Here is a 115,343-nt window from a genome sequence, read left to right as displayed (position 1 = left end):
GCTCCACCGCTCGGCGGAAGAAGTCCACACCCATCAGCGTGGGCTCGCCGCCCTGCCACGCGATGGTGGCGGTCGGCCCGTCCATCGACTCGAGGAGCTGGCGGAGGTACTGCTCGAGGACGTCGTCGCCCATGCGGAACCGGTCGCCGGGGTAGAGCGCCTCTTTCGACAGGAAGAAGCAGTACTCGCAGTCCAGGTTGCAGATGGGGCCGGTCGGCTTGGCCAGGACGTGGAACTGCGCCGGCGCGGTGAGCGGGCGGGGGGAAGGCAGCGCCGGCCCGGGCGGGGCGCCGTCGGAGCGGCGGCCGAGCGAGACGGGGGTCGGGGCCATCTCCTCAGGCTAGAGAGGTGTGGAGGTCCGGGGTGCCGAAGGTCCGCGCACTAGCGTGCGCACAGGTGGTTACGAGACCGGTGAGGGGACAGTGAGCGAGCAGACCGACGTGTCGATGGGCGACGAGAGCACGGCGCCCGCCAAGGAGAAGGCAGTCCTGCTGGCGCTGGTCCTCGTGGCCGCGGTGGCCAACCTGAACCTCGCGGTCGCGAACGTGGCCCTACCCGACATCGGCAAGGCGTTCACCGCCTCGCAGACCTCCCTCGACATGGTCGCGGTCGGGTACTCGCTGGGGCTGGCGGCCTCGGTCCTCTGGCTCGGGGCCCTGGGTGACCGGTACGGGCGCAAGCTGATGCTGCTGCTCGGCGTGGGCCTGTCGGTCCCGGCGTGCCTCCTGGCCGCCTTCGCCCCGAGCATCGGCGTGCTCATCGCCGCCCGCATCCTCGGCGGGTTGTCGGCGGGCATGGCCTACCCCACGACGCTCGCACTCATCACGGCCCTCTGGTCCGGCGCGGCCCGCACCCGCTCGATCGCGCTCTGGTCGGCCCTCGGCGGCGGCATCTCGGCGCTCGGCCCGCTCATCGCGGGGGCGTTGCTGCTGCACTTCTACTGGGGCTCGGTCTTCCTCGTGACGCTTCCCCTGGCGGCCGTCGCCTTCCTCCTCGCGTGGCGCCTCGTGCCGGCCCACGTGAACGAGTCCTCCGATCCGGTGGACAACCTGGGCGGGATCCTGTCGGTCGTCATGGTGGCGGCGGTGGTCCTGGCCATCAACATCGCTCCCGTCCCCGACGAGGGCACCGTCGCGCTCGGCCTCGCAGTGCTCGCCCTGGCCGCCGGGGCGGCGTTCCTCATCCGCCAGCGGCGGGCCGCGAACCCCCTCTACGACCTCAAGGTGGCGGCCCGCCGCATCTTCTGGGTGGCCGCGCTCGCCGGCATCATCGTGTTCGGCTCGCTCATGGGCGCCATGTTCGTGGGCCAGCAGTTCCTCCAGAACGTGCTCGGCTACTCGAGCCTCGACGCCGGCGCGGCCATCCTCCCCGCGGTGGTCTGCATGGTGCTGGCCGCCCCCCGCTCGGCCAAGCTCGTCGAGGCCAAGGGCGCCCGCTTCACGCTGCTCAGCGGCTACGTGTTCTGCATGCTCGGCTTCCTCACCATGTTGCTGTTCTGGGAGGACGGGATCTCGTACTGGCTGGTCGGGCTGGCCTACGCCTTCGTCGGGCTGGGCGTGGGCCTCGCCGGTACCCCCGCGTCGCACTCGCTCACCGGGTCGGTGCCCGTCACCCGGGCGGGCATGGCCTCGGGGACTGCCGACCTCCAGCGCGACCTCGGCGGCGCCATCATGCAGTCGATCATGGGTGCGCTGCTGACCGCCGGCTACGCGGCCGCCGTGGCGACGGCCATCGCCGGAGCGCCCTCGGCCGACCAGGCGCGCATCACCGACAGCGTGCAGACGCAGCTCCAGCGCTCCTTTGCCAGCGCCGAGGCCGTGGCCGAGCAGCACCCGCAGTACGCCTCCCAGATCACCGCCGCGGCGAAGACGTCCTTCGTCGACGGCCAGGACTGGGCCTACGTGGCCGGAGTCGCCGCCATCCTGGCCGGCGCGGCCCTGGTGTTCTTCCTGTTCCCCCGCCACGACCGCGAGCTCGCCCTGCTCGAGGAGTACGAGCGCGAGGACACCGCCGCGGCGGGGGGCTGAGGCGAGGGCTCAGACCGGCTCGGCCATCGACTCGAGGCGACCCGAGGCGATGGCGTCGCACAACGCCTGGTGGTCGAGTTCGTTCTGGGTGGCGTAGGCCCGGGAGAACGCAGCGATCGAGCGGTCGAACCGACTCCCGTTGCCCAGGTAGGCGCTGATGGCGATGGGGTCGCCCGAGCGGGCGTGGGCCCGGGCGAGGGTCCAGGCGCACATCTCCCCGTACATGCCCATGGTCCGGGGGGTCATGGTCTCGACGACGGCCGAGCCCTTCCCGTCCCACAGCTGACGCATGTAGTAGTCGTGGTCGCGGCCGTCCATGGCGAGGGTGCCGGGGATGCGCTCCCAGCCGAGGAAGATGTCGCTGCTGGTCTGCATGAGGCGCTGGCCCTCGACCACCCGCTGGCCCTGCTCGGCGTACACGGTCGGCTCGAGGAAGCGCTCGAGCACGGACGCCTCGGCCTCCTTGATCTGGAGGAAGAGGGGGTCCTCGTTGTCGCGGCCCACGAACAGGGCCAACCAGCACCGGGTGCCCACCGAGCCCACACCGACGACCTTCCGCGCCAGCTGTACGAACCGGTACGTCCCGAGCAGGTGGGCGCGATCCGCGCTGAGGGTGTCGCGGTAGGACCCGAGCGCACCGACGACGATGTCATGGGCCTTCTCGACCGACTCGCCGGCGAGGTCCTCGAAGGGCACCAGGAGCGGCCGGTGGCTCCGGAAGCGCAGCTCGCCGTCGACCTCTTCGGTGAGCTTGGCCAGGGCCTTCATGCGGGTCTTGGACTCCGCCTTCGTGACCAACCGGGCCATGCTCGCGGACTCCTTGGCCCGGGCCCGGGCGCCCCAACGCTCCTGGATCCCGTCGATGTCGAGCCGGATGTACCAGGTGTCGAGGTTGCTGGTCGCCGCGAACGAGGCCATGGCCTCCCGGTAGGCGCGCACGGTCTGCAACAGCACCGTTCCCGTCGTGGCGTCCGGGAACCCGCGGGAACGCCCGGCGACCTCGATGCTGGCCGCGAGGCGCTTCACGTCCCACTCGAACGGGCCCGGCAGGGTCTCGTCGAAGTCGTTCACGCTGAATACGAGCTTGCGCTCGGGGGACTGGAACAGGCCGAAGTTGGACAGGTGGGCGTCGCCGCACAGCTGGACGGTGAGCCCGGAGTCGGGCACGGACGCGAGGTCGGCGGCCATGACGAGGGCGGCGCCGCGGAAGAACGCGAACGCGGAGGTCGACATGCGGCCGTGGCGCAACGGCACCAGCTCGGGCACGCGGGTGGCGGCCTGCTCCTCGATGAACTCGACCGGGTCGCGCCGGTCGGTGGCGGGGGACCACTCGCCGTGGCTCTTCCGGGAGACGCGCTCTCGAGCTGCTCGGCCGAAGGCGATGCGCTCGTCGATGGTCATGGTGGACTGGTCGTACTCGGTGGACATGATGTGCTCAGGTGCTCCTGGGAGGGGTGTCGATGGCTCGGTAGGCGGCGACGGCGTCGGAGAGCGTGGCGTAGAAGGCGTCTTCCCCCAGAAGGTCGACCAGCCCATACCGCTCCATGAGGGCACGGACCTGGGGGAGCGGCTCGGCGACCACCAGGCGAACGCCATGGTCGGTGAGGCTGGCGTGGACCTGTCGGAGGGCCTCGGCCCCGCTGTAGTCCACGTCGTCGATGACCATGGAGTCGATGCAGATCCAGCGGAGGGTCTCACCGCCGGTCTCGGCGGTGTCGACGATCAGGGCGAGGTCCTCCACGAGGTGGTTGGCGTTGGCGTAGTAGATCCCGCCGGCGAAGCGGTACACGACGAGGCCGGGAAGGGTGCGGGCGTCGGGGCGGAACGGCGCCTGGCGCCAGGCGGGGTCGCCGTCGACGGGCACCATCACCGAGGTGACCGGGCGGTACGAGTTGCGCAGGTGGTCGATCACGGAGAGGACGATCGCCAGGATGATGCCCTGCTCGACGCCGACCGCGATCACCGCGACCGCGGTGGCGAGGGCGACGACGAACTCGTCGGGTCGGAGGCGGAGGATCCTGCGCATCCCGCCGAGGTCGACGAGCTCGATCCCGATCAGGAACACCACTGCCGCGAGCACGGCGTTGGGCATGTACTGGAGCGGCGCGGTCAAGAAGAGCAGAACGATGACGACGATCGCACCGGTGGTCAGCTGGGCCACCTGGTTGCGCCCGCCGGCGCCGTCGACCATCTGCGTCTTGGTGGGGCTGCCGTTCACGAGGAACGTCCCGCTGAGGCCGGCGGCGATGTTGGCGGCGCCCAGGCCGACGAGGTCGACGTTCTCGTCGAAGTCGTCGTTGTACTTCGCGGCGTAGGCGCGTGAGGTGGCTGCGCTCTGGGCGAGGATCAGGATGAACACCGAGATCGCGGTCGGGATGAGCGAGGCGATCGCGTTGACACCGCCCGAGGGCAGGCCGAGCGAGGGGAGCCCGCTGGGCACCTTGCCGAGCGTCGACACCCCGTGGTCGACCAGGTCCCAGTGCCAGCTGACCGCGATGGCCCCGATCACCGCGATGAGCGCGCCGGGGACCTTCTTCGTGACGTACTTCGATCCCAAGATGACGACGATCACTGCGGCAGAGACCGCCACCGTGGACCAACTGACGTCGCCCACGTTCTGGAGCGTGCTCACGAGCTTGCCGATGGTGCCGTTGTCGGTGCGTCCGAGCAGCGTGATCCCGGTGCCTTCCTGGATCCCGAGGAGGCCGCCGACCTGCCCACAGGCCACCTGTACGCCCACGCCGGTGAGGAAGCCGATCAGGACGGTGCGCGAGAGGAAGTCGGCGAGGAACCCCAGCTTCACGAGGCGAGCCAGCAGGAGGAACGCCGCGGCCATGAGCGCGAGCAGTCCCGCGAGAGCCACGTACTCCTTGGAGCCGGTCGCGGCGAGGCCGGCCAGGCCCGCGGCCATCACCGCCGCGGTCGCGGAGTCGGCCCCAACCACCAGGTGGCGCGAGGAGCCGAGGACGGCGAAGACGACCACCGGGAGCACGATCGTGTAGAGGCCGGTGATGACCGGCATGCCGGCGATGGTGGCGTACCCCATGACCTCGGGGATGGCGAGCGCCGCGAGCGTGATGCCGGCCACGACCTGGGTCGTGATGCCCGCCCGGTCGAGCGGCAGGAGACCCTGGAAGAAGGGGCGGCGCCGAGCGGGTGTGCCCGTGGGTTCGGAGGGTGCGGGGGTATCGCCGGTGGTGTCCGTTGACATGGTGAACCCGTCCTGTTCCCTCTGTCGTCACGCCCCGTTCAAGGCCACGAGAGACTAAACCGCCTGGTTTCACCCCATGTGGACGATTCGTTCCCCGAACGCGGGCGCGTGTCGAACCCTGGGGTTACTCTGCGCCACGACCTTGAGGAGGCGCCATGTTCAACCACGCCGAGAACGATCCTGACGACACGCTGGCTCCTGCGTACGGCAGCCGCTCTCTCTCGGAGCCCGTGCCGAAGTACCGCCTGCCCGAAGGGGACATGCCCGCCCGCCTGGCGTACCAGCTCATCCACGACGAGCTCGCCCTCGACGGCAACCCGGCGCTGAACCTCGCCACCTTCGTCACCACCTGGATGGAGCCTGAGGCCGAGAAGCTCATCAACGAGACCCTCAACGTCAACAGCATCGACCAGGACGAGTACCCCCAGACCACCGAGATCCAGAACCGGTGCGTCAGCATCCTCGCCGACCTCTTCCACGCCGACGACTCGGCCCACGCCATGGGAACCGCCACGGTCGGCTCGTCCGAGGCCATCCACCTCGCCGGTCTCGCCATGAAGTGGCGCTGGCGTAAGGCCCGCGAGGCCGAGGGCAAGTCCACCGATCACCCGAACCTCGTGATGAGCGAGACGGTGCAGGTGTGCTGGGAGAAGTTCGTCCGCTACTTCGACGTCGAGCCCCGCTTCGTTCCCATCACCGCCGAGCGCACGGTCATCGACCCGGCCCTGGCCATGGAGCTCGTCGACGAGAACACCATCGGCGTCGTGGGCATCCTCGGCTCGACCTACACCGGTGAGTTCGAGGACATCCAGGGCCTGTCCGACGCCCTCGACGCCCTCCAGGAGCGCACCGGCCTCGACGTCCCGCTCCACGTGGACGGCGCCAGCGGCGCCTTCGTGGCCCCCTTCACCCAGCCCGACCTGGCGTGGGACTTCCGCCTGCCGCGGGTGAAGTCCATCAACGCCTCCGGCCACAAGTACGGCCTGGTGTACCCCGGTGTGGGCTGGGCCCTCTGGCGGGACAAGAGCCAGCTGCCCGAGGAGCTCATCTTCCACACCAACTACCTGGGCGGCGACCAGCCCACCTTCGACCTCAACTTCTCGCGTGGCGCCAGCCAGATCGTGGCGCAGTACTACAACTTCCTGCGCATGGGTCGTGAGGGTTACACGGACGTGATGACCCGCCTGTCGGCCACCGCCGACTACCTGAGCGACCTCGTCGAGGCGAGCCCGTACCTCGAGCTCATGAGCAAGCGCAACGCCCTACCCCTCGTCTGCGCCAAGGTGGCCGACGGCATGGGCTTCACCGCCTACGACATCAGCGCCAAGATGAAGGAGCGGGGCTGGATCGTGCCGGCCTACACGCTCGCCAAGGACGCCGACGACGTCTCGGTCATCCGGGTCGTGGTGCGCGAAGGCATGAGCCGCGACATGGCCGACCTGCTGATCGCCGACTTCCACCGCGTCGGCGACGAGCTCGGCGCCCTACCGCCCGAGATCCGCTCCCAGAAGCCCCACCAGGAGCACAAGCGCGCCAAGGTCTGCTGAGGTCGCGGCCCTGCCCGGCGGTCAGGTCGACGCCGGGTTTGGGTCGCCGCCGACGTCGTCTGGCACAGGAGTGCTGGCCGCGAGTTGCTGATCGACAGCGCCAAGCAGGTCGGGAATCGGGTCCGACAACAGCACGTCGGTCCACGCGAGGCAGATGTCCGCCGCCCATTTGGCCGTCTCGGCCGGCGTGGCGCTGCTTCGCCCAGACCCTTCACGGACCGTCTGCGCGTAGGACCGGACCGCGTCGCCTTGCCCCGCGGTCCACGAGGTCACGTACAGGCCGTTGTCGTTCAGCGCGATCTCGTCTTCGTAGCGTGATCGAAGGACCTCGAGTGCTGCGAAGTTCGAGCGTCGGTCAGGGAGTTTGTGGAGCACCAGGTCCACTTTGGTGTCAGCTGCGGTGACCTTGATGAGGAAGTGTCCGTCCGCTGGTTCGAGGCCAGCCGCCTTCGGCGGCCGCATCTCGATGAATGCACCGCCCGTGTGCATGCGGACCCGTTCGAGGCCGGCGGCCTCCAGGCGGGAACGCACCTCGGCGAGCACTGCGGCCAGATAGCTGCGCGGACTCTCCGTCCCTGGATCAGCCTTGGCCGCCGGGGCGACATGGGGTACGCCGGTATCGGGAGCCACTGCGGGCTCGATGCCAGCACCCTTGTGGATCAGTTCGAAGAGGTCCACCCACCGTTGGCAGTCGCTCGATTCGACGTTGTCGCGAAGGTAGGCGACGAGGGGCCACTTTGCCGCACTCGTCCAGTCGTACTGGTAGCCGACCTCAGGTGGGTTCAGCTTCTCCTTCCGCTTGAGCCATCCCTGGTCCTCGCAGACGGCCAGGAATCCTTCGTGCAGGCTGTTCGGCCAGAGATCCTCGGCCTCGTAGCGGATGTTCTGCTTGCTTGCGTGGAAGACCGCGGCGTAGCTGAAGATCGACTTGCCCCTCTTCCACTCGTCGGTCTTCTTGCCGATCTGACTCAGCATGTTGGCCGCCTCGCGGCCCGGATCGTCATCATCGAAGAGTGCCGCGACCTTCACCGCCGATGGGGACGTGGATCGAGCGAGGAGTGCCTGCATCACCGCTAGGTGGGCGCCGCCACCTGATGCAAGGCCTGCGCCCGCATGAAGGAAGTGGACTCCCGCCAAGAGATCTGGCCGACCCGCCGCAGTGAGCGCGAGCTCGGCGAACGCCTGGTCGGTGGGGCCTTCGACCACGAGGATCAGGCTCGTGTCCCCTGGTACGGACTGCGCCCGGTCGATCCATTCGACGGAGAGCCGATCTCGGAACAGCCCACCCATGACGGGAGCGTGTGGATCGGCGCCGGTCGCCTCCGCGCTGATGACCGTGCGCCCCTCGCCGTCCTTGTCGAGCGCGAAGACCTTCGAGTCCCCCAGCCGAGAGACGATGTAGGGCGAGTGGGTCGTGACCAAGAGAGAGACGTCCCGGCGGTCTGCGAGGGCCTCCAGGTCCTCGCGGAGCTGCTCCTGGGCGGCCGGGTGCAGGAACGACTCGGGCTCCTCGACGGCGAACAGCATGGATCGTTTCCCGACGTCCGCGAAGTGGCGCAGCATCGCGATGATCAGTCCCCCACGTACCCCTGTGCCCTTGTCGGCGAGATCGGTCACCGCACGGTCGCTCACCCGGACAGCCATGTGAGCGAGCGTCTCCTCCAGAGGGAGGACGCTGGGGTCGAGAGTCACCCCGGAGATCTCTGGAAAGAGGTCGTGCACCTCCTCGGAGATCCGGTCGGCCAGCGGCTTGAGCAGCCCGCCTCGCAGCTCGTCCTCGTACTTCTCCCGGCTCTGGTTCGCGGCCTTGAACTCCGCCCGGAGGTCCTCCAGGAGGACGTTGTGCAGGATGTCCCGGAACTTGCCTTCCATGAGGCTCTCGAGTGACTGGCCGCTGCTGATCATCACGAAGTGCAGGCACTTGTGAAACTGCTCGATCGTCCGGCGAGCGAGGTCATCTTCGTCACCCAGGCTGAGGGCGCCACCTCCGCGGGCGACGAACACCTCCCGACGAGTGCCCACGGAGTCGGCGGCGCCTTCGATGGTCACGCGGAGCTTGACCACCCCGTCCTCCGCGTAGGTGCGCTTGGCTGTCGGGTTCACCTTCCGCTCGTACTGCTCGAGGTACTTGAGCAGCGTCTTCTCCTTGCTGCTGCGACCTTGGACGGGAACCTGGAAGGTGAGGGTCACCGAGGGCTTCGACCAATTCCAGAGGCTCGGCATGTCAGCGGAGCGGTCGAAGGCGCAATCGGGGTCGAGGGCGAGGGCCAAGGCCCTGAAGACGTTCGACTTGCCGGCGTTGTTCGGCCCCGTGATGGCGTTCATGCCTTCGCCGAGGTCGAGCCGGAACGACTCGTTGCTGTCGTAGTCGTGGAACAGCGAGCGGTAGTTCTTGATCTCGATCCGATCGAGCTTCACGCCTCGGCCTCCCGCTCACGGAGCGCTTCGTAGGTGGTGCGCATGACCTCCGACTCGATCGTCTTCTCCCGCTGCCGTGCGCTCAGCTCGTGGCGTCCCGTTCCGCAGCTGGCATTCGCCACGTCATGCTCCCTGTCGTCGCCTGCCTCGATCAGCAGGACGCCGATGCTAGGACGAAGGGCCGGTGGGGCGTTCAGCTGAACGTCTTCGAGTCGCGAGCGCCCACGCCGCCGCCCGTTCCAGAGCGAAGAACGGTGCGAAGGCCACCAGGAACAGCGGGTAGGGGAACACCACGAGCATGAGGGCCGCGATGGCGGCGTGCATCACCCACGCCGCCGCGACCCAGGTGTTGCGCCACCAGCCGCCCAGCAGCGCGATCGGGGCGGCGAGCTCGATCAGCACCGAGGCCGCCGCCATCGGGCCGAGCGCCCCCGGGTGGCGCACGGCGAGGGGAGCGAGGGGCGACGGGGAACCGCCGAGCACCTTGAGGCGGGTGGCCGAGTAGGCGATGTGGTTCCGGAGGGTGTCGCCGCTGATCCAGTCCACGCCGCCGTAGCGCAGCTTGGCCAGGCCGGCGATCGCGTACGTCACGGCCACGATCACGCACAGCAGCACGAGCGGCGGGCCGTAGGCGCGGTCCCGCCTCGGGCTCGACCGCCGGCGGGCGTCGAACGACCAGGCATCGGCGGATGCCGCCACCCCGAGGACCAGCAGGTGCAGCACGAGCAGGTTCTCGAAGTGCAGGAGCTGTCCCCACGAGGACCGGTAGGTGGCCAGCAGCAGGACCGTGAGGGCGAAGGCCGGCCCGGTGCCCCGGAACCACGCGCCGGCGGTGAAGGCGGTGCCCGACACGAGGGCGAGCCCCAGGGCCGCCGCCACCACCGGGTCGGCGACCGGGCTCCCCATCCAGGCCAGGACGCCGACGCCCTCGAAGCCGCCGGAGCTGCGCCCCCGGAGCGACAGGTAGGCGGGGGAGCGCACGGCGAGGTAGCCGACCGCGAACGCGCCCGTCAGGAGCCGTACCGCGGCCAGGCGCTGCGGTGGGGCGTCGGCATGGAGGGCCCACACGGTCGTCATGTCGGCCCGGGCACCTCGCAGCGGGCGAGGGGCTCCCGTCGGAGGGGCGGGGGGTCGCCCATGGCCTGGTCGACCACGTCGTGGTGCTCCAGCACGATCTCTACCGCCACGATCCGTTCCCCTGTCGGGTTGGCGGCCCCCTCGGTGCCCACTCGGCGGGCGATCTCGTGGCAGCGCTCGTCGACCGTGCCCCTCGCGATGGCCTCCCGCAGCTCGCCGGCGACGACGAGGGGGTCGTCGCTGGCGCCGATGAGGTCGAGGGACAGGCGGGCGGCCGCCCCGTCGTCGGAGATCCCCAACGCCGTGGGGAGGGTCACCCGGTCGGATCGGGCCTGCGAGTACATCGGGTAGGTCGACAGCGGGAAGCTGTCGTGGTCGAGCGCCACCGGCACGACGAGGGTGGCGACCACCGCGACCGTGGCGAGCGCCCAGCGGCGCCGCTGCGTCAGCCGACCTCCGGGCACCGTGTGCCCCTACCCCCTTCGCTCCACCGGTGAGCCGGGCACGTCGCCGGTCAGGTGACCGCGGGCGTGGGGCCGCCGGGTACGAGCCCGACGTCCTCGTCACCGCCGTCGTCCTCGCCCTCTCGCCCGGGGAGGTGGGTCGTGCCGAGGAAGGACAGGAGGGTGATCCCGCCCGCCAGCAGGACGCCGGCCTTCAGCGCCTCGAGCTGAGCCTCGCTGTACGCCTGGAGCAGCGCGTCGCCCTCGGTCGGCGGGATGCCGGCGGCGTCGATGCCGGCTGCGGCCTGGTCGATGGACACGAAGGACACCCCTGCTTCCAGCGAGATGCCGACCTGTTCCTGCGTCGCCGCGCTCACCTGGGGGTTGTCCTCGATCTTGCTGGACACGCTGCTGGCGAGACCGCCGATGACCACGGCACCGATGAGGGCGGTGCCGAGGGCCGCGCCGAGTTGGAGCGCGGTGTTCTGGAGCCCACCGGCCTCGCTGCGACCCTCCTCGCCGACCGACGACTGCACCACGTTGCCCAGTTGCGACACGATCAGGCCCATCCCGATGCCCAGCACGCCCATGGTGATGAGGAACGACAGCGTGTCGATCTCGGGATCGAGCACCGAGAGGAGGCTGGCGCAGGACAACACGATGACGGCGAGGCCGACACGGACCACCAGGCGGGGGCCGGCGCGGCCGGCGAGCTTCGGGCCGATCAGCGCGGTGACGAACATCGTCACCGACACGGGCAGCATGCGCAGGCCCGTCTCGAAGGCGTCGTAGCCCTGCACGATCTGCAGGTACAACGGCATGATGAAGAAGATCCCCAGGAGGACCGTGTTCTGGGCGAGGAACATGACGAGCCCGGAACGCAGGGGTGGGATGCGCAGGCGGTCGAGGCGGACGAGCGGGTCACGGCCGACGCGCTCGCGGCGACGCTGCCAGCGGGTGAACGCGTAGAGGACGCCGCCGCCGAGGGCGATCACGAAGAGCGTGGGGGAGTAGCCGAGCGGCTCGATCGGAGCGTTGCGGGGCTGGACCCACCCCCAGGTGCTGGACTGGAGGGCACCGACGACGATGAGGGCGAGGCCCGAGGCGGAGAGGACCGAGCCGACCCAGTCGAGCTGCGGGGCCTTGCCCTGGCGCGGAGCGTCCGCCATCGAGCGGAGCATGAAGAGGATGAACAGGACGAGCACGACCTCTCCGGCGAAGACGAGTCGCCAGGTGAGGTTGGTGGTGACCCAGCCGCCGAGGATGGGCCCGACCGCGATGCCGGCGCCGCCGACCCCTCCGAGGACGGCGTAGGCCCCGGCCCTGGCCTTGCCCTCGAAGTTGCCCGCGACCAGGGCGGCGAGCGCCGGCATCACCAGCGCAGCGCCGATCCCCTCGAGCACGGACCAACCGAGCGCCAGTGTGCCGACCGACCACGACACCGCAGTGAGCGCCGATCCGCAGGCGTAGATGATCAGCCCGATGCGGAACGCCCGCTTGCGGCCCCACTTGTCGCCCAACTTGCCGCCCGTGATCATGAGCGCGGCCATGACGAGGCTGTAGAGGGTGATGACGCCCTGGATGGTGGTGACCTCGGTGTCGAAGTCCGCCACCAGCTGGCTGATGGAGACGTTCATCACGGCCTGGTCGAGGACCATGACGAACTGCGCCGTGGCCAAGGTGATGAGCACGGCGCGCGAGGCCTTGCCCGCGTCGACACCCGAGCGCGGGTCGATGTCTCCGGTGTCGGTCACCGCCCAACCGTAAACCGTCGGCCGGTGGCCCGGTGGGGTCTAGCGCGCCCGGTCGAGCAGCTGTTGCGCCGCGGTGAAGAGCACCTCTCCGTCGTCCAGATCGGGGATCTCCGAAAGTCGGGCGGCGCGCTCCAGGAAGGGGCGGAAGAGGATCCATCCGAACAACAGGGCCGTGCCCGTGGCCACGACCACCCGGGGGTCCTCACGGTCACCTCGGCCGCCCGAACGCTCCTGTTCGTCACTCAGCACGGTCTGCACCTTCTGGAAGGCGGGGTACTCGGGCCAGATCTGCTCGATGGGGTAGCCGGCGAGGATGGCCCATCCGAGGAGCCGGATGGCCGGCTCCTCGCGCTGCATGGCGCCGACGACCTCGCGGATGTCCTCGCCGGTGTTGGTCGTGTGCTGGGCGACCGAGGCCATCCGCTCGATGGCCCCCGACAGCACCACCCGCAGCAACTCCTCCTTGGTGCCGAAGTGGCGATGGATGAGGGCGTGGTTCACGCCGGCGCGATCGGCCACCTCCCGGACGGTCACGGCGTCGGGCCCGCGCTCGGCGAACAGGTCGGTGGCCGCGGCGCTGACCGCTTCCATGACCTCTGCCCGGCCGACCGGTCGGCCGTTCTCGACGTGGTCAGGACGCGTTGCTGTAGCGGTGGGGGTCATGTCGCCTCGCCTGTCAGTGGGATCTGCAACCAAGCGTCTACCCCCGCGCCGGAACGTCTAGAACCGGAGCTCGGTACGCCGCCCCCGCACTGATCTCTCGCCACCAAGGTACGTCCTCAGTCCGCCTCGGTCCCGTGGGTGCCCCCGCACGCGACGGCGGACGCGGTGCGGACCGCCGACCGCCGACCGGTGAGGTCAGCGGCCGCGAGGACTCAGAACGCGGTGGACCCCGGCGGGGGGGAGCCCGGGGCCGGTGGCGGCGGCGGAGGAGGGGGCGGTGGTGGAGGAGGAGGAGGGGCGACGTCGGATGGGTGCACGACCGTGACGGGCGCGAACCCGGGCTCGCGGCCGTCGGTGACCGCCATCGCCGGGGCGGCCAGCGCCGCCGCCGCGGCCGTGGTGGCGGCGGCGATCGCCGCCGCCGCCTCGGCGGGACGGGCCTCGTTGGCGGTGGCGTAGGCGGCGATGGCCCGGCGGTCGATCTCTCTCCCGCCGCGAGCCGCCCCTTCGACGGTGGCCTCCTCCTCGGTGGTCTCGAACCAGAGCAGCTCGCTGCGCCAGGAGTTGTGGGTGACGCGGCGGTGGTCGGCGCCGATGCGGTCGAGCGCCCGACCGAGGCCGATGGGGTTCTTGCACAGGTGCACCGCGACGACGTCGGCGACGTCGTCCGCGTCGCTGCGGATCTTGCGGCTCATGTGGCCGAGCGCGAACGCGGCTATGGCGCCGAGCGCGGTCAGGACCAGCGCGAAGAGGAAGGGGGAGAGGAGGAAGCCCGCCTTGTCGGCCAGCCACAGCTGGAAGACGACGAGCATGGTGCCGCCGGCGAGCACGGTCTTGGCGTACCGCCGGGCCCGCTGCACGGATGAGCCGGCGGCGGTCACCCACTGCGCGTCAGAGGCGTGCAGGTGAGCCATCTCGTGGGCGCAGACCGCCTCGAGCTCGTCGCGCGGGAACGTCGTCAGCCCACTGGTGATGGCCAGGACCTTCCGCTTGCGGCTCCGCAGCGAGAGCGCGTTCGGTGCGGCGTCGTCGATGAGCCAGAGCTCGGGAGGCTCGGGCTGCCCGAGGCCGATGGTCAGGCCGTCGAGCACGTTGTCGACCTGGGTGAGGATGCCCCGGTTGAGGCGCGAGGCGCCCACGTCCGACAGCACCTTCTTGGGTGCCGAGGCGACGACGTGCACGATGAGGTAGGCGAGGGAGAGGGCGAAGGCGCCGACCACCATCAGCGCAGCGCCGGGTCCGAGGTACTCCCACAGGGGTGAGTCCCGGAAGCCGTCGCCCGAGGCCCAGGACCAGAAGCGGGCGGCGGCGGCGAGCGCCAACAGTACGAGCGAGGCGTTGAAGAGGGCGATCATCATCGTCCCGAGCACGAACCACAGCGGCGCTCGGGCGCGGGCCCACGCCCGCCGCGTGTCCAGGTCACGGATGCGATCGGGCGCCGGCATGGCGCAATTCAACCACGGAGGACTCGTCGCTGACGGGAGCGACCGGGCGCGGACCGGACGTGTCGATGACCTCCTGACCACACTCGGGCGACCGGCCGATGACCTGCCGGTGGCGTCGCGGCCGGCCTCCCCTCGAGGGCGGGGTGCTCGACCCTGCGCCGAGGGGTGTGCCCCTCCATACTGAGAGCCGTGTCACCCCCCGGTTCCACCGCGACCCCTCCGTCCGCCGCCTCGGCACCGGCCATGGTGGTCGCAGCGAAGCTCCTGGCGCCGCGCCTGCGCGACGACGAGCACCCGCGAGCGGTCCTCGTGGACGCGTTGTGTGCTGCACACGTCCCCGTCGTGGCCGTGCGAGCGGCGGCCGGTTACGGCAAGACCACCACCGTCCGCCAGTGGATCGAGGTCGACGGTCGGGCCAGCGCGTGGCTGACCGTCGATCGGGCCGACAACGATCCCGTGTGGCTCCTGCGACACCTCGTACGGGCGCTCGACGGCATCGAGCCCCTGCCCGAGGTCGAGGCGCTCCTCGCCGTCGATCGACTGCGCAGCGCCGAGGTCGTGCTCCCCCGCCTCGCGGCCTCGCTCGCGGTCTTCGCGCAGCCGTTCGTCCTGGTGCTCGACGATGTGCATGTCCTCACGAGCCCCGCCGTGGGCGAGCTGCTCGAGTGGCTCGTGGGCGTTCTGCCGGACGGCTCGACCCTGGCCCTGGTGGGCCGCTCGCTGCCGCCGATGCGCCTGACCCGCCACGTCGTCAACGAGGACGCCATGGTGCTGCGACGCGAGGATCTGGCCTTCACCGAGCGCGAGAGCCGGGCGGTGCTGGAGCGGGCCGTGCCCGGGCTGAGCACCGAGGCGCTCGATCAGATCCTCGCCCGCACCGAGGGGTGGCCCGCCGGGCTGTACCTCTCGGTGCTCGCGCTGAAGGGCGCGGCGGCGCCTGATCAGGTGGTGACCCGTCTGCCCACTGCCGGCGGCGATCTGGGCACCTACTTCCACGAGGAGCTCCTTCGGGGCCTCGACCCCGGGCTCCGCTCGTTCCTCGTGCGGACCTCGATCCTGCCGCGGCTCTCCAGCGGGCTGTGCGACGCCGTGCTCCAACGGACCGACAGCGGGGTGGTGCTCCGGGCGCTCGCCGAGTCCGACAACCTCTTCGTGGTCGCACTCGACGACGACCCCGACGCCTATCGCTACCACCCCCTGTTCGCCGACCTGCTGGTCGCCGAGCTCCCCGTCGAGGCGCCCGGGGACGAAGCGGCGGTGCTCCGGCAGCGGGCGGCGCGATGGTTGGCCGAGCACGGGGACGCGGACGGGGCGGTCCACCAGGCCGTGACGGCGGGTGACACGGATCTCGCCTCGTCCCTGGTGGTCCGTCACCTCGCCGATCTCGTGCAGTCGGGGCGGATCGAGACCCTCGAACGGTGGTTGGCGTTGTTCCCCGCCGAGGAGGAGCGGCGCCGTCCGGCCCTCGCCGTCGCCCGCGGATGGGCCTGCGTCGCTCGTGGCCAGTTCGGCGACGCCGGGCTCTGGCTCGACCACCTCGACACCGCGGTCGACGACGGTGAGGTCGCGGGGGACCGTGACGTCGTGGTGGGTCGGGCTGCGCTGGCCATGATCCAGGGCGGAGGCGGGGTCAAGGCGGTGGTCGCCGCCGCTCGCACCGTCCAGGCCGCCGGCCCGACCGAGAACCCCTGGTGGAGCACGGCGCGGCTGATGGAAGCGGTGGCGAGCCCGCTGGCCGATCCGTCGGTGGACGCGCCGAGCCTGTGCGCGGGCGCCGAGTTCGCCACCAGAGGACAGACCACGGCGCACGCAGTGGCGCTCGCTCACCTGGCCTGGGCGCGGTTCGGCCAGGGGGACGACCGGGGAGGGCAGGCCGCCATCACCCGGTCGGTCGAAGAGGTCCGCGCCGAGGGGATCGAGGAGTACACCCTCGTCGTGCACGTGCACGCCATCGCGGCGTACGCGAGCGCACGGCGCGGTTCCCCCGATCGTGCCCGCGAGGCGATCGCCCGGGCCCGCGACGTGCTCGAACGACACCCAGACGCCGTCCCCCGCGCGCGCTGCCACACGCGCCTGATCCTCGCGGAGGCCGCGCTGCTGCTCGGCGATCTGGAGGTGGTCTCCCGATTGGTCGACGAGGCCGAGCCCCTCCTGGCCCATGAGCCCGACGCCGTCGTCCTCTGGGAGTGGGTCGACCGGCTCCGCGGCGTGCTCCGCGTCCGTCGCCAGCAGGCCGCCCTGGTGGACCGGCTGGGCATCACCGGTGCCGAGTCCCGCGTGCTCGAGCAGCTCCCCACCCACCGGTCGCTCGAGGAGATCGGTGAGGTCCTCTACATCTCCCGCAACACGGTCAAGACCCACGCGGTCTCGATCTACCGGAAGCTGGGTGTGTCGGGGCGCAGCGCCGCGGTGGACCGCGCCCATGACCTCGGCCTCCTCGATGCGTCCCGAGCGGTCACCCCTTCCGGGTGACGACACCGCCCAGCCGTACGGGCACCATCGTGGGCACGAATCGAACTGCCGACCGGCGCGGCGCGCCAGCGGCACAGGAGGACGCAATGAGCGACGGCGTGACCATCGACGAGCTGGGACCCGTGGACTACCTCGTGGTCGAGTTCCCCCCGGGTGAGCAGCGCTTCACCGGTGAGCTGGCCAGGGAGCTGGTCTCGCTCGTCGACGCCGAGGTCGTGCGCCTGCTCGACCTGCTGATCCTGGCCAAGGACGAGGACGGCAACGTCGAGGCCCTCGAGCTTGACGACCTCGAGGACGCGGGCGACTTGGCTCGCCTCGAGACCGAGATCGCCGAGATCCTCGCTGAGGAGGACGTCGTCCACCTCGCCGAGGCCATGGAGCCCGGCACCGTGGCCGGCGTCCTCGTCTGGGAGAACCTCTGGGCTGCGCCGTTCGCCTCGGCCGCCCGACGCGCCGGCGGCCAGCTGGTCGCCAGCGGCCGCATCCCCATCCAGGCCCTCGTCGCCTCCTTCGAGGCCGAGGCCGAGAGCGAAGGAGCCTGACATGCCCCTGCGACCCGCACGTGCCGCCCGCCGCGGCGTCATCGGCGCCCCCGTGGCCCGCACCGCGGCCACCGTCGGCACCGCCGCCGTCGTGGCCCACGGCGTCCGCCGTCGTGGCGACCGCCGGGACGACCGGCGCGATGATCGTCGAGACGACCGCCAGGATCGCCGCGGCTTCCGCTGAGCCGTCCGGCCGGCACCACCTCCTCACCCTCCCCACCCGTACCTCCGTACCTACCTGATCGAGAAGGACCACCGCCATGGCGCCGCGCTTCAACGGCAAGATCGAGCTGGACATCCGCGACTCGGAGCCCGACTGGGCCCCCTACCTCGCGCCCAGGGCGCCCGAGGGGGCACCGAACGTCCTCTTCCTCACCTGGGACGACCTCGGGTTCGCCACCATGGACACCTACGGCGGCCCCGTCGAGTGCCCCAACATGCGCCGCATCGCGGAGCGAGGCGTGGTGTTCTCGAACTTCCACACCACCGCGCTGTGCTCTCCGACGCGAGCCTCGCTGTTGACCGGCCGTAACGCCACCAGCAACGGCATGGCCACCATCGCCGAGTTCGCCTCGGGCTTCCCGGGCATCTCGACGCGCATCCCGTTCGAGAACGGCTTCATCTCCGAGGTGCTGGCCGAGAACGGCTACAACACCTACTGCGTCGGCAAGTGGCACCTCACCCCGGGTGAGGAGGTCAACGCCGCCGCCTTCAAGGGCCGCTGGCCCCTCGGGCGCGGCTTCGAGCGCTTCTACGGCTGGCTGGGCGGCGAGACCAACTCGTACTACCCGGACCTCGTCAACGACAACCACCAAATCGAGCCTCCCGGCCGTCCTGAAGACGGCTATCACCTCGCCGACGACCTGGCCGACACGGCGGTGCAGTTCATCCGTGACGCCAAGGTCATCGACCCGGACAAGCCCTTCTTCATGTACCTGGCGCCTCAGGCCGGGCATGCCCCCCATCTCGTGCCGCTCGAGTGGGCCGACCGCTACAAGGGGGTGTTCGACGAGGGCTACGAGGCCATCCGCGACGGCATCCTCGCCCGCCAGATCGAGCTCGGCCTCCTGCCCGAGGGCACGGAGCTCTCGCCCATCAACCCCCACGGCGAGCCCGGCCGCACCGGCCCCGACGGCCAGCCCTGGCCGCTGCTCGACACCGTGCGCCCGTGGGACACCCTCACCGACGACGAGAAGAAGATGTTCACCCGGATGGCCGAGGTGTTCGCGGGCTACATCTCCTACTACGACGACCGCCTCGGTCGCGTCCTCGACTACCTCGAGGAGTCGGGCGAGATCGACAACACCTTGATCGTCGTCTGCTCGGACAACGGCGCCTCCGGTGAGGGCGGCCCCAACGGCTCGTTCAACGAGTGGCGCTTCTTCAACGGCGTGGCCGACACCGTCGAGACGACCATGCCGCACCTCGACGAGCTCGGCACGCCGGCGTCGAACAACCACTACAACACCGGCTGGGCCTGGGCCCTCGACACGCCCTTCCCCTACTGGAAGCGCTGGGCGGGCGAGGAGGGCGGCACCGCGGACATGTTGATCGTGTCCTGGCCGGCCAAGATCGCCCCGTCCGAGGAGGTCCGCCACCAGTACGTGCACGCCGTCGACCTCGTGCCCACCGTGTACGAGCTGCTCGGCATCGAGCCCCCCGAGGTGCTGAAGGGGTTCGTCCAGAGCCCCATCGAGGGCGAGAGCTTCGCCGCCGCCCTCACCGACAACACCGCGCCGGGCAAGCGCACGCAGTTCTACACGATGCTCGGCCAGCGAGCGCTCTACCACGAGGGCTGGCTGGCCACCACGGTGCACCCGCCGCTGTCGGGCTGGGGCAACTTCATGGCCGACGAGTGGGAGCTGTTCGACCTCGAGCACGACCGCTCGCAGTCGAAGAACGTGGCCGCCGATCACCCCGACCGCCTCGAGCTGATGAAGGGCCTGTGGTTCTACTACGCCGGCATCTACAACGGCCTGCCCCTCGACGACCGCAGCGCCATCGAGCAGGTGCTGGCCGAGCGCCCGCACGGCTCGCCCGACCGGCCGCAGTACGTCTTCTACCCCGGGACCTCCGACGTGCCCGAGTCGGCCGGGCCGATGATCCCGGGTCGGTCCTACGCCGTCGCGGCAGGCGTCCGGGTCGAGGAGGGCGCCGAGGGCGTGATCTTCGCCCACGGCGGCGTGCCGGGCGGCCACGCCCTCTACGTGAAGGACGGCACCCTCCACTACACCTTCAACTGGGTGGGCACCCACCAGCAGGACGTCGTGGCCACCTCGCCGCTGGCGCCCGGTGCGCACACCGTCGTGGCCGAGTTCCAGGCCGAAGGGCCGAGCGCCGACCCGGCGCAGCCCGGGGCGAAGGGCACGCTCACGCTGTACGTGGACGACGCCGCGGTCGGCTCGGGGGAGATCGTCACCCAGCCCGGCTACTTCTGCCTCACGGGCGACGGGATCTCCATCGGACGGGACTCCGGCTCGGCGGTGTCGCCCAACTACCAGGCACCGTTCGCCTTCACCGGCGGCGCCATCGACAAGGTGGTCGTCGACGTCTCCGGGGAGCGCTACCTCGACCACGAGGCCACGGTCCGCGGCTGGTTCCTCATCGACTGATCGGCTCACCGTGGCGTTCGGCGCGGCGGCGCGCGGTGGACACGCCATGATCTCGGCGTGACCAGCGCCGCCGTCGCCGTCATCGGCCTGCTCCTGTTCGGCTGGGCCATGGTGTCCGGGGCGCTGGCGCGCCACAACGTGACCGGGCCACTCCTGTTCACGGCCGTCGGGTACCTCCTGGGCAACGGCGACTGGGGACTGCTGGACATCGACATCAACACGTCGGTGATCCACGGCATCGCCGAGGCCGCCCTCGCCCTGGTGCTCTTCTCGGACGCGGCCCGCATCAACGGCGGCGAGCTGCGACGCGACCTCGGGTTGCCGGTCCGGCTCCTGGCCCTCGGTCTCCCCCTGTCGATCCTCGCCGGCACCCTGCTGGCCGGGCTGCTGTTCGGGGGACTGGCGGGGGGCGTCGCCCTGCTCGTGGGCGCGGCCCTCGCGCCGACCGACGCGGCCCTCAGCGCCCAGGTCATCGAGGACGACCGCGTCCCGCTGCGCCTCCGCCGGGCCCTGAACGTCGAGAGCGGCCTCAACGACGGCATCGCCACCCCCTTGGTCAGCGTCGCGCTGGCCGCCGCGGCCGCCACGCTCACCGGTGCCGACCACTCGCAGTCCTGGGAGGTGACCGCGGCGATCCGCGAGCTCGGGGTCGGGGCCCTCGTCGGCGCCACGCTGGGGGTCGGCGGCGCCCTCCTCATCAACGTGTCGGCCCGCCACGACTGGATCGCCCCCGGGGGACGCCGGCTGGCCGCCTTCGCGATGGCGGCCACGTCGTTCACCCTCGCCGACGCGCTGCACGCCAATGGTTTCATCGCCGCCTTCGCGGCGGGGTTGGCCTACGGCGCCGTGCTCGACCGTGAGCGCACCGACCTCGCCAAGTCCGCGGAGCTGCCCGAGCTCGGAGGTGAGCTCCTCGGCCTCATCGTGTGGTTCCTCTTCGGCGCCGCGCTCGTCCCGCTGGCCTTCGCCTCGCTCGACGGCGCCATGGTCCTGTACGCCCTGCTGAGCCTCACGGTCGTGCGCATGGTGCCGGTCGCGATCGCCTCATTGCGATCCGGTCTCGACGGGGCGAGCATCGCCTTCGTGGCCTGGTTCGGCCCTCGGGGCCTCGCCTCGGTGGTGTTTGCGGTCCTGGCGGTGGAGGAGCTGGGCGAGGGGAGCGCGGTCACCGATCGCGCCATCGGTGCCATCGTCCTGACCGTGCTGCTCAGCGTGGCGCTGCACGGCATCACCGCCCGCCCGGGCGGGCGGGCCTACGTGCGGCGGGAGCAGCGCACCTCGGCCGAGCCGGCGTCCGAGCCACGCGCCCGCCGGGTCTGGCTCCGCACCGACGCGTCCTGAGGCGCCCCGGCGCGCACGGCCCGATGGCCGGTCGCCGTCCGCGGCATCAGGAGGCGAGGATGTTGACCGCACGGGCCAGCACGAGGCCGATGACCACCAGCGACGCCATGGCCTGCACCGCCATCGCCAGCTTGGCCCAGCGGGCCAGCGGGATCGTGTCCGCCGGCCCGAAGCCAATCGCGGTGGTGAAGGCCACGTAGAGGTAGTCGACGAACACGGGTCGCCAGCCCGGTGGCGCCAGCGTGGGATCACCGAGCTGGGGGAACAGGAGGTCGGGGTGCGCCTGGGGTCGGTGGATCCGGGCCCCGGGGCCGCCGCCGTCGAGTTCCCAGTAGACGAAGCCGAAGGCGATCACCAGGTAGAGCCACACCAGCCCGCCGGCCTGGAAGAGGTCGGTGGCCGAGTCCGCGCCCGACGACCCGGTGAGGATCACGATGGCCAGGCGTCCGGTGGCGTACGCGGCGCCGGCGGCGAGGACGGTGATGAGGGCCATGCGCACCCGGTGGACGCCGGCGGTGGCCCGGTCGATGCGGCCCGGGTCCATCACCAGCATCGCGACCAGGAGCGTCGCCAACAGGCCCGTCACGATCCACCGCATGACCGACGTGACCTCAGGTGGCATGAAGTGGGGGATGGCCATCGCGACCAGCATCGTGACGACGATGGGCCCGCGTCGTTCGCCTCTCGGGTCGTCGGCGTCGTCGTCGGCCGTGTCGTCGCTGTGCTCGCCCGCCACCTCATGAGCCTGCCACGGCCGTCGCTCCGTCAGCGGAAGCTGGCGTCGAGCACGTCGCGGAGGTGGCGGCCGGCCTCGACGGGGCCGGTGTCGGTGCGGTCGAGGGCCACGCCGGCGCCGAGGAGGACGGAGCCGCCCGCGGCCAGCCACGCCCAGGTCGGCACTCCGGCCGTGACGGCCAGGGTCTCGAAGACGGTGAGCACACCGAGGAGCACGAGGCCCACGACGAGCGGCCCGGTGAGGCGGAGCCGACCGCCGACCACCACGGCCACCACGCCGACCGCTCCGGCCACGAGGCCGTGGATGCCGCTGCCACCGTCGAGGCGCTCGGCCACGGCCGTGCCCCCGAGGAGCGCGAGGGGCGGGGCGAGGGTGAACCACGAGGAAGCGGCTCGATGGCGCTCGGCCACGAGGCCGACCACGGCGAGGGCGACCACCACCGGGAGCACCAGGGCGTCGGCGGCCTCGATGCCGCGCTGGTCGAGGTGCGACCAGTAGCCCACGGAGGCGGTGACGCCGCCGAGCACGGCCACGGGCACAAGGCCCCAGAGCGCGCCGGCGAGGAGCAGCAGGCCGCCCGTCAGCAACAGGGCGGTGGCGCCGGTGGAGGGCTGTCCGGCGGCGAGCACCAGACCGGTTCCCGCAAGGGTGGCCGCGGTCAGGACGGCGGGTACCGGCCAGGGCCGGGGCGCGACCGTGGCGATCGCCAGGGGGACCAGGGCGACACCGAGGCTCACGAGGCCGGCCGCGCTCGGGACCGCGCCTGCGGCGAGGGCGCCGGCAACCACCGAGACCGGTGCCGCGACGGCGGCGAGGGCGGCCAGCGCGGGCTGACGCAGCCGGGCGGCCTCGACGACGGCCAATGTGCACATCACCGCGGCGAACGCCGCGGTGAAGGTCCCGTCGCCCGCAGGGGTCAGCTCGTCGACGGCCGGCGCCAGCAGCAGCGCCGAGGCCACCCGGGGGAGGGCCCCGAGGGCCGGGACCTGGTTCGACTCCGTGTGGTCGAGTGCGGCCCCGAGGCCCCACGCCAGGGCGAGGAGGACCGAGAGCAGCAACGGCGTGGGGACGTCACCGGCGATGGCCGCGGCGCATCCCGCCGGCGTCAGGACGGCGAGCAGGGCCAGCGGCAGCGCGGCCTCGGCGACCCAGTCGCTCCGACGGGCCGCGCCGATCGCGCCGGCGGTGCACCAGGCGGTGGTGACGAGGCCGGGGAGCACGACGGGGGCGACGGGGCCCCCGGCCAGGAGCCCGAGCCCGGTGGCCGCCACCACCGTCCCGACGACGCCGCCGGCGGCCAGGACCGGTGAGCGCTCGAGGCGGGCGCCCAGGCCGAGCGCACCGACCGCGGCGAGGCCCGTCACCAGGAGCACCACATCGGTCGGGGCCCCGCCCCGCACGAGGAGGGCGGCCACGTCGACCGGCACCAGGAAGGCGCCGAGGTGGAACAGCGCGGTCGCCGTGCCCGGCAGGGCGCGACGGCCCACCCGGCCGGCCACGAGCAGCGACGCGGTCAGGCCACCGACGATGGCCACCTTGGCGCTCTCGGGCAGATGCCCCCAGCGGACGGCCACGAAGACCACCGCGGCGGCGAAGAGCAGGAAGGCGCCCGTGCCCGCGACCAGCAGAGCGCCGAGCCGACCCGCGCCGCCGCCTTCGGGACCGGCCGGCGCCGGCGGGGGTGGCGTGGGCGGTGGTCCGTCGGGTCGCTGGGAGCTCGACCTGGAGGGCGGGGGAGCAGACGGCGGAGGGGGAGGAGTGGAGGACGGCGGCGGCGGGAGCGTTGCCGAGGTCAGCACGGTCGGCGCGGTCAGAGCAGTCGGAGGAGCAGCCATGGCCGCACTGTGCGCCCCCGGAGGGGCCTCGACCATCGGGGGTCGCCCCCATCTTCGCCTGGGGGTCCCCAGGGCGCAGGGCTACTCGATGCCGTGCTCGAGGGCGTAGCGCACGAGCTCCTGGCGCCGGCTGAGGTGCAGTTTGGCGAGGATGTTGCGCACGTGGTTCTCCACGGTCTTGGGCGAGATGTGGAGCTCCTCGCCGATGTCGCGGTACGTGTGGCCTCGGGCGACGTGCTGGAGTACCTCGCGCTCGCGGTCCGACAAGGCTTCGGTCGGTCCGCTGGCCTTGGCCATGCGGCGGAACTCACCCAGCACCAGGGCGGCGAGCTGGGGCGAGAACACCGGCTCGCCCTGGGCGGCCCGCCAGAGCGCCTGGCGGAGCTCATCGGGCGGCGTCGACTTCACCAGGTAGCCCACGGCGCCCGCGGCCACGGCGTCGAGCAGGTCCCGCTCGGCCTCCGAGACGGTGAGCATCACGATGCGGGTCTCGCCGCCGCACGTCCGCACCACGTGGAGCCCCCCGCCACCACCCATGTGCAGGTCGCAGAGCACGAGGTCCGGGTGCTCCCGGCGGATGACGGCGACCGCTTCGGCGCCGTCGCCAGCCTCGCCCACGACGTGGAAGTTCTCCCCGAGATCGGCCCGCAGGCCGGTGCGCCAGATGGGGTGGTCGTCGGCCACGACGACCCGGACCGGGCCCAGGCGCCCGGCTCCCTCGGTGGTGGCCATGGCCACGATTGAACCAGCCCTCAGCCGCGGGTGGGCACCCAGAGGCGGACCTCGGCGCCTCGACCGGGCCGCCCGTCCACCTGCACCCGGCCGCCGACGGCCTCGACCCGGCCCCGGATGGACCCGGTGAGGCCGCTGCCCTCGGCGGTGGTGGAGGGGTCGAAGCCGGCGCCGTCGTCGTTCACCGAGCAGAACACCTCGTCGCCGTCGGGCTCGACGTAGACCACGACGTGTCCCGCCCCGCCGTGGCGGCCGGCGTTGGCCAGCGCCTCGCCCACGGCCCCGGCCAGCGCGGCGGCGACGTCGGCGCCGGGCTCGTCCAGATCGGCTGCGATCACGACCTCGGCGCGCCCGCCGTAGCGGTCCTCGAAGCGGGCCGCGGCCTCCCGCAGCGCCAGGACCAGGCCCTCGGGCGGTGCCTCCCGGCCGGCGAGGAAGTCCCGCAGCTCGCGCTCCTGCTCGTGGGCGAGGCGGGCCAGGTCGGGGTCGTCGGTGCGGCGCTGCACCACGGCGAGGGTCTGGAGCACGCCGTCGTGGAGGGTGGCGGCCACCTCCGCCCGCGCCCGGGCCAGGGCGATCTCTCGCTCGGCCCGGCGCAGGCGGGCGGCGGCGAACCCGGCGGCACCACCGGCGAGGGCGTAGAGGACGATGGTCGAGAGGGCCGAGAGGGTCCGGGCGTCGGTCCACGGCCCGGTGGCCACGACGTCTCCGGCGAAGCGGGCCAGGCCCACGACGACGCCGGCGCTGATACCGCCGACGGCCCCGAAGGCGATGCCCGCGGTCAGGATCCCGGCGAGCGGCCACGCCGAGCCGAGCGACTGCGAGTGGCCGTCGACGTACGCGATGGGGTCGGCCACCGACAGGGCCACGGCCACGGCGAGCTCGGTCCCCACCACCACCGGGCGCAGCAGGCGGTCGGCGTCGGTCCGCAGCAGCAGCGTGTCGGCCACGGTCACCGCCAGGGCGGAGGCGACGAGCACGAGCGCGACCCCGGGTCGCTCCAGCTCCTCGCGGTCGACCACCACGACGATGGCCATCCAGGCCCAGGCCGCCCACCGGTACGCGGTGACGCCGGTGAGCATCCCCCGCGTCAGCGACGACCCCGGCTCGCTCACACCGCCGACGCTACCGGCCCGCTCCGGACCGGGTCCGGACGGGCTGCGTGGGCGAGGCCGCTCTGCGGCGGTCAGGCCGCGGCGCGGACGCCGGCGAGGAGGTGCTGCGCCGCCTCGCCCAGACGGAGGGCGGCGGTGGCGTGGGGGAGAGGGTGCAGGCTCTCGATGGCCGACTGGGCGTAGGCGGCGGCGGTCTCGAGGGACGAGGCCACGGCGCCGTCGGAGCGGACCATCGACCGGGCCCGGTCGAGCTGCCCGTCCTCGAGGGGCCCGCCGAGCAGGCCGGCGAGGTCGGGCGCGGTGCCCGCCGCCATCGTCCGGATGACCGGCAGGGTGTACACGCCCTCGACGAGGTCGTGGCCGGCGGGCTTGCCCAGCTGCTCGTCGGTGGCGGTGACGTCGAGGATGTCGTCGACGATCTGGAAGGCCATGCCGAAGCGCAGGCCGAACTCGGTGAGGGCGTCGACCTCGTGGCGGGGCAGCTCGCCGACGATGGCGCCCACCCGGCACGCGGTGGCGAAGAGCGACGCGGTCTTGCCCTCGATGGACGAGAGGTAGTCGGCCTCGGTGCGCCCCGCGTTGTAGGTGTCGCGCAGCTCGCGCACCTGACCCTCGCAGAGCCGGCCGATGGTGGCGGCGAGGAGGGCGGCGATCTCGACGCCGAGCGACGCCGCGATCTCGGAGGCCCGGGCCAGGAGGAAGTCGCCGGCGAGGATGGCCTGGAGGTTGCCCCACTTGGCGTTGACGCTCTCGACCGTGCGCCGGGTGGTGGCCTCGTCCATGACGTCGTCGTGGTAGAGCGAGCCGAGGTGGACGAGCTCGACCGCGACGGCGCCCATCACCACGTCATCGGAGACCTCGGCGGAGGGGTCCTCGAGGCTCGTGGAGGCGGCGGCCAGGGCGAACGCCGGGCGGACCCGCTTGCCGCCGGCGGTGATCAGGTGGCTGGCCACCTCGGTGAGGAACGGATCCTCCGACCGCACCGACTCACGGAGCGCCACCTCCACACGGGCCAGGCCGGCCTCCATGCCAGGTATCGCGAGCAGCGGGTTCTCGGCCACCAGGGGAGCGTATGCGGGCACAGCCATCCCGCCCCAACCCTCCAGAGGACCCACCTTGCGGCCGACGCGCGGGGGAGGAGAGTCCACCGGTAGACTCGCCACACGTAAACCCCTTTGATAGGGAGGCAGTTCTCTTGTTCGAACGGTTCACCGATCGAGCCCGTCGAGTGGTCGTGCTGGCCCAAGAAGAAGCGCGGCTGCTCAACCACAACTACATCGGCACCGAGCACATCCTGCTCGGGCTGATCCACGAGGGCGAGGGCGTCGCGGCCAAGGCGCTCGAGTCCCTCGGCATCTCCCTCGAGGCCGTGCGCAGCCAGGTCGAGGAGATCATCGGCCAGGGCGGGTCCTCGCCCAGCGGCCACATCCCCTTCACCCCGCGCGCCAAGAAGGTGCTCGAGCTGTCGCTGCGCGAGGCGCTCCAGCTCGGCCACAACTACATCGGCACCGAGCACATCCTCCTCGGCCTCATCCGTGAGGGCGAGGGCGTGGCCGCCCAGGTGCTGGTCAAGCTCGGCGCCGACCTGTCCCGTGTGCGCCAGCAGGTCATCCAGCTGCTCTCCGGCTACTCCGGCCCCGGTGGCCAGGAGAAGGCCAGCGCCAGCACCGGCCAGGGCAGCGAGGCCGGCGCACAGTCGGGCTCGCTCGTGCTCGACCAGTTCGGCCGCAACCTCACCCAGCTCGCTCGCGACAAGAAGCTCGACCCGGTCATCGGCCGCTCGCGCGAGACCGAGCGGGTCATGCAGGTGCTGTCGCGCCGCACCAAGAACAACCCGGTGCTGATCGGCGAGCCCGGCGTCGGCAAGACGGCCATCGTCGAGGGCCTCGCCCAGGCCATCGCCGCCGACAACGTCCCCGAGACGCTCACCAACAAGCAGCTCTACACCCTGGACCTCGGTGCGCTCGTGGCGGGCTCCCGCTACCGCGGCGACTTCGAGGAGCGTCTCAAGAAGGTGCTGAAGGAGATCCGCACCCGCGGCGACATCATCCTGTTCATCGACGAGATCCACACCCTCGTCGGTGCGGGTGCCGCCGAGGGCGCCATCGACGCCGCCTCCATCCTCAAGCCGATGCTGGCCCGGGGCGAGCTCCAGACCATCGGCGCCACCACGCTCGACGAGTACCGCAAGCACCTCGAGAAGGACGCCGCCCTCGAGCGCCGCTTCCAGCCCATCAAGGTGGAAGAGCCCACCGTGGCCCACACCATCGAGATCCTGAAGGGCCTGCGCGACCGCTACGAGACCCACCACCGGGTCACCATCACCGACCAGGCGCTCGTGGCGTCGGCCAACCTGGCCGACCGCTACATCTCCGACCGCCACCTGCCCGACAAGGCCATCGACCTCATCGACGAGGCCGGCGCCCGCCTGCGCATCAAGCGCATGGAGACCCCGCCGGACTTCAAGGAGCTCGAGAACCAGATCGCGGTCGTGGTCCAGGAGAAGAAGGAAGCCGTCGAGGCCCAGAACTTCGAGAAGGCCGGCCAGCTACGCGACAAGGAGAAGGAGCTCCTCTCCCAGCGCGAGGAGAAGGAGGTCGAGATGAAGGCCTCGGGTGTCGACCTGTTCGACGAGGTCGACGAGGAGGCCATCGCCGAGGTCCTCTCCATCTGGACGGGCATCCCGGTCTACAAGCTCACCGAGGCCGAGACCGCGAAGCTCCTGCGCATGGAGGACGAGCTCCACAAGCGGGTCATCGGCCAGGAGTCCGCCATCAAGGCCGTGTCCCAGGCCATCCGCCGCACCCGTGCCGGCCTGAAGGACCCGAAGCGCCCCAGCGGCTCGTTCATCTTCCTCGGCCCCTCGGGCGTCGGGAAGACCGAGCTGGCCAAGACGCTCGCCGAGTTCCTCTTCGGCGACGAGCAGTCCCTCATCCAGCTCGACATGTCCGAGTACATGGAGAAGCACACGGTCAGCCGCCTGGTGGGCTCGCCCCCCGGGTACGTGGGCTACGAAGAGGGCGGCCAGCTCACCGAGGCGGTCCGCCGCAAGCCCTTCTCCGTCGTGCTCTTCGACGAGATCGAGAAGGCCCACCCCGACGTGTTCAACACGCTCCTCCAGATCCTGGAGGAGGGTCGCCTGACCGACTCGCAGGGCCGCTCGGTGGACTTCCGCAACACCGTGCTGATCATGACCTCCAACCTCGGCACCGCCGACCTGCGCAAGTCCAAGCTGGGCTTCGGCACCAGCGAGGGCGCGGTCACGTACGAGCGCATGAAGGAGAAGGTCAACGACGCCCTGAAGCAGCACTTCCGGCCGGAGTTCCTCAACCGCATCGACGACACCATCGTGTTCCACGAGCTGTCGCGGGACGAGGTCATCCAGATCGTCGACCTGATGATCAAGCGCCTCACCGTGCAGCTCCAGGGCCAGGGCCTCGGCCTCGAGCTCACCGATGCGGCGAAGGTCAAGCTGGCCAACGACGGCTACGACCCCACCATGGGCGCCCGCCCGCTGCGCCGGGCCATCCAGCGACTGGTCGAGGACCCCGTGTCCGAGCGCCTGCTCTGGAAGGAGTTCCGTGCCGGCCAGATCATCGTGGTGGACGCCGAGGTCGACCCCGAGTCGGCCAAGGGCGAGACGGTGATCACCTTCACGCCCCGTGAGGGCTTCGAGCCGCCGAGCCTCGAGATGGCAGAGGCGGCCGAAGGCGTCGCCCCCGCCACCGAGTAGCACGGCGCCCTGCCCCACCTGACGCACTCCGAACTCGACGCACCCTCGGTCGCACGGCGGCCCGGGGTGCGTCGAGCTCGCGTTTTCCTGGCGGTCGCTGCGCTCGTGGCGGTGCTGGCCGGGTGCCAGGTCGACGCCCACGTCGACGTCACCATGGCCGAGGACGGCTCGGGGGCGGTCGAGGTGACCGTCACCCTCGACGAGGACGCCGCCGCCCGGGTGCCGAACCTGGCCGAGGACCTGCGCGTCCGCGACCTCGAGGCCACCGGTTGGGAGGTGACGGGCCCGACCGACACCGAGGGCGGCGTCGAGATCGTGGCCCGCAAGCCCTTCGCCAACGCCGAGCAGGGCCGCGAAGTGCTGCGCGAGATCGGTGGTCGCGGCGGCCTGCTGCGGGCATTGACCCTGCGCCGGGACCACACCTTCGCCGAGACCTCCTGGGCCTTCGGCGGGACGCTCGACCTCTCCGCCGGCCTCGCCACCTTCAGCGACGAGGACCTCGAGGCCGTGCTCGGCTCGGACACGTTCGGCCAGGACCAGGCCTCGCTCGAGGAGCAGCTCGGCGAGCCGCTCGCGGACACCATGTCCGTGACCGTCTCCGCCACCCTGCCCGAGGGCGACTTCACCACCGACGGCGAGGCGACCGGCGCCTCCTCGGCCACCTGGACCGCCGACCTGGGCGACGACCCGGTGCGCATGGCCGCCGAGTCCTCGGAGCGGGACACCACCGTGCTGGCCCTCGCCGCGGTGTCGGCCGGCGCCCTCGTCCTGCTCGTGCTGCTCCTGCTCTTCCGCGTGATCCGGGGCGGCGTCCGCCGCCGTCGGCAGCACCGCGAGGATGTTGAGCTGGCGTAGGTCTTTTGGCCCAAGTCGGGCCGTCGGGGTGTCGATGAAGGGGTGTGCCCCGTCCCTCGCACCGCCGCCTCGTCCAGGTGGTGGGCGTCGCGGCCTCGGTGGCGGTCGTGGCGCTCGGTCTGTCGGCGACGGCGGGCCCGGCCGGGGCATCGCCTGCTCGCCGGGCGATGTCGACGGGAACGGGAGAGGCGGGCGTGGTGGTGACGCCGGACATCGCCTACGGCGAGGCCCCCGACGAGACCGGTCTCCCCGAGACCCTCCGGCTCGACCTCTACGACCCGAGCGCCGTGGTCGGAGTGAGGCCGGCCCTGGTGGTGGTCCACGGCGGCGGCTTCTCCCAGGGCGACAAGACCGATCCTGTCTACGTCGCCATGGCGCAGGCCTTCGCCGAGCAGGGGATCGTGGTGGCGGCGGTGGACTACCGCCTCCGCCCCGACGCCTACCCCGAGTTCCCGGTGGCCGCGGTGGACGCCCAGCACGACGTGCAGGCCGCGGTCCGCTGGTTGCGGGTCCATTCGAGCGAGCTGCGCATCGACCCTGAGCGCATCGCGGTGACCGGCCACTCGGCGGGCGCGATCACCGCGCTGCGGGTCGGTGCCCACCCGGACGACCCGGGGGACAGCGGCACCCCGGAGGAGTCGTCGATGGTGGCCGGGGTGCTGGCCGTCTCCGGCTTCCTCGCCGGCGACGTGGGCGCGGCGTCGGCGCCTGTGCGCATGCTGCACGGCTCGGCGGACACCCTCATCCCGCTGAACTGGGCCGACGACACGTGCAAGCGTTGGGAGGCCGCCGGCGGCGCCTGTGACCTGCTGGTCTACGACGGGGCCACCCACGACGCCACCGGGTTCTTCGATCCGGCGGCGCCGGAGGTGGCGGGGTTCCTGGCCTGCACGGTCGGGGGGCCCGTCGCCTACGCCGACGTCGTCCCGGGCTCGGCCACCGCCCAGGTGGTTGCCTGGGCGACCGGCGCGGGTGTGCTCAACGGCACCGTGACGGGACCGCTGACGCCGTCGGGCGACGTCACCCGCCGCCAGTTCGCCGCGTGGGCGTGGCGCTGGACCGGCGAGGTACCCGACGCCACCGGACGGACCGGGGGGAGCGCGGCGATCGAGTGGGTGGTCGACTCGGGCATCCTCCATCCCCGGCGCGACGGGACGTTCGGAGGGGCGAGGGTCGTCTCGCGGGCCGCGGCGGCCATGGCGCTGTGGCGCCTCGCCGGCCGACCGGTCGCGGCGCCGCCCTCGCCCACGGTCCCCGGGCTCGACCCGCAGGCGAAGTACGCGCCGGCGGTGGAGTGGCTGGTGGCGCACGGGGTCGACGCCCTGCTGGTGGGCGGCACCTTCCGCCCCGACGCCCCCCTCCGCCGCGCCCAGCTGCTCCGCTCGCTGCGAGGGCTCTCCGCGGACGCCGTCGCCGGCGGCGCCGTGCCGAGCGCCCCGGCCTGCCCCGCCGCGTAGTCCCGGTCCCGGGAGTCGGTCCCAGCGCCCGGGTGCGCCACGTTGTCACACCCGGGGCGTACGTTTGTTCGTATGGCTCGGGTCAAGACGGTGTTCCGGTGTGGCGAGTGCGGCGGCGAGTCCCCGCGGTGGCTGGGGCGCTGCCCCACGTGCGAGGCGTGGAACTCGCTCGTGGAGGAGCTGGCCGAGGCCGCGCCGCTCCCTGCCGTCGCGGCACGGCGCACGGGCGCGGGCCCCATGCCGATCGACCGGGTGCCCGCCGACGAATGGGTGGCCATCCCCACCGGCATCGACGAGCTCGATCGGGTGCTCGGCGGGGGGCTCGTCCCCGGATCGGTCACCCTCCTGGGGGGTGAGCCCGGGATCGGCAAGTCCACCTTGTTGCTCCAGGCTGCCGCGACCCGCGCCGCGGCCGGTGACCGCGTCCTGTACGTCTCGGCCGAGGAGTCCCGTCAGCAGGTGCGACTCCGGGCCGGTCGTCTCGACACGCTCGACCCCAACCTCTGGTTGGTGGCCGAGACCAGTCTCCCCACCGTGCTGGCCGACCTCTCGTCCACCGATCCCGCACTGGTGGTGATCGACTCCGTCCAGGCCCTGGCCGACCCGCAGCTCTCGTCGGCACCGGGCTCGGTGGCCCAGGTGCGTCACGTCGCCGCTCAGCTCGTCACCGAAGCCAAGCAGCGGGGGGTGGCCGTCGTGCTGGTGGGCCACGTCACGAAGGACGGGTCCCTGGCCGGGCCCCGCGTGCTCGAGCACGTGGTCGACACCGTCTGCACCTTCGAGGGCGACCGCCACCACGCCCTGCGCATGCTGCGGGCGGTGAAGCACCGCTTCGGCCCCACCCACGAGCTGGGCCTGTTCCAGATGACCGACCGGGGCATGCTCGGCGTGCCCGACCCGAGCGGCCTGTTCCTGTCCGACCGCCGGCGGGGGGTGCCGGGCTCGGTCGTCGTGCCCACCCTCGACGGCAACCGGCCACTGCTCGTCGAGATCCAGGCGCTGGTCACCGGTTCCGACCTCGGCAACCCGCGCCGCTCCGCGCAGGGGGTCGACAGCGGGCGGCTGAACATGATCCTCGCCGTCCTCCAGGAGCGGGCCGGCATCTCCGTGGCCAAGTCCGACGTGTACGCCCTCGCCGCCGGGGGCCTGCGCGTCACCGAGCCGGGGGCGGATCTCGCGCTCGCCCTCGCGGTGGTCACCGCCGCCAGCGACACCCCGCTGGTGGATGGGGTGGTGGTCTGCGCCGAGCTGGGCCTCGGTGGCGAGCTGCGCCAGGTGGCCCGACTCGATCGACGCCTCGCCGAGGCCGCCCGCCTCGGCTTTGCCACCGCCCTCGTCGCCCCCGACGGCCCCGAGCCCCCGCCGGGCATGCGGGCCGTGCCCGCCGCCACCCTGGCCGAAGCCGTGCGGCTGTGCCACGGCGGTGGCCTCGGCCGTCCCCTCGTGGCCGCGGTCTGACCCGCCCGTCCGACAGGGGTCGCCCACTAAGCTCTCGTCGTGGCGCAGCCAAGCGAAGCCCTCCGGGCCGCCCTGGCCGCCTCCGCGCCCGGGCGTCCGCTGCGCGAGGGCCTCGATCGCATCCTGCTGTCCGGGATGGGCGCCCTGATCGTCGTCGGCGATGGGCCGGACGTGCTCAACCTCTGCTCGGGCGGCTTCCTGCTCGACGCCGCCTTCACCCCACAGCGCCTGTCCGAGCTGGCCAAGATGGACGGGGCCATCATCCTGGCCGCGGACGCCAGCCGCATCGCTCGGGCCAACGTCCACCTCGTGCCCAACCCCAACGTCCCCACGTCCGAGACGGGCACCCGCCACCGCACGGCCGAGCGGGTCGCCCGCTCGATCAACGTGCCCGTCATCTCGGTGTCCGAGCGCATGGCCGTCATCGCCGTCTACGTGGGTGACGAGAAGCACCCCCTCGAGCCCATCCCGCGTCTGCTCGACCGGTCCAACCAGGCGCTCCAGACCCTCGAGCGCTACCGCACCCGCCTCGACGCGGTGTCCCGGTCGCTGTCGGCGCTCGAGGTGGAGGACCTCGTCACCCTGCGCGACGTGGTCAGCGTCATCCAGCGGGCCGAGATGGTGCGGCGCATCGCCGAGGAGATCGACAGCCACATCGTCGAACTGGGCGAGGACGGCCGGCTCGTGCGCCTGCAGCTCGAAGAGCTCTACTCCGGCGTGGTCGCCGACCGCCGGCTCGCGGTCGCCGACTACTTCCACCGCACCGAGGCCCACCGCCTCGAGGATGCGTTGGACGCGCTGGCGAGCTTGTCCACCGAGGATCTCCTCGACCAGAAGGGTGTCGCGGCAACCCTCAACCTGCCCGGGTCGGCCGACGAGGTCGACCTCGATCTCGGTGTCGCCCCGAGAGGGCATCGACTCCTGGCCAAGATCCCCCGTCTGCCCGAGGCCGTGATCGACAACGTGGTCGAGCGCTTCGGCGACCTCCAGAAGATCATGCGGGCCACCATCGCCGACCTCGACGAGGTCGAGGGCGTGGGGGAGAGCCGGGCCCGAGCCATGAAGGACGGCCTCGCCCGGCTGGCCGAGACCAGCATCCTCGACCGCTACGGATGACCGGTGCGGCCGCGGCCGCACCCCGCCCACCGCTGTGCCCCGACCGCTCCCCATGAGGTTGCCCCGATGATCGAGACCATCACCCTCCCCTCCGGCGTCCCTGCCCGTGTCGCCCGTCCGAGCGAGGGCGCCGCCATCGCCGGCCTCGTGATCGCCCCCGACATCGGAGGCCTGCGGCCCCTCTTCGACGACCTCTGCCAACGCCTCGCCGACGAGAACGGCTGGGTGGTGTGCGCCCCCGAGCCCTTCCCCGGGCGCGAGCACATGGACCTCGGCGAGCGCATGGCCGCCGTGGGTGGCCTGGTGGACGGCACCCAGGTCGGTGCCCTGGTGGAGGCCGCCGACGCCACGGGTGAAGAGCGAGTCGGACTCATCGGCTTCTGCATGGGCGGCATGTACGCGCTGAAGGCCTCGGGCACCGGTCGCTTCTCGCGGTGCGTCGCCTTCTACGGGATGATCCGTGTCCCCGAGGACTGGCAGAGCGAGGGCCAGGGCGAGCCCCTCGAGGCGGTGACCACGCCTGGCGCCTCACCGGTGCTGGCCATCATCGGCACCAACGACCCGTACACACCGGCCGGCGACGTCGACGACCTCGAGGCAACGGGGGCCGAGGTCGTGCGCTACGAGGGCGCCGAGCACGGCTTCGTGCACGACCCGAGTCGCCCGGCCCACCGCCCCGACGACGCCGCCGACGCCTGGCGCCGCGCCGTCACCTTCCTGAACGGCTGAGGCTCACCGCACCGTCACCCGGGCGAGCACCGTGTCGACGCGGGTCGTCTCGGTCGTCGAGCGACTCCGGAGGACGATCGAGCGCGTCCCTGGCGCCGCGCCGGCAGACGCCACGGCCTCCACCCTCACCAGTACGGACTGGCCGGGCGCCAGTGGGCGAGTGAGGTAGGTGCGTCCCACGACCGCTCCGGTCAGGTCGGTGGCGGTCCGCCCTCGGAAGAACCGGACGTCGACCCCGGGACTGGTGCCGACGCGTCGCAGGTCGAAGGTGTCGGCCACCGCGCCGTCGTTCTCGATGCGAACGTAGAACGTGGCCCGACCGCCGCGTCGGCGTGTGGCGTCGACCGCTTGGGCGGCGCCGTCGCGTCCATAGGCGTCGCCGCCGACGAAGGCCCGACCGGCGAGCTTCAGGGCGAGGTCGGGCTGGTGCGTGAGGGTGACGGTGACGTCGACCGGGGTCGAGTCCACCGGCTCGGTCTGGTCGCTGTCGGCGGTGGCGACGTTGGTGTAGGTGCCGGCGTGGTTCGCCGCCGTGGTGTACGAGCAGTCCACGGTGACCGCGTTGCGGACGGTGAGCGTCCCGACGTCGCTCGCACAGGCCGGTGCGGCGGGATCGACCACGGTCACGCCAGAGAGGTCGACGTTGCCCGTGTTGGTGACGGTGACGTGGTAGTCGATGGCCGAGCCCGCCTCGACCTCGGTCTGGTCGGCGGTGACGTCCACGGCCAGTGCGGGCGCCGGCGTCCCGAGGTCGACCGCCGGCAGCTGGTCGCCCATCTCGCCGGGTGCGTCGCCGCGTACGGACGTGTCCCCGAGCCCGAGCTGGCCACGCTCGTTGTCGCCCCAGCACTTCACGGTGCCGTCGTCGAGGACCGCGCAGGCGTGGAAGTCCCCGAGGGTCACCGCCGTCGCGGTGCGCCCCGGACCGAGGTCGATCGGGAGGAGGGCATCGCCCATCTCGTCGGGTCCGTCGCCCCGACGCAGGAGGTCGCCGGTGCCGAGGGTGCCGCGCTGGTAGTCGCCCCAGCACTTCACGGTCTGGTCGTCGAGCAGCACGCACGTGTGGTGGTAGCCGCCGGTGGTGAGGGCGACCGCGGTCCGGCCCGTCCCAAGGTCCACCGAGGGGTGGTCGTCGGGGAGCGGCTGGCTCAGCCCAGCGGGTGTGGTGGTGCCGATGCCGAGCTGGCCGTCGTTGTTCTGGCCCCAGCAGACCAGTCGCTGGTCGTCCCGGAGCGCGCAGGCATGGGTGTCGCTGACGCTGATGGCGGTGGCCGTGCGCCCCGGGCCCAGGTTCACCGGCACCAGGGCACTCCCCATCTCGCCGGGGTCGTCGCCGACGCTGTCGTCCACGTCGTGGCGATCGGTGTGGACGCCGTCCGTCTCGCCCCAACAGACGACATCGTGGGTGTCGCGGATCGCGCAGGCGAACTCGGCGCCCGCGTCGACGGCCAGGGCGGTACGCCCGGGCCCGAGGTCGACCGGAGCCAACGCGGCCATCTCGCCGTCCTGGTCGCCGAGGGGCGTCAGGACACCCTGGCCGAGCTGCCCGTAGGCATTCCCACCCCAACACTTCACGGACCCGTCGTCGAGCAGCGCGCAGGTGTAGCCGATGCTGGGCCGGTGCCAGCCGCGAGCCGCCGCCGTGATGGCCACGGCCGTGCGGCCCTCGCCCAGGTCGACGGGCGCCAGGGTGTCACCCATCTGGCCGGTGCTGTAGCCGTGGCCGAAGGTGTCGTCCTGGCCCAGCTGGCCGACGTCGTTCATGCCCCAGCACTTCACGGTGCCGTCGTCGAGCAGCGCGCACGTGTGGTGGCCCGCGGCGGCGATGGCGGTGGCGGTCCGGTCGGCGCCGAGATCGACGGGCGGGAGCCCATCGCCCAGCTCGCCGGGGGTGTCCCCGCGGGTGTCGGTGTCACCGACGCCGAGCTGGCCGTAGGCGTTGCCCCCCCAGCACTTGACCTCGCCCGTGCCGAGGAGCGCGCAGGAGTGGTCGGTCCCCGCCGTCACCTGGACCGCGGTCGGTTCGTTCGGAGACTGCTGCACGGTCTCGACGGCGGCCCCTCGGGTGGGCGTCGCCGACGCCGTCGGTGCGGAGACCGCGAGGGCCGCCACGAATGCAAGGAGGAGCGCGGCGCCGGTCCACCGGCCGGTGTGTCGTCGTACTCGTCGCTGCTCGCGCACGTTCTGCCCCCCGCTCGTCGCGCCCGGGCCCAGCGTAGGAGAGCCGACGCCGGCGCGCTCAGCGAGCGCGGATGGTCATCTGCTGGCGGTTGGTGATGGTGTACCCGCCGTCCGCAGGCTCGAGCCAGCCGAGGCGGATGAACGACGAGATGGCCTTGTTGACCCGCTCGCGGGAGGCGCCGACCATGCCCGCCAGCTCTTCCTGGGTGATGGGCAGCTCGAAGTGGTCGCTCTCACCGGCGAGCTCGAGGAGGCGCTTGGCGGTGCGGCCGGTGACGTCGAGGAAGACGGAGTCGGCCAGCGCCTCGTCGGTGGTGCGGAGGCGGCCGGCCAGCAGTTCGACGACCCGCCACAGGTGCCCGGGCTCGGCCTCGAACACCTCGCGCAGGGGCTCGTAGGGGATGGCGATGAGCTGCGACTCCTCGAGGGCCCTCGCCTCGGCCGAACGGGGGAGGCCGTCGAAGAGGGGCATCTCGCCGAACAGGTCGCCGCGCTCCATGAGAGCGATCAGCGACTCCCGGCCGTCCTCGGACTTGTTGGCGATGGCGATGCGGCCCGACTCGACCACGAACAACGCGTCCGGGTCGTCCTCGACGGAGAACACGACGTCGCCCCGCTCGACGGTGAGCATCGAAGCAGCCGCGGTCACGGTCGCGAGCGCGTCCGGGCTCAGGTCGCGGAACAGCACGACGTCGGTCAGCACCCCCTGATCCACCATGACGTTCGTCATCGTAGATTGCAGGTCGTGCCCCCGTCCCCTTCACCTCACGAAGCCGCACCGAGTGGTGACACCTGGGCCGTCGTCGTGGCCGCCGGCTCGGGGGCCCGCTTCGGCGGCCCGAAGCAGTTCGAGCCGCTCCGCGGCCGGCGCGTGATCGACTGGTCGCTCGCGGCCGCCCGGGCCGCATGCGACGGCGTGGTGTGCGTGCTCCCCGCCGGCACCGGCCGATCGGAGCCCGCAGCCGACGTCTCCGTGCCCGGCGGCGCCACCCGGTCCGAGTCCGTGCGGGCGGGACTGGCGGCGGTGCCCGACGATGCCGGCGTCATCGTGGTGCACGACGCCGCCCGCCCGGTGGCGCCGGCCTCGCTCTTCGCCGAGGTGATCGCCGCGGTCCGCCAGGGCGCCGACGCCGCCGTCCCCGGCGTCGCCGTGCACGACACCATCCGCCACGCCGACGAAGGTGTGATCGACCGCTCCCACCTCGTGGCGGTGCAGACGCCCCAGGCGTTCCGGGCCTCCGCCCTCCGAGCCGCGCACGCCGCCGGCGGCGAGGCCACCGACGACGCCTCGCTCGTGGAGGCCGCAGGTGGCACGGTGGTGGTCGTGCCCGGCCGCTCCCACAACTTGAAGATCACCGACCCCGGTGATCTGCGCATCGCCGCGGTCCTGCTCGACGAGGCCGACGCGTGACCGACGCCCGCCCGGCGGCCGGCGCCGGCCTGCGCATCGGCCAGGGCTTCGACCTGCATCCCTTCCTCGGCGACGACGAGGACGCGGGTGATCGGGTGCTCACGCTCGGCGGCGTCACCTTCCCCGGCGAGACCCCGCTGCGCGGCCACAGCGACGCCGACGCCGTGGCCCACGCCTGTGCCGACGCGCTCCTCGGCGCCGCCGGGCTCGGTGACATCGGCCAGCACTTCCCCGACACCGATCCCGCCTGGGCCGGCGCCGACAGCATCGCCCTTCTGGCCGAGGTGACCGCCCGGGTGCGCGCCGCCGGCTGGTCGCCCGCCAACGTCGACTGCACCGTCATCGCCGAGCGCCCCAAGCTGGCCGCCCGCCGCGACGACATGCAGCAGCGCCTCGGCTCCGCCGTCGGCGCGCCGGTGTCGGTGAAAGCCACCCGGGCCGAGGGCCTCGGCGCCCTCGGCCGTACCGAGGGCATCGCCTGCCTCGCCGTCGCCCTCCTCGTGGAGACCTCATGACCCTGCTCGCCCCACCCACGCTCCACCAGCAGGCATCGGCCGGGAGGCGGCCGTGAGCCCGCCCCGCCAGGGCGGTCGAGGCGGCGGCGGTCGCTCCGGCGGCGGTGGTCGCTCCTCCGGGGGCGGGGGCCGCTCGCCGTCCGGGGGCGGTCGGGGCGGCGGGAAGGGCCGCGGCAAGCCGCCGGCGGGTCGCGGGCGATCGGGCGACCGCAGCGGCGCCCGCGTCGGGGCACCCCCGGCACGGCCCAACCGCAACAAGCCCGTGGACAAGCGGGGCCTGGGGGGCGAGCAGGTGGAGGGCCGTCAGTCGGTCCGCGAGCTGCTGCTGGCGGGCCGACGCAAGACCGTCGAGGTGATCTTCAGCTCGGGCCTCGACGACGCGCCCATCCTCGACGACATCATCGACCTCGCCGACGAGCACAAGGTCCCGGTGAACGAGCTGAGCCGGGCCAAGTTCGACTCGACGGCCCGCACGGAGTCGTCGCAGGGGGTCCTCGCGTTCGCTCAGCCGGTGCCCGAGCACTCACTCGACGAACTGGCCCAGGCGGGCGACCGGTCCACCGGCCAGGCGCCCTTCCTGCTCATGGTCGACGGCGTCACCGACCCGGGGAACCTGGGCGCCCTGCTCCGTTCGGCGGAGTGCGCCGGCGTGTCCGGCGTCGTGCTGCCGCGCCACCGGGCTGTGCACCTGTCGCCGACCGTCACCAAGTCCGCGGCCGGCGCCATCGAGCACCTGCCCATGTGCCTCGTGGGGGGGCTCCCCGCCGCCATCACCCGTCTGCAGGAGCTCGGGGTCTGGGTGGTGGGCCTCGACGGCGCCGCCGACCAGTCCCTCTTCGACCTCACCCTCGCGAAGGAGCCGGTGGCGCTGGTGCTGGGCAGCGAGGGAAAGGGCCTCTCCCGCCTGGTGGCCCAGCGCTGCGACAGCGTGGTGTCGATCCCGCTGCGCGGCGCGCTCGGCTCGCTCAACGTCGGCGCCGCCGGCACCCTCGCCTGCTACGAGGTCGCCCGCCGGCGGGTCTGAGCCCGCCCGACCCGACCCCCTCCCGTTCTGGGCACTCCCGTGTGTGCTCAGCGGGTCCCGGGGAGTACCCGGAACGTCGGTACGTCCGGGGTCAGACCGTGGCGGCGGCGTCTTCCAGCGCCCGCCACACCCGCTCGGGGGTGCAGGGCATGTCGACGTGGCGCACGCCGAGGTGGGCGAGGGCGTCGACCACGGCGTTCTGCACGGCCGGTGTGGCGCCGACGGTGCCGGACTCGCCGATGCCTTTGGCCCCGAGCTCGTTGTAGGGCGTCGGCGTCTCCATGGGGATGCGCTCGAACATGGGCAGCTCGGTGGCGGTGATCACCGCGTAGTCCATGAAGTTGGTGGTCAGGGGGTTGCCGTCCTCGTCGTAGCGCACCTCCTCGAGCAGGGCCTGCGCCACGCCTTGGGCGAGGCCGCCGTGCACCTGGCCGTCGGCGAGGAGGGGGTTGAGGATGGTGCCGGCGTCGTCGACCGCCACGAGGCGGGTGAGCTCGACCGAACCGGTCTCGGTGTCGATCTCGACCACGGCGAGGTGGGCACCGAAGGGGAAGGTCGGGCCCGGGGCGTTGAAGTCGGACACCCCCACCAGCGGGTTGGCACCGGCCGTCGACGTGGCGACCTCGTCCCATCCCACGGAGACCGCGGGCACGCCGGCCACGTGGAAGCGACGACGGCCGTCCGCGCCGGGCTCACCGAGCACGAGGTCGTCGGCACTGGCCTCGAGCAGGTCGGCGGCGGCGTCCCGGGCGAGGTCGTGGAGCTTGCCGGCGGCGTCGTGGATGGCCGAGCCGGCCACCTGCACCGAGCGGGAGCCGCCGGTCACCGAGCCGGTGGGGATGACGTCGGTGTCGCCGAACACGACCTCGACCTGGTCGATGGGCACCCCGAGGCGGTCGGCCACGAGCATGGCCCAGGCCGTCTTGTGGCCCTGGCCGTAGGGGGACGAGCCCGTCTTGGCGAGGAAGGTGCCGTCGGACCGCAGCTCGACGGAGCCGAACTCGGAGCCCCCGCCGAGGGCGGTGATCTCGACGTACACGGAGAGCCCGAGGCCCAGCACCTTGGTGGCGCCGGCGTCGCGGCGGCGCTGCTGCTCGGCCCGCAGCTCGGCGTAGCCGGCGGACTCGAGCAGGAGGTCGAGCGCGGCCGTGTAGGCCCCGATGTCGTAGGTGGCGCCGCCAGGGGTGTCGTAGGGGAAGGCGTCGTCGGCGAGGAGATTGCGGCGGCGCACCTCGGCGGGGTCCCTGCCGATCTCGGCGGCGAAGAGGTCCACTGCCCGCTCGATGGCCGCGGCGGCCTCGGGACGCCCCGCACCCCGGAACGCGACCAGCGGCGTGGTGTTGGTGGCCACGGACTCGGCGCTGAACTCGGCGTTGGTCACGTCGTAGACGCCGGTGGTCATCATCCGGGTCATGAAGGGCAGGATCGCTCCCATCATCGGGTAGGCCCCCGAGTCCTGGACGACCTTCAGGCGGTAGGCGGTGATCTTGCCGTCGCGGGTGCCGCCGATGGTGACGTCCTGGATCTGGGCGCGGCCGTGCCCGAGGTTCACCATCGACTCGGAGCGGGTCTCGGTCCACTTCACGGGGCGGCCGAGGTGCTTGGACAGCGGGCCGAGGAGGAGGTCCTCGGGGTAGGCGCTCGACTTCGAGCCGAAGCTGCCTCCCACGTCGGGGGTGACGACGCGGACCTGGTCCTCGCCGAGGCCGAGCACCTTGGCCACGGACTCCCGGATCGGGTGGGCGCCCTGGTTGCTGGAGTAGACGACGAGGCGACCGTCGTCGTCCCAGTACGCCGCCGCCGAGCGCGGCTCGATGGGGCAGGGCGCCACCTTCTGGTTGACGATGCGCTGCTCGACCACGACCTCGCAGTCGGAGAAGTCCGCGGTCATCCCGCCGGCGGGGATGGACATGACGCCCTGGGTGTCGGCGTCGGGGAAGAGGGGCTGGGCCGGCGAGAGGGCGGCCTCGGGGTCGACGACGGCGTCGAGGGGGTCGTAGTCGACGATCACCAGCTCGGCCGCGTCGGTGGCCTGACTGCGGGTCTCGGCCACGACCGCGGCGATGGGCTCGCCCACGAAGCGCACGACGTCACGGGCCAGGAGAGGGCGGAGCATCTGCTGGTTGAGGAAGCCCATCGACGGGGCCTGGTCGGCGATGTCGACGTCGTCGATGGTCCACACCGCGAGCACGCCCGGCATCGCCGCCGCCTCGCTGGTGTCGACCTCGAGGAGGCGGGCGCTGGCCATGGTGGAGCGCACGTAGACCACGTGGGCCGGCGTTCCCGGCAGCACGACGTCGTCGACGTAGGTGCCCCCGACGGTCAGGAAGGCGGGGTCCTCGGTGCGCAGCACCCGGTTCCCAAGGATGGACATGAAGGTGTTCCCCCGTCCTGGTCGGACTCGATCACCGGGGACGCTAGTGCTCAGCCGCCGACCTGGAGCGCGTCGGTCGGGGTCACCCGCACCTCGTACGTGCCGGACACGGGCACCTCGACACGAAACCCGCCGGCGCCGGCGGTGACGGTCCCGGAGGCGCCGGTGGTGGTGGACACCAGGGGGACCCCGAGGTCGCGGTCGGGCACCCAGAGCACGAGCGTGCCTTCGCCGTCGACCTCGCCGCGGATGCGGGCGGCGCCGGTCACGGGATCGTTGCGCAGGCGGGTGAGGCGCCCCGGCGCGGCCCGGGGATAGGTGCGCGAGAGGATGGTCGCCCACGGCTGGGTCAGCCCCAGGTCCTCGCCGCTCGGGCAGGCGGTGCGGTGCAGGTGCACGAGCACCTCGGGCGGCTCGTAGGCGGGGCCCACGCCCACCGAGTGCGGGTCGCCACAGGCCTGGCGCCATTGCCACCAGGCGCCGCCGACCAGGTGACGGTCCTCCTGGCGTGCGTACTCCGCCACGAGGCCGGCCTGCTCGTCCGGGTCGCCGAACCACCCGTACTCGCCCACCCAGAAGGTGGTGTCGAGGGCGGCGGCGGTGGTCTCGGCGTTGGCGAACCCCTCCGCGATGGTGACGCCCGCGGACGAGATCGACTCGGCGTAGAGGTGGGGGGAGAACACGACGTCGGGATCGTCGGTGAAGTCGGTCGGCACGGGCGCGTCGCCCAGGCCCGACCACAGGATCACCGGCTCCACGAACACCAGGTGGGGGGTCTCGGCGCCGCCGGCGGCCTCACCGCGGCGCACGGCGTCGATGGCGCGGCCGTAGAAATCGCCGAGCGCGGCGTTCGTCCCGTCCACGCCGGGCCCGAAGCCCGGCTCGTTCAACAGGTCGTAGCCGGCGATGGCCGGTTCGGCGCCGAACTCCTCGCCCAGCCGCTCCCACACCTCGATCAGGTGGTCCTGGATGCCTTCGGTGTTCGCCCAGAAGTTGTTCCATGCCGCCACCACCGCCCCGGCGCTCTCGCGGCCCCCGGTGTCCGAGCGGCAGGTCGACGCCCCGTCGGTGAGGGTGGCCCACTCGGGCGCGCCGTCCCACCCGATCGCCGGGGACTGGCCGTCCGGGCAGGTGGTCCCGGACGGGCTGGCCACGAAGCTCGAGTACGCGTCCTGGTGCATGTCGAGCACGGTGTAGAGACCCTGCGCCGCGGCTGCGTCGACCGCGGCATGGACCTCTGAGAGGTACTCCTCGTCGATCTCACCGGGATCGGGTTCGAGCCGGGACCAGCTGAGGAGGAGGCGGACGACGTCGAACCCCAGCGCGGCCATCTCGGCGAACTCGCCGTCGTCGTAGGCGAACGTCGGCGGGAGGTCGGGGTTGGGCTGGTCGTACTCGGCGAGGGTGTTGAGGTTGACGCCGCGCAGCAGCACCTGATTCCCGTCGACGTCGACGATGCGGGGATGCTCGCCACGCTCGAGGCGCAGGGGCGCAAGGTCGTCGGCACCGAAGGGGGCGCCGTCGACACGCTCGACGACGGTCGTGTCGGTGGTGCCCTCGGACTTGCCGCCCGACGAGCAGGCGCCCGCCACCAGAGCGACGACGAGCAGGGCGGCGGGAAAGGCGGCGTGTGGGCGCACGCGTCCATCGTGGCAGCAGCGTCCGGTCGGTGGCGCCCATGCCCGGCGACGATCTGACGAGGTGGAGGCGACTGCGCCCGGAATCCGACGGCCCTCGCCTCCACCTCCGCGTCGGCCACCGGGTCACCGGCGCCGGTAGCTTGCGGCGGTGCGGTACCGGCCCGAGATCGACGGGGTGCGGGCCCTCGCGGTGGTGGCGGTCGTCGCTTACCACGCCGGGGTGCCCGGGTTCGGCGGCGGGTTCGTCGGCGTCGACGTGTTCTTCGTGATCTCCGGGTTCCTGATCACCGGTTTGCTGGTCGGGGAGGTGGAGCGCTCCGGACGCCTCTCGGTCGCCGGCTTCTACGGGCGGCGGGCCCGCCGCCTGCTGCCGGTGGCGGCGCTCGTGACCGTCGCCACCGTGGTCGTGGGCTGGTGGGTGCTCTCGCCCATCGACCGGGGGGACCTGACCGCCGACGCGCTCGCCACCTCGACCTACACCATCAACCTGCGGCTCGCCGCGCAGCACTACGACTACCTGCGCGCCGACCTGTTCCCGTCGGCCTTCCAGCAGTTCTGGTCGCTGGCGGTGGAGGAGCAGTTCTACCTGGTGTGGCCTCTGGTGCTCTGGGCGGCGCTGCGTGGGGCCTCGGCCCGTCGGCGCGCCGCGGCGGTGGTCGGTGCCGTAGTGGGGGCATCGTTCGTGGTCTCGCTGTGGTGGACCGCCGCTGCCCCCGAATGGGCCTTCTTCGCCCTGCCGGCCCGGGCCTGGCAGCTCGGCCTCGGGGCGCTCCTGGGCCTGGCCTGGTCGCGCGTCGAGCGGCTCGACGAGCGCGGGCGCGCCGTCGGTCAGCTCGTCGGTCTCGCCGCCATCGTCGCCTCGGTGGTCGGGCTGTCGTCGGCCACGGCGTGGCCGGGATGGTGGGCGCTGCTCCCGACGGTCGCGACCCTGCTCGTGTTGGCGGGCCCGCCTTCGGGGCCGTTCGCGGCGCTGCTGGGACAGGCGCCGCTCACCTGGGTGGGCGTGCGGTCGTACTCCTGGTACCTCTGGCACTGGCCGACCATGGTGTTCGCCGCCGCCGCTCTGGACCGCGACGTCGGCGGCTGGCCCGCCGTGCTGGCGGGGGTGGGCGCCCTGGCGCTCGCCCACGTGACCTACACACTGGTCGAGCAGCCGGTCCGGCGGGCACCCAGGTTGGTGGCGTCGCCCCGGGCCAGCGTGGTGCTGGGCCTCGCGGTGACGGTCACTTTGGCTGGCTCCTTCGCGGTCTTGCACGCCACCCGCGCCGACGTGCTGGGGCCCGGTACATCGGTCGCCGACGACGGCGGTGCCCCGACGCCCCTCGACCCCGAGCGGCTCGACGCCGCCGCGCTCGTCGAGCAGGTGCCCGCCAACCTCACCCCGGCCCTCGCCGACGCCCGCGCCGACCTCCCCGTCGTGTTCACCGACGGCTGCAACGGCGACCTCGGGCCGACCACCGTCGACGCGGCCCGGGTCGAGGCCTGCACCTACGGCGACGCGGACGGAGACCGGACGGTGGTGCTGGTCGGCGACTCGCACGCGGCGCAGTGGCAACCCGCGCTCGCCGCCCTGGCCGAGGACGCGGGCGTGCGCCTCGTCGTGCTCACCAAGTCGGCCTGCCCCGTCGCCGACCTCACCGTCGACAACCGGCTGCTGGGGCGGCCCTACACGGAGTGCGACACGTGGCGGGACGACGTCGTCGCGCTCGTCGGCGAGCTCGAGCCGGACCTCGTGGTCGTCGCCAGCTCCTCGCGCTACGACGCGCCGGCTCCAGACGGCTCGGGCGCGGAGGCCGACGCCGAGGACTGGACCGCCGCCCTCACCCGCACCCTCGGCGCCGTGGCGGCGACGGCGCCCACCGTCTTCCTGGGGGACACCCCGTACCCGGCCGGCGACGTGCCCGCCTGCCTGGCGGAGCACCTGTCCGACGCCCCGGCCTGCGCCCTCGACCGCGGTCAGCTCGCCTTCGACCTCGCCCGGGTCGAGGCCCAGGCCGCCTCGGATGCCGGCGTCCCCCTCGTCCCGACGGTGGACCTGGTGTGTGGCCTCCAGCGGTGCCCGGTCATCGTCGGCCGCCACCTCGTGTACCGCGATGCCAGTCACCTGGCCACGCCCTACGTCGAGCGCCTGGCGCCACAGGTCGGCGCCCTCCTCGACGCCGCCGCTCCCCGGGCCGGCGCGTCCCCGCTCTTCGGGGCTGGCTGATCGGGTTCCGGGACGACGACGGCACCGTCGTCCTGCTCAGCGGGCCGGGCAGCCCTTGGGTGAGCGGCCCAGCGCCCGCAGTCCGGCGAGGTCGCCCGACCGGTACGGAGCGTCGGCGGTCCCCATCACCTGGGTGGAGAAGGCCTCGCCGTCGGGATGGTCGAGGCCGAACAGGTGCCCCACCTCGTGGAACGCCACCCGGCGGTGGGCGACGGCGTCGCCGTTCAGGTCCCCCGGGTCGAGGACGATCACGCCGCTGACGTAGCGCCCGCCGCGGATGGCCGGGTCGCTCCATCCGGCGTGCCGCCCGGGGATCACGTCGTACGAGACCCACACGGGGTCGCGGTCGTCCTGGTGCACCCCGTCGGCGTCGACCCTGCCGTCGTAGCGGACGGGGATCCCCGTGGCGAGCGACGCCGCCGCGAACGCGTCGTGGATGTCCGAGGTGAGGACCAGGCGTCCGCCGGTGGGGTCGATCTGGTAGTGGATCGTGGCGCACGGAGACCAGCGCACGGGCTGGCCCCGCGAGTCGAGGTGGAGGTAGGCGTAGGGCTGGCACGCGGTCGTCATCAGGAGTGCGACCCCGACGAGGACCAGCGCCATCGTGGTTCGAGTTCGTCGCATACCTCGGGATCGACGGACGCTGGAGGGGTCCCGATCGGCCAACCGCGCCCTTCTGCGTGGTGCCGACGCGCGGGCCGAAGGTCCCGGACCGTGGGGAGCGCAATCTCCCGGGCGACCCTCGGGAGGCGGCGGCCCGGACGCGGGTCGGCGTCGTCGGTCGAGAGGCAGAGGATGACGCGGCCCCGTCACCCCGCTCATCGTCCAGACTGGACCCGGTTCCCCGAGGAGGGCGGATGCGAGCGACGCGCAGTCTGATGATCGTGATGGGCCTGGTGGCCGGCTCGATGGCACCGGTCGTGGTCGCCTCGCCGGCGGGGGCAGGGGGCGTCGGCCTCAGCGGCGTGAGTCAGGTCGCCGCCAACGCCTCCATGACGTGCGCGGTGCTCCAGGACACCACCGCCCGCTGCTGGGGGATGGGGCCGCTCGGCACGGGTGGCGCGTTCAACCAGACCTCCACCCTCGCCGTGCAGGTGCAGGACGCCAACGGCGACCCGCTCACCGGGGTCACCCAGGTGGCGGTGGGTACCGGCTTCGCCTGCGCTCTCCTCCAGGACACCTCGGCGGTGTGCTGGGGCGAGAACCTGGTCGGCAACCTCGGCGACGGGACCACGACGCCGAGCGCCCGTCCCGTCGTGGTGCAGCAGCAGGGCGGTGCCACCCTGACCGGGATCACCCAGCTCGCTCTCGGGGACTTCCACGCCTGCGCCCGGCTGTCCTCCGGTGAGGCCCGCTGCTGGGGTCAGAACCAGGGAACGATCGGCGACGGGACCCGTACGAACCGCAAGCGGGCCGTGGTGGTGCAGAACGGCGCCGGCACGGGCCCGCTGACGAACGTCACGCAACTGGCAGCCGGGTCGAACCACACGTGCGCGCTCCTCGGCGACGGCACGGTGCGCTGCTTCGGCGAGAACGGTCAGGGCCAGATCGGCGACGGCACCACGACGGCTCGCTTGCTGCCCAAGCTCGTGAAAGCGACCTCGGGCACGGGCTCGCTCACCGGCGTGACCCAGATCTCGTCCCGCCTGCAGACCACCTGTGCGCGCCTGGGCGGCACCGGCCAGTTGCGATGCTGGGGACCCAACACCAACGGACAGCGGGGCAACGGCACGGTGACCCTGCCCGGCCAGGCCGGGCCGTTGCGCCCGACCGCGGTGAAGGCACCCTCGGGCACCGCCGCCTTCACCGGCGCCCAGTCCGTAGGGGTGGGCGCGTTCCACGCCTGCGCCCGGGTGACCACTGCGCAACTGCGCTGCTGGGGCCTCAACCGCGACGGGCAGGCGGGTGACGGCACCCGGACCTCACCGCGGAAGCTGCCCGTGGTGGTGCGCAACCAGTTCGACACCCAGCCGTTGAGCAACGCGCAGACCGTCGTCGGCGCCGATCAGCACACGTGCGCGCTGCTCACCGACTCGACCGTCCAGTGCTGGGGGGCCAACAACTTCGGCCAGGTCGGTGACGGCACCACCACGCGCCGCAAGCTCCCGACGCCGGTGCAGGCCGCCTAGCCCCGGCGGGCGGCGCGCCGGGCTCCGGGCGGCGTGCCTCTCAGGTGCGGACGGCGGTGGTGCGCACCAGGCGGCTGTCGGCGAGCGCCGCGGTGCGGTGGCCCTGGATGGCCACGTACTCGGCCGACGACACCATCGAGACGAAGGCCGTGGTGTCCGGGTAGCGCACGAGCACGATGTCGTCCCACTGCTCGTCGTCGGGGCCGATGAGCGTGCCGTGGCACCCGCCCAGCATCTCGATCGACCCGCCGATGCCGGCCAGGATGGGCAGCACGCCCTCGGAGTAGCGCTGGTAGGCCTCGCGGCCGGAGATGGGGGACTCGGGCGCCAGTTCGGCGGCCTCCGAGTAGTCGGCCTCGTCGAGGTAGCGCAGGAGGTTCAACATCACCACGGTGCCGCCGGGGTCGTTCGCGAGGAACTGGGCGAGCTGCTCGGTGGTGGGCTCCACGTGTCCGGTCATGGCACTCACACTGCCAGATCATCGCTGCTGCCCGCACCGTCGCCGGTCGCCGGCTCGGGCCGGCAGCGGACCATCGCCGCGCTCGCGAGGCTGAAGACGACCTCGTCGCGCTGGTTGAGCAGCTCACCGGTCGACGAGACGATGCCGATGCCGGGGCGGCTGTTGGACCGGCGCAGCTCGACCACGGTGGAGCGGGCCCGCAGCTCGTCGCCGGGCCGGACCGGGGCGTGGAGGCGCAGCTTGTCGAACCCGAGGGCGCTGACCGCGGCCACCTTCTCCGTCTCCGGCACCTTCGAGTGCAGCGAGCAGCTGATGGCGAAGACGTGGGCGGAGCACGCCACGAGGCCGCCGAACATGGTGTCGGCGGCGGCGACCGGGTCGACGTGGAAGGGCTGCGGGTCGAACCGCTCGGCCATCTCGATGATCTCCGCCTCGGTGACCAGGTAGGCGCCGCCCTTGTGGTCGACGGTCCCGATCGCGAAGTCCTCGAAGTAGCGCACGGCGGGACGCTACCGGCGCCCGGGCGCCTGGACGGAACGTCGTCGAGCCCTCGCCGTCAGGCGCCGGCCCCCGTCGCCCCGGACCCGTGCCGGACCTCGAACAGCTCCCGGTCGGCCTCGTCCTCGAACCCCACGACCGCCCACGTCTCCCGTCGCCCGGCGCGCCGGAGGCCCTCGACCCGGTGGTTGCCGTCCTCGAGGGCGAAGCCTCCGTCCCGGAACGTCACGATGACGGGGGCCGGTTGCCAGCCCTCGGCAAGACGACGCTCGAGGTCCTCCACGTCATCGCGCCACTCGTGGTCCTCGACGGCGACCAGGACGGGGGCGTCGCGCGGTCCGGCGAGTCGGCCGAGGAGGTCGATGGGCAGCGGTACGGGTCCGTGCCAGGACGCCATCCGGCCCATGAGGAGGTCGGCCAGCTCGGCGTTGTCGCTGCCGGGGCTGCACAGGAACTCCCGCACCCACGGACCCAGTGCGTCCTGCTCGCCAGCCCGATGGGCGGCGTCCGCCCAGTCGATGTCGGTGCTCACGTCGCGCTCCTTCCCACGCCGGCGCTTGTCGATGCCGCCTGCTCGATCAGGTGGGTCGCGTCGTTGAAGCGGTGCAGGGTCCATCGCCCGCGGCTGGGGTCGTGGCGCCACTCGGTGAGGCCTGTGTTCGTGGGTTGCAGGGTGGCGCCGGAGCCCGGGTGCGGGATGTCGAACAGCACCCGGACCGAGGCGCCGATGACGCCGGCATGGCAGACCGCCACAACGGTCTGGCCGATGTACTCGGTGGCGATGCGCTCGAGCATCTGGCGCACCCGCGCGTGGAAGCTGTTCCAGCTCTCCCCCTCGGGGGCGAAGACCCGATCCGGTTCGGCTTCCATGTCGAACGTCCCGAACCGGGTGGTGTACTCGGTCCACTCGAGGCCGTCGGCGTCTCCGGTGTGGATCTCGCAGAGGTCGCACTCGTGCGCGGCCACCGGCAGGCCCATGCCGGGGGCGATGATGTCCGCGGTCTCGATGGCCCGGGGGAGCACGCTGGCCAGCAACACGTCGGCCCGAAGCTCGCGCGTGGTCTCGAGGCGGCGCCGCAGCGCTTCGGCCTGCGTCCGACCGTGCGGCGTGAGCCCGGCGCAGCCGGTGCGGCCGCCGATGACGCCGTGGAAGCCCGCGTGGGCCTCCCCGTGGCGGACGAGGACGAGCCGGGTGGGGCCTCGACCCTCGGGCGGTGACGTCAGATCGGGTTCGGCGGCTTCGGCCATACCCGGTTCCTTCCCCGTGCGGCGCCTGAGACGTCACTCTCCGTTTCCGGGCAGCCGGGATCAGCGCCGGCGGAGGCCCTCGAAGCGGGCGACGATCTCGCCGGCCTCCGCCGAGGCGGGGAGGTCGACGGTGACGTCGAGGTACCACTCGTCGTGGCCCTCGGGGTCGACGAGGATCTGCTCGACGGCCCACTGGGGGCCCTCGTCCGCCACGAGGAAGCGGGCCGGCCCCCGGGCGTCGCCGTCGATGCCGATCCGCTCGTTCCAGGCCACGTCCGGGTACGCCGTGAAGAACGGCTCGAACTGCTCGAGCAACCTCGCCGCCGTCCATCCGTGGTTGCCGATCTCGGTGAGGTCCTCCGACCACGCCTCCCACTGGCCGGTGGCGGCGTACTGCACCCACCGGAACACCCGGGAGCGGACGAGGGCCCGGAAGGCATGGCGGTCGGTGGTGATGTCCACCACGGCCTCGGTGGCGTCCTCCAGGGCGTCGAGGTCGACGGCCGCTTCGGGGTCGAACATCGCCGTCCACTCGTCCAGCAGGGACGAGTCGGTCGTGCGGATCACCGCGCCCAGCCAGTCGGTCAGCTCGTCGACCTCGTCGGTCTTGGCCGCGTCGGGGACGGCGCGCAGCATCGTCTTGTACACGTCCGACAGGTAGCGCAGCAGGAGCCCCTCGGAGCGCTTGATGCCCAGGAAGCGCACGAACGAGGGGAAGTCCATGGAGCGGTCCCACAGGTCGCGCACCACGCCCTTGGGGGCGATGTTGCGGTCGCCGATCCACGGGTTGGCCACCCGCCAGCGGTCGAACACGTCGTAGATCTCGTCGCGCAGCGGCTGCGGGTAGTTGATCTTCTCGAGCTCGGCGATGCGCTCCTCGTACTCGACCCCGGCGGCCTTCATCGCGGCCATGGCCTCGTCCTTGGCCTTGTCCTTCTGGGCCATCAGGATGGGGAAGGGGTTGTCCACCACGGCCTCGACCAGGGCGAGCAGGGCGAGGGCGTAGGACTCGTGGTCGGCGTCGAGCTGGGGGACCGCGGTCAACAGGAACGGCGACAGCAGCTGGTCGAGGGCGAAGTCGGCCTGGAGCGCGCGGTCGACCTCGACGAAGCGCCCGTACTCGTCGGGCGTCTCGAGGAGGCGGACGACGTTCGCGGTGCGCAGCGCCTTGTAGAGGCTCAGCGTGGTGCGGACGTGGCGGCGCTGGCGGTCCCGCGGCTCGTGGTTGCCGAGCAGCAGCGCCCGGCCGTGGACCCAGGCGTCACCGGGCCGGTCCAGGAGCTGCATGAGCATCCCCGGGGTGATGCGGAACGACGAGACGAGGGGCTCGGGGGTCGCCGACTGCAAGCGGGTGAAGGTGTCCTCGTCGTAGTGGACGAACCCGCGCGGCGGCGCCGCCTTCTTCAGCTTGCGCTTCTTCTTCGGGTCGTCGCTGGCCTTCGCGTCGGCGGCGTCGTTGGCGGCCACGTGGTCGGGCGCGACGGCCACGACGAGGCCCTCGGTGTCGTAGCCGGCGCGCCCGGCTCGGCCGGCGATCTGGTGGAACTCACGGGCACTGAGCAGGCGGGTCTCGGTGCCGTCGTACTTGTAGAGGCGGGTGAACACGACGGTGCGGATGGGCAGGTTCACCCCGACTCCGAGGGTGTCCGTGCCCGAGATCACCTTCAGCACGCCTTCCTGAGTGAGGCGCTCGACCAGGCGGCGGTAGCGGGGGAGCATCCCGGCGTGGTGGACGCCGACGCCGTTGCGCAGGAGCCGGGCGAGGTCGCGGCCGAAGCCGGCGGGCAGCTTCGCCCGGGACAGCTCCTCGGCGACGATCGACTTGCCCCGCTCGTCCAGCTTGGTGACCGAGGCCAGGGCCGATGCCTGGGCAACCGCGTCCTTCTGCGAGAAGTTGACGATGTAGAGCGGCGCCGCGTCCCGGTCCAGCAACTCCTCGACCGTGTGGTGCAGCAGCGTGCGGTGGTATTCGAAGCGCAGTGGTACCGGGCGCACGGCGTCGTCCACCACGGCGGTGGGGCGACCGGTGCGCCGGGTCAGCTCCTCCTGGAAGAAGGCGACGTCACCGAGCGTGGCGGACATGAGCAGGAACGACGCCTGGGGGAGCTCGAGGAGCGGGACCTGCCAGGCCCATCCCCGGTCGGGGTCGCCGTAGTAGTGGAACTCGTCGAGCACGACGGTGTCGACGTCGGCCTCGGCCCCGTCCCGGAGAGCGACGTGGGCGAGGATCTCGGTGGTGGCGCAGATCACCGGGGCGTCGGCGTTCACGGACGAGTCGCCCGTGAGCAGGCCGACGTTCTCGGGGCCGAGCTGGCGGCACAGGTCGAAGAACTTCTCGGACACCAGCGCCTTGACCGGCGCGGTGTACCAGCTGCGACCCCCGCCGGCGACCGACCGGGCGTGGGCGGCGAGCGCCACCATCGACTTCCCCGAGCCGGTCGGCGTGGCCAGGATGACGTTGGCCCCCGACAGCAGCTCGAGGATGGCCTCCTCCTGGTGGGGGTACAGCGTGAGCCCCGTCGCGTCGGCCCACTCGGTGACCGCGAGCAGCACCTCGTCACCGTCCATCGACGGACGCAGGTGGTCGAGGAGGCGGTCGCTCACCGCCCCAGTGTGGAGGGCGACCGCGGCGCCGGCGACTTCAGCGGGAGCTGGTTGGCCGTCGAGCGTCAGCCGGGGTGCTGGTAGTTGAAGACGTCGAGCTCGATGACCTGGGTCGGCGGCTCGACCTGCGCCGCCGCGAGCGCCGCGCCGAGGCGCTCCGCGAGGAAGCGCTCCTGGTCGTCCTTGGACTGCCAGATCTCCGAGACGGCGAGTCCGGTGTCGGTCAGCGCCGCAGTGTGGGAGATGAGGGCGTCGGGCCAGCCGGTGGTCCCGTCCTCGTCGATGCCCATCTGGGCGTTCACCGCCCAGTACTCGTCCTCGCTCACCCCTTCGAACAACAACACCACGCCGTAGGCCATGACGGACGCCTCCTTGTCACCGCCTGTGTACCACCTGGCGCCTGGGCACATCGCCGGCGCTCCGAGCGGAGGAGCGGAGGATCAGCGTCCCAGCCAAGTCGTCAGAGCCGGGTGCCGGGATCGAACCGACGACATCCTCTTTACAAGAGAGGTGCTCTACCAACTGAGCTAACCCGGCGGGGGAGGCCAGCGTACCGACGGCGCCGGCGGGGTCGGGTGGTTGACCGGCGACGGTCCGGCCGTCAGGATCCGGTGGTGGCCGCACCGTCGAGCTGGCCGGGGGAGGCGCTCGACCACGCCGCACCCGTCGTGTTCTGGTCGGACCGGCCGGACGCGCCGCCGGCGGCGCCCGCGCTGACCACCCGGGCCGCGCCGTTGCACGCCGACCTCGTGGTGGTCGGGGGCGGGTTCACCGGGCTCTGGGCGGCGATCCAGGCGTTGGAGGACGAGCCCGGTCGGCGGGTCGTGGTGCTCGAGGCCGAGCGGTGCGGGTTCGGCGCCAGCTCGCGCAACGGTGGGTTCTGCGACGCCTCGCTGACCCATGGCGTCGAGAACGGCTTCTCGCACTGGCCCGACGAGATGGACGTGCTCACCCGCCTCGGCCGGGAGAACTTCGACGCGCTGGAAGCGACCCTCGCCCGCCACGCGGTCGAGGCCGCGTTCCGCCGGGCCGACGAGGTGGCCGTCGCCTCCGCTCCCTGGCAGCTGGCTGACCTCGAGTCCACCGTCGCCACCCATCGGGCGGTCGGCGACGACGTCGAACTGCTCGACCGGGCGCAGATGCAGGCGCTGGTCCACTCGCCCACCTATCTCGGAGCCCTCGTCCGCCACAACGACTTCGCCCTGGTGGACCCGGCCCGCCTGGTCTGGGGCCTGCGGGCGGCGGCCGAGTCACTGGGAGCGACCGTGTTCGAGCATGTCCGCGTCGAGGGCATCGACGCGGATCGCCGCGGCGGGCTCTCGGTGCGGGTGGCCGGCGTCACCATCACCGCCGATCAGGTGCTGGTGGCCACCAACGCCTACCGGGGGCCGGTCCGCCGCACCCGCCGCTACGTGATCCCGGTGTACGACCACGTGCTGGTGACCGAACCGCTCTCGGCGGCGCAGTGGGACGCGGTCGGCTGGGCGGGCGGCGCCGGCTTGTCGGACGCCGCCAACCAGTTCCACTACTACCGGCCCACGGAGGACGGCCGCATCCTCTACGGCGGCTACGACGCCACCTATCACTTCGGCAACGGGGTGGGGCCGGCCCACGATCAGAGCGACGAGACCCACGGCCTCCTGGCCCAGCACTTCTTCGCGACGTTCCCCCAGCTCGAGGGGCTTCGCTTCACCCACCGCTGGGGCGGCCCCATCGCCACGACCACCCGCTTCACCGCCGCCTGGGGGACGAGCCACGGCGGCGGGGTGGTGTGGGTGGCCGGCTACACGGGCCTCGGGGTCGCGGCCAGCCGCTTCGGCGCCCGGGTGGCGCTCGACCTGCTCGCCGGCGCCCCGACCGAGCGCACCGAGCTCACGATGGTGCGCCGGCCGCCCTTCCCCTTCCCGCCCGAGCCGCTGCGCTGGGCGGGCGTGGCGCTCACCCGGCGGGCCATCCAGCGCTCGGACGCCAGGGAGGGCCGCCGCGGCCCCTGGCTGGGCCTGCTCGACCGCTTCGGCATCGGCTTCGACTCGTGACCCGCCGTCGCAACGGGAACGGGGGAGGGTCCGCGATCTGAGGGTGGCGGCGTGCCACGCTCGAAGGTGATGGGTTTGAGCGACCGCGACCGGTCTATCCTCGACTTCGAACGTACCTGGTGGACCCAGGACGGACCGAAGGAGAACGCGATCCGCTCGCAGTTCGAATTGTCACCCACTCGCTACTACCAGCTGCTCAACCAGCTCCTCGACGACCCCGAGGCGCACGAGTACGACCCGCTGGTGGTCCGCCGACTCCGGAAGCTCCGGACCGAGCGCCGTCGCGCCCGGTTCGTGGGTCCGTCGGTCGGCCAACACCCCGGACGGTGAGCCATGGCGAACCAAGCTGAAGCCGCACCCGTCCGAGGCCTGCTGCTCATCGGTGCGGCCGTGCTCATCGGCTTCCTCTTCCTGAGCAAGGGCTTCGACAACGGCGGCGTCGACCTCTCGACCGGCGACCTGCCGTCGTCGAGCGACACCACCGTGCCCGTGGACGTGGGCTCCGGCACCGACAGCACCGATTCGACCGACGTCATCGCCGGCACCGGCACCACCGTCGTGGCGCCGGGTGCACTGCCGGTGTACGTGGCCAACGGATCGGGGGTGGCCGGCGCGGCCGGCGTGGCCACCACCACCTTGACGGCGGCGGGGTACACCGCCGCCATCCCGCCCGAGGGCTCGGCGCCGAACACCCCGACGACGATCGTCTACTACTTCGAGGACGCCACGACGAGCTACCAGGCCGACGCCCAGGCCGTGGCGGCCACGTTGGGCGCCCAGCCCACCGCCGTGCAGCCCCTGCCGGCGGACCCGGGCTTCGACATCAAGAACGCCGTGGTGGTCGTGTGGCTGGGTCCCGACCTCGCGCAGGCGGCCCCAGCGGGCTGATCCCGCCGGGTCTGTGATGAAGCCGTGACCGGCGAGACCGCGTCGACCGACGCCCTTGCGCCCTTCCTCGCCCAGCCCGAGGACGCCGCCATCATCATCGACTACGACGGCACCCTGTCGCCCATCGTCGACGACCCCACGCAGGCGCTGCCCCTCGACGGCGTGCCGGAGCTGCTCGACGAGCTCACCCGCCGCTACGCCCGGGTCGCGGTGGTGTCGGGCCGGCCCCTCGCCTTCCTGCTCGACGTCCTGCCCCACTCGCTCATCCTCACCGGCCTGTACGGCCTCGAGGCGCTGAGCGGCGACCGGCGCTTCGACCACCCCCAAGGCGGTGCCTGGCGCGAGGTCATCGACGACGTCGCGTCCCTCGGCGAGGTACGCGGCCCCGCCGGGATGCTCGTCGAGCGCAAGGGCCTCTCGCTCACCCTGCACTTCCGCACCCACCCCGAGATCGAGGCCGAGGTGCACGAGTGGGCCACCACGCAGGCCACCCGGTCCGGCCTGCGTTGCCGCCCGGCGCGGATGTCCTACGAGCTGCACCCGCCCATCGACGTCGACAAGGGCACCGCGGTGCGCAACATCGCCAGCGGCGTGCACTCGGTGCTCTACATCGGCGACGACGTCGGCGACCTGTCCGCCTTCGCCCAGCTCGACGCGCTCGCCGAGGAGGGTCGAGAGACCCTGCGGGTGGCGGTGCGCAGCGACGAGTCCGCCGCCGAGCTGCTCGACCAGGCCGATCTCGTGGTCGAGGGCCCCGCCGGCGTGCGCGACCTCCTCCAGCGCCTCACCCACGCCTGACCGAGACCGTTCTGGTAGCTCACTGGCTACACAGGTGTTGCCAGGTGATGACCACAAGCGCCGCAGTGCTGGCGCGAGAGGGTCAGGTGGCGGCGGCGAGGAGGTCGGCCAGCCAGTCGGCCGGGCGGCGGGCCTCGACGATGGCGAGGCGGCGCTCGTGCTGGTCGGCGCGCTCGCCCTGGGGCATCGAGAGGGCCTGGTGGAGGGCGTCGGCGGTCCCGGCGAGGTCGAACGGATGCACCCGCAGTGCGGTGTGGCCGACCTCCTCCCACACGCCGGCCTCGGGGCTGAGGGCCAACACCGACTGACGGGCGCTGAGCAGCGTCCCCTCCTTGGCGACGAGGTTGAGACCGTCACGCACCGGGTTGACCAGCAGCACGTCGGCGAGGGCGAGCGCGGCGAGCGAGCGCGGGAAGTCGTCCGAGGCGTCGTACAGGATGGGTGTCCACCCGGGGGTGGCCCACCGCCGGTTGATGTCGGCCACCACCCGCTCGACCTCCTGGCGATAGGCGAGGTACTCGGGCAGCCCCTCGCGTGACGGGTACACGAAGGCGCCGAAGACCACCCGCTCGCACCACTCGGGGTGGGTGGCGAGCAGGTCGTCGAACGCGAGGAAGCCCCGCAGCAGGTTCTTCGACAGCTCGATGCGGTCGACCCGGACCAGCAGGCGGCGGTCACCCACCTCGCGTTCGAGCTCGGCCCGGGCCGCCACGCCGGCGTCGGACGTGGCCACCGCGGTGAGGTCGTCGGGATCCGAGGGCAGGGGGGACACGAAGGTGCGGGGAGACTCGCTCAGGACGAGGCGGGCGCTGGCCTCGAAGTCGGCCGCCCAGCGGGTGCAGTGGAATCCGCAGGCGTCGTGGGCGGCCATGCCGGCGAGCAGTTCGCGGGCCTCGGCGTCGGGGAGCACCCGCAGGAGCTCGGGCGGGGCGAAGGGGGTGTGGCTGAAGTGGATCAGGGCCAGATCGGGTCGGTGTTCGGCCACACGCGGGGCCATCAGGCACAGGTGGTAGTCCTGCACGAGCACGGCGGCGCCCTCGGGGGCGTCGGCGATCACGGCGTCGGCGAAGGCGTCGTTGACCCGGCGGTAGGCGGCCCACGCCTCCTGCCAGCGCCGGTCGAACCGGGGCCGGCGGGCCGTCTCGAAGAGGCCGTGGTGCACGAACCAGAGCACGGCGTTGCAGACGACGTCATAGGCCAGGCGGAAGTCGTCGGGGTCGACGGCCAGCGCCCGCACCCGGAAGCCCTCGGCTTCGATCACCCCGCCGGCTGCCGCCTCACGGTCGGCGTCGGACATGGCCGCGGCGATCCACGTGGCGTCGGTGCCCGCTACCAACGGGCCGATGCCCGACACGAGCCCGCCGGCGCCCCGCTTGGCCACCAGTTCGCCGTCGTCGCCGTAGCGGAACGACACCGGGCCACGGTTGGACACGATGACGATGGGTCGGTCGGCCACATCGGCGAACCTACCCGCCCCCGGGTCGGCCGAGCGCAGCCTCTCGACGAGCGCCGCCGCTCGGCCGGCGTGCACCGGGTGCGCACGCGGCGTCGAGATCGGCGGGTCGTCGGTCCGTGGATCCACGCGGGACCGGGTGACCGATCCATGGGCCAGACTCGTCGGGTGAGAGTCGTCGCCGCGCCCGACAAGTTCCGGGGGACCGCGTCGGCGACCGAGGTCGCCGATGCCATCGGCCGCGCCGCCTGGGAGGCGGGGTGGACCTGCGACGAGCTGCCCATGGCCGACGGAGGCGAGGGACTGCTCGAGGCGCTCGGTGGGGCCAACCGCACGTCCACGGTCACCGGACCCCTTGGCGATCCCGTCGATGCTCCGTGGCGACTGGACCGCTCCACCGCGGTGGTCGAGATGGCGCTCGCTTCCGGGCTGTCTCTCGTCGGTGGCGCCGACGGGAACGACCCCATGGCCGCCTCCACCTACGGGACGGGTGAGCTCATCGGCGAGGCGGTGGAGGCCGGCGCCCGACGGGTGATCGTGGGCGTCGGGGGCTCCGCCACCACCGACGGCGGGCTCGGAGCGCTGCGGGCCCTCTACCCGCTGCAACGACTGAAGGGCGTCGAGATCGTGGTTGCCTGCGACGTCACCATCCCCTTCGTCGACGCCGCCGAGCGCTTCGCCCCCCAGAAGGGCGCCTCGCCGGCACAGGTGAAGCTGCTCCAGCGCCGCCTCGAACGGCTCGTGCAGGTGTACGAGGACGAGCACGGCGTCGACGTCAGCGCACTGCGGGGCGCCGGCGCCGCCGGTGGGCTGGCCGGGGGGCTGGCCGCCGCCGGCGCCCGTCTCGTCGAAGGCTTCGACGTGGTGGCCGACGAGGTGGGCCTCGACGAGACCATCGAGGGCGCCGACCTGGTGGTGACGGGCGAGGGCTTCCTCGACGCCGCCTCCTTCGAGGGCAAGGTGGTGGGCGGCGTGACCGCGCTCGCCGCCGAGTTCGAGGTGCCGGTGCTGGCGGTGGTCGGGCAGGTCTACGACGACGTCCACGACCGCGTGCCGGTGATCTCCCTCGTCGAGCGCTTCGGGGAGGAGCGGGCGTTGCACGACACCGCGGCGTGCGTCACCGAGGCAGTGGCGGCCCACCTGACCACCCTCGGCCCCGCGACCTGAGGGTCAGGAGTCGGGCGGGCCCTTGTAGCCCTTGACCAGCACCCAACCCACGGCGCCGACCACCGCCACGACGATGCCCAACTTCACCAACGTGTAGAAGGTGGCGAGCACGAAGCTGAACAGGCTCCACGCCCCGAAGAGGGCCAGACCGCCGATGACGACGACCGGGAGCCACGCCATCGGCGGCCGTTCCAAATCGTCGCCGCCTCGCCGCTCGAGCTCGTCACCCGGTGCCATCGCCAAACCCTACGCTCGCTCCCATGGATTCTGACGCCGCCTTCCTCGACGCCACCGCGCAGGCCGAGCTGGTGCGCTCGGGCGAGGCCAGCCCCCTCGAGCTGGTCGACGCCGCGATCGAGCGCATCGAGCGCCTCAACCCCCAGCTGAACGCCGTCATCCACGAGCGCTTCGACAAGGCGAGGGCCGAAGCCGCGGCCGACGTGCCCGACGGGCCGTTCCGGGGTGTCCCCTTCGTGGTGAAGGACCTCGACGGCTTCAGTGCGGGCGACCCCTACTACGGCGGCACCAAGTTCCTGCGCGACCACGACTGGCGGCCGGAGCGCGACACCTACCTCACCGAGAAGTTCCGGGCCGCCGGCCTCATCTGCGTGGGACGCACCAACACCCCCGAGCTCGGCCTGGTGCCCACCACCGAGCCCGCCACCTACGGCCCCTCCCGGAACCCCTGGGACACGACCCGCTCCACCGGTGGGTCGAGCGGCGGCTCGGCCGCAGCCGTGGCCTCGGGCATGGTGGCGATGGGCCACGCCGGCGACGGCGGCGGCTCGATCCGCATCCCCGCCAGCGAGTGTGGCCTCGTCGGCTTGAAGCCCTCCCGCGGGCGTCACTCGGTCGGCCCCGAGGTGGGGGAGTCCTGGGGCGGCCTGGTGGCCCGCCTCGCCGTCACCCGCAGCGTCCGCGACACCGCCGCGGTCCTCGACGCCGTGCAGGGCCCCATGCCCGGCGACCCCTACACCGCACCGCCCCCGGCCCGTCCCTACGTCGACGAGCTCGGTGCCGACCCCGGCTCGCTGCGCATCGGCTGGCGACTCGACGCCCCCAGCATCGAGGCCGACCCCCACCCCGAGGTGGTCGCTGCCGTGGAGGGTGCGGCCGCCCTGCTCGAGTCGCTCGGGCACCGCCTCGAGGCGTCGTCCCCGCTGGCCCTCGACGATCCCAACTTCGTCGTGCACTTCATCAACGCCTACAACTCGTGGGTCGCTCGGGACCTCGACCGCCTCGGCAACAAGGTCGGCACGCCGGTCACCGCCGACGACGTCGAGCCGGGGACGTGGGCGCTCGCCGAGGCCGGCCGCCTGGTCAGCGCCACGGACTACCTCGCGGCGGTCGAGTACATGCATTCGTTCACCCGTGACGTCGCCAGCTGGTGGGCCGACGGCTTCGACCTCCTGCTCACCGCCACCATCCCTGAGCCCCCGCCGCTGCTGGGCCAGTTCACCGGCACCGCCGACAACCCCCTCGTGGGGCTGTTCCGCTCCGCGGAGATCGTCCCCTTCACCGCGCCCTTCAACACGACGGGCCAGCCCGCCATCTCGCTGCCCCTGCACTGGAGCGCCGACGGCCTCCCCATCGGCATCCAGCTGGTGGCCGCCTACGGACGCGAGGACCTGCTCCTGCGGGTGGCCTCGCAGCTCGAGGCGGCGGCCCCGTGGGCCGACCGGCGCCCGCCCGTCCACGCCTGAGTCACCCCGGAAACTCCCCGGCGCCACATCTGGTGCGTACCTGGCAACACTGGTGTTGCCAGGTCGCTACCAGAACGGAAGGGCGTGGCTCAGGGGGAGGGGCGGCGGTACGCCGGTGACTCGATGGGCGGGGGGCGTTCACCGGTGCCGATGGGCACGTCGGGCGCCCCGGGGCGCCGCAGCAGTGGTGGGTCCTCGGCGTCGACGCCGGCCCGTCGCAACGCCGTCGCCATGACCGCGAGCGCCTGGGGGGACAGCTCGGCCAGCGACCGGTTGCGGTGGTGGCGCACGCCGAGGTCGACCTGGGCGATGCCCTCCGGCCCGATCAGGCGGGTGACGTCGACCAGCAGGCCGAGGTCCACGCCGTAGCCCTGGACGAACGGGAGCCGCTCGAGCACGTCACGGCGACCCGCGTACTCGCCCGACAAGGGCTGCACGATGCCGCCCAGCTCTGGGAAGAGCAGGGCGATGAGGGGACGGGCCACCAGCTCGGTGACCCGCCCGCCCCCTTCCTGCTGGTCGTTGAGGGGTCGCTCGTAGAAGCCCTTGACGAAGCCCACCTGCGGCCGGGTGAGGAGGGGACCGAGCAGCCCGGTGACGAACGCGGGGTCGAAGGCGCGCACGTCGGCGTCGCACCAGACGATGAGGTCGCCCTTCGAGGCCACCACGGAGGTCCACAGCGCCTCGCCCTTGCCCTGTCCGTCGGTGGTGCGCACCACGGCGGCGCCCGCGTCGGCGGCGACGGCAGCGGTGCGGTCGGAGGAGTGGTCGTCGATGACGAGCAGCTCGTCGACGAGGCCCGCGCCGTCCACCAGGTGGGTGCGGATGGCCTCGACGATGGCCCCCACGGTGGCCGCCTCGTCCCGGGCGGGGAGACACACGGACACGCTGGTGTCGCCCTTGGCCGCCACCAGGTCCGCGAGGGCGAAGTCCCGGTGGTGGAAGGTCGGTGGCGGGGCCGACGTCACGGCGGCCATCGTAGGGACCGTGGCCCGTCCCTCCTCGCTCCGGTGCCGGGTGTGTTCGCACGAGCCCGATCAGCCGACCGTCCAGTACTGCGACGAGTGCTTCGGCCCCCTCGACGTCGCGGTCGGGCCACCGGAGGTCACGGGCGAGGAGCTGCGCCGGCGCGTCGTCGCCGGCCCGCCCTCGATGTGGCGGTACCGCGACCTCCTGCCCTTCGACGAGCCACCCGGTGCCGGACGAGTGGGAAACACGCCGCTCGTCGAGGCGCGGGCGCTGGGAGCCGCCCTCGGCGTGACCGACCTGTGGCTCAAGGACGACACCGCCAACCCCAGCGGGTCGTTCAAGGACCGGGTGGTCGCGGCGGCGCTCGGGCGGGCGGTGGCCGAGGGCCGCACCGTCCTCGCCGCGGCGTCGACCGGCAACCTCGCCCACGCACTCGCCGGCGCTGCGGCCCGGGCGGGGCTCCGCGCCGTCGTTCTCGTCTCCGAGGCACTGCCGGCGTCCGAGCAGGAGGCCCTGGCCGCGCCGGGCGCCACCGTCGTGCCGGTGGCGGGCGACTACGACACCGCGAACCGCCTCGCCTCGGAGGCCTCGATGGACGGGCTGAGCGCGAGCTGGGCGTGGTGCAACATCGGGCTGCGGCCCTGGTACGTCGAGGGCTCGGCCACCGTCGCCCACGAGATCGCCGAGCAACTCGGTTGGGCGGTGCCCGACGCCGTGATCGCCCCGATCGCCTCGGGCGCGATGGCCCTCGCCCTGCACCGGGCCTTCCTCGACCTGGCCGCGGTCGGGTTGGTCGAGCCCGGGCCGCCGCCGGCGTTGTGGGGGGCGCAGCCCGCCGGGTGCGCCCCGGTGGCCGACGCGTTCGCGGCGGGCGCCACCGACGTCCGGCCCGTGCGGCCCGCCACGGTGGCCTCCTCGCTGGCCATGGGCGATCCGCCCGACGGTCCCGAGGTCCTTGCCGTCGCCGGCGCCACGGGCGGCGGGGTGATCGCCGCACCCGAGGACGAGATCGCCGGGGCCCAGCAGTTGCTGGCCGACACCGAGGGGATCGCGGCCGAGCCCGCGGGCGGCGTGGTGGTGGCCGCGGTGGCACGCCTCGCCGTCGCCGGCCGCCTGCCTGCCGGCACCCGGGTCGTCGCCTGCCTCACGGGGGGCACCCACGACCGGTGGGCCTCCGCCCCGGCGCCGGGGATCGCTCCGGGGCGGGTGACCGGTACGATCCCACCCACTGTCTCTGCCCTCTCGGCCGTCGTGTCCGAAGGGCTCTCCGACGCACCAGAGGATCCGAGTCGATGAGCGTTACCGTCCGAGTGCCCACCACCCTGCGCACCCTCACCGGGGGCGAGTCCGAAGTGTCGGTCGAGGGCGAGACCGTCGGCGCGGTGCTCACCGCCCTCGACGTCGCCCACCCCGGCTTCAAGGACAAGATCTTCGACGAGGAGGGCAAGCTGCGTCGCTTCGTCAACGTCTTCGTGGCCGACGACGACGTTCGCTTCATGGACGGCCTCGACACGGTGGTGCCCGACGGCGAGACGCTGTCGATCATCCCGGCCGTCGCCGGCGGCTGAACCCCGACGCCCGGGTCCTGACCCGCGGGTAGGCCGCGCGGCCCTTTCGGGTCCGGGGGCGTGGGCCGATCGGCCCCTCGCGCTCGAGCGCGTCCCGTCCGCCGACGATCCCCCCCAGCACTGCGGGAACCTCCCCGGCTGGGCAGGGCACGTGTCGTGGCGGCACGGACGCCCCCCAGCCGGGGCCTTCCGGGACTTCCGGTGGTGGATTAGCACTCTCCCCTCTAGAGTGCTAATGCTTACGCACACACCTGCACGCTTACCGGTCACCCCACGGAGGACCACCGCATGTCGAAGATCATTGCGTTCGACGAAGAGGCCCGCCGCGGCCTCGAGTCGGGCATGAACCAGCTCGCCGACGCCGTCCGCGTCACCCTCGGGCCCAAGGGCCGCAACGTCGTGCTGGAGAAGAAGTGGGGCGCTCCCACCATCACCAACGACGGTGTGTCGATCGCCAAGGAGATCGAGCTCGAGGATCCCTACGAGAAGATCGGCGCCGAGCTCGTCAAGGAAGTCGCCAAGAAGACCGACGACGTCGCCGGTGACGGCACCACCACCGCCACGGTGCTGGCGTGGTCGATGGTGCACGAGGGCCTGCGCAACGTGGCCGCCGGCGCCAACCCGATGAGCCTGAAGAAGGGCATCGAGGCCGCGGTCGAGACCGCCGTCGAGTCCATCCGCAAGGTCGCGGTGGACGTCGAGGACAAGTCGCAGATCGCCCAGGTCGCGTCCATCTCGGCCGCCGACGAGGAGATCGGCCAGATGATCTCCGAGGCCATCGACAAGGTCGGCAAGGACGGCGTCATCACCGTCGAGGAGAGCCAGACCTTCGGCATGGACATGGACCTCGTCGAGGGCATGCGCTTCGACAAGGGCTACATCTCGCCGTACTTCGTGACCGACCCCGATCGGATGGAGGCCGTGCTCGACGACCCGTACATCCTGCTCGTGGGCTCGAAGATCTCGGCCGTGCGCGACATGCTCGCCGTGCTCGAGAAGGTGATGCAGTCGGGCAAGCCGCTCGTCATCATCTCCGAGGACGTCGAGGGCGAGGCCCTCGCCACCCTCGTGGTCAACAAGATCCGCGGCACCTTCAAGTCCGTGGCCGTCAAGGCCCCCGGCTTCGGCGACCGCCGCAAGGCCATGCTCCAGGACATCGCCATCCTCACCGGCGCCCAGGTCATCACCGAGGAGGTGGGCCTCAAGCTCGAGAACACCACTCTCGACCTGCTCGGCACCGCCCGCAAGGTGGTCATCACCAAGGACGAGACCACCATCGTCGAGGGTGGCGGCCAGGACGACGACATCACCGGCCGCATCGCCCAGATCAAGGCCGAGATCGACAACACCGACTCGGACTACGACCGTGAGAAGCTCCAGGAGCGCCTGGCGAAGCTGTCCGGCGGCGTGGCCGTCCTCAAGGTCGGCGCGGCCACCGAGGTGGAGCTCAAGGAGAAGAAGCACCGAATCGAGGACGCCGTGAGCACCACCAAGGCGGCCATCGAGGAGGGCGTCGTCGCCGGCGGTGGCGTCACCCTGCTGCGGGCCCAGGAGGGCATCGCCGACCTGGCCAAGAAGCTCGAGAAGAAGCAGCACGACGAGGCCACCGGCGCTCGCATCGTCCTGCGGGCCCTCGAGGAGCCCCTGAAGCAGATCGCGGTCAACGCCGGTCTCGAGGGTGGCGTCGTGGTCGAGAAGGTGCGCAACCTCGAGACCCCCGCCGAGGGCCTCAACGCGGCCTCCGGTGAGTACGTCGACCTCGTGAAGGCCGGCATCATCGACGCCGCCAAGGTGACGCGGTCCGCGCTGCAGAACGCCGCTTCCATCGCGGCGCTCTTCCTCACCACCGAAGCGGTCATCGCCGACGCCCCCGAGCCGGCCGGCGCCGGCGGCATGCCGGGCGGCATGGAGGACTTCTAGTCCTCACCGCAACACCTCCACCGCCCACCTCACGGTGAGCGGTCACGGGGACCGGGCCCTGCGGGGCCCGGTCCTCGTACTTTTCCCTCAGACGTCGCTGCGGCGGCGGGCAGGGTGGCCGGCGCCGGCCAGCACGAGAGTGCCCTTGCCGGAGCGCTTCGCCTCGTAGAGAGCAGTGTCGGCCTCGTGGACGATGGCGTCGGGGTCCGCCCCGTTCGGTCCATCGGCGAGGGTGAGCCCGGCGGACGCCGCGAGGGACACGATGGCGCCGTCGGGGAGTGCCACGGCGGACCGGGCCGCGCCCAGGAGCCGCTCGACCACGGCCGCCGCGGCCGCTGCGTCGGGGGGGCGGTGGATCAGCACGGCGAACTCGTCGCCGCCGAGGCGGGCCACCACGTCACCGGCGCGCATCTCCCGCGCGAAGCGCCCGGAGAGCTCGACCAGGAGGTGGTCGCCCGCGGCGTGGCCGTGTACGTCGTTCACACCCTTGAAGCCGTCGAGGTCGAGGTAGGCGACGGCGACCGGCACACCGTCGTCGACGGCTGCCTCCAGCAGCGTGAAGAATCGACCCCGGTTGGCGAGGCCGGTCAGCGTGTCGTGGTGGGCGAGGTGCTCGAGGCGCTCGCTGCTGGCGCGGCGGTCCAGGGCGAGTCTGACGAGCGTCTCGATGTCGCCGAGGTTCACCGCCAGGAGGTCGGCCATCGCCGGGTCCTCGGCCCATGCGGCCAGCAAGGCGGGCTGGTCCCGGCCCGGATCGGGGGAGCCCCGGAAGGCAGCGACGCGCAGGCCCCGCTCCGCGGCGACGCGGCGCACCGCCTCCGGCAGGCTGTCGAGCGACGTGAGGGTCACGGGTCGAAGCGCCTTCATGGCCACGGTCCACGGCGCGCCGAGCGACCGGTCCTGGCGGCCGTCGATGATCCCACCCAGCTCCGGGGGCAGCACCCCGAGGACGGTCCGTTCGCCGGCACTGTCGAAGGCGATGAGCGCGCCGGGGCGGCTCGGCGAGAACCGCTCGCCCAGGCCCGCCAGCGATGCCTCCGGGCCGGCGCCGGCGACCATGGCCGAGAAGGCCTCGGTCCGGGCCCGATCGAAGGGGTTGGGCCGGAGGGAGAACGCCACGTAGTGGCGCCCGTGGTCGTCGCGGATGCGCACCGAGGCGACGTCGAGCGTCTCGTACACCCCGTCGTGGCGGCGCAGGCGGTAGGGCGCCGTCCCGTCGCTCCACTGCGTGTGCAGCACCCCCACCGTGCTGGCGGCGCGTCGCAGGTCGTCGGGGTGAAGCCAGTCGAACGCGTGCTCGCCGATGATCGCCTCGGGATCCCAGCCGTAGCGCCGGAAGGCCTCGTTCGCGTAGACGACCCGGAAGTCCTCGTCGAGGATGGCAGCCGGCGCGGGGTCGTCGCGCACGACGCGCGCCAGCAGCTCGTCGTCGGGCTCCTCGCGGTCCGCGGCCGTCTCCCCCACCGGGTCCAATACTGTCACGGAGCCTCCATCGGTACCCTCGGGCCATGGCTGGAGCGGTCCGAGGACGAGTGGCCAAGGTGCTCAGCCGGCGCTTCGACGGCACCGAGGCCCGTCGCCTCCCCGACGAGGTCATCGTCGAGGAGCCGCTCGCCATCCATCTCGACGGAGTGCTGGTGGCCACCACCATGCGCACCCCCGGCCACGACTTCGAGCTCGCCGCCGGTTTCCTGCACGGTGACGGGTTCCTCGCCGACGCGCCCATCGTCACCTGCCGCTACTGCGGGACGGGCTCGGCGGTCGACACGGAGTTCAACGTGGTGAGCGTCGACACGGGCGGTGTCGCCCCGACGCCCACGCCCCGCCTCCAGACTGCGACCGCGGCGTGCGGGCTGTGCGGGAGCACGAGCCTGGACGACCTGGCGGCGCGCCTCGAGCCCCTGCCGCCCGCCGAGCCGTTCCCGCTGGGGCTGCTGGCGGGCGTCCCCGACCGGGTGGTCCCCGACCAGAAGCTCTTCGCCGCGACGGGCGCGGTACACGCGGCCGCCGCCTTCGACCGGGCCGGTGAACCCTTCCTGGTCCGCGAGGACATCGGGCGCCACAACGCCGTCGACAAGGTGGTGGGTCGCCTCCTGCTCGACGGGCGCCTCCCGGCCACCGGGCTCGGTCTGTTCGTGAGCGGTCGGGCCAGCTTCGAGATGGTCCAGAAGGCGTGGGCCGCCGGTTTCGCCGCCGTCGTGGCGGTGAGCGGCCCGTCCTCGCTCGCGGTCGAGACGGCCCGCACGGCCGGCCTCACCCTCGCTGGTTTCACCCGGGGCGGCGGCCTCAACCTGTACAGCCCCGAGCGTCCGGCCTGATGGCCCCGGCCTGATGGACCCGGCCGGATCGGTGCGGCGGGCCGGATCGCTTCGGCCCCCTCGTTAGCCTTGGGAGCATGAGCGACGCACTGTCTCCCTCGGTCGGCCTCGCGGTCCTGCACCTCTTCGTGAAGCCCCTTCCGGGCGCCGACGCCCAGGCCATCGCCGCCGCGGTCAAGCGGGCCGAGGGCGACGGCGACCAGGTGGTGCCGGTGGCCATGCTCGGCCACAAGGCCGACGCCGCCTTCATGGTCCTGAGCGAGGACGTCGTGCGCCTGCGCCGCTTCCAGACCGACGTGCAGGCCGCCGGCCTCACCGTGGTCGACTCGTACGTGTCGCTCACCGAGCTCTCGGAGTACGCCCAGGGGCTGCCGCCGGAGCGCAACCAGGCGCGCCTCCACCCGGTGCTGCCCCCCGAGGACATGCGGGCCTGGTGCTTCTACCCGATGTCCAAGCGCCGCAACGTGGGTGCCAATTGGTTCACGCTGCCCTACGACGAGCGCAAGGACCTGATGTACGAGCACGGCGCGTCCGGGCGGAAGTTCGCCGGCCGGGTGGTGCAGGTCGTGACCGGCTCGGCCGGACTCGACGACTTCGAATGGGGCGTCACCCTCTTCGCCACCCACCCGGACGTCCTCAAGGAGGTCGTCTACACGATGCGCTTCGACGAGGCGTCCGCCCTCTACGGCGAGTTCGGCGCCTTCTACACGGGGTACGTCACGAGCGCGGACGACCTCGGCGCGGTGTTGTCGATCGGTTAAGCCTGGGTTAACCGGGCGCTGTGGATCACTTGCAGCGTCACGATTCGCTACTGTGCCGCGGCGGTCCGCGGCGCCTCGAGCGAGGTCCCCGGTCGCCGAAGGGGAGAGACAACACGTGCGCAAGCTGATTCTCATCGTGCTCGCGGTCCTGATCGGTGGCTCGGTGTTGTTGTCGGGCGGCCCTGCGGGCGCACAGACCGACACCACCGAGGGCGACGGCGGAGCCACCACCACCACGACCGCGTCGGGCGGCGACGTCGGCGTGCGCGGCACCATCGAGAACGAGGACGAGCCCGTCGAGGGCGTCACCATCACGGTCAAGGACGCCTCCGGCGCCGTGGTCGGTGAGGCCACCACCGACGCGGAGGGCGCGTACGACATCCCCCTGCCCGGACCGGGCGACTACAGCGCCACCCTCGACGTCGACTCGCTCCCCGACGGGGTGAACCTCCGCAACGAGGATCGGGCCACCCTCGAGTTCACCCTGCGGCCCGGTCAGACCCGCCCGCTGCTCTACCCGCTCGGTGAGAGCGACAAGCAGGAGGTGACGGGCATCGAGAAGTTCCTCCAGCTGCTCGTCGAGGGCATCAAGTTCGGCCTCGTCATCGCCATGGGCGCCATCGGCCTGTCACTCATCTTCGGCACCACCGGCCTCACCAACTTCTCCCACGGCGAGATGGTGACCTTCGGGGCCATGGTGGCGTGGTGGCTCAACGTCAACATGGACATCCCGCTCATCCCCGCCGCGGTGCTGGCCATCGGGGTCGGCGCCGCTGCGGCCGCGCTCTACGACTTCGCCTTCTGGCGGCGCCTGCGCAACCGCGGCACCGGTCTCATCGCCATGCTCGTCATCTCGATCGGCATGGCCATCTTGTTCCGCTACTTCTTCCTCTACATCTTCGGGGGCCGGACCCGGCCCTACGGCGACTACGCGGTGCAACAGGGCATGGACATCGGCCCGATCTCGATCGCGCCGAAGGACCTCATCTCCATCGCCCTCTCCATCGTCGTGCTCGCCGGAGTCGGCCTGCTGTTGAACAGGACCAAGATCGGCAAGGCCATGCGAGCCGTGGCCGACAACCGTGACCTCGCCGCCTCGTCGGGCATCGACGTCGACCGGGTCATCCTCTTCGTGTGGGCGGCCGGCGGCGGCCTCGCCGCCCTCGGCGGCGTCCTGTTCGGCGTCACCGAGCAGGTGAGCTACCAGATGGGCTTCCGCCTCCTGCTGCTCATGTTCGCCGGTGTGACCCTCGGTGGCCTCGGCACCGCCTACGGGGCGCTCGTCGGCAGCTTGATCGTCGGCATCTTCGTGCAGGTCTCGACCCTCTGGGTGCCGGTGGAGCTGAAGAACGTGGGAGCCCTCGTGATCCTGATCCTGATCCTGCTGGTCCGCCCACAAGGCATCCTCGGGCAATCCGAGCGAGTCGGCTGAGGGGAGCGACGACATGGACTTCCGATCCGTCATCGACAACAGCTTCTCCGCCGCGGTGGGCGTGGACGCGGTGATCTACGCCCTCGCCGCCATCGGCCTGAACCTCCAGTTCGGCTACACGGGGCTGCTCAACTTCGGCCAGGTGGGCTTCGCCGCGGTGGGCGCCTACGGCATCGCCATCAGCGTCACCTACCTGGGCTGGGGCCTGTGGGCCGGCATGGCCGTGGGCCTTGCCGCCGCAGTGGTGCTGGCGCTCCTGCTGGGCCTGCCGACGCTGCGCCTCCGGGCTGACTACCTGGCCATCGTGACCATCGCCGCCGGCGAGATCATCCGCCTGGTGGCCCGCTCGGTCACCTTCAACGAGTACACCGGCGGCAGCGCCGGCCTCAGCCAGTTCGCCGGGGACTTCTACGACCTCAACCCGTACGGCAGCGGGAGGCAGACCCTCGGGCCGATCCAGCTCAGCTCGAACGACCTGTGGCTGGTCACCGTCGGGTGGCTGGCCGTGCTCCTGCTCACGCTCTTCGTGTGGACGATCATGCGCAGCCCGTGGGGCCGCGTCCTCAAGGCCATCCGCGAGGACGAGGACGCCGTGCGCAGCCTCGGCAAGAACGCCTACTGGTACAAGATGCAGAGCCTCATCCTCGGCGGCATGATGGGCGCGATCGCGGGCTTCGCCTTCGCGATCGCGAAGACGTCGGTGCAGCCGGACAACTACTCCACGGACTTCACCTTCTTCGCCTACGCGGCCCTCATCCTCGGCGGCGCCGCCACCACGTGGGGCCCGGTGATCGGCGCGATCATCTTCTGGTTCCTGCTGGCCTTCACCGACAGCCTGCTGCGCCAGTTGGTGGCCAACGACAAGCTGCCCGAGGCCATCATCTCGGGCACGCAGGTCGGGCAGGTGCGCTTCATGCTCGTCGGCGTCGGCCTGGTGGCGCTGATGGTCTTCCGACCACAGGGCATCTTCGGCAACAAGCGGGAGTTGGCCCTCGATGAGTGAGACCACCTACGACACCACCGCCGACGCCGCCCGCGTGGCGGAGGCCCTGAAGGACGTCGCCAGCGAGCCGGGGGTGGCCAAGCCCGACCCCATCCTCGTGGCCGACAACATGACCCGTCGCTTCGGCGGCCTCACCGCCGTCGACGTCGAGCACCTCGAGGTGCAGCGGGGCTCCATCACCGCGCTCATCGGGCCCAACGGTGCTGGCAAGACCACGTTCTTCAACTGCCTCACCGGCTTCGGCAACCCCGACGAGGGGGAGTGGAGCTTCGACGGCACGTCCCTGTCCAAGGCGCCCGCCCACAAGTTCCCCCACGCCGGCATGGTGCGCACCTTCCAGCTCACCAAGGCCCTGTCCAAGCTCACGGTCATCGAGAACATGAAGCTGGCCGCCCCCAACCAGCGGGGCGAGAACCTCTTCCGCGCCCTCATCCCCGGGGTGTGGCGCCGCCAGGAGCGTGAGGTCGAGGAACGTGCCGACCAGCTCCTCGAGCGCTTCAAGATGGACCACATGCGCAACGAGTTCGCCGGCACCCTGTCGGGCGGTCAGCGCAAGCTGCTCGAGATGGCCCGGGCCCTCATGTGCGAGCCGCGCATGATCATGCTCGACGAGCCCATGGCCGGCGTGAACCCCGCCCTCACCCAGTCCCTGCTCGAGCACATCAAGGAGATGCGCGCCGACGGCGCCACCGTGCTCTTCATCGAGCACGACATGGACGTGGTGTCGAGCATCAGCGACTGGGTGGTGGTGATGGCCGAGGGCCGCATCATCTCCGAGAGCCCGCCGGAGGCCGTCGGCCAGAACAAGGCCGTGGTCGACGCCTACCTCGGCGCCCACCACGACGCGCCCCTCACCCTCGAAGAGGAAGAGGCCGAGCTCGAAGAGGTCGAGGCGAAGCTCGAAGCCATCGAAGAAGAGCGCGAAGAGGAGCTGGGCCTGTGAGCGACGAGTCCGCGCCCTCCGAGGCGCCCGCCCCCGAGGACGAGACCCTCATCCCGCCGCCTCCCGCGGGTGGCGAGATCGTGCTGTCGGCCACCGACCTCGTCGCGGGGTACACCCCGGAGGTCAACATCCTCAACGGGTGCGACCTCCACCTGGCCGACGGCGAGCTCATCGCCATCATCGGTCCCAACGGCGCCGGCAAGTCCACGCTGCTCAAGGCGCTCTTCGGTCTGGTCAAGGTCTCGTCGGGGGACGTCACCTTCCGCGGTGAGGTCGTCACCGGCGAGCCCGCCCACTCCCTCGTGGCCAAGGGCATCGGGTACGTGCCCCAGAACAACAACGTGTTCCCCCGGCTCACGGTCGAGGAGAACCTCGAGATGGGCATGTACCTCGAGCCCAAGCGCTTCAAGGAGCGCCTCGGGGTGGTCTCCGACCTGTTCCCGCTGCTGTCCGAGCGCCTGAAGCAGCGCGCCGGGTCGCTCTCGGGCGGTGAGCGCCAGATGCTGGCCATGGGCCGGGCCCTCATGATGGACCCGTCCGTGCTGCTCCTCGACGAGCCCTCCGCGGGCCTGTCGCCGCTGTACCAGGACGAGGTGTTCATCCGCTGCCGGCGCATCAACGCCGCCGGCGTGTCCATCGTCATGGTGGAGCAGAACGCCCGGCGTTGCCTCGAGATCTGCCACCGCGGGTACGTGCTCGACCAGGGCCGAAACGCCTACACCGACACCGGTGAGGCCCTGCTCGTCGACCCCAAGGTCATCGAACTCTACCTCGGCACCCTCGTCAAGGCGAGGTGACCCGTCGCCCGGCCTGAGCCGGGGGACGGGAGGTGAACCGACGCACGGCGGTCGATCGGGAGTCGCAGGGCGGTGCCGTCGGCGTTGCGGCGGCAGGTGAACCGGCCGGGCAGGGCCGCCCCCCGAGGTCGTGCACCGTCGCTGACGTCGGCGGCCCTGCCCGGACGAGAACGCGAGAGCGCCCCCGGCCCGAAGGCCGGGGGCGCTCACTACTGCGTGACGGTCAGACCGTCGAGCGGCTCAGATCAGATCTGGGCGAACTCGAAGGTGGTCTGGGCGTCGTCGATGCCGTCGTCACCGAACACGAGGACGCCGAAGCTCGCCTCCGAGGGCTCGCCGGCGTCGCCGAAGCTCAGCGGACCGGTGATGCCGTCGTAGTCGATGTCCTCGCCGGCCTCGATGAGCTCGAGGCAGTCGGCGTAGGTGGTGCACACCTCGCCGTCCTTGGTGACGCCGTTGATCTCGGCGGCGACGGCCGAGGGCTCGTCGGTGCCGGCGATGTCGGCGGCCAGGGCCGTGATGATCACCGCGTCGTACGACTCACCGGCGTAGTTGTAGTCCTCGAGGTTGGGATCGATCTCGTCGAGGCGGTCGGTGAAGTCCGAGCTGAGGTCGGTGAGGGGCGTGGTGCCCTTCATGCCGGCGATCTGGCTCGGGTCATCGAACTGCTCGGCGAGGGCGTTGCCCATGTTGCCGTCGGTGCCGTACACCGGGATGTCGCTCGGGCCGATGCCCTTCTCGATCATCGAGGTGAGGATGCGGGCCGACTCGTCGAAGCCGATCACGATCACGGCGTCGGGCTGGGCGTCGGCGACCTGCTGCACCTCGGCGTCGAAGTTGGTGGCGTTCGGGTCGTAGATGACCGTCTCGACCACCTCGCCGCCGGAGTCGGTGAAGGACTCCGTGACGAACTCCGCGAGGCCGGTGCCGTACGGGTCGTCCAGCGCCAGGATGCCCAGCGTGGCGTTGCCGTCGCCGGCGATCAGCTCACCGAGCAGCTGGCCCTGGAGGACGTCGGACGGGGCGGTACGGAAGTACAGGCCGTTGTCGTCGTAGTCCGTGAAGTCCGGGGCGGTGTTGGCCGGCGAGAACTGGATGACGCCCGCACCGGTGATCTTGTCGATCACGGTGAGGGACACGCCCGACGAGGCGGCACCGACGATGACGTCGGCGTTCTCGCTCAGGAGGCGGTCGGCCGTCTGGCTGGCGATGTCGGTCGAGGTGTCGCCGGAGTCGCCCTGGATGGCGTCCGGGATCTCCTCGCCGTTCACGCCGCCGGCCTCGTTGATGTCCGCGACCGCGAGGTCGACGCCTGCGAACTCGGGTGGGCCGAGGAACGCGAGCGAGCCGGTCTCGGGCAGCAGCGTGCCAACGGTGAAGGTGCCGTCGCCCGTGTTCTGAGCAGCGTCACCGCCCTCGTCGTCACTCGCCGCCGTGGTGGTGGTGCTGTCGCCGCTCGACTCGTCGCCGCCGCCGTCGTCGTCACTGCCGCACGATGCGGCGATCAGAGCGAAGGCGAAGAACAGAGCCAAGAGGCTGAACAAGCCCTTCTTGCGCATTGAATCTCCCCTTGGTGGATAGTCCCCGGTTACCCGGAGCGACCAGAGCATATGAGGCGCGCGTCCGCCGTGTCGCTCGCGCGGGCCCGCTGCGTGTGAATTCTGTGGGTCGCGCCCCTTGGGCCAGACTTGGGGCCATGGCCGGCACCGACCTGCTCTACCTGCGTGACGCCTACCTCCGTGCCTTCGAGGCGGAGGTCACCGCGGTGGACGAGGAGCTCGGGGCGGTCGCCCTCGACCGCACCGCGTTCTACCCGACCGGCGGAGGCCAGCCCCACGACGAGGGCGTGCTCCGGTGGGACGGGGGCGAGGCGCGGGTCACCGACGTGGTCAAGAAGGGCGCCGACGCCTGGCACGTGCTCGACGGGGGCCTGCCCGCGGTGGGCGCGCCGGTGGCGGGCGAGCTCGACTGGGACCGCCGGCACGCCCTCATGCGTACCCACACCGCCCTGCACGTCCTGTGCGGGGTCATCTGGAACGAGTGGGGGACCGCGGTGACGGGCGGCAACATGACCCCCCTGGCCGCCCGCATGGACTTCGAGTTCGACCCGCTGCCGGAAGGCTTCGGCCCGCGGGTGGAGGAGCTGGTCAACGCCGAGCTGGCGGCCGCCCGGCCCATCGAGGTGTCGTTCCTCCCCCGCTCGACCGCCGTGGAGGACGAGGACCTCATCCGCACCAAGGTCAACCTCATCCCCGAGAGCGTCAGCGAGATCCGCGTGGTCGACATCGTGGGCCTCGACAAGCAGGCCGACGGCGGCACGCACGTCGCGACCACCGACGAGGTGGGCACACTGCGGGTGGTGAAGACCGAGTCGAAGGGCAAGGGCAACAAGCGCCTCCGGGTCGAGATCGACGGGCCGTGACCGAGACGATGTCGACGACCACCCCGGAGGGCGTCCCTCCGACGCTCGACGCGCTGCGAGCGCGGCTGCGCGACCTCGACCGGGTCGTGGTGGCCTTCAGCGGCGGTGCCGACTCGGCGTTCCTCGCGTGGGTGGCCCACGACACCCTCGGCGCCGACCGGGCCCTGGCGGTCACGGCCGTCTCGCCCTCGCTGGCACCCGTGGAGCACGACGACTGCCGTGCGCTCGCCGCCGAGTGGTCCTTGCGCTGGCAGCCGGTGGCCACCGACGAGATGGCCAACGCCGCCTACCGGGCCAACGCCGGGGACCGGTGCTTCCACTGCAAGGACGCCCTCATGGACGCCCTCGAACCGGTGGTGGCCGCGGAGGACGCCACCGTGGTGTTGGGCGTGAATCTCGACGACCTCGGCGACCACCGCCCCGGGCAGCAGGCGGCGGCAGGCCGGGGTGCCGCCTTCCCGCTCGTCGAGGCCGGCTTCACCAAGGCCGACGTCCGGGCCGCCTCCCGGGCGCTGGGCCTGCGCACCTGGGACAAGCCCGCCGCCGCCTGCCTGGCCTCACGCCTGCCGTACGGCACCCCCGTGAGCACCCCGGTGCTGAAGCAGGTGGCCGAGGCCGAGGCGGCGGTGGGGGCGCTCGGCTTCCGGGCGCTGCGGGTGCGCCACTACGACGACACCGCCCGCCTCGAGGTACCCCTCGCCGACCTCCCCGCCGTCCTCGCTCGTCGCGCGGAGGTGGTCGATGCCGTCCACGCCGCCGGGTACCGGTACGTCACCCTCGACCTCGAGGGGCTCCGGTCGGGCAACCTCAACGCCGCCCTCGGCGGCGGGCGCTGAGGACGCGGCGACGTGCGGGCCCTGCGCAACCTCCTCATCTTCGTGGTCGTGCTCCTGCTGCTCGGCGCCGCGGTCGACGTGGGCGTGCGCCGGCTGCTCGAGAGCCGGGTCGAGTCCGAGATCGAAGGCGCCGACGAGCAGATCGACGTGGGCAACGTCGAGGCCGAGGTCGGCTCCTTCCCGTTCCTCCCGGGCCTCGGCCTCCGGGGCGAGGTCAACCACCTCTCCCTCCGCCTGGAGGACCTGGTCACCCCGGGCGTCACCTTCGCGGTGTTCCAGATCACGGTCGACGGGCTGACCTTCGACCGCTCGGTGCTGATGAACGCCCAGGTCCAGGTCCAGCAGCTCGACCGGGCCGTCATCAAGGCCGAGATCACCGAAGCCGCGGCGACCGAGGCCGTCGGGGTGCCGGTCACCTTCACCCCCGGGACCGCCACCGTCCAGGTGGCCGGTCAGCCCCGCACCGCCACCGTCACCCTCGCCGAGGGCGATCTCACCTTGGCGGCGGACGGGGTGGGTGAGCTGGTCATCCCGATCTCGGAGAGCGAGTACTTCCCCTGCGTGCCCGAGGCCGAGGTGAAGCAGGCCAAGGTCGTGCTGCGGTGCAGTGCCGACTCCCTGCCGGCCGCGCTGCGTCCCTACCTCGGTGGCGCCGGCGGCGGCATCGGCTGACCCCGGCTACCAGTGGGCGGTGCCGGCGCCGCCCTTGAAGGGCCCGACCACCCACGACGTGATCCACCCGCCGTAGAACGAGCCCTCGTTGGCCTGCACCACCTCGTCGTCCACGAGGCACTCGTCCACCCGCTGGGCGTAGAAGGCGAGGTACCCGGTGAGCGGGGCGAACCCCGGCGTCGGGTCGTCGTAGGACCACACCGCCTCCCGGCTCACCCGCTCGCCCACGACGAGGTCGAAGTAGCGGGCGGTGCCCTTCCACTCGCAGAACGTGCGGTGGGTGCTCGGCACGAGCAGGTCGAGGGCGACGTCGTCGGGCGGCAGGTAGTACGCCGGCGGCTGGCTGGTCTCGAGGACGCGGTAGGCGCGGCGGCTGTCGGCGACGGTCACGCCGGCGAAGCGGACGACGAGGTGGCGGCCGGTCGCCTCGAGCCGGGGCGGGCGGGGGTAGTCCCACACTGACTCCTGGCCGGGGCCGGGTTCGACGCGTTCGATGGGCACACTGTGAGCATGGCGGCCGACGACGGCGAGGGCACCACGCAGGGCCCGACTTCCGAGGACGAGGCCGCGTTCCTTCGCTACGGGCGGGAGCTGGCCGACGCGGTGGACGCCGTGATCGTCGACTGGGTGGAGCGCTGTGTCGTCCGGGTGCTCGTCGAGCAGGGCGCCGAAGTGCCGGGCGCCGTGCGTGCCGAGGCCGCCGCGGCCGGACGAGCCGCCCGCGCCGACGTCGTGCCCCGGCTTCAGGTGCTTCTCGCCACCGACCTCGACGCCCAGGCGGCCGGCCCGCTCTCGCTGCTGCGCGAGGCGGTGCGCTACCCGACCGAGGTGCTGGTGGCTGCCGGCGCCGCGCCGGTCGACCGCGACGATTTCGCCGTGCAGGCCTTCCCCGACGACCCGTTCGCACTCAGCCCGGCTGCCTTCGGCGACGTCGACGAGCGCCTGACCGAGCCGGGGATGCGCTGGGGTGCGGCGAAGGCCTACGTCCACCTGGCCCGCCGGCGCTCCCGCGAGGACTGAGGCCGCCGCACCGGACCCTGCCGTCCGCGGTCGGCGCTCAGAGCAGGTCGTAGAGCTCGCGCAGGTTCTCGATCCGGGGGACGGCGCCACCGTCGGCGGGCGGCTTCGGGATCCAGTCGCCCGGGTCGTCGTCGTGGCGCCAGATGTGGACGGGGGACATGCCGAGGGCGAGCGGGCCCTCGACGTCGGCCTTCCAGTTGTCGCCGACGAAAAGCGTCTCGGCCGCCGTCGCGCCCACCTCGGCGAGGGTGGCCTCGAAGATGCGGGGGTGGGGCTTGCGGGCGCCCACCCACGCCGATGACACCCGGGCGTCGACGAGCGGCAGCACCCCGGTCTCGTCGAGGTGCCGGTCGAGGTCCCAGTCCCAGTTCGAGCAGATCGCGATGCGCAGTCCTCGCCCTCGCAGTTCCCGGAGCACCTCGAGCGACTCCTCGTAGGCGACCATCGTGAACTCTCCCCGGCGGGTGTGGAACTCCTTCACGATCGACTCGACGTCGTCGTCGTGGATCTCGTGGTCGCGCAGCAGGCCCCGCCACCGGTCCATCTCCCAGGCCTCGTACGCGGCCTCGTCCACCGAGTGCTCGTCGTGGGTCTGACCGTCGAAGGCGTTGGCCGACCAGGTGTTGTCGGCGGTGGGTCGGAACTCGTATCCCCGGGCCTCGAGGATCTCGGCCAGCCACCACGACTCCCAGTCGGACTCGGCCAGCGTGCCGTAGAAGTCGAACAGGACGGTCGTGACGGCCATCCCTCTAGTGTGCCGTCATGCGACTGGTGGTCATCGGAGGCAACGCGGGCGGGATGACCGCGCTCAGCCAGGTGCGCCGGCGCCGCCGCGACCTCGAGATCGTGGTGCTCGAGAAGGGCGACTGGACGAGCTACTCGTCGTGCGGCATCCCGTACCTGGTGGCGGGCGACCTCGGCGGCATCGACGACCTGGTGGTGCGGACCCCCCAGGAGTTCCGGGACAAGCTGCTCGTGGACGTGCGGGTGCAGCACGAGGTCAAGGCCATCGACCTCGCCCAGGGCCAGGTCGAGGTCCGCGACCACAGCCATGGTCGGACCATCCGGATCGGCTTCGACGAGCTCCTGTTGGCCACGGGGGCGTCCCCGATCCGCCCGGACCTGCCCGGCATCGACCACGAGTCGGTGCGAGGGGTGCAGACCCTGGCCGACGCCGCCGCCCTGCTCGACCACGCCGCCACCGTCGAGTGCAAGCACGTCGTGATCGTGGGCAGCGGGTACATCGGCCTCGAGATGGCCGAGACCTTCCTCAAGCGCGGCGCCCAGGTGACGGTCGTCGAGGCCGCCGATCAGCCCATGCGCACGCTCGACCCCGACATGGGCGCACTCGTGGCCGATGCGCTGACCGGCGCGGGCGCCGAGCTGCGCCTCGGCACCTCGGTCGAGGGCTTCGAGCCCGGGATGGTGCACACGTCGGCGGGATCGATCCGGGCCGACCTCGTCGTGCTGGGCATCGGGGTGGCCCCCAACACGGCGCTGGCCGGCGCCGCCGGCGTGCCGCTGGGGGTGAAGGACGCGATCCGGGTCACGCCCCGCCAGCAGGCCCACGTCGACGGCGTGTGGGCCGCCGGCGACTGCTGCGAGTCGTACCACCTGGTGTCGCGCGAGTGGGTCCACATCGCCCTCGGGACCGTGGCCAACCGCCAGAGTCGCGTCGCGGGCATCAACCTGGGAGGGGGCGCAGCGTCGTTCCCCGGGGTCCTGGGCACTGCGGTCACCCGCATCTGCCACACGGAGATCGGCCGCACGGGCCTGACCGAGGGCGAGGCCGCCCGCGCCGGGCTCGATGCGGTCGCCGTCACCATCGAGGCCACCAACCAGGCCGGGTACCTGCCCGACGCCGAGGTGATGACGGTGAAGATGGTGGCCGAGCGCGGGTCGGGTCGCCTGCTCGGCGCCCAGATCGTGGGCGGAGACGCGTCGGCGAAGCGCATCGACACCGTCGCCACCGCGTTGTGGAACTCGATGTCCGTGCAGGACATGGTCGACGTCGACCTCTCCTACGCCCCGCCGCTCTCGCCGCTGTGGGACCCGGTGCTCGTCGCCGCTCGCCAGGCGGCGTCGGCCGCGCTCTGAGGTCGGCACCGATGTCCGAGGTCCCACTCTCAAAGGCACTGCGATGACCTTCAAAGCCGAGCGCGAGGCGCTCATCGACGCTCCCGACCTCTCGGGTCGCGAGCGGTGTCGCGCCCTCAGCGACCTGGTCGACGCCTGGCTGGTCGAGCGCTTCCTCGGGGCGACCGGCGACGGCGCCGGCATCGCGCTGGCCGCCACCGGCGGCTACGGGCGTCGCGAGCTGGCCCCGCAGAGCGACCTCGACCTGCTCCTCCTCCACGACGGCAAGGTCACCTCCGTCGGGCAGGTGGCCGACCAGCTCTGGTACCCGATCTGGGACGAGGGCCTGAAGCTGGGTCACGCCGTCCGGACGCCCAAGGAGACGCTCAGCCTGGCCGCCGACGACCTCGACACCGCCACCACCCTCCTCCAGATCCGCCACCTCGCTGGCGACGCCGCGCTCACCGAGCACGTCGGTGAGCAGGCCCTGGCCCAGTGGCGCAAACGGCCGAAGAAGTGGCTCACCGAGCTGCACCAGGGTGTGGCGGCGCGCCACGCCCAGTACGGCGAGGTGGCCTTCCTGCTCGAACCCGACCTGAAGGAGGGCCGCGGCGGCCTGCGGGACGTGCACGCGCTGCACTGGGCCGAGCTCGTCCACCCGCTGCTGCACGGGGGCGACGACGCGGTGCTCCACCGCGCCTACGACACGCTCCTCGACGTTCGGGTCGCCCTCCACCGCCACACCGGGCGCGCGGGGGACCGCCTCAACCTCCAGGACCAGGACGGGGTGGCCGCGCTTCTCGGCGAGTCCGGCGACGGCGGCGCCGACGCCCTCATGAAGCGGGTGGCGGCCGCGGCCCGCACCATCGGCTGGGTGAGCGACGAGACGTGGGACCGCGTCGAGTCGTCCCTCGAGGGCCCCCGCCGACGGACCGCAGGGCGTGATCGGCCCCTCGACGAGGGCGTGGTGCTGCGCGACGGCGAGGTCCACGTGTCGGCCGACGCCTCGCCGGCGGACGACCCCGCGCTCGTCCTGCGGGCGGCACAGGCCGCCGCGGCCCACCGCACCCGCATCGAGCGGTCGTCGCTCGAGCGCCTGGCCGCCGAGGTCCCGCTCTTCCCCGATCCCTGGCCGTCGGGGGCCCGCGACCTGCTGGCCGGGCTGCTCCTCACCGGCGTTCCCGCCATCGGGGTGCTCGAGTCGCTCGACCACAAGGGGCTGCTCTCGCGCATCCTGCCCGAGTGGGAGCCCGTGCGCAGCCGCCCGCAGCGCAACGCCTACCACCGCTTCACCGTGGATCGTCACCTGTGTGAGGCGGCCGTGGGCGCGGCGGCGCTGGCCGACCGCGTCGGGCGGCCCGACCTCCTGGTCATCGGTGCCCTGCTCCACGACATCGGCAAGGGCTACCCGGGGGACCACACCGAGGTGGGGCAGGAGATCGTGGCCACCATGGCCACCCGCATGGGCTACCCCCCGGCGGACGTCGAGCTGCTCGTGCTGATGGTGCGCCACCACCTGTTGCTCCCCGACGTGGCCACCCGGCGCGACCTGAGCGACGACGCCACCATCGAGCGGGTGGCCGACGAGGTCGGCTCGCTCGAGGCGCTCGAACTGCTCGCTGCTCTGACCGAGGCCGACTCCATCGCCACCGGCCCCGCGGCGTGGGGGGATTGGAAGGCCGGTCTCGTGGCCCAGCTCACCGCCCGCACCGCGTTCCGCCTCGGCGGTGGTGGCGAGACCGACCGCGTGGCCCCCTTCCCCGACGCGGGCCAGCGCGAGCTCATGGCCGCCGGCGAGCGGGCCGTGCGCATCGACGACCACACCATCACCGTCGTGGCGCCCGACCGTCCCGGCGTGTTCAGTCGCGTCGCCGGGGTGCTCGCCCTCAACGGGCTCGACGTGCTCGAGGCCGCGGCCGCCTCCGAGAACGCCATGGCGCTGAGTCAGTTCACGGTGGCCTCCAGCTTCGGGTCCGCCATCGACTGGGACCGCGTCGAGGCCGATCTCGACCGCTGCCTCGCGGGGCGCCTGGCGCTGTCGGCCCGTCTCGCCGAGCGGGCCAAGGCCTACGCCCGACCCGGGCCCCCGCCACGCGCCCCCGAGGTGCGCTTCGACAACGAGGCCACCCACCGGGCCACCATCATCGAGGTCCACGCCACCGACGGCATCGGTGTGCTCAACCGGATCACCCGGGCCCTCGCCGAGCTCGACCTCGACATCCGCACCGCCAAGGTGCAGACCCTGGGCGACGAGGTGGTCGATGCCTTCTACGTCCTGGACGCGGACGGCGAGAAGATCACCGACCCGGACCATCAGGGCGAGGTGCGCCGGGCCCTGCTGTTCGCGCTGAGGTAGCGGGTCGACCGACCGGGCGGGGGCGGTAGGGTCGACGGCGATGACGCCCCAGCCCCCGAGTCACGCCGATCTCCTGCGCTGGAGCGAGGCGCTGTCGGGGATCGCCCGGACGGGCCTGGGCTTCACCGAGAGCCTCTACGAGCAGGAGCGCTTCCAGGAGGTGCTGGCGGTCGCCGCCGACATCCGGGCCGCTGCCGCCCACGAGTGGGACGCCGACGCCATCGCGGTCGAATGGATGAAGCACGTCGGCCAGGGTGTGCCCGGCTACGTCACCCCCAAGGTGGCCGTCGGGGCCGTGGTCAGCAACGACGCCGACGAGATCCTGCTCGTGCAGCGGGCCGACTCGGGGGTGTGGCTCTACCCGACCGGGTGGGCGGACATCGGGTACTCGCCGTCCGAGATCGCCCTGAAGGAGGTCGAGGAGGAGACCGGCATCGAGTGCGAGGTGCTCCGGCCCATCGCCGTGCTCGACGGCATGCGCCTCGGCTTCACCCATGTGCCGCTCTACTCGATCGTGTTCCACTGCCGGGCCACCGGCGGCGAGCTCCGCGCCCACCCCCTCGAGTGCCGGGACGTGGGCTGGTTCCCGGCCGACGCCCTGCCCGAGCCCCTCGCCGGCTTCGAGCAGTGGGGCCAGCACGTGTTCGCCGCCATCCGCGGCGAGGCCATCGAGGTGCTCTTCGACGCCCCCCGCACACCCCCGTGGCGGGACGCGCCCGACGACGAGTAGGACCGGGCGGCGCCGGTCGGCGGTCAGTTCTCGCCGGTGGAGCGCAGGAAGCGCTCGACCTCTTCCACGAGCGAGCTGACGTCGGTGAGCTCCTCGTCGATCTCACCGTCGTCGAAGCGCGCCTCGAGGTTGGCCACGTAGTCGGCGGTCTCGTCGTCTTCGTCGACGAGCTCGTCGATCTGGCGCTCATAGGCGGCGGTGGCGATCTCGAGGTCGGTGGCGGCGACGGAGACGTCGAGCAGCCCGCACGTCCGCTCGACGAGGGCGAGGGCGGCCTTGGGGGAGGGGGCGCCGGGCACGTAGGTGGGGACGGCGGCCCACAGCGACGCCGCGGGCACGCCGGCACGCGCGCAGGCCTCCTGGAGGACGCCGACGATGCCCGTGGGGCCCTCGTAGCTGGAGCGGGCCAGGCCGAGGCGGTCGATGAGACCCTGGTCGACGGCGGTGCCGATCACCGACACGGGCCGGGAGTGCGGCACCTCGGCCAGGAGGGCGCCGAGGGTGACCACGAGCTCGACCTCGAAGGTGGTGGCCACCTCGACGATCTGCTCGCAGAAGGTGCGCCACCGCAGCTGCGGCTCGGTGCCGGTGAGGATGATGACGTCACGGTCGGTGCCCGGCAGGGAACCGGCAGCGAGCTCGTTGGCCGGCCACACGATCTCGCGCTGGTGGCCGTCGTCGAGGCGCACCCGGGGCCGGGTGCTGGTGAAGTCGAAGTAGTCCTCGGGGTCGAGGTCGGCGAAGGTGCGCAGGTCCCAGCGCTCGGCCAGGTAGCGGGCGGCGTACGACGAGGCGTCGCCGGCGTCGTTCCATCCCTCGAACGCACAGACCATGACCGGACGGCGCAGCCGGGGACGGGCGGTCCAGCGGAGCATCCCCTCACGCTATCCAGCCCCTCCGGTGCTGCCTCCCCTGCCGACCCGACGGGCGCCGTCGGGCTCCGACACCTCCCTCCCGGCCGCCGCTCCGAGGGGCCTTGCTCGGTAAGATCGCCGTGCGGAGTGCGCCACCGTTCCGGTGGTCCCGCCGGGACGCAGCGCACGCTGGACTTGGACGAATGACGAACAGAGGTGGAGGGCTCGTGGCCGAAGGTGCCGTCGTACGAACCGTCGGTGAGGTGATGAGCCGTTCGGTGGTGACCGCGGTGCCCTCCGAGACCATCGCCGAGGCCAGCGCCCGCATGGTCGAGCACGGGGTGGGGTCGGTCGTGGTGGCCGACGGGGACCGCCCCATCGGCATCCTCACCGAGCGCGACCTCGTGCGCTTCGCCGCCTCGGGTAGCGATCCCGACGGCACCAAGGTGGCCGAGTGGATGACCGAAGCGCCGGCCACCCTCGGCGCCGACGTCTCCGCCGGCGCCGCCTTCACGAAGCTCTCCGAGGCCGGCTACCGCCATCTGCCGGTGGTCGAGAACGGCGCCCTGGTGGGCATCGTGTCGATGCGCGACCTCATGAAGGTGGCCAGCATCGAACCGGTCACCCACCCGGGCCACATCGAGGCGCCCAAAGGCCTCGCCGGCGTGATCGTGGCCGAGACCGAGGTCGGCGACGTCCGGGGCCAGGAGGGCTTCTACCACTACCGCCAGTACTCGGCGGTCGAGCTGGCCGAGAAGCGCTCGTTGGAGGACGTCTGGTACCTGCTGTTCGAGGGGGAGCTGCCCACCGAGGCCCAGCGGGCGTCCTTCCTGGACGAGATCGTGGCCAACCGCACCCTGCCCGACTCCGTCCGCCGCGAGCTGCCCGCCATCGCCTCGGCGGGGGAGGAGTTCGTGCCCCTCGACGGCCTGCGCACCGCGGTGTCGCTGCTCGGCGCCAGCCTCGACTTCAAGGCGTCGCTCGACATCAGCGCCGCCGAATTGCGCCAGAACGCGATGCAGGTGTGCGCGGTGATCCCCACGATCCTCACCGCGCTGTACCGCCTCCGTGAGGGCGACGAGGTCATCGAGCCCCACCCGACGCTCGGCTACGCGGCGAACTACCTCTACATGCTCACCGGCGAGGAGCCCGGTGTCGACGAGGCCCGGGGGGTCGAGCAGTACCTCATCACCACCATCGACCACGGGTTCAACGCGTCGACCTTCACCGCCCGGGTCATCACCTCCACCGGCGCCGACCTCGTGGCCGCCGTGGTGGGCGGCATCGGCGCCCTGTCCGGCCCGCTGCACGGCGGGGCCCCCAGCCGGGCCCTGGCCATGCTCGACGAGATCGGCTCGCCCGAGAACACCGAGGCCTGGGTGCGCAACGCCGTCGAGAACGGCGACCGCATCATGGGCTTCGGTCACCGCGTCTACAAGACCGACGACCCCCGCTCGGTGCTGCTGAAGTCGGTCGCGCAGCGCCTCGGGGGCGACAAGGCCGCCTTCGCCGTGCAGGTCGAGAAGGCCGTGGTCGACACCCTCGCCGAGCTGAAGCCCGGCCGCGAGCTCTACGCCAACGTCGAGTTCTACGCCGGCGTGGTGATGGACCGCTGCGGCCTGCCCCGCGAGATGTTCACGCCGACGTTCGCGTCGAGCCGGGTCATCGGCTGGTGCGCCAACATCCTCGAGCAGGCGGCGGACAACCGGATCATCCGGCCCAGCGCCCGCTACGTCGGCCCGCCGCCGCCGCAACCCGTCCCCGCGCCGTGACCGTCTCGGTCCGCGAGCAGACCGAGCTCACCGCCGACCTGCGCGAGGCCTTCGACCGCCTCGTCCCGCAGCTCTCGTCGTCCAACCCGCCGCCCACCGACGACGAGCTACGCCACATCATCGAATCGCCGGCGTCGATCCTGCTGGTGGCGCGCGACGGCGACGATGACCCGGCCGGCCGGATCCTCGGCTCGCTCACCCTCGTCGTGTTCCCCATCCCCACGGGCATCCGCGCCTGGATCGAGGACGTCGTGGTCGACGAGGCCGCCCGCGGCCAGGGGGTGGGCGAGGCCCTCAACCGCCACGCCCTCGAACGGGCGCGTGCCGAGGGCGCCAAGACGGTGGACCTCACCAGCCGCCCCACCCGCGAGGCCGCCAACCGCCTCTACCTGCGCCTCGGCTTCATCCCCCGCGAGACCAACATCTACCGCTTCACCCTGTAGCGGCGGGCCCGCGGTGCCGGGCGCGAGGATGGCGGGGTGCGCATCGGGATCGTGGGCGGTGGGATCGGCGGGCTGACCGCGGCGCTGGCGCTGCGGGAGCGGCACGAGGTGACGCTCTTCGAGGCGGCGCCGGCCTTCGCGCCGGTCGGCGCGGGCATCGTGCTCGCCCCGAACGCGGTGGCGTGCCTGGCCCGGGTCGGAGTCGACGTCGGCGCCCTCGGCGTGGAGCTCCCGGCGATCGAGCTGCGCCGCTCGGACGACGTCCTGCTCACCGCGTCGCCGGCCGCCGCCCACCGGCACACCCTCGGGCCGACCCTGGGTTGCGCCCGGGCGGACGTCCACGCCGCTCTCGTCGCCGCCCTCGGCGCGGGCGCCCCGGTGGATCTGCGCCTCGGGGCCGCGGTCACGGCGGTGGACCCGGCCGCGCCGGAGGTCTCGGTGGCGGGCAGCGCGCCCGAGGACTTCGACCTGGTGGTCGGCGCCGATGGCCTGCACTCGTCCTGCCGCCTCGCCCACGGCGGCGGCGACGTCCGCTACTCGGGTGACACGTGCTGGCGGGGCTTCGCGCCCAACCCCGGGCTGGAGTCGGCGGTCGAGTGGTGGGGGCCACGGAGTCGCATCGGACTCGTGCAGGTGCCGGGCGACCGCGTCTACTACTTCCTCGTCCAGGCCGCCCCCGAAGGCCGGTCGGGCGACGTGGATCTCGACGACCTGCGTCACCGCTTCGCCGGCTTCCCCGCCCCGGCCGCCGCGGTCATCGACGGCCTCGACGAGCCGCCGCCGCTGCACCACGACCTGTGCGAGCTCGACGAGCCCCTGTGGGGCACGGCCCGCCTCCCGCTGCTCGGTGACGCCTCCCACGCCATGACCCCGAACCTCGGCCAGGGCGCCGCCATGGCCATCGAGGACGCCGTCGTGCTCGGGCGGGTGCTCGGCGGCGACACCGGGGCGACCGATCTCGACGCTGGCTTCGCCGCGTACGTCGAAGCCCGTCACGACCGCGTGCGCCGGATCCAGCTCGACGCCCGCCGCCTGGGCGGCCTGAGCCGCATCCGTGGCCCCCTGTCCCGCCGGGCCCGGGACCTCGCGCTCCGCCTCACCCCGGACCGCATCACCCGGCAGCGCTTCGACGAGGTGGCGTTGGGGGGTCCGGCCCGCACCGGTCGTGCCGGGGGGACCCCGGGCACCGGGGAAGCGGACTGACGCCCGGGGGTACGATCCCCGCGTGTCCGCCGCCGCCCGTCCGCCGCTGCGACGGGACGCGATCGTCGACGAGGCCCGGGCGCTGGTCTCGAGCGAGGGACTCGACGCCCTCACGCTGCGTGCCCTCGGCAACCGGTTCGGGGTGAGCGCGCCGGCGCTCTACGCCCACTTCACCGACAAGGAGGATCTCCTCCGCGCGGTGGCCGAGCGCCAGTTCGACGACCTGATGGCCCGGTACGTCGAGATCGACGCCGCCGCCGACCCCGACCGCCCCCTCGACCGGGTCCGGGCACAGTGCCGCAACTACGTGCGGATGGCGCGCGAGGACCGGGAGCTGTTCCGGGTGATGTTCCTCTTCCCGCCCGATTTCGGGGAGCTGGCGGCGCTGCCCGGGGCGACGGAGCTGCCGGCGGCCACCAAGGCGTTCCGCATGGCCACCGGCGCCCTGGAGGACGCCATCGCCGCCGGCGACCTCGAGGCGGACGACCCCATGGTCGTCGCCCTCAGCATCTGGGCGGGGGTCCACGGCGTGGCCAACATCTGCCTGCTCGGTCTCGGCCTCGACGCCGCCGGCGAGGAGACGCTCGTCACCGAGGTGACCGACCGCATCCTGCGCGGGTACGGCGCCACCCGCTGACTGCCGGGCCGACCCGCCCGGCAGGAGCTCAGCCGTCGAGCTCGGCGGCGACCTCGTGCACCGCGGCGCGCAGCTCCTCGGGAAGCGAGGCCAGGGCCTCGTCGCTCAGCTCGGAGGAGAAGGTCAGGCGCTCGGCGTCGACCAGCTCGTGGTGCGACGGCGACCAGGCGGAGTGCAGGACGAAGGGGATGGTCTCCCGGTTGGTGCCCTTCAGCACGGCGATCGGTCCGTCGCCGACGCGGGCGGCGTCGAAGAGCTCGATGCGCAGGCCGTCGTCGTTGCACACGGGCTGGACGACGTAGCCGTCGTGGCCGCCGGGCGAGGTCCCGGCGTAGGCGCTGGTGCCCGCGACCGAGCCCACCGCACGCGGGGCGAACGCCGGCGAGGTGATGTGGTCGGCGGTGTCGGGGTACTCCCAACGCGCCTTCAGCTCCATCGAGCCCCGCTCGAACGAGCAGAGGGCCCCGGGGGTCTCCTCGCGGAGACGGTCGAGGTCGATCCGCCCCTCGTAGAGCCGCGCGGCCCGCGCCGAGACGTTGCCGGGGCGGCACCCCTGGTAGTCGACGTGGTGCAGGGTGGGAGCGCTCATGCCCTCGGTGCTCCAGTCCATGGCCGAGAGCTGGAGGTTGTAGGTCCAGTCCTCCTTGAACACGCCCTGCTCGAGGACCTTGCCGGTCTCGGGGTCGAAGACCACCTCGCAGATGGTCTCCGGGGCCATCGACATGTTGTAGAGCCCGACCGCCGCGGGGTCGACGGGGTTGCCGTTGACGTCGACGTCGTCGGGGCGCAGGTAGAGGGCGAGGTCCATCAGGTCCATGCCCTCCCAGACGACCGAGATGCCGTCGGTGTCGTCCCAGCGGGCGTAGTAGTGCCCGTTCGGGGGCGACATGGTGAAGCACACCGGCGCCACGGGCGTGCCCGGGGCCAGCCCCTCCAGGGCGTCCTTGCGGATGAGCCACACCGGCACCTCGGCGTCGATGGTGGTGGTGCGCTCGCCACCGAGCATCTCGTCGAGGTCGGGCTTGAAGTTGCCGCTGTCGCAGAGGATGACCCAGTCGCGCGTCTGGCTGACGGTGTGGATCGAGCCGTTGAAGGCGATCCCCTCGAGGGGCCAGTGGGCCACCTTCGTGCCGTCGGCGCGGTCGTAGCGCACGAGGGAGGGCACGAGGCCGGCGGCGCCGATCTCGAGCTTCACCGTCCAGAGGCAGTGGCGCTCGGGGTCGGCGACGGGGTGGGCGGAGGAGAGCACGAAGGGCAACACGTTGGCGTGGCCCATCGACGGCCCACCCCAGGTGTCGATGTGGCCGACCTCGGACACGTACTCGAGGGTCTCGGGGTGCAGCTCGACGGGCCGGCCCGCGTCCCAGGTGGCGTAGAGCCGGTCGCCCCACGGCAGAGGGGCGGTGTTGGCCGCGTTGGGCGAGCCGAAGGGCGAGGTGTAGCCCGTGGGCCCGGCTCGGAAGACCTCGGGGTGGCGCTCCCACAGCCGCTTGCTCGGCGTGTCGATGGCCACGCTCTGCCAGCGGAAACGGCCCGGGGCGGCGCCGCGGGAGCCCGCCTCGAGCGAGAGCCGGCAGATCGCGCCGAAGTCGAAGATGGCGTAGGGGATGCCGTGGCCGTTCAGCGGGCTCGAGTAGAGCACCTCGCCGCTGATGTCGGTGGGCCACTCGCCCGCCACCACCTCGAGGTCGAAGTCACGGTGGGGGGCGGTGGTCAGGCTGCGCGGGGTGGGCATGGCCGGCTCCTCGATCGCTCGCCCGGCCGGCGCCGGGCTGGTGTCTCCAGGTAGGTTAACAGCGTTAAGTTCGGGTGGAGGGAGGGGGGTGTCGACGCCGCTCCGGAGGAAGCGGCGCCGGCCGTCACCACTCGATGGGGGGATTGGGGGGGAAGAGGTCGTCGCGCTCGGCGACGAGGCGGTCGCAGTCCCAGTCCTCGTCCACCCGCTCCAGCAGGATCGGGCTGAACGAGAGGTCGGGCACCTGCACCCAGGCGCCGCCCGAGCCCTCGAAGATCGGGTCGGTGGCCCCGATGACGAGCTGCTCGGAGCCGTCCGTCACCGTGCCGGTCATCGAGTCGGGGCCGTCCTGGACCAGGTCGTAGGCGAAGATCTCCCGCCGGGCGATGTAGAGCTCTTCCACCGAGTCGCCGATGCGGATCTCCACGGTGATGCCGGGCTTCCCGTCCCCGTCGTCGTCGACGATGCGGGGATCGTCGGGGTCGTCGGGCAGCGACTCGTCGACCGGGTCGTCGAGGCGGATCCCCACGGGCGTCGGTGTGGCGGGGCGGTGCACCTCCCACGCGCCCGGCTCGCCGGACACCTCGACGGGGGTCGGCTCCGGCCGGATGGCCTGGGTGGCGGCGTCGGAGACCGAGGTCTCGATGGCCTGGTCGGTGACCTGCTCGGCGGTGCAGAACTCCTCGGACTCGATCAGCTCGCCGTCCTTCACCGCGAAGTCGGTGAAGCCGTAGCTCACGATCATGGTCTTCAGGGTGTCGTCCTCGTAGGCGACGATGTCGTAGTGGGCCCAGCGGCCGGCGAGGTCGGCGCCGGGGATCGACGACAGCGTGGTGGCGCTGTCTCCGCGTCCCTCGGCGCCGGCCTCGTCCGTCCCCGTGTCGGACCCGTCACTCGCGCAGGCGGCGGCGCCGACCACGAGCGCCATCGCGAGGGCAGCCCCGGCGAGCGCCTTCATGCCGGCTCCACGAAGCCGTCGAGGGCGTCGGAGACCGCGGTGTCGGCGGGCAGGTGATCCGGCCCGATGGCCAGGTCGACCGCCCGTTGGAAGTGGTGGATGAGGCGCTCGTGCCACCCGAGCTGGAACGGTCGAGCGCCACGCGACGAGACCGAGGCCTGGATCGGGGCCATGTTGGCGGTGTCCTGCGCCATGACGGTCTCGAACAGGGCCATGCGGCCGGTGTGGTCCTCGGGCACCTCGTCGCCCTCCCACGCCGGCGCGTACCAGCGCAGCTCGAGCTCGGTGTGGTCCACGTCCACCGGCCACATGCAGAGGAAGGTGAAGGCCCCGGTGTCCATGGGTACGACCAGGTTGGGGAAGATGCCGTACGAGGTCGACGTCTGGCGCCACAGCAGCGGCACCGACGGGTTGTCGAACTCGGGGGACACCATGGGGAAGTCGCGCAGCTCGTCGCGCTTGTCCACCGTCAGGCGGCTGTGGCCGTGGGGGAGCATCGTGACCGTGGTGGCCTGGTCGTCGTAGAGCAGGGCGGCATTGTCGGGGTGCACCGTGCGCACGTGGTACACCTCGAGGAAGGCGTCCACCATCAGCTTCCAGTTGCAGGCGAGGTGGTGCACCTGGGTGCCGACGAGGCGCATGGCGGGCCCGTCGATGTCGCGCATCTGGTCGGCGACGGGCCCGAGGAACTCGACGAGTGACGGGCCGTCCAGCGCCTCCTTGACGAAGACCCAGCCGTCGGAGGTCTCGCAGCGCACCGGCACGAGGCCCAGGTCGTCCACGTCGAGGCCGGCGAAGCTGCGAGCGTCGGGCACGCCCTTCAGCACGCCATCGGTGCCGTAGCTCCACGAGTGGTACTGGCAGGTCAGGCGCCGGGCCGTGCCGCACTCGTCGCGCGTGACCGGGGCGCCCCGGTGCCGGCAGGCGTTGTAGAAGGCCCGCAGCACGCCGTCCTCGCCCCGCACGATGACGAGGGGGGCGCCGGTGCGGGTGAACTGCCGGTACGAGCCCGGCTCTGGCCATTCGGACTCGTGGCCGGCGAACAGCCAGGTGCGCGGGAACAGGTGCTCGCGTTCGAGCTCGTGGAAGGCGGGGTCGACGTAGCGTCCGGTCGGGATGAGCGGCACCGGCACGGCCTCGGGCGGCGGCTCGGTGCGGGACTTCTCCACGGCGATCCGGTCGCGGATGCGTTGCTCGAGGACGGCGTCCACGGGTTGCCCCTTGCGTCGGCGGGACGGCGGCGGGCGACACGGCCGACCCCCGTCGGTTAACGTCGTTAACCTAGCAGTGCCCGGAGGTCGAGCGCCGACCAGGGCGGCGAGGGGAGGGCCGATGACCGACACGACCGAGGTACCTGCCTCGGGCACGGCGCGCCTGCTCGGCGCGGTCCCGAACGCCGCGAACCAGCCCGACCTGCTGGGCAACCTGGCGCCCGTCCCCGACGAGCTCGATGTCGCCGACCTGGCCGTCACCGGCGAGCTGCCCGCAGCCCTGCGGGGCAGCTTCGTGCGCAACGGCCCCAACCCGCTGTACGAGCCCGTCGGCCGCTACCACCTGCTCGACGGCGACGGGATGCTCCACGGCGTGACCCTCGGTGACGGGCGCGCGTCCTATCGCAACCGTTGGGTCCGATCCCGTGGGCTCCAGGCCGAAGTCGCCCTGGGCCGGGCGATCTACCCGGGCCTGGGCAGCGTCACGGACTTCCCCCCTCGCTCGCTCACCGGCGACGCCGGCCCGGTCAAGAACGTGGCCAACACCCACGTCATCCGCCACGCCGGACGCTGGCTGGCGCTCTGGGAGGGCGGCCTGCCCACCGAGGTGACGCCCGAGCTCGACACCGTGGGGGAGTGGGACTTCGGCGGTCGGTTGCGGGGCGCCATGACCGCGCACCCCCGCTTCGATCCCCGTACCGGCGAGCTGGTCTGCTTCGGCTACTCGGTGTTCGAGCCGAAGCTCCACTACTTCGTGATCGACGCGACGGGCGAGCTGGTCCACTCCGTCGAGCTCGACCTGCCGGCGCCGGTGATGATGCACGACTGCGTGATCACCGAGGAGCACACCGTGTTCCTGGACTCGCCGATCGTGTTCAACGTGGCGAACCTCGGGAAGGGCCCGATGGTGTCGTGGCAGCCCGAGAACGGCACCCGGCTCGGCGTCATCCCCCGCCGCGGCGGCGCCGAGGACATCCGCTGGTTCGAGATCGAGCCCGGCCACGTCCAGCACTTCTGGAGCGGTTGGGCCGACGGGGATCGCATCGAGCTGTGCGGCTCACGCTTCGACGCCCCCGACTTCGGCATCGACTCCGAGCCGCCCCTCGACCAGTCCGTGGGCGACCCCACGCCGGGCCGTCCCGCCCGTTTCTGGATCGACCTGGCCGCGGGCTCGGCCGGCTGGGAGCCCATCGACGACCTGGGGGGCGACTTCAACCGCATCAACGACGCCCGCAACGGCGAGCGGGTGCGGTGGCTGTACCTGTCGGCCTTCCTGCAGCCCGACCGCCGCATGGGCGACTTCGACACCATCGTGAAGTACGACGAGACCGACGGCAGTCGCACCCACTGGACGATGGGGCCCCACGGCCACGTCGGCGAGAGCGTGTTCGCTCCTGACCCCGGCGGTTCGGCCGAGGACGACGGGTGGCTGCTCAACATCGTCTACGACGCCGCCGCCGACACCAGCGACCTCGTGGTGCTCGACGCCCGGGACGTCGCCGCCGGCCCGGTGGCCACCGTGCACCTGCCCCGACGGGTGCCGTTCGGCTTCCACGCCAACTGGTTCGCCGCCGAGGACTGACCCGGGTGCCACCCGCGGCTCCCCGTACCACCCGTCGTCGCCGGCCCGGCGGCGAAGTGTGGCGCGCCGCCCGTGCGACCGCGCTCACCGGCCTGCTCGTCCTGGGCCTCGGGGCGGGGTGCGGGAGCGGCGACGACGCCGAGCGCGCCGACGGGACCGACCCACCGACGACGTCGGTGACCTCGACCGGTGGGGCCGAGCGCCCGACCACGACCGCCTCGACCACCACCGCCGCGGGATGCGCGGTGACGGCCCCGCCGGCGGCCGGCACCGAGCGGGTCGAGCTCTCGTCGGGTGGTGCCGACCGCTGGTACGACCGGCTCGTCCCCGCTGCCTACGACGGCGAGCCGACCCCGCTCGTCGTCGACCTGCACGGCTACCTGAGCGGAGCCGAGGGGCAGGCGGCCATGAGCGGGTTCGGCGCCACCGCCGAGCGCGAGGGGTTCGTCCTGGCCACCCCCCAGGGCAACGGCGACCTGGCGTACTGGAACGCGGTCCCGCACCCCGACCTCCCCGACGACGTGGGGTTCGTGGCCGACGTCATCGACGACGTGAGCGCCGCCGTCTGCATCGACCCAGACCGGGTGTACGTCGACGGCATGTCCAACGGGGCCTTCCTCACTTCGCTGGTGGCGTGCGAGTTGGCCGATCGGGTGGCGGCGGTGGCCGCGGTCGCCGGCCTCCTCGTGCCCGCGGACTGCGCTCCCTCCCGCCCCGTGCCCGTCCTCGCCGTCCACGGGACCGCCGACCGGTACGTGCCTTTCACCGGTGGTCGCGGCCCGGCACTGGACGACCTGGCCTGGGACGGCGACAGCAGCCGGGCCTTCGACGGGCTCGTCTTCGGCGACCTCACCGAGGCCGCCGCCCGGTGGGCCGAGCTCGACGGTTGCGACCCTGAGCCGACGCGCACCGACGTGTCCGACGAGGTCGAGGTCATCGCCTACGGCGACTGCGCGGACGACGCTGCGGTCGAGCTCTTCGTGGTCGACGGCGGCGGCCACGCGTGGCCCGGGAGCGACGTCTCCCGGGCCAGCGCCGACATCGTCGGCCCCACCACCTTCGACGTCGACGCGACCGACCTCATCTGGACCTTCTTCGAGGAGCACCCCCGCCCATGACCCGACCCTCCGCAGCCCGCACGACCGGTGCCGCCCCCGTCGCGGACGCGGCTCCGACGGCCGTCCGGCACGCACCACGTCACCGGGCGACCCGCCTGGTCCCCGCGGTGGCCGTCGCCTTGGTGGCGGTCCTGCTCGCCGCCCTCGTCGCCGGCTGCGGGAGCGATGCCACCCCCACCGGGACGGGTGCCGACGATGCCGTCACCGCGTCGAGCGCCGACCAGGGCGACGTCGACGCCACGCCGGTGGCGTTGCCCGAAGCGGGCTCGACGGTCGAGATCGTCGGCACCGAGTACACGTTCGAGCTGGACGCGACCGCGGCCGACGGGACGCCGATCGACCTCGCCGCGGGCGGTGCCCTGCCCTCGGGCTGGACGCACGTCGAGTTCCACAACGAGGGCGACGAGGCCCACCAGGTGATGTTCGCCCGGCTGAAGGACGGTGTGGACCTGTCGGAACTGGCCGACACCGCGGGCGGTGACTCCTCGGGCTCGGCCGCCATCGAGTTCGTCGACATGCTGGGCGGCGTCAGCTACATCGGCCCGGGCCAGTCCATCGAGGCCCTCGTCGACCTGCCCCCGGGCATGGTCCTGGCCATGTGCTACGTGCCCGACACCCACGGCGTGGCCCACGCGCTCATGGGCATGACCACCACCCTCACCGTGGCCGAGCCCGAGCCCGGCGCCACGCCGGAGACGAGTGACCCGGAGACGAGTGACCCCGAGACGGTGCAGGGCACCATCGAGATGACCGACGGCGGCTACCGGTTCCCCGACGCCGTGCCGCCGGGCTGGTACCAGGTGGTGAACAACGACGAGGGCGAGGGCGGTGAGGGCCTCCACGAGCTCGCCGTGCTCGGTCTCGACCAACCGCTCGATGACGACCAGCTCGACCAGCTGCTCGACGACCTCGCCACCAACGCGACCCCCGCCGTGGACCTCGTCGCCGTCGGCGGCATGGGCGCGCTCTCGGCCGGCTTCGAGGGCTATCTCCACCTCGACCTCGACGCGGGCCCCTACCTGGCCGTCGACTTCATGCCCGACCCCGGAGAGCCCCGCCCCCACCTGCTCGACGGCTACGTGACGGCCTTCGAGGCGTGAGACGGAGGACGCGACCATGACCGCGACCCAGCCGATCCTGCTGCGCGGCGGCGCCGTGATCGACGGCACGGGCACGCCGCCGCACCCCGCCGACGTGCTGCTCGAGCCTGATCGCATCGTGGCCGTCGGCCCCGAGGCCGCCGCGGCGGCGACCCCCGAGACCGTGGTCCTCGACGTGGCCGGGCTCACCGTGCTGCCCGGCCTGATCGACGCCCACTGCCACATCACCTTCGGCGAGCCCGCCAGCAACGACGAGCTGTTCTTCCACCGCGATCCCTCGACCGCCGCCCTCGTGGCCGCGTTCGACGTCCAGAAGCTGCTGCGGGCCGGGGTCACCGGCTTCCTCGACGCCGACTGCATCTTCGAGGTCGGGCCGGCCCTGCGCGACGCCATCGCCGCCGGCCTGGTCGAAGGGCCCCGGATGGTCTCGGGCATGAACGCGCTGTTGACCGCAGCGGGCGGGACGGCCGGCAAGCTCATCCCCGACGAGGGCCGGGTCGGCTACGCCCACGTGGTGGGCGACCGTGACGAGATGGTGCGGGTGACCCGTCAGCAGATCAAGCGGGGGGCCGACTGGGTGAAGATCCACGTCACCGGGTCGCTGCCGAACCGCCGCGGCGAGCGCACGGTGTGGACCCTCGACGAGCTCCGAGCCGTCACCGAGACCGCCCACGCCCTCGACACCCCGACGGTGGCGCACTGCCGCAACGCCGAGTCCACGCGGCTGGCGGCCGAGGCCGGCGTCGACCTCGTCCTCCACGCCAGCTTCCTCGACGACGCCGCCGTGGCCGCGCTGGTCGAGGCCGGCACCGCCGTGGCCCCGACCTTCACCTTCCTGGCCAACCTCGCCGACCACGGCCACCGGGTGGGGGCCATGACCACCCAGGTCGACCTCTTCCGCGGTGAGATCGCCGCCACCGCCGAGAAGCTGCGGACCGCCCACGACGCCGGGGTCCCGCTCCTCTGCGGCTCCGAGAGCGGGTTCTCCCTCACGCCCTACGGGCACTGGCACGCACGCGAGCTGGAGGTGTTCGTCGAGGCGCTCGGCCTCTCCCCGCTCGAGGCCATCTCGTGTGCCACCCGCAACGGGGCCCTTGCCCTGCGTGAGCCCCTCGACAGCATCGGGGTGATCGCCCCCGACGCCGCCGCGGACGTGCTCGTGGTCGACGGCGACCCGTCTGCCGACGTGACGGTGCTCGCCGACCGGCGGCGCCTCCGTCACGTGTTCTCCCGCGGAGCGCCGGTCGACCTCGACCGGCCGTGGCCCCAGCGCTCGCCCCTGCCGGGCGAGAAGGTCGGCCTGTGGTCGGCGCAGCCCCTGACCTGGGACCTGGTGCACGGCGAATGAGCGGGGCGGGGACATGAGCGAGCCAGGGAGCGGCACCGTGGTGGTGACCGGCGGGGGCTCCGGCCTGGGGGCCGCGATCGCGTCTGCCGCCGCCGAGGCGGGCTGGACGGTCGGCGTGCTCGACCGCGACGGCGACGCCGCGGATCGCGCTGCCGCGACCCTCGGCGGCCGGTGCGTGGCCCTCGCCGCGGACACGACCGACGAGGCCGCGGTCGAGTCCGCCCTCGACCAGTTCGCGACGGCCATGGACCGGCCGGCGCCCGATGCCCTCGTGGCCAACGCCGGGATCGTGCGCTTCGGCCCGCTGCTCGACACCACCCTCGCCGACTGGCGGGCGGTGGTCGACGTGAACCTCACCGGCACCTTCGTGACGGCCCGGGCGGTGGCCCGGCGCCTCGTCGCCGCTGGCCGGCCCGGCTCGATCGTGGCGGTCACGTCCATGAACGGGGTGGTCCCTGGCCCCAACGCCGGCGCCTACGGGGCCACCAAGGCCGGCGTGGCCCGCCTCACCCAGCAGATGGCCCTCGAGTGGGGGGCCCACGGCATCCGGGTCAACGCCGTTGCCCCCGGGCTCATCGACGGCGGTATGTCCGCCCCCATCTACGCCGACCCCGAGACCCGCCGGCGGCGCGAGCAGCGGGTCCCGCTGGGTCGCCTCGGTGAGCCCGCCGACGTGGCCGCGGTCGTCCTGTTCCTGCTCTCCGACGCCGCGGGCTACGTCACCGGCACCGAGCTTCTCGTCGACGGCGGGGTCACCCCGTCGGTGATCACCTCCCTCCCGCGGCCGGCGGCGGTGGACTCGGTCGGCGACGGGGCCCCGGGCGGGTGAGGGCACGGTGACCACCAACCTGCTGCTCACGGGTGGGCCCCACCCGTTCGCGTCCACGACACCGCTGCTCGTCGACCTCCTCGCCGACCACGGCATCGCCACCACGGTGGTCACCGACCCGTTCGAGGCGCTGGCTCGCCTCGGCGCCGCCGAGGCCGGTACGGGCCCGCGGGTCGACCTGGTCACGGTGCACGCCCTGCGCTGGCGCATGGACCAGGAGCGCTACGCCGACGAGCGCGCCGAGCACGCGGTCGCGGTGGACGACGTGGATCTCGCGGTGCTCGACCGCTTCGTACGGTCCGGCGGCGGCCTGTTGGCGCTGCACACGGCGGTGATCTGCTTCGACGCTGCGGCCACCTGGCGCGCGCTCTGCGGCGCGTCCTGGGACTGGGAGCGCTCGTCGCACCCTCCGCTCGGCCCGGTGACGGTCACCCCAACCGAGGCCGGTCGCGCCCACGAGGTCACCGGCGGCGTCGGGGGCTTCATCGTCGAGGACGAGGCCTACGGCTTCCTCGACGAGGTCGAGGGGCTCGCGCCCCTCCTCGTCGCCGACCACGGCGGCCGCACCCACCCCCTGGTCTGGGCCCGCACCGTGGGCGAGGGCCGGGTGGTGACCGATCTGCTGGGCCACGGCCCACCCGCCTTCGAGCACCCCGTCCACCGCCGGGTCCTCGCCCGGGCCGCCACCTGGGCGGCGTCCCCGGCGGCGACCGTGCCCGGCCCCGCCGCCGGCGACGCGCCCGCGAGGAGCCATCCATGAGCGCCACCCCCACGGTCCACACCGTCACCACCTACGAAGAAGCGCGCGACGCCTTCCGCCAGAAGCACCTGCGCCAGGCGCTCTACGACGCCGGCGAGGTGGTCATGGCCGACGTGCTCGTCAACCTCCACGGCGACGCCCACCGGGCCCGCCGCCGGCTGGAGAACCGACTGTTCCGGCGGGACACGCGCGAGCGCGACGAGCGCACGCGCTTCCCGGCCGTCGTGGCCGAGACCCTGGCGCCCCACGTCGCCATCGGTCGGGCCGAGCTGGTGAGCCTCAGCCACGAGATGATGATGAACCTCGCGGCCACGGCCGCCGGGGTCGACCGGCCCGAGCGCAGCCCGGAGGAGACCCACCGGCTCTACGAGTACATGATGCGCTTCATCGAAGGGGCGACCCTGGCCCACTACACCGGCGATCGTGAGGCCAAGCGGGCCGAGGTCGCCGCCGCGCTGGATGCCTTCGACGCCGAGTTCCTCCAGCCGTCGATCGAGCGTCGCCGAGCGGCCCTCGACGCCGTGGCCGCCGGCGCCCTCGACGCGGACGAGCTGCCGCAGGACGTGCTCACCGTCCTGCTCGCCAACGAGGACCAGCTCGAGCTCGGGCCGGAGGTGGTGCGCCGCGAGGTGTGCTTCTACCTCCTCGCCGGCGCCCACACGTCGGCCACCGCGTTCGTCAGGACGCTCGACCACGTCTTCGAGATGAGCGAGACCGCGCCGGCCGACGCCGAGCGAGCCCGCGACGACCTCACCTTCCTGCAGCGGTGCACCCACGAGACGGTGCGCCTCCAGCCCTCGAGCCCCATCGCCCTGCGCCGTGCCCTCGAGCCCCTGACCCTGGCCGGCGGGCAGGCCGTGGCCGTGGGTGACGAGGTGGTCATCGACCTGATGGCCGCCAACCGCGACCCGGCGGCGTTCGGTCCCGACGCCGACGCGTTCGACCCCCACCGCGCCCTGTCGCCGGGGGTGGCCCCGTGGGGGCTCAGCTTCGGGCTGGGCATGCACGCCTGCATCGGCCAGGAGCTGGCCGCGGGGGGCGACCCGGCCGCCGACACCGGCCCGGACCGCCTCTACGGCCTCGTCCCCGTTGCCGTCCAGGCCGTGCTGGCCGCCGGCGCCCACCCCGACCCCGACCGCCCACCGCAGCTCGACCCCACCTCGGCCCGCGGCTACTGGTCCGCCTACCCGGTGCGGTTCTGAGCGTGCCTGCGGGGTCCATCCAGTGATCGACCTCCACGCCCACGTGGTGCTCGAGTCGACGCTCGGCGCCGCCGGGCCCCTCGGGCCCGAGCTCGACGACGGCGACCCGGTCGACGGGCGACTCCCCTGCTTCCGGGTGGGGGACTACGAGCTGATGGGTGTCCGCTACCGGGACACCCCGTTCATGGACGTCGACCGCCGGCTGGCCGTCATGGACGACGCCGGGATCGAGCGCCAGGTGCTGTCGCCCAACCCGTTGACCTTCTTCTCCCACGTCGAGGCCGACCCCGCCGTGGCCTTCGCCCGCCGCCACAACGACGGGCTCGCCGCCGTCGTGGCCACGGCGCCGGACCGGCTGGCCGGGCTGGCCCAGCTCCCGATGCAGGACCCACCCCGGGCCGCGGACGAACTGCGCCGAGCGGTCGGCGAGCTCGGTCTGCTCGGCGCCTACGTGGGCACCGATCTGGGGCGGCCGCTGGACGACCCCGCCCTCGACGTCGTGTGGTCGGCGTGCGAGGCCCTCGACGTACCCCTCTTCGTCCATCCCGCGCCGGACGGCATCGACCGGCCCCGCCGCGACGAGCGCCTCGCCCGCTTCGACGGTGACCTCTGGCTCGGGTTCCTCTACGAGGAGACCCTGGCCGTGTCGACCCTGGTCCTGGGTGGGGTGCTCGACCGCCACCCGGGCCTGGACGTCTGCATCAGCCACGGGGGCGGCGCAACGGCCTGGCTGGCCGAGCGCATGGAGCACGCCGCCCGCACCCGCCCCTGGGGGGCGGACGCGCTCGCTCCGCCGGGAGCGGTCGCCGAGCGGTTGCGCCGGCTGTGGTGGGACGCCCACGTCGGTGGCCCGACGGCGCTGGGAGCGCTCCTCGCGGCCTTCGGGCCGGATCACCTCGTCGCCGGCACCAACCTGGCCGGCTGGGACCAGTCCCTCGACCCCAGTCACGGGGACGCCGCGCTCGCGGCGCACTTCGACGCCAACGCCCGCCGCCTGCTCCGCCTCGATCGCCTGCGCTGAGGGACGCGCCACCCCTACCCTCGGCGAGGTGGGAACCTGGGAGCCGGGGCCGGGCGTCGTGGAGCTGCCCGACGGGCGGCGGGTCCGGGGACGAGGGCTGCGTCGGCCGGTCCCCGTCGGGCCGGACCCCGAGCTGGGGGTCTACCTGGTGGCCGCGGCGCCCGGTCCGTTCTCCTGGCGGTCGTGGTGGGTGCGCTGGCCCGACTTCCGCCTACCGGCCGACCGGGACGCCGCCCTGACCATGCTGAGCGAAGCGCACGAGCGCGCCGTGACCGAACGGGTCGAGCTCGCGTGCGGCGGCGGGGTCGGACGCACCGGGACCGCGTTGGCGGTGCTCGCCGTGCTGTCAGGGGTCGCCCCGGACGAGGCCGTGGCGTGGGTCCGGAGCGCGTACCACCCCCGTGCCGTTGAGACGCCCTGGCAGCGTCGTTGGGTGCGCTCGCTCGACCGGAGGTGACGAGCGCCCGGGCCGCCGCGGGTCAGCCGGCGGTGATCTTCGAGATCAGGCCGTCCTGGAAGAGGACGTAGAGCTCGCCGGCGGCGTCCTCGCCGAACGAGATCGGGGCACCGGACGGGAGCTCGCCGAGGTCGGCCTCGTCGTTCACCTGCCGGCTGCCGTCCACCAGGAGACCCTGGAGGCGGGACCGGCACAGGTCCGAGAAGAGATAGGCGCCCTGGAGGGCGGGGACCTCGGTGCCCCGGTACACGTACCCACCGGTGATCGAGCAGTTGCCGTCGCCGTGGCTGGTGGTGGCGATGGGCGGGACGTAGGCGGCCGGCGGCGTGCCGCCCTCGTAGCCGGCGTCGCCCTCCATCAGGTTCCAGCCCAGGTTGGCGCCCCGCCCGGCGTTCAGGCCCTCGCCGTCGGCGGGCAGGAAGTCGATCTCCTCGACCTCGTTCTGGCCCACGTCGCCGATCCACAGGTCGCCCGTGGCGGCATCGAACGAGAACCGCCAGGGGTTGCGCACCCCGCTGATCCAGATCTCGGGTCGGCCGTCGGTGCCGTCGGCGAAGGGGTTGTCCGCGGGCACGCCGTAGGGGGTGTCCCCTTCCGTCGGGTCGATGCGCACCACCTTGCCGAGGAGGTCGGTGGGGTTCTGGGCCCGGTCGTCCGGGTCGCCGGCGGCGCCGCCGTCGCCGAGGCCCAGGTACAGGAAGCCGTCCGGGCCGAACGCGATGTTGCCGCCGTTGTGGTTCGAGAACGGCTGGTCCTGGGCGAACACCTCGCGGCGGCTGTCGGCGTCGACGGTGGCGTCGCCGCCTTCGCCCGACACGGCGTACTCGTCGATGCGGGTGTCGCCGGCGGTGTTCGTGTAGCTGACGTAGAGGTGCTCGCCGTCCGGGGAGAACGCCGCGCCCAGGAAGCCGCCCTCTCCCTCGATGGTGACGTCGCTGCTGAAGTCCAGCACCACCTCGGCCGCGGCGTCGGGCCCCGTCGTCGGGTCGAGGCGCACCAGCGTGCCGGCTCGCTGTGCGACGTAGACGAGGTCGTCGTCACCGGCGCGCACGGCCATCGCCATCGGCGTGTCGTCGAGGGTCGTCACGGGCTCGTACGCCACGCTGGCCCCGTCGAACGACCCGACGCTCGCCGGGAGGGTCGACGCCGGGCCCGGCGCAGCGGTGGTGGACGTGGCCGAGCGGATCTCGGGGTCCACCGTCGGCGAGCTCGTCCGTCGGTCGTCGCTGCCGCCGTAGCAGGCGGTGAGCGCCAACGCCGCCGCCACGAGGCCGACGGCGGTGCGGGAGGCGACCCGGGTGAGGGGACGGGTCGGACGACGCCGGGGCTCAGAGCTCATCGCATGATTCGTATCAGGCCTTCCTGCACGACGGACACCGCCAGCTGCCCGTCTTCGGTGTAGATGAGGCCACGGGACGTGCCCCGACCTCCAGAAGCCGAGGGGGTGTCCTGCACGTAGAGCAGCCATTGGTCGGCGCGAAACGGGCGGTGGAACCACATGGCGTGGTCGAGGCTGGCCATCATCAGGGCCTCGTCCATGGTGCCCAGACCGTGGGGGAGGATGCTGGTGTCGAGCAGGGTCATGTCCGACGCGTACGTCAGCACACAGGCGTGCAGGACGGGATCGTCGGGCAGGACGCCGTCGGCCCGCAGCCAGGTGCGCTGGTGGGGTGGGAGCTTCTCCCGGCGGTCCATGGGCTCGAAGTCGCACTGGCGGTGGTCGATGGGCCTCGGCCGGTCGTACCAGTCGCCGATGCGGTCCTTCCAGGGAGCCATGCGCTCACGCCAGTCGGGGAGCGTCTCGGGGGCGGGCGGCAGACGCCCGTCGAACATCACGTCCGCCAGGGCCAGCTGGTGCTCGAGGCCGGTCTCGTGCACCTGGAACGACGCTGCGAGGTTGAAGATGGCCTTGCCGTGCTGGATGGCCACCACCCGGCGGGTGGTGAAGGATCGTCCGTCCCGGATGCGGTCCACCTCGTACAGGATGGGCACGCGGGGGTCACCCGGGCGCAGGAAGTAGGCGTGGAGGGAGTGGACGGCGCGCTCGGGCTCGACCGTCCGCGCCGCGGCGACGAGGGCCTGGCCCGCCACCTGTCCGCCGAAGGTGCGCTGGCGGTCTTCGTCGGGGCTGCTGCCCCGGAAGATGTTGACCTCGATGGCCTCGAGGTCGAGCAGCTCGATCAGCGCGTCGACCGCTCCCTGGGACATGGCCTGCACACTACGGTGCCACTCCGATGAGCGACGGGACGAAGGTCGACCATTCGGGACTGTCCCCGCTCACGCCGCGATCGTTAGGCTCCGATAGATGAGCATGAGGACTGCCGATGCGATCGCGCGCATCAAGGCGATCGACCACCGAAAGGTGCTCCGCTACTCCGCGGTGTCGTTCATCGCCGTCCCGATGACGCAGATCATCCTGCTCGTGTTCCAGTACGGGCTGGGGTGGAACGGCCTCGAGGCCAACACCATGGCCGTGGCCGTGACCGTCGTGCCCGTCTACGTGCTCAACCGCTACTGGGTGTGGGGCAAGCGCGACAAGAACAACTTCGTCACCGAGATCCTGCCGTTCTGGGGCATGACCCTGCTCGGCCTCGTCATCTCCACCATCTTCGTGGCCTTCGCCGAGAGCCACTTCAACTCGCCCATCATGGTCAACGTGGCCAACGCCTTCGGCTTCGGGTGCGTCTGGTTGCTCAAGTTCTTCGTGCTCGACAAGGCGATGTTCGGTCGCGAGCGGCACTTCCCCATCGACGAGTCGGTGCTGGAGGAAGCGGACGTCACCGAGGAGGAGCTCGTCGCCGACGGGTTCGTCGAGGGCGACTTCGAGGCCAAGTGGGCCTGACGCCCGCTGCTGCGTCGCCCACCGCACCCGCCCCTCGCTGACCGCCACGGAGCCGTGACCTGATGGACGCCGAGCTGCGCCGCTCCGCCGAGGCGGCCCGCGGCTTCATGCCCCCCGACGAGGGCGTGGCCCTGCATGAGGCCGCCCTCGCCGCCGGCGCGGGTCCGGCCGCCGGCGGGCCCTTCTTCGAGATCGGCGCCTACTGCGGCAAGTCGGCCATCTACCTCGCCGGCGCCGCCCGGGCCACGGGCACCGTCCTGTTCTCGCTGGACCACCACCGCGGCTCCGAGGAGAACCAGGCGGGCTGGGAGCACCACGAGTCCGACCTCGTCGACCCCGGGATCGGCCTCATGGACACCTTGCCGGTGTTCCGCCGCACGCTCTACGACGCCGGCCTCGAGGCGTCGGTCGTGGCCGTCGTGGGTGAGTCCGCCACCGTCGGGCGTTTCTGGACCACGCCCCTCACCTTCCTCTTCATCGACGGCGGCCACGGCACCGAGCCCGCCCACCGCGACTACGAGCTCTGGACGCCCCACGTGGCGCCCGGGGGCACGCTGGCCATCCACGACGTGTTCCCCGACCCCGCCGACGGCGGCCGACCGCCCTACGAGATCTTCCTGCGGGCCCTCGACGACGGCTTCGCCGAGGTCGGAGCGACCGGCAGCCTGCGCGTCCTCACCCGCCCCACCTGAGAGACGCCGCGAGCGCCGGCGAACCGGGTGGCGAAGGCGCTGCGACGGAGGAGGAGCCGGTCAGGGGCGGGGTGACGTGGCGGAGCGGAGCGGAGCCGCTGCGAGGAACGAACCGGGTGGCGAAGGCGCTCCGACGGAGGAGGAGCCTGGTAGCTAGTCGTCGAGGGGGAGGAGCGGGGGCAGCACCGCGTCGTGGTCGACGAAGAGCTTGCTGGCCTGGGTGGCGCCGGTGAGGGCGTCGGCGGCCAGGATCACCGAGGCGGCGGTGTAGGTGGACTGCTCGCCGCCGGGGAAGGTGGCTTCCTCGGGGTAGACGATGCCCGTCCAGTAGCGGCCGTTGTCGGCCCGGTGGCCCTGCGCCATGGCGAACAGGTCCGTGGCCAGCTCGACCTCGCCCACGGCGAGGTGGGCGATGAGGCACTCGCAGGTCTCGGCCGCGGTGATCCACGGACGGTCGGACACGCAGCGGATGCCCTTGTCCTCGAAGAGGAAGGTGCCGCGGCGCTCGGCGAGATGGGTGCGGCCGGCGTCGCCGGTGAGCACGCCGGCGAGCACCGGGTAGTACCAGTCCATGGCCCAGCGGTGCTTGGGGGCGAAGGCGTCGGGTTCGGTGGCGATGACGCGGGCGAGACGGGCGACGCTGAGCTCCCAGTCGGGGCGCTCGTGGCCGAGCTCCTCCGCGATGGCGATGGCGCACCGCAGCGAGTGGCAGATGCTCGACGAGCCGGTGAGCAGGGCGAACGACCAGGGGGTGCCGTCGGCGTGGCGGGCCCAGAGGATCTCACCGCGCGGCGTCTGGAGGTCGAGCACGAAGTCGATGGCGGGCTCGACCATCGACCACATCGACTCGAGGAACTTCAGGTCCCGGGTGAGCAGGTAGTGGTGCCACACGCCGGCGGCCACGTAGGCGCAGGTGTTGGCGTCGAGCTTGTCCTGCTCGATGCCGTCCTCGAGGTAGTACTGGTGCCAGGCGCCGTCGGGGCGCTGGAGGCCGACCAGCCACTGGTAGGCGGCGAGTGCCTCCTCGTGGAAGCCGCAGAGGTCGAGGGCCATGGCCGCCTCGACGTGGTTCCACACGTCGGCGTGGCCGCCGGGGAACCAGGGGATCATGCCCGAGGGCAGCTGCCACTCGACGATGGCGGCGGCGGTGGCCAGCATCTCGTCGGCGGTCACGAGGTCGGGCACCTCAGGGAGGTGGAGCTCACGCGACATCGGCGGTCTGCCTTTCGGTGGGAGGGGCGGTCTCGGGCGTGGCCGTGGCCGAGACCCGGGGCGCCGGCGGGGCCACCGTGGCCAGGGGCTTGCGGGCGTAGACGATCAGGCTCTTGCCCATGAGGGGCTGGAGCACCTTCTCGGCGACCTGGAGGACGAGGGGCTGCTTCATGATGTCCCAGGTGAGGAGGCGCAGGTACGCCTTCACGAGCGGGTTCTCGTCGTTGGTGGGACCGACCGCGCACTTGAGCCACCAGTACGGCGAGTGCAGGGCGTGGGCGTGGTGGCTGGGGCCGGGCTCGAGGCCCGCCGCCTTCATCTTCTGGCGGAGCTCGTCCTCGGTGTAGATGCGGACGTGCCCGCCCACCACGAAGGGGGCGTGGTACTCGTCCGAGAGGGCCCAGCAGACCTTCTCGGGGAACCACGCCGGGATGGTGGCGGCGATGATCCCGCCGGGGCGTAGGACCCGCATCAGCTCGTCGAGGGCGCCCTCGTCGTCGGGGACGTGCTCGAGCACCTCGGAGGCGATGATGCGGTCGAAGGTGTCGTCGGGGAACGGCAGCTTCACCGCGTCGCCGTTCACGCCCGTCGCGAGACCGTGCTTCGGTCCCTCGCCGGCCTGTTGCATGGCCCCGAAGATGCCCCGCACGTCGACCAACTCGGGGTGCGAGTAGTCGAAGGCGATGACGCGAGCACCGCGCCGGTAGGACTCGAAGGCGTGGCGGCCCGCGCCGCAGCCCATGTCGAGGAGCAGGTCACCGGCCTGGAGGCCGAGACGGTCGTAGTCGACGGTCAGCATCGTGTGGTGTGCCCGCCCCGCTCAGACCGGCAGCCGGCGGCGCAGGCCGGCGAGCGCCCCGCCGACGTCGTCGAGCGACGGCAGACCGGGGAGGGACGGGAGCTCGCCCAGGCCCGGGACTTGGGTGCTGATGGTGGGCTCGGCGAGGCGGGCGCGGTACTGCTCGACCGTCTTCTCCGCGGTGACCGTCCAGCTCCAGCGCTCGATGATGCGCTGGCGGCCGGCGGCGCCGATGCGGGCCCGCAGATCCGGGTCGTCGAGGCCGCGGCGCAGGGCCACCGCGAGGGCCTCGCTGTCGCCGGGGGGCACGAGCAGGGCGGTCTCGCCGTCCTTGCCCACGACCTCGGGGATGGCTCCGCCGGTGGTGGCCACGAGGCACACCGAGCACGACATGGCCTCGATGGCGGGGAGCGAGAAGCCCTCGTAGAGCGAGGGCACGACCGCGAGCTCGGACTCGGAGTACAGCTCGACGATGCGCTGCTCGGACACGCCGCTGACGAACTCGACGGCGTCGCTCAGGCCCAGCTCTGCGAGGGTGCGGGCCGTGCGGCCTTCCTCCTTGGGCTTGCCGATGACCACGAGGTGGATGTCGGGGTTCTCGGTGCGCAGCTTGGCCACGGCCTCGAGCAGGTACACGAGGCCCTTCATGGCCACGTCGGCGCTGGCGGTGGTGATGATGCGCCCGGGAACCGGCGTCACTCCCGGGACGGGCAGGAAGGTCTCGGGGTCGACGCCCACCGGCACGACGTGCAGGCGGTCGGGGTCGACGCCGTGGTCCTTGATGATGTCGCCACGGGACGACTCGGAGACGGTCAGGATGCGGGTGAGGCGCTGGGCGACCCGGCTCTGCATCTTCGTGAAGGCGTACCAGCGGCCCTTGGCAAAGCGCTGGTAGGGCGTCTCGGCGTGCTCCATCTCGAGTTTGCGGTCCACGGTGATGGGGTGGTGGATGGTGCCGAGGACGGGCAGGCCGGCGCGCTCGATGCCGAGCAGGCCGTAGCCCATGGACTGGTTGTCCTGGACGATGTCGAACTCGTCGACCCGGTGCTTGAGGTGGTCCCAGGCCCGCAGGCTGAACGCGAGCGGCTCCGGGAAGGTGCCGGACGAGAACGAGAGGACCTCGGCGACGTCGGTCCAGTTCTTCAGCTCCCAGATGGCGGGGAAGCGCATGGGGAAGTGGTCGTTGTAGATCTCGAGGCTGGGCAGCTCGATGAGCGGCACCTCGTCGACGGTCTCGGGATAGGGCGGCCCGCTCAGCACCTCGACGTGGTGCCCGAGGAGGGTCAGGGCCTTCGAGAGGTGGCGGACGTAGACGCCTTGGCCCCCGCAGTGCTTCTTGCCGCGGTAGGTGAGCAGGGCGATCCGGAGGGGATCGTCGTCGTGCGGGGTGGATGCCAAGTGATCGGAGCCTTTCCGGGCGTTGACCGGTCGGTCAAGTGTACGGGGGCGGGCGGCGAGAACCGAAGTGGCAAGGGCCGCCCGGGGCGGTTGCGAACGGCCTCCGGGCCCCTCCCGGCCGTGCGCGCGCGGTGTCGGAGCGGTGCGGAGGGAGCCGTCCCAGGGACGTGGCGGCCGCGTTCTCGGGGTGTGCCGGCGGTGTCTCGCGTCCGCCGGCGGCCGGCCGTGGCCTCAGTCGGCCCACCAGCGGAACGTGGCGGTGGCGATCACGGGGTGGTCCGGGCCGCCGTCGGTGCCAGGCGCAGCCTCGGCGGGATCGAGGTTGAGCACGTCGGGCGGCCCCGTCTGGGGCTCGACGCACAGGGCGTGGTCGGGCTCGGTGTAGATCACCCAGTCGGTGCAGTGCGACTCGATGTCGAGCTGGAGCGCGCCGGGCCAGCGCAGCTCGGGCGGGTCGACCATGTCGGTGAAGCAGTCGTCCCACGGCGGCGGCGTGGGGCTGGTGACCGCACCCGAGGGGATGCCCTCGTCGTCCTTGTGCCACATCATCCCGGCCTGGAAGTCGAGCTGGAGGGGCCCGCCCCGCTCGAGCTGGCGGCGGAACCACGGGTGCCAGCCGCAGCTGGCGGGCATCGGGCGGTCGCCGGCGTGGACCTCCATGCGCAGGTGCAGGTTGTCGTGGTCGAGGGTGAACGTCTGGAGGACCCAACCCCCGAGGGGCCACCGCTCGTCGAGGTCGATGCGCAGGGTGGCGTTGGTCTCGGTGGCATCGACCACGGTCCAGGGGCGGTCGTAGGTGACGCCGTGTATGGCATGGGGGGCCTTGTTCCGAGGGAGCTGGTACTCGGTGCCCTCCCACGTGAATCGACCGTTGCGGATGCGCCCCGCCCACGGCGCCATGGGGAAGCACCCCCATTGGGTGGGCGACTCCTGCCGCTCGACCAGCAGGTCGAGACCGTCGACGGAGAGCTGGGCGAGGCGCCCGCCGGCGTCGGGGTCGAGGGTGGCCCGGGCCTGGCCGGCGGAGAGCTCGATCACGCCCCGACGCTACCGGTCGGCGGGGTGGCGCCCGGGTCGTCGCCCGCGGTCGGCCCGTCGGACGCCGCGGCGGTGACGACACGGCGCGAGCGGCGGTCGAGGAGGTGGGCGGCGAGCATCAGGGCGATCGCCACGACGAGCACGGGGAGGTCGCCGACGCGGGTGGCGAGGGTCTCGCCCTGGCGGCGGGTGATGGTGTCCTGGAGGACGCGCTGCTCGCTGACGCCGGTCCGGTCGACCACCCGACCCTCCGGGCTGACGATGGCCGAGAACCCCGTCGGCGCCGCCTGGAGCACCCAGCGGTCGTTCTCGAGGGCCCGGAGGCGGGAGGAGGCCACCTGCTGGCTCTGCACCTGGGTGAGCCAGTAGGAGGAGCCGTTGGTGGGGTTGAGCAGGACGTCGCCGCCGTTGCCGATGGCGTCGCGCCCGCGGGTGCTGAAGAACACCTCCCAGGAGATGACCACGCCGAACTTGCCGGCGGGCGTCTGCACGATGGCGGGGGTGTCGCCGGCGAGGGCGTCGCGGCCGGGGAGCTCGCTGTTGAAGCGCTCCAACAGGCCCCGCAGCGGCACGTACTCACCGAAGGGCACCCGCTTGACCTTGTCGTAGCGGTCGACGATGCGACCGTCGGGTGCGTAGACCACCGCCGCGTTGAGGAAGTTGTCGTCGGCGCCCTCGACCGCCCCGACGATCAGCGTGGTGTCGAGGCGGCGGGCCAGCTCGGCCAGCTCCTCGTTCTCGGGGTTGACCTCGAGGCTGCCTTCGACGTTGATCACGTTCTCCGGCCACAGGACGAGGTCGACGGGGGTGTCGACCTCCTCGCTGGCTTCGAGGTGGCGTTCGAAGACGTCCCGGGGGTCGGTCTCGCTGGCCCGGGTGCGCTGGGGGCCTCCACCCTGCACGATGGCGATGTCGAGGTCCTCGACGCTGTGGGCCCGCGGCGCCACCCAGGCGCCCAGGGCGATGAGGGCGACGGCGCCGAGGGCGAGTCCGGCCTGTTGGGGCGCCCGCTCCCACAGGGCGGACAGGGCGACACCGACGAGCACGACGATGAGCACCAGGACGAGGCTGCCGGCGAGGCGCACCGTGAAGGCGAGGGGTGCGGCGGCCTGGCTCATGGCCAGCGTGGACAGGGGCACACCGCCGAACGGCCACGACCAGCGAGCCCACTCGGCGAGCACGAAGGCTCCCGGGAGCCCCAGCCAGCGCCACCGGCTCGACGGCAGCAGCGCCACCGTGACGCCGAAGTAGGCGGCGTAGGTGGCACAGGCGATCAGGTAGCCGGGCAGGGTGAGGTCGACCATCCAGAGCATCGACGGGTACAGCCAGGCGGCGCACACCAGCCAGGTGCGCCGGAACCGGGCCTTGCGGGCCTGGCCGGCGATGAGGCGGTCGAGCAGGGCGATGCCGACGAAGGCCAGGGGCCACCAGCCCCACGGCGGCACCGAGGCAGCGAGGACGAGGCCGGTGCCGACGCAGCGCAGCGCGAGCAGCGCCTTGGCGCCGCGCGTCATCGCCGGTCGGTCGGCAGCGACGGTGCCCGCGCTCGTCGGGTCGTCGGCCGGATCGGCGTCGGTGGTGGGCTCGGTCAAGGCGCCGATCTTCGTCGCCCGGCGGCCCGGCGGCCAGTCACGCCCGTCCGGTACGGGCTCGGTTCGTTCTGGTCACGAGTTGGCAACATCAGTGTTGCCGGGGACATACCAGAACGATGGAGGGGAGGGCTGAGGCGCCGGCGGCGTGCCGGAACGGCTGTTCGGTCGGCTCGTTCTGGTCACGAGTTGGCAACATCAGTGTTGCCGGGGACGTACCAGAACGATGGAGGGGAGGGGTTCAGGCGCCGGCGCCGGTGGCGGTGAGGACGGCGTTCGCCGCCTCGCGGCCCTGGCGGATGCAAGCGGGGATGCCCACGCCCTTCTGCACGGCGCCGGCGAGGACCACGCCGGGCACCTCGGCGGCGAGCTGCTCGTCGAGCGCGGTCATGCGCTGGAGGTGGCCGGGCGTGTACTGCGGGAACGAGTCGGTCCAGCGCACGATGCGCACGTCGGTCGGCGCCGCGTCGAGACCCATGGTGGTGGCGAGGTCGGCCCGCACGCCGGCGACCAGGGCGTCGTCGTCGAGGTCGGCGATGCGCTCGTCGCCGTAGCGGCCGGCCGACGCCCGGAGCAGCACCTGACCGGGGGCGGCGAGGTGGGCCCACTTGCTCGACGCCCAGGTACAGGCGGTGATGAGGCAGCCCTCGGTGCGGGGGACGAGGTAGCCGCTGGCGTCGAGGGGGCGCTCGACCGCGTCGGCGGGCACGGCCAGGGTGACGAGGGCGACCGACGAGTAGTCGATGGCGCCGAGCGCGGCGGCGGGCCCGGGGGCGACGGCCTCGAGCAGTCGGGCGTCGGCGAAGGCGGGGCTGGCGAGCACGACGGCGTCGGCCTCGATGGGGCCGCCGGCGGTGTGCACGGCGTACCCGCCGCCGGACCGACGTTCGACGCTGATGGCCGGTGTGCCCAGGTGCACCTCGGCCGTGATGGCGTCCACCACCCGGTCGACGAGGCGCTGGAGGCCGCCGGGCAGGCTGTAGAACATCGGCGTCCCGGGATCGGGGGGCGCCGCCGCCTTCATGGCCAGGAGGCCCCGCACCAGGCTGGCGTTGCTCTGTGCGGCGCCGGCGATCTGGGGAGCGGCGGCAGCCACGCTGAGGCGGTCGGAGTCGCCGGCGTTGATGCCGCCGATGAGCGGGTCGACGATGCGCTCGAGCACCTCGTCGCCGAGGCGCGAGCGGATCAGCTCGCCCACGGAGCAGTCACCCTCGGCCCCGTCACCGGGCAGCCGCCCAGGCGCGTCCTCCGGGTGGTCGAGGTCACGGCGGGCGATGGCGACGGCCTCGGGCGACACCAGGCCGCTGGCCGCGAGCTGGTCGAAGTCGGTGGGCACGCCCAGGACGTGGGCCTCGGGCAGCCGGCGCAGGGCACCCCGGACCCACAGGTAGGCGGTGGTCTGCTCGGGGCTGACCAACTCGTCGAACAGGCCCAGCTCCTTGCACAGGTCGACCGCCCACGGCACGCGGGCGAGGAACGTGTCCGGGCCGAGCTCGACCGGCAGGCCGGCGAAGGGCTGCGTCTCGATCTTGCCGCCGAGACGGGGGCCCGCCTCGAGCAGGACGACGTCGGCCTCGGGGTGCTTGGCCAGTTCATACGCGGCGGCGAGGCCGGCGATGCCGCCGCCGACGATGACGACGCGGCTCATCGCCTCACCCCCGGGACCCCGGCGGCGGCGTTCGATCCCGTTCCCGAGGCGATGGCGCGCGCCCGGCGCGCGCCATCGGCTCGAGTTCGGGCGTTTCGGGTGGGGGAGGGCATCAGGTGGGCTCCTCGGGTGGGGTGGCGGCCACGACCAGGTCGGCGAGGGCGGCCATCACGGTGGGTTCGGCGTTGAGCGAAGCGGTGCGGCCGAAGGCGAGGGCGACCTCGTCGGCCACGGCCTTGGCCTCGATGTCGAGGTCGTAGAGCACCTCGAGGTGGTCGGCCACGAAGCCCTGCGCGCACACGGCGATTCCGTCGTGCTGGCCGCCGGCGGCGACCTCCCGGATGACGTCGAGGATGTCGGGGCCGCGCCACGGCTCGGGCGTGCGGCCGGCGCTCTGCCAGGCGACGCCCCAGTCCTGCGCCGCGGCACCGACGCGCTCGACGACCGCGGCGGCGCTGGCGCGCAGCTGGTCCGGGTACGGGTCGCCCTGCAGCACCCGCTCGGGGAGGGAGTGGGCGGTGAAGACCACCCGGGTGCGTTCGGGCAGGCCGGCGAGGGTGTCCCGCAGGGCGCCGGCGAGGAAGTCCAGGTAGGCGGGCTGGAGGTGCCAGCTCTCGATGCCGGCGGCGGTGACGCCCCGCTCGGCGGCGGCCTCGGCCAGGCGCTTCTGGTACTCGCCGACGCTGAAGCCGGAGTAGTGGGGGGCGAGGACGAGGCCCACCGTCCGGGTGACGCCGTCGTCGGCAAGGGTACCGACGGCGTCCTCGATGAAGGGGCTGGCGTGCTTCTGACCCAGCACCACCCGGTAGCCGCCGGGCACGCGGGTCTCGAGCGCGGCCTCGATGGCGGCCCGCTGCGCCTCGGTGCGCTGCGCGAGGGGGGAGACGCCGCCGAGGGCGTCGTAGCGGCGCTGGAGGTCGGCCAGCTGCTCGGGCTCGGGCGGACGGCCGCGGCGGATGTGGGTGTAGTAGGCCTCGACGTCCTCGGGTCGCTTCGGCGTGCCGTAGGCCATGACCACGACGCCGACGGGCGCGGGACCGGTCACGATGCGACTCCTTCGGCGCCGAGGGCGACGCCTTCGTCGTGGACGAGCGCCACGACCTTCTCGAGCACGGTCGGGTCGGTCTCGGGCAGGACGCCGTGGCCCAGGTTGAACACGTGGCCGAGGCCGCCGCCGCGGCGCAGCACTTCGCGGGTGGCGTCGGCCACCACGGGCCACGGGGCCAGGCACAGCGCCGGGTCCAGGTTGCCCTGGAGGGCGCGACCGCCGACCCGCCGGCGGGCCTCGTCGAGGGGCACCCGCCAATCGACGCCCACGACGTCGGCACCGGCCTCGCCCAGCAGGCCGAGCAGCTCGCCCGTGCCCACCCCGAAGTGGATGCGGGGCACCCCGGTCTCGCCGATGCCCTCGAGCACCTTGGCGCTGGCGGGCAGCACGAAGCGGCGGTAGTCCTCGGGGGACAGGGCGCCCGCCCAGCTGTCGAAGAGCTGGATGGCCGAGGCGCCGGCGGCCACCTGGGACCGCAGGGAGGCGAGGGCCAGGTCGGCGAGGGCGTCGACGAGCTTCTCCCAGAGCGCCGGGTCGCCGTGCATGAGGGCCTTGGTCTTGGCGTAGGTCCTCGAGGGGCGACCCTCGATCAGGTAGCTGGCCACGGTGAAGGGCGCGCCGGCGAAGCCGATCAGCGGGACGTCGAGCTGCTCGACCAGCAGGCGCACGGTCTCGAGCACGTAGGGCGTGTCGGCCTCGGGGTCGAGTGGACGGAGGCGCTGGAGGTCGGCGGCCGACGAGAAGGGCTCGGCGATGACGGGGCCGACGCCCGGCACCACGTCCACCCCGAAGCCGATGGCCTCCGCGGGCACGACGATGTCGGAGTAGAGGATGGCCGCGTCGACGTCGTAGCGCTCGACCGGCTGGCGGGTGATCGTGGCCGACAGCTCCGGGTCCTTGATGGCCTGGAGGATGCTGCCCTCCCCCCGCACGGCCCGGTACTCGGGCAGCGAGCGCCCGGCCTGGCGCATGAACCAGACGGGGATGCGGTCGACGGGCTCGCTGCGGCAGGCGCGCAGGAAGTCGCTGGTCGCGGCCAGCGAGGTGGGGTCGGCGGGAGCGGCGGGCACGACCTCAACGTACCGTCAGGGGTCATGCGGCGATCCATCGACGACCACCCCTTCGACCCCGCGGACCAGCCGCCCGACGACGACGACCTGGCCCGCCTCTCCTGGGCGGTCGCCATCTCGGACGACTACGAGGACGCCGAGCCCCGGGTCGTGCTCACCGTCGAGGAGGTCGGCCGCGCCGGCGAGGGCCTCGTCCTGCACCTCACCCCGGCACTCACCCGCCGCCTCCGCACCGCCCTCCACGACGCCTTGCGAGAGTTGGGAGAGGACCCGGGATGACCCACGCGGACGGCGCCCCCAG

Annotated in this window: 101 protein-coding genes, 1 tRNA gene and 1 pseudogene (1 of these 103 running past the window's edge); 56 read left to right on the top strand and 47 right to left on the bottom strand. The window is 72.6% G+C overall.

Annotated elements, in window-relative coordinates:
• On the bottom strand, positions 1 to 331 hold the beginning of the coding sequence (locus JNK12_15045; GenBank protein ID MBL8777257.1) for an anaerobic sulfatase maturase. 992 nt of this gene lie to the left of the window's left edge; the window shows 331 of its 1,323 coding nt (coding positions 1-331); it begins with the start codon at positions 329 to 331; its stop codon lies beyond the left edge, outside the window.
• 91 nt (positions 332 to 422) lie between these two features.
• On the opposite strand from JNK12_15045, the gene JNK12_15040 reads away from it, so the two are divergent.
• Positions 423 to 2,027, top strand: a complete 1,605-nt coding sequence (locus JNK12_15040; protein ID MBL8777256.1) for an MFS transporter — start codon at positions 423 to 425, stop codon at positions 2,025 to 2,027.
• Between the two features lie 9 nt (positions 2,028 to 2,036).
• Here the strand turns inward: JNK12_15040 and JNK12_15035 are convergent, their stop codons facing one another.
• Both JNK12_15035 and JNK12_15030 read right to left on the bottom strand, forming a co-directional pair.
• Complete coding sequence (locus tag JNK12_15035) at positions 2,037 to 3,455, bottom strand: DUF2252 domain-containing protein (protein ID MBL8777255.1); 1,419 nt, start codon at positions 3,453 to 3,455, stop codon at positions 2,037 to 2,039.
• A 7-nt stretch (positions 3,456 to 3,462) separates the two neighbouring features.
• On the bottom strand, positions 3,463 to 5,238 hold the full coding sequence (locus tag JNK12_15030; GenBank protein MBL8777254.1) for a SulP family inorganic anion transporter: 1,776 nt from the start codon (positions 5,236 to 5,238) through the stop codon (positions 3,463 to 3,465).
• A 155-nt stretch (positions 5,239 to 5,393) separates the two neighbouring features.
• Between JNK12_15030 and JNK12_15025 the strand changes: the two genes are divergently transcribed.
• The gene (locus tag JNK12_15025; protein ID MBL8777253.1) at positions 5,394 to 6,785 is read left to right on the top strand and encodes a glutamate decarboxylase; all 1,392 of its coding nucleotides are present in this window, start codon (positions 5,394 to 5,396) and stop codon (positions 6,783 to 6,785) included.
• A gap of 21 nt (positions 6,786 to 6,806) precedes the next feature.
• On the opposite strand, the gene JNK12_15020 is transcribed toward JNK12_15025, so the two are convergent.
• From JNK12_15020 to JNK12_14995, 6 genes are all read right to left on the bottom strand, one after another.
• Complete coding sequence (locus JNK12_15020) at positions 6,807 to 9,203, bottom strand: AAA family ATPase (GenBank protein ID MBL8777252.1); 2,397 nt, start codon at positions 9,201 to 9,203, stop codon at positions 6,807 to 6,809.
• A 168-nt stretch (positions 9,204 to 9,371) separates the two neighbouring features.
• Positions 9,372 to 10,280, bottom strand: a complete 909-nt coding sequence (locus JNK12_15015; GenBank protein ID MBL8777251.1) for an HTTM domain-containing protein — start codon at positions 10,278 to 10,280, stop codon at positions 9,372 to 9,374.
• The gene (locus JNK12_15010; protein MBL8777250.1) at positions 10,277 to 10,744 is read right to left on the bottom strand and encodes a hypothetical protein; all 468 of its coding nucleotides are present in this window, start codon (positions 10,742 to 10,744) and stop codon (positions 10,277 to 10,279) included. The genes JNK12_15015 and JNK12_15010 overlap by 4 nt, the downstream gene beginning before the upstream one ends.
• A 50-nt stretch (positions 10,745 to 10,794) precedes the next feature.
• Entirely contained in the window at positions 10,795 to 12,477 is a 1,683-nt protein-coding gene (locus tag JNK12_15005; GenBank protein MBL8777249.1) for an MFS transporter, read from the bottom strand.
• 39 nt (positions 12,478 to 12,516) lie between these two features.
• Complete coding sequence (locus JNK12_15000) at positions 12,517 to 13,140, bottom strand: TetR/AcrR family transcriptional regulator (protein ID MBL8777248.1); 624 nt, start codon at positions 13,138 to 13,140, stop codon at positions 12,517 to 12,519.
• 212 nt (positions 13,141 to 13,352) lie between these two features.
• Positions 13,353 to 14,585, bottom strand: coding sequence for a M48 family metalloprotease (locus JNK12_14995; protein MBL8777247.1), 1,233 nt, complete (start codon positions 14,583 to 14,585; stop codon positions 13,353 to 13,355).
• 189 nt (positions 14,586 to 14,774) lie between these two features.
• Here JNK12_14995 and JNK12_14990 point away from each other — a divergent pair, with 189 nt between their 5' ends.
• From JNK12_14990 to JNK12_14970, 5 genes are all read left to right on the top strand, one after another.
• On the top strand, positions 14,775 to 17,057 hold the full coding sequence (locus JNK12_14990; protein ID MBL8777246.1) for a hypothetical protein: 2,283 nt from the start codon (positions 14,775 to 14,777) through the stop codon (positions 17,055 to 17,057).
• A gap of 86 nt (positions 17,058 to 17,143) precedes the next feature.
• The gene (locus JNK12_14985; protein ID MBL8777245.1) at positions 17,144 to 17,599 is read left to right on the top strand and encodes a DUF1269 domain-containing protein; all 456 of its coding nucleotides are present in this window, start codon (positions 17,144 to 17,146) and stop codon (positions 17,597 to 17,599) included.
• Position 17,600: 1 nt separating this feature from the next.
• Entirely contained in the window at positions 17,601 to 17,783 is a 183-nt protein-coding gene (locus JNK12_14980; GenBank protein ID MBL8777244.1) for a hypothetical protein, read from the top strand.
• A 76-nt stretch (positions 17,784 to 17,859) separates the two neighbouring features.
• Positions 17,860 to 20,211, top strand: coding sequence for an arylsulfatase (locus tag JNK12_14975; protein MBL8777243.1), 2,352 nt, complete (start codon positions 17,860 to 17,862; stop codon positions 20,209 to 20,211).
• A 57-nt stretch (positions 20,212 to 20,268) separates the two neighbouring features.
• Positions 20,269 to 21,552 (top strand): cation:proton antiporter, encoded by a 1,284-nt coding sequence (locus JNK12_14970; GenBank protein MBL8777242.1) that lies wholly within the window; start codon positions 20,269 to 20,271, stop codon positions 21,550 to 21,552.
• Between the two features lie 46 nt (positions 21,553 to 21,598).
• On the opposite strand, the gene JNK12_14965 is transcribed toward JNK12_14970, so the two are convergent.
• The 5 genes from JNK12_14965 to JNK12_14945 form a co-directional block, all read right to left on the bottom strand.
• The gene (locus tag JNK12_14965) at positions 21,599 to 22,288 is read right to left on the bottom strand and encodes a hypothetical protein (GenBank protein MBL8777241.1); all 690 of its coding nucleotides are present in this window, start codon (positions 22,286 to 22,288) and stop codon (positions 21,599 to 21,601) included.
• Between the two features lie 29 nt (positions 22,289 to 22,317).
• Positions 22,318 to 24,123: a hypothetical protein gene (locus JNK12_14960; GenBank protein MBL8777240.1), complete on the bottom strand. Its 1,806-nt coding sequence runs from the start codon at positions 24,121 to 24,123 to the stop codon at positions 22,318 to 22,320.
• A gap of 81 nt (positions 24,124 to 24,204) precedes the next feature.
• On the bottom strand, positions 24,205 to 24,855 hold the full coding sequence (locus JNK12_14955) for a response regulator transcription factor (GenBank protein MBL8777239.1): 651 nt from the start codon (positions 24,853 to 24,855) through the stop codon (positions 24,205 to 24,207).
• 20 nt (positions 24,856 to 24,875) lie between these two features.
• Positions 24,876 to 25,970: an ATP-binding protein gene (locus JNK12_14950; GenBank protein ID MBL8777238.1), complete on the bottom strand. Its 1,095-nt coding sequence runs from the start codon at positions 25,968 to 25,970 to the stop codon at positions 24,876 to 24,878.
• Positions 25,971 to 26,041: 71 nt separating this feature from the next.
• Positions 26,042 to 27,031, bottom strand: coding sequence for a polyprenyl synthetase family protein (locus JNK12_14945; protein MBL8777237.1), 990 nt, complete (start codon positions 27,029 to 27,031; stop codon positions 26,042 to 26,044).
• 134 nt (positions 27,032 to 27,165) lie between these two features.
• Between JNK12_14945 and JNK12_14940 the strand changes: the two genes are divergently transcribed.
• The 6 genes and pseudogenes from JNK12_14940 (at position 27,166) to JNK12_14915 (ending at position 35,318) form a co-directional block, all read left to right on the top strand.
• Positions 27,166 to 29,703: an ATP-dependent Clp protease ATP-binding subunit gene (locus JNK12_14940; GenBank protein MBL8777236.1), complete on the top strand. Its 2,538-nt coding sequence runs from the start codon at positions 27,166 to 27,168 to the stop codon at positions 29,701 to 29,703.
• Between the two features lie 66 nt (positions 29,704 to 29,769).
• On the top strand, positions 29,770 to 30,558 hold the full coding sequence (locus JNK12_14935) for a hypothetical protein (GenBank protein ID MBL8777235.1): 789 nt from the start codon (positions 29,770 to 29,772) through the stop codon (positions 30,556 to 30,558).
• 44 nt (positions 30,559 to 30,602) lie between these two features.
• A complete protein-coding gene (locus JNK12_14930; protein ID MBL8777234.1) occupies positions 30,603 to 32,015 on the top strand; it encodes an S-layer homology domain-containing protein in 1,413 nt (470 codons plus the stop codon).
• Positions 32,016 to 32,087: 72 nt separating this feature from the next.
• Positions 32,088 to 33,470: pseudogene (gene radA / locus JNK12_14925) on the top strand (DNA repair protein RadA).
• 42 nt (positions 33,471 to 33,512) lie between these two features.
• The gene (gene disA / locus JNK12_14920; GenBank protein MBL8777233.1) at positions 33,513 to 34,589 is read left to right on the top strand and encodes a DNA integrity scanning protein DisA; all 1,077 of its coding nucleotides are present in this window, start codon (positions 33,513 to 33,515) and stop codon (positions 34,587 to 34,589) included.
• A gap of 66 nt (positions 34,590 to 34,655) precedes the next feature.
• Positions 34,656 to 35,318: a dienelactone hydrolase family protein gene (locus JNK12_14915; GenBank protein ID MBL8777232.1), complete on the top strand. Its 663-nt coding sequence runs from the start codon at positions 34,656 to 34,658 to the stop codon at positions 35,316 to 35,318.
• Positions 35,319 to 35,321: 3 nt separating this feature from the next.
• Here the strand turns inward: JNK12_14915 and JNK12_14910 are convergent, their stop codons facing one another.
• Complete coding sequence (locus JNK12_14910; GenBank protein MBL8777231.1) at positions 35,322 to 37,430, bottom strand: hypothetical protein; 2,109 nt, start codon at positions 37,428 to 37,430, stop codon at positions 35,322 to 35,324.
• 127 nt (positions 37,431 to 37,557) lie between these two features.
• Positions 37,558 to 38,217: a Crp/Fnr family transcriptional regulator gene (locus tag JNK12_14905; GenBank protein ID MBL8777230.1), complete on the bottom strand. Its 660-nt coding sequence runs from the start codon at positions 38,215 to 38,217 to the stop codon at positions 37,558 to 37,560.
• Positions 38,218 to 38,244: 27 nt separating this feature from the next.
• On the opposite strand from JNK12_14905, the gene ispD reads away from it, so the two are divergent.
• Genes ispD through rlmB form a run of 3 tightly spaced genes read left to right on the top strand, consistent with a single transcriptional unit; the run spans position 38,245 to position 40,449 of the window.
• Positions 38,245 to 38,910 (top strand): 2-C-methyl-D-erythritol 4-phosphate cytidylyltransferase, encoded by a 666-nt coding sequence (gene ispD, locus JNK12_14900; protein ID MBL8777229.1) that lies wholly within the window; start codon positions 38,245 to 38,247, stop codon positions 38,908 to 38,910.
• A gap of 29 nt (positions 38,911 to 38,939) precedes the next feature.
• Positions 38,940 to 39,425 carry a 2-C-methyl-D-erythritol 2,4-cyclodiphosphate synthase gene (locus JNK12_14895; protein ID MBL8777228.1) on the top strand — a complete coding sequence of 162 codons (486 nt, stop codon included), beginning with the start codon at positions 38,940 to 38,942 and terminating at the stop codon, positions 39,423 to 39,425.
• Positions 39,426 to 39,477: 52 nt separating this feature from the next.
• Positions 39,478 to 40,449: a 23S rRNA (guanosine(2251)-2'-O)-methyltransferase RlmB gene (rlmB, locus tag JNK12_14890; protein MBL8777227.1), complete on the top strand. Its 972-nt coding sequence runs from the start codon at positions 39,478 to 39,480 to the stop codon at positions 40,447 to 40,449.
• Between the two features lie 91 nt (positions 40,450 to 40,540).
• Here the strand turns inward: rlmB and JNK12_14885 are convergent, their stop codons facing one another.
• Positions 40,541 to 42,823: a xanthine dehydrogenase family protein molybdopterin-binding subunit gene (locus tag JNK12_14885; GenBank protein ID MBL8777226.1), complete on the bottom strand. Its 2,283-nt coding sequence runs from the start codon at positions 42,821 to 42,823 to the stop codon at positions 40,541 to 40,543.
• Between the two features lie 50 nt (positions 42,824 to 42,873).
• On the bottom strand, positions 42,874 to 44,463 hold the full coding sequence (locus JNK12_14880) for a cellulase family glycosylhydrolase (protein ID MBL8777225.1): 1,590 nt from the start codon (positions 44,461 to 44,463) through the stop codon (positions 42,874 to 42,876).
• Between the two features lie 148 nt (positions 44,464 to 44,611).
• Here JNK12_14880 and JNK12_14875 point away from each other — a divergent pair, with 148 nt between their 5' ends.
• Entirely contained in the window at positions 44,612 to 46,669 is a 2,058-nt protein-coding gene (locus JNK12_14875) for an acyltransferase family protein (protein MBL8777224.1), read from the top strand.
• Between the two features lie 36 nt (positions 46,670 to 46,705).
• Here JNK12_14875 and JNK12_14870 read toward each other — a convergent pair whose 3' ends face one another.
• Entirely contained in the window at positions 46,706 to 47,293 is a 588-nt protein-coding gene (locus tag JNK12_14870; protein MBL8777223.1) for a hypothetical protein, read from the bottom strand.
• A 233-nt stretch (positions 47,294 to 47,526) separates the two neighbouring features.
• Between JNK12_14870 and JNK12_14865 the strand changes: the two genes are divergently transcribed.
• Positions 47,527 to 48,798 carry a hypothetical protein gene (locus tag JNK12_14865; protein MBL8777222.1) on the top strand — a complete coding sequence of 424 codons (1,272 nt, stop codon included), beginning with the start codon at positions 47,527 to 47,529 and terminating at the stop codon, positions 48,796 to 48,798.
• 40 nt (positions 48,799 to 48,838) lie between these two features.
• On the opposite strand, the gene JNK12_14860 is transcribed toward JNK12_14865, so the two are convergent.
• The 7 genes from JNK12_14860 to JNK12_14830 all read right to left on the bottom strand — a co-directional run bounded on the left by JNK12_14860 (position 48,839) and on the right by JNK12_14830 (position 54,145).
• The gene (locus JNK12_14860; protein ID MBL8777221.1) at positions 48,839 to 49,258 is read right to left on the bottom strand and encodes a DUF1330 domain-containing protein; all 420 of its coding nucleotides are present in this window, start codon (positions 49,256 to 49,258) and stop codon (positions 48,839 to 48,841) included.
• A 5-nt stretch (positions 49,259 to 49,263) separates the two neighbouring features.
• Positions 49,264 to 49,758: a MaoC family dehydratase N-terminal domain-containing protein gene (locus tag JNK12_14855; protein ID MBL8777220.1), complete on the bottom strand. Its 495-nt coding sequence runs from the start codon at positions 49,756 to 49,758 to the stop codon at positions 49,264 to 49,266.
• A gap of 56 nt (positions 49,759 to 49,814) precedes the next feature.
• Positions 49,815 to 50,288 (bottom strand): hypothetical protein, encoded by a 474-nt coding sequence (locus tag JNK12_14850; protein MBL8777219.1) that lies wholly within the window; start codon positions 50,286 to 50,288, stop codon positions 49,815 to 49,817.
• Complete coding sequence (locus tag JNK12_14845; protein ID MBL8777218.1) at positions 50,285 to 51,004, bottom strand: histidine phosphatase family protein; 720 nt, start codon at positions 51,002 to 51,004, stop codon at positions 50,285 to 50,287. Before JNK12_14845 ends, JNK12_14850 begins: the two co-directional genes overlap by 4 nt.
• A gap of 60 nt (positions 51,005 to 51,064) precedes the next feature.
• Positions 51,065 to 53,572: a DUF3516 domain-containing protein gene (locus tag JNK12_14840; GenBank protein ID MBL8777217.1), complete on the bottom strand. Its 2,508-nt coding sequence runs from the start codon at positions 53,570 to 53,572 to the stop codon at positions 51,065 to 51,067.
• Positions 53,573 to 53,673: 101 nt separating this feature from the next.
• Positions 53,674 to 53,967, bottom strand: coding sequence for a hypothetical protein (locus JNK12_14835; protein MBL8777216.1), 294 nt, complete (start codon positions 53,965 to 53,967; stop codon positions 53,674 to 53,676).
• Between the two features lie 105 nt (positions 53,968 to 54,072).
• Positions 54,073 to 54,145: transfer RNA gene (locus tag JNK12_14830), tRNA-Thr, on the bottom strand.
• Positions 54,146 to 54,219: 74 nt separating this feature from the next.
• On the opposite strand from JNK12_14830, the gene JNK12_14825 reads away from it, so the two are divergent.
• From JNK12_14825 to otsB, 4 genes are all read left to right on the top strand, one after another.
• Positions 54,220 to 55,644, top strand: a complete 1,425-nt coding sequence (locus tag JNK12_14825) for an FAD-dependent oxidoreductase (GenBank protein MBL8777215.1) — start codon at positions 54,220 to 54,222, stop codon at positions 55,642 to 55,644.
• Between the two features lie 69 nt (positions 55,645 to 55,713).
• Positions 55,714 to 55,974, top strand: a complete 261-nt coding sequence (locus JNK12_14820; GenBank protein MBL8777214.1) for a DUF3263 domain-containing protein — start codon at positions 55,714 to 55,716, stop codon at positions 55,972 to 55,974.
• 3 nt (positions 55,975 to 55,977) lie between these two features.
• Positions 55,978 to 56,532, top strand: coding sequence for a LytR C-terminal domain-containing protein (locus JNK12_14815; GenBank protein MBL8777213.1), 555 nt, complete (start codon positions 55,978 to 55,980; stop codon positions 56,530 to 56,532).
• A gap of 24 nt (positions 56,533 to 56,556) precedes the next feature.
• Complete coding sequence (otsB, locus tag JNK12_14810) at positions 56,557 to 57,330, top strand: trehalose-phosphatase (GenBank protein MBL8777212.1); 774 nt, start codon at positions 56,557 to 56,559, stop codon at positions 57,328 to 57,330.
• Positions 57,331 to 57,412: 82 nt separating this feature from the next.
• Here the strand turns inward: otsB and JNK12_14805 are convergent, their stop codons facing one another.
• The gene (locus JNK12_14805; GenBank protein MBL8777211.1) at positions 57,413 to 58,786 is read right to left on the bottom strand and encodes a trehalose-6-phosphate synthase; all 1,374 of its coding nucleotides are present in this window, start codon (positions 58,784 to 58,786) and stop codon (positions 57,413 to 57,415) included.
• Between the two features lie 165 nt (positions 58,787 to 58,951).
• Between JNK12_14805 and JNK12_14800 the strand changes: the two genes are divergently transcribed.
• Positions 58,952 to 59,950, top strand: a complete 999-nt coding sequence (locus tag JNK12_14800; protein MBL8777210.1) for a glycerate kinase — start codon at positions 58,952 to 58,954, stop codon at positions 59,948 to 59,950.
• Positions 59,951 to 59,953: 3 nt separating this feature from the next.
• Here JNK12_14800 and JNK12_14795 read toward each other — a convergent pair whose 3' ends face one another.
• A complete protein-coding gene (locus tag JNK12_14795) occupies positions 59,954 to 60,187 on the bottom strand; it encodes a hypothetical protein (protein ID MBL8777209.1) in 234 nt (77 codons plus the stop codon).
• A gap of 23 nt (positions 60,188 to 60,210) precedes the next feature.
• On the opposite strand from JNK12_14795, the gene JNK12_14790 reads away from it, so the two are divergent.
• Positions 60,211 to 61,653, top strand: coding sequence for an amidase (locus tag JNK12_14790; GenBank protein MBL8777208.1), 1,443 nt, complete (start codon positions 60,211 to 60,213; stop codon positions 61,651 to 61,653).
• An 89-nt stretch (positions 61,654 to 61,742) separates the two neighbouring features.
• On the opposite strand, the gene JNK12_14785 is transcribed toward JNK12_14790, so the two are convergent.
• Positions 61,743 to 62,621: a glucosyl-3-phosphoglycerate synthase gene (locus JNK12_14785; GenBank protein MBL8777207.1), complete on the bottom strand. Its 879-nt coding sequence runs from the start codon at positions 62,619 to 62,621 to the stop codon at positions 61,743 to 61,745.
• Between the two features lie 19 nt (positions 62,622 to 62,640).
• Here JNK12_14785 and thrC point away from each other — a divergent pair, with 19 nt between their 5' ends.
• The 3 genes from thrC (at position 62,641) to groL (ending at position 66,110) form a co-directional block, all read left to right on the top strand.
• Positions 62,641 to 63,918, top strand: a complete 1,278-nt coding sequence (gene thrC / locus JNK12_14780) for a threonine synthase (GenBank protein ID MBL8777206.1) — start codon at positions 62,641 to 62,643, stop codon at positions 63,916 to 63,918.
• On the top strand, positions 63,915 to 64,190 hold the full coding sequence (locus JNK12_14775; GenBank protein ID MBL8777205.1) for a MoaD/ThiS family protein: 276 nt from the start codon (positions 63,915 to 63,917) through the stop codon (positions 64,188 to 64,190). The genes thrC and JNK12_14775 overlap by 4 nt, the downstream gene beginning before the upstream one ends.
• Positions 64,191 to 64,478: 288 nt before the next feature.
• Positions 64,479 to 66,110 carry a chaperonin GroEL gene (groL, locus tag JNK12_14770; GenBank protein MBL8777204.1) on the top strand — a complete coding sequence of 544 codons (1,632 nt, stop codon included), beginning with the start codon at positions 64,479 to 64,481 and terminating at the stop codon, positions 66,108 to 66,110.
• A gap of 87 nt (positions 66,111 to 66,197) precedes the next feature.
• Here the strand turns inward: groL and JNK12_14765 are convergent, their stop codons facing one another.
• Positions 66,198 to 67,574, bottom strand: coding sequence for a GGDEF domain-containing protein (locus JNK12_14765; protein ID MBL8777203.1), 1,377 nt, complete (start codon positions 67,572 to 67,574; stop codon positions 66,198 to 66,200).
• A 44-nt stretch (positions 67,575 to 67,618) separates the two neighbouring features.
• On the opposite strand from JNK12_14765, the gene JNK12_14760 reads away from it, so the two are divergent.
• The 6 genes from JNK12_14760 (at position 67,619) to JNK12_14735 (ending at position 73,364) form a co-directional block, all read left to right on the top strand.
• Positions 67,619 to 68,428, top strand: coding sequence for a formate dehydrogenase accessory sulfurtransferase FdhD (locus tag JNK12_14760; GenBank protein MBL8777202.1), 810 nt, complete (start codon positions 67,619 to 67,621; stop codon positions 68,426 to 68,428).
• 77 nt (positions 68,429 to 68,505) lie between these two features.
• Complete coding sequence (locus JNK12_14755; protein ID MBL8777201.1) at positions 68,506 to 69,189, top strand: chlorite dismutase family protein; 684 nt, start codon at positions 68,506 to 68,508, stop codon at positions 69,187 to 69,189.
• A gap of 115 nt (positions 69,190 to 69,304) precedes the next feature.
• Positions 69,305 to 70,621, top strand: a complete 1,317-nt coding sequence (locus JNK12_14750) for a branched-chain amino acid ABC transporter permease (protein ID MBL8777200.1) — start codon at positions 69,305 to 69,307, stop codon at positions 70,619 to 70,621.
• A gap of 13 nt (positions 70,622 to 70,634) precedes the next feature.
• Complete coding sequence (locus tag JNK12_14745) at positions 70,635 to 71,624, top strand: branched-chain amino acid ABC transporter permease (GenBank protein MBL8777199.1); 990 nt, start codon at positions 70,635 to 70,637, stop codon at positions 71,622 to 71,624.
• Positions 71,617 to 72,567 (top strand): ABC transporter ATP-binding protein, encoded by a 951-nt coding sequence (locus tag JNK12_14740; GenBank protein MBL8777198.1) that lies wholly within the window; start codon positions 71,617 to 71,619, stop codon positions 72,565 to 72,567. The genes JNK12_14745 and JNK12_14740 overlap by 8 nt, the downstream gene beginning before the upstream one ends.
• Positions 72,568 to 72,617: 50 nt before the next feature.
• Positions 72,618 to 73,364 (top strand): ABC transporter ATP-binding protein, encoded by a 747-nt coding sequence (locus JNK12_14735; GenBank protein MBL8777197.1) that lies wholly within the window; start codon positions 72,618 to 72,620, stop codon positions 73,362 to 73,364.
• Between the two features lie 245 nt (positions 73,365 to 73,609).
• On the opposite strand, the gene JNK12_14730 is transcribed toward JNK12_14735, so the two are convergent.
• Positions 73,610 to 74,974 (bottom strand): ABC transporter substrate-binding protein, encoded by a 1,365-nt coding sequence (locus tag JNK12_14730; protein MBL8777196.1) that lies wholly within the window; start codon positions 74,972 to 74,974, stop codon positions 73,610 to 73,612.
• 86 nt (positions 74,975 to 75,060) lie between these two features.
• On the opposite strand from JNK12_14730, the gene JNK12_14725 reads away from it, so the two are divergent.
• From JNK12_14725 to JNK12_14715, 3 genes are read left to right on the top strand one after another with little or no spacing between them, the layout of a single operon-like run.
• Complete coding sequence (locus tag JNK12_14725) at positions 75,061 to 75,786, top strand: alanyl-tRNA editing protein (GenBank protein MBL8777195.1); 726 nt, start codon at positions 75,061 to 75,063, stop codon at positions 75,784 to 75,786.
• The gene (larE, locus tag JNK12_14720; GenBank protein MBL8777194.1) at positions 75,783 to 76,622 is read left to right on the top strand and encodes an ATP-dependent sacrificial sulfur transferase LarE; all 840 of its coding nucleotides are present in this window, start codon (positions 75,783 to 75,785) and stop codon (positions 76,620 to 76,622) included. The genes JNK12_14725 and larE overlap by 4 nt, the downstream gene beginning before the upstream one ends.
• A gap of 12 nt (positions 76,623 to 76,634) precedes the next feature.
• Positions 76,635 to 77,294 carry a hypothetical protein gene (locus JNK12_14715; protein ID MBL8777193.1) on the top strand — a complete coding sequence of 220 codons (660 nt, stop codon included), beginning with the start codon at positions 76,635 to 76,637 and terminating at the stop codon, positions 77,292 to 77,294.
• Between the two features lie 6 nt (positions 77,295 to 77,300).
• On the opposite strand, the gene JNK12_14710 is transcribed toward JNK12_14715, so the two are convergent.
• A complete protein-coding gene (locus tag JNK12_14710; GenBank protein ID MBL8777192.1) occupies positions 77,301 to 77,795 on the bottom strand; it encodes a DUF427 domain-containing protein in 495 nt (164 codons plus the stop codon).
• Between the two features lie 9 nt (positions 77,796 to 77,804).
• Between JNK12_14710 and JNK12_14705 the strand changes: the two genes are divergently transcribed.
• Positions 77,805 to 78,314: a hypothetical protein gene (locus JNK12_14705; protein ID MBL8777191.1), complete on the top strand. Its 510-nt coding sequence runs from the start codon at positions 77,805 to 77,807 to the stop codon at positions 78,312 to 78,314.
• A 37-nt stretch (positions 78,315 to 78,351) separates the two neighbouring features.
• On the opposite strand, the gene JNK12_14700 is transcribed toward JNK12_14705, so the two are convergent.
• Positions 78,352 to 79,059, bottom strand: a complete 708-nt coding sequence (locus tag JNK12_14700) for an HAD family hydrolase (protein MBL8777190.1) — start codon at positions 79,057 to 79,059, stop codon at positions 78,352 to 78,354.
• A 17-nt stretch (positions 79,060 to 79,076) separates the two neighbouring features.
• Between JNK12_14700 and JNK12_14695 the strand changes: the two genes are divergently transcribed.
• The 3 genes from JNK12_14695 to JNK12_14685 are packed head-to-tail and all read left to right on the top strand — an operon-like array spanning position 79,077 to position 83,476.
• On the top strand, positions 79,077 to 80,411 hold the full coding sequence (locus tag JNK12_14695; GenBank protein MBL8777189.1) for an FAD-dependent oxidoreductase: 1,335 nt from the start codon (positions 79,077 to 79,079) through the stop codon (positions 80,409 to 80,411).
• A gap of 43 nt (positions 80,412 to 80,454) precedes the next feature.
• Positions 80,455 to 82,746, top strand: coding sequence for a [protein-PII] uridylyltransferase (locus tag JNK12_14690; protein ID MBL8777188.1), 2,292 nt, complete (start codon positions 80,455 to 80,457; stop codon positions 82,744 to 82,746).
• A gap of 40 nt (positions 82,747 to 82,786) precedes the next feature.
• Positions 82,787 to 83,476, top strand: coding sequence for an NUDIX hydrolase N-terminal domain-containing protein (locus tag JNK12_14685; protein MBL8777187.1), 690 nt, complete (start codon positions 82,787 to 82,789; stop codon positions 83,474 to 83,476).
• Between the two features lie 23 nt (positions 83,477 to 83,499).
• Here JNK12_14685 and JNK12_14680 read toward each other — a convergent pair whose 3' ends face one another.
• Positions 83,500 to 84,351 (bottom strand): PAC2 family protein, encoded by an 852-nt coding sequence (locus tag JNK12_14680; GenBank protein MBL8777186.1) that lies wholly within the window; start codon positions 84,349 to 84,351, stop codon positions 83,500 to 83,502.
• Positions 84,352 to 84,557: 206 nt separating this feature from the next.
• On the opposite strand from JNK12_14680, the gene JNK12_14675 reads away from it, so the two are divergent.
• The 4 genes from JNK12_14675 to JNK12_14660 are packed head-to-tail and all read left to right on the top strand — an operon-like array spanning position 84,558 to position 88,385.
• On the top strand, positions 84,558 to 86,102 hold the full coding sequence (locus JNK12_14675) for a citrate synthase (protein ID MBL8777185.1): 1,545 nt from the start codon (positions 84,558 to 84,560) through the stop codon (positions 86,100 to 86,102).
• The gene (locus tag JNK12_14670) at positions 86,099 to 86,545 is read left to right on the top strand and encodes a GNAT family N-acetyltransferase (GenBank protein ID MBL8777184.1); all 447 of its coding nucleotides are present in this window, start codon (positions 86,099 to 86,101) and stop codon (positions 86,543 to 86,545) included. Before JNK12_14675 ends, JNK12_14670 begins: the two co-directional genes overlap by 4 nt.
• A 36-nt stretch (positions 86,546 to 86,581) precedes the next feature.
• Positions 86,582 to 87,748, top strand: coding sequence for an FAD-dependent monooxygenase (locus tag JNK12_14665; protein MBL8777183.1), 1,167 nt, complete (start codon positions 86,582 to 86,584; stop codon positions 87,746 to 87,748).
• Positions 87,749 to 87,770: 22 nt separating this feature from the next.
• Positions 87,771 to 88,385, top strand: coding sequence for a TetR/AcrR family transcriptional regulator (locus JNK12_14660; protein ID MBL8777182.1), 615 nt, complete (start codon positions 87,771 to 87,773; stop codon positions 88,383 to 88,385).
• A gap of 28 nt (positions 88,386 to 88,413) precedes the next feature.
• On the opposite strand, the gene JNK12_14655 is transcribed toward JNK12_14660, so the two are convergent.
• From JNK12_14655 to JNK12_14645, 3 genes are all read right to left on the bottom strand, one after another.
• Positions 88,414 to 90,120 (bottom strand): carotenoid oxygenase family protein, encoded by a 1,707-nt coding sequence (locus JNK12_14655; protein MBL8777181.1) that lies wholly within the window; start codon positions 90,118 to 90,120, stop codon positions 88,414 to 88,416.
• 124 nt (positions 90,121 to 90,244) lie between these two features.
• Positions 90,245 to 91,078 carry a hypothetical protein gene (locus JNK12_14650; protein ID MBL8777180.1) on the bottom strand — a complete coding sequence of 278 codons (834 nt, stop codon included), beginning with the start codon at positions 91,076 to 91,078 and terminating at the stop codon, positions 90,245 to 90,247.
• Positions 91,075 to 92,289, bottom strand: a complete 1,215-nt coding sequence (locus JNK12_14645) for an aromatic ring-hydroxylating dioxygenase subunit alpha (GenBank protein MBL8777179.1) — start codon at positions 92,287 to 92,289, stop codon at positions 91,075 to 91,077. The genes JNK12_14650 and JNK12_14645 overlap by 4 nt, the downstream gene beginning before the upstream one ends.
• A gap of 121 nt (positions 92,290 to 92,410) precedes the next feature.
• On the opposite strand from JNK12_14645, the gene JNK12_14640 reads away from it, so the two are divergent.
• From JNK12_14640 to JNK12_14600, 9 genes are read left to right on the top strand one after another with little or no spacing between them, the layout of a single operon-like run.
• Positions 92,411 to 93,871, top strand: coding sequence for a carotenoid oxygenase family protein (locus tag JNK12_14640; GenBank protein ID MBL8777178.1), 1,461 nt, complete (start codon positions 92,411 to 92,413; stop codon positions 93,869 to 93,871).
• Between the two features lie 5 nt (positions 93,872 to 93,876).
• Positions 93,877 to 94,989: a hypothetical protein gene (locus JNK12_14635; protein ID MBL8777177.1), complete on the top strand. Its 1,113-nt coding sequence runs from the start codon at positions 93,877 to 93,879 to the stop codon at positions 94,987 to 94,989.
• Positions 94,986 to 96,089: a hypothetical protein gene (locus JNK12_14630; GenBank protein ID MBL8777176.1), complete on the top strand. Its 1,104-nt coding sequence runs from the start codon at positions 94,986 to 94,988 to the stop codon at positions 96,087 to 96,089. The genes JNK12_14635 and JNK12_14630 overlap by 4 nt, the downstream gene beginning before the upstream one ends.
• A 16-nt stretch (positions 96,090 to 96,105) precedes the next feature.
• Complete coding sequence (locus JNK12_14625) at positions 96,106 to 97,437, top strand: amidohydrolase family protein (protein ID MBL8777175.1); 1,332 nt, start codon at positions 96,106 to 96,108, stop codon at positions 97,435 to 97,437.
• 13 nt (positions 97,438 to 97,450) lie between these two features.
• Positions 97,451 to 98,266, top strand: coding sequence for an SDR family oxidoreductase (locus tag JNK12_14620; GenBank protein MBL8777174.1), 816 nt, complete (start codon positions 97,451 to 97,453; stop codon positions 98,264 to 98,266).
• A gap of 7 nt (positions 98,267 to 98,273) precedes the next feature.
• Complete coding sequence (locus JNK12_14615; GenBank protein MBL8777173.1) at positions 98,274 to 99,026, top strand: ThuA domain-containing protein; 753 nt, start codon at positions 98,274 to 98,276, stop codon at positions 99,024 to 99,026.
• Positions 99,023 to 100,228 carry a cytochrome P450 gene (locus tag JNK12_14610; protein MBL8777172.1) on the top strand — a complete coding sequence of 402 codons (1,206 nt, stop codon included), beginning with the start codon at positions 99,023 to 99,025 and terminating at the stop codon, positions 100,226 to 100,228. Before JNK12_14615 ends, JNK12_14610 begins: the two co-directional genes overlap by 4 nt.
• A 22-nt stretch (positions 100,229 to 100,250) precedes the next feature.
• A complete protein-coding gene (locus JNK12_14605; GenBank protein MBL8777171.1) occupies positions 100,251 to 101,249 on the top strand; it encodes an amidohydrolase in 999 nt (332 codons plus the stop codon).
• Positions 101,250 to 101,277: 28 nt separating this feature from the next.
• Entirely contained in the window at positions 101,278 to 101,706 is a 429-nt protein-coding gene (locus tag JNK12_14600; GenBank protein ID MBL8777170.1) for a protein phosphatase, read from the top strand.
• A 22-nt stretch (positions 101,707 to 101,728) separates the two neighbouring features.
• On the opposite strand, the gene JNK12_14595 is transcribed toward JNK12_14600, so the two are convergent.
• Both JNK12_14595 and JNK12_14590 read right to left on the bottom strand, forming a co-directional pair.
• On the bottom strand, positions 101,729 to 103,045 hold the full coding sequence (locus JNK12_14595) for a PQQ-dependent sugar dehydrogenase (protein MBL8777169.1): 1,317 nt from the start codon (positions 103,043 to 103,045) through the stop codon (positions 101,729 to 101,731).
• Positions 103,042 to 103,914, bottom strand: a complete 873-nt coding sequence (locus JNK12_14590) for an acyl-CoA thioesterase II (GenBank protein ID MBL8777168.1) — start codon at positions 103,912 to 103,914, stop codon at positions 103,042 to 103,044. Before JNK12_14590 ends, JNK12_14595 begins: the two co-directional genes overlap by 4 nt.
• Positions 103,915 to 104,011: 97 nt before the next feature.
• Here JNK12_14590 and JNK12_14585 point away from each other — a divergent pair, with 97 nt between their 5' ends.
• Positions 104,012 to 104,548, top strand: a complete 537-nt coding sequence (locus tag JNK12_14585; protein MBL8777167.1) for a GtrA family protein — start codon at positions 104,012 to 104,014, stop codon at positions 104,546 to 104,548.
• A gap of 62 nt (positions 104,549 to 104,610) precedes the next feature.
• Positions 104,611 to 105,240, top strand: a complete 630-nt coding sequence (locus tag JNK12_14580; protein ID MBL8777166.1) for a class I SAM-dependent methyltransferase — start codon at positions 104,611 to 104,613, stop codon at positions 105,238 to 105,240.
• Positions 105,241 to 105,393: 153 nt separating this feature from the next.
• Here JNK12_14580 and JNK12_14575 read toward each other — a convergent pair whose 3' ends face one another.
• The 8 genes from JNK12_14575 to hemE all read right to left on the bottom strand — a co-directional run bounded on the left by JNK12_14575 (position 105,394) and on the right by hemE (position 115,042).
• Positions 105,394 to 106,452 (bottom strand): prenyltransferase, encoded by a 1,059-nt coding sequence (locus tag JNK12_14575; GenBank protein MBL8777165.1) that lies wholly within the window; start codon positions 106,450 to 106,452, stop codon positions 105,394 to 105,396.
• Positions 106,442 to 107,251: a class I SAM-dependent methyltransferase gene (locus JNK12_14570; GenBank protein MBL8777164.1), complete on the bottom strand. Its 810-nt coding sequence runs from the start codon at positions 107,249 to 107,251 to the stop codon at positions 106,442 to 106,444. Before JNK12_14570 ends, JNK12_14575 begins: the two co-directional genes overlap by 11 nt.
• Before the next feature lie 21 nt (positions 107,252 to 107,272).
• A complete protein-coding gene (locus JNK12_14565; GenBank protein ID MBL8777163.1) occupies positions 107,273 to 108,649 on the bottom strand; it encodes a glycosyltransferase family 4 protein in 1,377 nt (458 codons plus the stop codon).
• Positions 108,650 to 108,880: 231 nt separating this feature from the next.
• Positions 108,881 to 109,687 (bottom strand): hypothetical protein, encoded by an 807-nt coding sequence (locus JNK12_14560; GenBank protein ID MBL8777162.1) that lies wholly within the window; start codon positions 109,685 to 109,687, stop codon positions 108,881 to 108,883.
• Positions 109,684 to 111,279: an apolipoprotein N-acyltransferase gene (gene lnt, locus JNK12_14555; protein ID MBL8777161.1), complete on the bottom strand. Its 1,596-nt coding sequence runs from the start codon at positions 111,277 to 111,279 to the stop codon at positions 109,684 to 109,686. The genes JNK12_14560 and lnt overlap by 4 nt, the downstream gene beginning before the upstream one ends.
• A gap of 238 nt (positions 111,280 to 111,517) precedes the next feature.
• On the bottom strand, positions 111,518 to 112,924 hold the full coding sequence (gene hemG, locus JNK12_14550; GenBank protein MBL8777160.1) for a protoporphyrinogen oxidase: 1,407 nt from the start codon (positions 112,922 to 112,924) through the stop codon (positions 111,518 to 111,520).
• 112 nt (positions 112,925 to 113,036) lie between these two features.
• Complete coding sequence (hemH, locus tag JNK12_14545; protein ID MBL8777159.1) at positions 113,037 to 113,969, bottom strand: ferrochelatase; 933 nt, start codon at positions 113,967 to 113,969, stop codon at positions 113,037 to 113,039.
• Complete coding sequence (gene hemE, locus JNK12_14540; GenBank protein MBL8777158.1) at positions 113,966 to 115,042, bottom strand: uroporphyrinogen decarboxylase; 1,077 nt, start codon at positions 115,040 to 115,042, stop codon at positions 113,966 to 113,968. Before hemE ends, hemH begins: the two co-directional genes overlap by 4 nt.
• 24 nt (positions 115,043 to 115,066) lie before the next feature.
• Here hemE and JNK12_14535 point away from each other — a divergent pair, with 24 nt between their 5' ends.
• Positions 115,067 to 115,321, top strand: a complete 255-nt coding sequence (locus JNK12_14535) for a hypothetical protein (GenBank protein ID MBL8777157.1) — start codon at positions 115,067 to 115,069, stop codon at positions 115,319 to 115,321.
• Positions 115,322 to 115,343 lie beyond the last annotated feature (22 nt).

Source organism: Acidimicrobiales bacterium (assembly GCA_016794585.1).
In the GTDB taxonomy this organism is placed as follows: Bacteria; Actinomycetota; Acidimicrobiia; order Acidimicrobiales; family DATDAH01; genus JAEUJM01.
The sequence above is the reverse complement of the archived record's forward strand: the minus strand, read 5'-3'. Positions and strand labels throughout refer to the sequence as shown.

What these genes read in the sequence shown, in the direction of transcription:
- JNK12_15035 (MBL8777255.1), bottom strand. Translation starts at nt 3,455, where the DNA reads ATGTCCACCGAGTACGACCAGTCCACCATGACCATCGACGAGCGCATC.
- JNK12_15030 (MBL8777254.1), bottom strand. Translation starts at nt 5,238, where the DNA reads ATGTCAACGGACACCACCGGCGATACCCCCGCACCCTCCGAACCCACG.
- JNK12_15025 (MBL8777253.1), top strand. Translation starts at nt 5,394, where the DNA reads ATGTTCAACCACGCCGAGAACGATCCTGACGACACGCTGGCTCCTGCG.
- JNK12_15015 (MBL8777251.1), bottom strand. Translation starts at nt 10,280, where the DNA reads ATGACGACCGTGTGGGCCCTCCATGCCGACGCCCCACCGCAGCGCCTG.
- JNK12_15000 (MBL8777248.1), bottom strand. Translation starts at nt 13,140, where the DNA reads ATGACCCCCACCGCTACAGCAACGCGTCCTGACCACGTCGAGAACGGC.
- JNK12_14995 (MBL8777247.1), bottom strand. Translation starts at nt 14,585, where the DNA reads ATGCCGGCGCCCGATCGCATCCGTGACCTGGACACGCGGCGGGCGTGG.
- JNK12_14985 (MBL8777245.1), top strand. Translation starts at nt 17,144, where the DNA reads ATGAGCGACGGCGTGACCATCGACGAGCTGGGACCCGTGGACTACCTC.
- JNK12_14980 (MBL8777244.1), top strand. Translation starts at nt 17,601, where the DNA reads ATGCCCCTGCGACCCGCACGTGCCGCCCGCCGCGGCGTCATCGGCGCC.
- JNK12_14975 (MBL8777243.1), top strand. Translation starts at nt 17,860, where the DNA reads ATGGCGCCGCGCTTCAACGGCAAGATCGAGCTGGACATCCGCGACTCG.
- JNK12_14960 (MBL8777240.1), bottom strand. Translation starts at nt 24,123, where the DNA reads ATGGCTGCTCCTCCGACTGCTCTGACCGCGCCGACCGTGCTGACCTCG.
- JNK12_14955 (MBL8777239.1), bottom strand. Translation starts at nt 24,855, where the DNA reads ATGGCCACCACCGAGGGAGCCGGGCGCCTGGGCCCGGTCCGGGTCGTC.
- JNK12_14915 (MBL8777232.1), top strand. Translation starts at nt 34,656, where the DNA reads ATGATCGAGACCATCACCCTCCCCTCCGGCGTCCCTGCCCGTGTCGCC.
- JNK12_14905 (MBL8777230.1), bottom strand. Translation starts at nt 38,217, where the DNA reads ATGGTGGATCAGGGGGTGCTGACCGACGTCGTGCTGTTCCGCGACCTG.
- JNK12_14885 (MBL8777226.1), bottom strand. Translation starts at nt 42,823, where the DNA reads ATGTCCATCCTTGGGAACCGGGTGCTGCGCACCGAGGACCCCGCCTTC.
- JNK12_14870 (MBL8777223.1), bottom strand. Translation starts at nt 47,293, where the DNA reads ATGCGACGAACTCGAACCACGATGGCGCTGGTCCTCGTCGGGGTCGCA.
- JNK12_14865 (MBL8777222.1), top strand. Translation starts at nt 47,527, where the DNA reads ATGCGAGCGACGCGCAGTCTGATGATCGTGATGGGCCTGGTGGCCGGC.
- JNK12_14860 (MBL8777221.1), bottom strand. Translation starts at nt 49,258, where the DNA reads ATGACCGGACACGTGGAGCCCACCACCGAGCAGCTCGCCCAGTTCCTC.
- JNK12_14845 (MBL8777218.1), bottom strand. Translation starts at nt 51,004, where the DNA reads ATGGCCGAAGCCGCCGAACCCGATCTGACGTCACCGCCCGAGGGTCGA.
- JNK12_14840 (MBL8777217.1), bottom strand. Translation starts at nt 53,572, where the DNA reads ATGGACGGTGACGAGGTGCTGCTCGCGGTCACCGAGTGGGCCGACGCG.
- JNK12_14835 (MBL8777216.1), bottom strand. Translation starts at nt 53,967, where the DNA reads ATGGCCTACGGCGTGGTGTTGTTGTTCGAAGGGGTGAGCGAGGACGAG.
- JNK12_14820 (MBL8777214.1), top strand. Translation starts at nt 55,714, where the DNA reads ATGGGTTTGAGCGACCGCGACCGGTCTATCCTCGACTTCGAACGTACC.
- JNK12_14815 (MBL8777213.1), top strand. Translation starts at nt 55,978, where the DNA reads ATGGCGAACCAAGCTGAAGCCGCACCCGTCCGAGGCCTGCTGCTCATC.
- JNK12_14795 (MBL8777209.1), bottom strand. Translation starts at nt 60,187, where the DNA reads ATGGCACCGGGTGACGAGCTCGAGCGGCGAGGCGGCGACGATTTGGAA.
- JNK12_14790 (MBL8777208.1), top strand. Translation starts at nt 60,211, where the DNA reads ATGGATTCTGACGCCGCCTTCCTCGACGCCACCGCGCAGGCCGAGCTG.
- JNK12_14775 (MBL8777205.1), top strand. Translation starts at nt 63,915, where the DNA reads ATGAGCGTTACCGTCCGAGTGCCCACCACCCTGCGCACCCTCACCGGG.
- groL (MBL8777204.1), top strand. Translation starts at nt 64,479, where the DNA reads ATGTCGAAGATCATTGCGTTCGACGAAGAGGCCCGCCGCGGCCTCGAG.
- JNK12_14760 (MBL8777202.1), top strand. Translation starts at nt 67,619, where the DNA reads ATGGCTGGAGCGGTCCGAGGACGAGTGGCCAAGGTGCTCAGCCGGCGC.
- JNK12_14755 (MBL8777201.1), top strand. Translation starts at nt 68,506, where the DNA reads ATGAGCGACGCACTGTCTCCCTCGGTCGGCCTCGCGGTCCTGCACCTC.
- JNK12_14745 (MBL8777199.1), top strand. Translation starts at nt 70,635, where the DNA reads ATGGACTTCCGATCCGTCATCGACAACAGCTTCTCCGCCGCGGTGGGC.
- JNK12_14740 (MBL8777198.1), top strand. Translation starts at nt 71,617, where the DNA reads ATGAGTGAGACCACCTACGACACCACCGCCGACGCCGCCCGCGTGGCG.
- JNK12_14730 (MBL8777196.1), bottom strand. Translation starts at nt 74,974, where the DNA reads ATGCTCTGGTCGCTCCGGGTAACCGGGGACTATCCACCAAGGGGAGAT.
- JNK12_14725 (MBL8777195.1), top strand. Translation starts at nt 75,061, where the DNA reads ATGGCCGGCACCGACCTGCTCTACCTGCGTGACGCCTACCTCCGTGCC.
- JNK12_14705 (MBL8777191.1), top strand. Translation starts at nt 77,805, where the DNA reads ATGGCGGCCGACGACGGCGAGGGCACCACGCAGGGCCCGACTTCCGAG.
- JNK12_14700 (MBL8777190.1), bottom strand. Translation starts at nt 79,059, where the DNA reads ATGGCCGTCACGACCGTCCTGTTCGACTTCTACGGCACGCTGGCCGAG.
- JNK12_14695 (MBL8777189.1), top strand. Translation starts at nt 79,077, where the DNA reads ATGCGACTGGTGGTCATCGGAGGCAACGCGGGCGGGATGACCGCGCTC.
- JNK12_14690 (MBL8777188.1), top strand. Translation starts at nt 80,455, where the DNA reads ATGACCTTCAAAGCCGAGCGCGAGGCGCTCATCGACGCTCCCGACCTC.
- JNK12_14685 (MBL8777187.1), top strand. Translation starts at nt 82,787, where the DNA reads ATGACGCCCCAGCCCCCGAGTCACGCCGATCTCCTGCGCTGGAGCGAG.
- JNK12_14680 (MBL8777186.1), bottom strand. Translation starts at nt 84,351, where the DNA reads ATGCTCCGCTGGACCGCCCGTCCCCGGCTGCGCCGTCCGGTCATGGTC.
- JNK12_14655 (MBL8777181.1), bottom strand. Translation starts at nt 90,120, where the DNA reads ATGCCCACCCCGCGCAGCCTGACCACCGCCCCCCACCGTGACTTCGAC.
- JNK12_14650 (MBL8777180.1), bottom strand. Translation starts at nt 91,078, where the DNA reads ATGAAGGCGCTCGCCGGGGCTGCCCTCGCGATGGCGCTCGTGGTCGGC.
- JNK12_14640 (MBL8777178.1), top strand. Translation starts at nt 92,411, where the DNA reads ATGACCGACACGACCGAGGTACCTGCCTCGGGCACGGCGCGCCTGCTC.
- JNK12_14630 (MBL8777176.1), top strand. Translation starts at nt 94,986, where the DNA reads ATGACCCGACCCTCCGCAGCCCGCACGACCGGTGCCGCCCCCGTCGCG.
- JNK12_14625 (MBL8777175.1), top strand. Translation starts at nt 96,106, where the DNA reads ATGACCGCGACCCAGCCGATCCTGCTGCGCGGCGGCGCCGTGATCGAC.
- JNK12_14620 (MBL8777174.1), top strand. Translation starts at nt 97,451, where the DNA reads ATGAGCGAGCCAGGGAGCGGCACCGTGGTGGTGACCGGCGGGGGCTCC.
- JNK12_14610 (MBL8777172.1), top strand. Translation starts at nt 99,023, where the DNA reads ATGAGCGCCACCCCCACGGTCCACACCGTCACCACCTACGAAGAAGCG.
- JNK12_14595 (MBL8777169.1), bottom strand. Translation starts at nt 103,045, where the DNA reads ATGAGCTCTGAGCCCCGGCGTCGTCCGACCCGTCCCCTCACCCGGGTC.
- JNK12_14590 (MBL8777168.1), bottom strand. Translation starts at nt 103,914, where the DNA reads ATGTCCCAGGGAGCGGTCGACGCGCTGATCGAGCTGCTCGACCTCGAG.
- JNK12_14585 (MBL8777167.1), top strand. Translation starts at nt 104,012, where the DNA reads ATGAGCATGAGGACTGCCGATGCGATCGCGCGCATCAAGGCGATCGAC.
- JNK12_14580 (MBL8777166.1), top strand. Translation starts at nt 104,611, where the DNA reads ATGGACGCCGAGCTGCGCCGCTCCGCCGAGGCGGCCCGCGGCTTCATG.
- JNK12_14575 (MBL8777165.1), bottom strand. Translation starts at nt 106,452, where the DNA reads ATGTCGCGTGAGCTCCACCTCCCTGAGGTGCCCGACCTCGTGACCGCC.
- JNK12_14570 (MBL8777164.1), bottom strand. Translation starts at nt 107,251, where the DNA reads ATGCTGACCGTCGACTACGACCGTCTCGGCCTCCAGGCCGGTGACCTG.
- hemG (MBL8777160.1), bottom strand. Translation starts at nt 112,924, where the DNA reads ATGAGCCGCGTCGTCATCGTCGGCGGCGGCATCGCCGGCCTCGCCGCC.
- JNK12_14535 (MBL8777157.1), top strand. Translation starts at nt 115,067, where the DNA reads ATGCGGCGATCCATCGACGACCACCCCTTCGACCCCGCGGACCAGCCG.